Origin of the sequence: Burkholderia cenocepacia, from assembly GCF_900446215.1 — a bacterium.
Lineage (GTDB): Bacteria > Pseudomonadota > Gammaproteobacteria > Burkholderiales > Burkholderiaceae > Burkholderia > Burkholderia cenocepacia.
The window spans coordinates 1-113,972 of the sequence record NZ_UAQZ01000015.1; the positions used below are offsets into that span (position 1 = coordinate 1).

The window sequence follows — 113,972 nt, forward strand, 5'->3', positions numbered from 1 at the left end:
GCGCCGGCAAGCGCGTCGAAATGTCGTATATCGGCGGCTGACGCCTCTTTCCGCCTTCACACGATGCCCGCTCCCGCTTCTCCGTCGATCGCCGGCCTGCTGCTCGCAGGCGGCCGAGCGACCCGCATGGACGGCGTCGACAAGGGCCTGCAACTGCTCGACGGTACGCCGCTCGCGCTGCACGTGCTGCGCCGGCTGTCGCCGCAGGTCGACGAGACGCTGATCAGCGCGAACCGCCATGCCGATCGCTATGCCGAGCTCGGTGCGCCGTTCGACGCGCGCATCGTCGCAGACGAAACGCCCGACTTCCCCGGGCCGCTCGCGGGCCTGCTCGCCGGCATGCGCGCGGCGCGCGCGCCGCTGGTCGCGTGCTCGCCGTGCGATACGCGTATCTGCCCGCCGACCTCGTCGCGCAAACTGCATACGGCGCTGGACGCAGCAGGCCGACATTGCGATGGCGGTCACCGTCGACGCGCAGCAACGCTCGCCGCAGCCGACGTTCGCGCTGCTGCGCACGTCGCTGGCCGACGATCTGGCCGCGCGCCTCGCGGCCGGCGACCGCAAGGTGCGTGCGTGGTACGCACGCCACAAGACGGTCGAAGTCGAGTTTCGCGACGAGCGTGCGTTTTACAATGCCAACTCCTGGCAGGAACTCGCCGCGCTGGCCCCGCGCTGACGGCCCCGTGCCGTGCCCGGCCCCGCCACAAAACCCCGCGCCCCCCTCCTCGCGCCACCGGCCACAACCCGATACGCTTGCGGCGCAGTCCGACTGATGATCACGCAATCCCCGCCCCCGAACCGCACCGACCCCCCCCGCGTCGCTCGCGACGCAGGCGCTCGCGTGCGCTTCGCGTGCCGTCGACGCGTGCGACACGGTGACGCTGCGCGATGCGCTCGACCGCGTGCTCGCGGTCGACGTGAGCGCGCCGTTCGACATTCCCGCGTACGACAATTCGGCCATGGACGGCTATGCGTTCGACGGCGGCAGCGCGGCACTCGCGTCGCCGCAGGGCGAGGTCGCGATGCCGGTCGCCGGCACCGCATTCGCCGGCCATCCGTTCGACGGCGCCGTGGCAGCCGGTGCATGCGTGCGGATCATGACCGGCGCCCGATGCCGGCCGGATGCGACACCGTGATCCCGCAGGAACGCGTGCGCGTCGAGGGCGACACGATCCGCTTCGCCACGCGCGACGTCGCGCGCGGCGCGAACTGCCGCAAGGCCGGCGAGGATCTCGCGCGCGGCGCCTGTGCGCTCGCCGCGGGCCGCGTCCTGCGGCCGTCTGATCTCGGTCTGCTCGCGTCGTTCGGCGTCACCGACGTCATGGTGCGCCGGCGCGTGCGCGTCGCCGTGTTCTCGACCGGCGACGAGCTGCGCGAGCCCGGCGAACCGCTCGGCCGCGGCGCGCTGTACGACAGCAATCGCGGGATGCTGATCGCGATGCTCGAACGCCTGCACGTGGATGCGATCGATCTCGGCATCGTCCGCGACGACCCGGCCGCGCAGGCCGATGCGGTCGTCACGTCGGGCGGCGTGTCGGTCGGCGAAGCCGACTTCACGCGCGACGTGATGGCGCGGCTCGGCGACGTGACGTTCGCGAGCCTTGCGCTGCGGCCCGGCCGGCCGCTCGCGTGCGGCACGCTCGCACGCGCGGCCGACGGCGCCGGCCACGCGCTGTTCTTCGGGCTGCCCGGCAATCCGGTCGCGTCCGCCGTGACGTTCTACGCCATCGTGCGCCCCGCGCTGCTGACGCTGGCCGGCGCGCAGACGCCGCCACCGGCGATGTACACGGCGCGCAGTACGCAGCCGTTGAAGACGCGCCCCGGTCGCACCGAATACCTGCGCGGCATCGCGACGCGCGCCGCCGACGGCCAATGGCACGTCGTACCGGCCGGATCGCAAAGCTCCGCGTCGCTGAGCGGCCTCGCAGACGCCAACTGTTTCATCGTCCTGGGCCACGATACCGCGCAGTCGACGCGGGCGCCCAGTCGACATCCTGCCGCTCGACGGCCTGATCTGAATTCCACTATCGGTATATCTCTACGGGGGCAATCCGCATGAAGAAACAAATCTCGTCGATCGCCGCGGGACAGACCGCGAAGGCGCTGATTCTCGTCTACCTGACGTTCAGCGTGCCGATCGTGCTGCTCGGCATTCTCGTCGCGTACATCCGCTACGGGATGGTCGAACTGAGCACGATCCTGAGCGCGCTGCTGCTGAACGCGATCCTCGGTTTCGTGCTGCTGTGGATTGCGTGCCACGCGTACAACTGGGTCGCGTCGCGCTTCGGCGGCATCGAAATCGTGCTGTCCGATCCGCCGGAGGAAGCGTGAGCGGCACGCCGCTGATCCGCGCGGCCGCCCCGCGCGACGTCGGCGCGATCCTCGCGCTGATGCGCAAGCTGGCCGAGTTCGAGAAGCTCACGGATCTGTTCGTCGCGACCGAAGCCGATCTCGCCGACGCGCTGTTCGGCGAGCACCCCGCGGCCGAAGCGCTGGTGGCCGAGCGTGACGGCGCGATCGTCGCGTACGCGCTGTTCTTCCACAACTATTCGACGTTCCTCGGCCGCCGCGGGCTCTATCTCGAGGATCTGTACGTGCAGCCGTCGCAGCGCGGTACGGGCCTCGGCACCGCGATGCTGCGTCATCTCGCGGCACTCGCCGTCGAGCGCCGTTGCGCGCGCTTCGAGTGGTCGGTCCTCGACTGGAACCAGCCGGCAATCGATTTCTACGAGAAGATGGGCGCGACCGTGCTGCCGGAGTGGCGCATCGTACGCGTGACGGGTGGCGCGCTGGACACGCTCGCCGCGCATTGAGCGCGGGCCGGCCACGCCGGCGATCGCTGCAAAGGAAAACGGGCGCCGCGGCGCCCGTTTTTTCTGTCCGGCGGCGGCCGGCAACGCGTGTCATGCATCGTCCGCATCGGCGCCTTCGGCCCCTTCCGCGCCGAGCAGCCCGGCCGCCGTATCGCCCGGCAACGCCTCGACCTGCTTGAGCTTGCGGTTCATCACGCGCGTGCGCTGCTCGGCCGCCTCGATCGAACGCGTGACCGTTTCGAGCTGCGACTTCGTGCGCGCGAGCACGTCGCCGAACTTGCCGAACTCGGTCTTGACCGCGCCGAGCACCTGCCACACCTCGCTCGAGCGCTGCTCGATCGCGAGCGTGCGGAACCCCATCTGCAGGCTGTTCAGCAGCGCGGTGAGCGTGGTCGGCCCGGCGACCGTCACGCGATAGTCGCGCTGCAGCAGGTCGGTCAGCCCCGGGCGGCGCAGGATCTCCGCATAGAGCCCCTCGGTCGGCAGGAACAGCAGCGCGAAATCGGTCGTGTGCGGCGGCGCGACGTACTTCTCGGCGATCGTGCGCGCTTCCATCCGCACCCGCGCCTCGAGCGCACGCGCCGCCTCCTCGACCGCCACCGCATCGGCGCGCTCCTGCGCGTCGATCAACCGCTCGTAGTCTTCGCGCGGAAATTTCGCGTCGATCGGTAGCCACACCGGCGCGTCGCGCGTGCCGGCATCGCGGCCCGGCAGCCGGATCGCGAATTCGACGCGCTCGGTACTCTTCGGCACCGTCGCGACGTTCTTCGCGTACTGCTCGGGTGTGAGCATCTGTTCGAGCAGCGCTTCGAGCTGCACCTCGCCCCAGGTGCCGCGCGTCTTCACGTTGGTCAGCACCTTCTTCAGGTCGCCGACGCCGGCCGCGAGGGTCTGCATCTCGCCGAGCCCGCGATGCACCTGCTCGAGCCGGTCCGACACGAGCTTGAACGATTCGCCGAGCCGCTGCTCGAGCGTCGCGTGCAGTTTCTCGTCGACGGTGCGGCGCATCTCCTCGAGCTTCGCCGCGTTGTTCGTCTCGATTTCCTTCAGCCGCTGTTCGAGCGTCGCACGCACTTCACCGATCCGGCGATCGTTCGCCTCGGTCAGTTGCGTGAGCTGCCGGTGCAACGTGTCGCCGAACAGCCGCAGCGCGCCCGTCTGCTCCTCGCGCGCCTGCTGGGCTTGGCGCTGCACGCTCTCGCGCATCGCGTCGAACTGCTGCGCGTTGCCGGCGACGAGCTTGCCGAGCTGCTGCGCGAACCCCTCGATCTGGTTGTTCTCTGCACGGTCGCCACGCTCGTCAGTTGCGCGGCGAGCGTCTGCTGCAACTGCGCGAAGCTGCCGGCCAGCTCGGTACGCGAGCCGCGCGCATTTTCGACGATCTCGCCGCGCAGTTCGCGCTCGAGCCGCTCGACCGCGCGCGCCTGCGCATGCGCGGCGTCCTCGATCTGGTCGCCGAGCACGGCCGCATCGTCGTGGCGGCCGCCGCGCACGAGGCGCGACGATCGCCACCGCGAGCGCGACAGCGAGCACGACGACCGCCGCAAGCAACAACGTCATCGTCATGCGCGCGGCTTCCCGATCACGTCAGGGTTGATCGGATTCGGCGGCCGCCCCGCCCGCGGCCCCTCGCCCAGCGCGGCGATCAGGTTGTCGGCGGCGAGATCCGCCATCGCGCGGCGGGTCTTTTCGGTGGCGCTTGCGATATGCGGCGTCAGCACGACGTTCGGCACCTCGAGCAGCGCCGGATGCACGCTCGGCTCGCCCTCGTACACGTCGAGGCCGGCCGCGGCGATCGTCCCGTCGCGCAGTGCGACGGCCAGCGCCGCATCGTCGACGATCCCGCCGCGCGCGATGTTGGTCAGCGTCGCCGTCGGCTTCATCTTCGCGAGCTCGGCCGCGCCGATCGTGTGATGGTTCTCTTTCGTGTACGGCAGCACGAGCACGACATGATCGGCGCGCGCGAGCAGCGCATCCTTCGACACGTATTCGGCATTCAGCTCGGCTTCGATCTCGGGCGCGACCCGCGACCGGTTGTGGTAGATCACCTGCATCCCGAAGCCGCGCGCGCGGCGCGCGAGCGCCTGGCCGATGCGACCCATCCCGATCACGCCGAGCGTCGAGCCATGGATGTCGGCGCCGAGAAAGCCGTCGTACGCCCACTTCTGCCAGTGGCCGGCGCGCAGCCAGTGTTCGGATTCGGCGATCCGGCGCGCCGCGGCCATCATCAGCGCCCAGCCGAAATCGGCGGTCGATTCGTTCAGCACGTCGGGCGTATTGGTGCCGAGCACGTTCGCCGCGTTGAATGCGGCCATGTCGAAGTTGTTGCCGACCGCCATGTTCGCCACGACGCGCAGACGCGGTGCCGCCGCGAGCGTGGCCGCGCCGACCGGGTCGCCGGCCGTCAGCGCGCCGTCCTTGTCGGCCAGACGCGCGGCGAGCGCGTCGGGCGCGAGCGCGTCGCCGTCGTTCCAGTCGACTTCGAAATACTGCTTGAGCCGTTCGATCACGTCCGGAAAGATCGGACGCGCGACCAGAATCTTCTGCATCGCCATCTCCGCATGCCGCGGACGGATGGCGGCGCACCATGCCGCGCCGGGACCGCCCGCTCGGGGTTGAAAATCGTCAGCTTACGCCGTGAAGAAAAGCCACGACGTCAGCAGGAATACCGGTATCAGCACGACGAGCGCCCAGCCGAGGTACGCGAAGAAGCTCGGCATCTTCACGCCGCGCGATTCGGCGATCGCCTTCACCATGAAGTTCGGCGCGTTGCCGATGTAGCTGTTCGCGCCCATGAACACCGCGCCGGCGGAATCGCGGCGAGTGTCGACGCGCCGGTCGTCATCAGCGTCTGCGCATCGCCACCCGCGAGGTTGAAGAACACGAGATAGGTCGGCGCGTTGTCGAGGAACGACGACAGGATGCCGGTCGCCCAGAAGTACATCGCGTCGATCGGCTTGCCGTCGGGGCCCGTGACGAGATGGACGATCTGCGCGAACGCGCCATCCGCGCCGGCGCGCAGGATCACGATCACCGGCGCGATCGTCACGAAGATGCCCGCGAACAGCTTCGCGACTTCCTCGATCGGCGCCCAGTTGAACGCGTTGCCCTCGCGCGCGGAACGCGGCGTCAGCGCGAGCGACACGAGCGTCACGACCACGAGCGCGACGTCGCGCACGAGATTCTGCAGCGCGACGTGCGTGCCCACACGTCGAACGAGATGCCCGCTTCCACACGCCGCTCATCAGCACGAGCGCGATCACGGCCGCCAGCAGCACGAAGTTGACCTTGCCGTCGATCGACAGCGCCGCACCGTCGGGCGTCGGATCGAGCGCGGCCGGCCGCTCCTCGCCGCCCTTCCGGTAGAAGTACGTATCGAGCGCGAAGAACAGCGTCAGCAGCACCACGCAGATGAACAGCATCGGCAGCGCGAGATGCGTGGTCGTCCAGAAGAAGCTCACGCCGTTCAGGAAGCCGAGGAACAGCGGCGGATCGCCGAGCGGCGACAGCGAGCCGCCCGCGTTCGCGACGAGGAAGATGAAGAAGATCACGACGTGCACGACATGCTTGCGGTTGTCGTTGGCGCGCAGGAGCGGCCGGATCAGCAGCATCGCGGCGCCCGTCGTGCCCATCACGCTCGCGAGCAGCGTACCGAGCGCGAGGATCGCGGTATTCAGTTTCGGCGACCCATGCAGGTTGCCGTTCACGCAGATGCCGCCCGCGACCGTATAGAGCGCGGTGAGCAGCACGATGAACGGAATGTATTCCTCGAGCAGCGCATGCACGAGCGTGCCGAACGCGGTGCCGATGCCGAACGCGACCGCGAACGGCGCGAGGAACACGATCGCCCAGCCGGCGGCGATCTTGCCGAAGTGGTGATGCCAGAACACGGGGGCGACGAGCGGGAACAGCGCGATGGACAGCAGGATCCCGGCGAACGGGATGCCCCAGAGCGCGGACAGCGTGGCACCGTCGAGCGTGGCGGCCGATGCAAGCGCGGGAGCGGCGCCAAGCGCGATTCCCGACGCCATGCCCGCCCAGGCGGCATGTCGTTTCATGCAGAACTTCCTTGTTCGAGTAGGGGTGAATGCAGCGGCGCGTCATGCGCCCCGTACGACGATCGCGTGCACGCGGTACGGGCCGTGTGCGCCAGGATGATCTTTTCGATGTCGCCCGTGCGCGACGGGCCGGACACGAAATTGACGCGGCGCGGCAGCTCGCCGCGCTCCGCGCGAATCAGCGCGAACGCGTCTTCATGACCGGCGACGATGCGCGATGCCGGCACGATCGCGATGTGGGTTTCCGGCAGCAGGCCGGCCGATGCGTAAGTGTCGGGGCCGGACAGCAATACCAGCGACCCCGTTTCGGCGGTCGCGCAAAAGCAGCCGGTCAGGCCGACCAGATCGCCGTCGCGCGGCTTGCGGCACTCGACCGACAGGCCGGCGCCGGCCCAGTCGAGATCGGCGAGCGTGCGCCAAGCGATGGCCTGCGTCGGCAGGCCGTGAGCGGCAAGATAGCGGGCGGCGGCGGCAGGCACGTCGGCCAGCGTCGCGACTTCGTCGACCGTGGTCGACAGGCGCGCCGCTTCGTCGACGAAAGCGGCGACGAGGTCGGCCGGCGCCGGCGGGCGCGGCCCCTCCGGATGACGGGCGAGATAGTCGGCGACGCCGTCGCGCTCCCGCTGCATCGGGTTCGGCCGCGCGCCCCTGCGCTGCGCGAATGCGCGCGAGGATCTGGCGACGGGCAGCGGAAGTGTCCATGAACGGTCCTCGTGACGGTGGCGGGCAATACGTCGGATTATACCGACCGCCCCTGCCGCGACGCACCTTCGGCCCAACGGCCGGCGCCTACTTCGACGCGTCTTCCTCGACCGGCTGCGCGATGCCGAACACCTGCCGCAGGTACGCGAGATACGCCTTGTCGTCGCACATGCTCTTGCCCGGCGAATCGGACAGCTTCGCGACCGGCTGCCCGTTGCAGCGAACCATCTTGATCACGATCTGCAGCGGCACGTAGCCAAGATCGTTGGTGAGGTTGGTGCCGACGCCGAACGCGAGCTTGCAGCGGCCGCGGAACCGTTCGTACAGCTGCATGACCTTCGGAATGTCGAGCGCGTCCGAGAACACCAGCACCTTGGTGCGCGGGTCGCACCGGTTCGCTTCGTAGTGGCGCAGCATCCGCTCGCCCCCACTCGAACGGATCGCCCGAATCGTGGCGCGCGCCGTCGAACAGCTTGCAGAAGTACATGTCGAAGTCGTTCAGGAACGCGTCCATGCCGTAGACGTCCGACAGCGCGATCCCGAGGTCGCCGCGATATTCCTTCGCCCACATCTCGAAGCCGTAGATCTGCGAATCGCGCAGCCGCGGGCCGAGCGCCTGGCACGCCTGCAGATACTCGTGCGCCATCGTGCCGAGCGGCGTGATGTCGTGCTTCATCGCGTACAGCACGTTGCTCGTGCCCGCGAACTGCGGGCCGAGCCCGTCACGCAGCGTGAGCGCGACTTCCTCGTGCCAGACCTTCGAGAAGCGCCGGCGCGTGCCGTAATCGGCGATCTTGCAGTCGGCGAACTCGGGCTTCGCGCCGAGCAGCTTGATCTTCTCGCGCAGCCGTTCGCGGCCTTCGCGATAGTCGGGCTCGCGCTGCGTGTTGCGGAAATAGACTTCGTTGACGATCGCGAGCACCGGGATCTCGAACAGGATCGTATGCAGCCACGGCCCCTCGATCACGATGTCGATCTCGCCGTTGCCCTTCGGCGACGGCGTGACCGAGATGTACTTCTCGTTCAGGTGGAACAGCGCGAGGAAATCGACGAAGTCGCTCTTGATGAAGCGCATCCGCCGCAGGTAATCGAGTTCGACGTCGGAAAAGCGCAGCGAGCACAGGCCGCGCACCTCGTCGCGAATCTCGTCGATGTACGGCACGAGATCGACGCCGGGCGTGCGGCACCGGAAGCGGTATTCGACGTTTGCAGCGGGAAAGTGATGCAGGACGACCTGCATCATCGTGAACTTGTAGAGATCCGTGTCCAGCAGCGAAGTGATGATCATGATGACGGCACCGCCAATATCATGACCGGGCCCCGGCGCACCGCGCGCCGCCCGGTCTGTCGGTCATGTTACCCGAATGCGGGCCGGACCATCGTGAAACCGCCCTCGCCGCCGGGTGCGCGGGTATCCGCGTTGCGCCTGCCATAAACTAATCACGAAACGATATAAGCCGGATAGCCGACCACGTCATGCGGGTTTTGCGCTTCAGTTACAATGCCGCTTTTGGCGCAAACGCCACCCCATATATACCGCCAAGCAGGAGCGTTTTAATGACTCACGTTGTGACCGAAGGCTGCATCAAGTGCAAATACACGGATTGCGTGGATGTGTGCCCGGTGGATTGCTTCCGTGAAGGTCCCAACTTTCTCGCCATCGATCCGGACGAGTGCATCGACTGCGCCGTGTGCGTCGCCGAATGCCCGACCAATGCGATCTATGCCGAAGAAGACGTTCCGACCGACCAGCAGCAGTTCACCGAGCTGAATGCCGAGCTGGCGAAGAATTGGCCGTCGATCACGAAGACCAAGCCGGCGCCGGCCGACGCGGACGAGTGGAAGGACGTGCAGGAGAAGCTGCACCTGCTCGAGCGCTGATCGCGCGGCGGCCGCAAAAAATTTCATGCGGCGCGGCTCCAAGGTGTTGACAGGTTAGCGAACACTCCATACAATCTCGTTTCTCTGCTGTTGCTTGTTTGTTCCCCGATAGCTCAGTCGGTAGAGCGCCGGACTGTTAATCCGTAGGTCCCTGGTTCGAGCCCAGGTCGGGGAGCCAAAAACGCAAAGGCCACGTTGAAAGTGGACGGGTTTTTTGTTGGAACACACAACACGCAGATGTACCGATTTATTCCCCGATAGCTCAGTCGGTAGAGCGCCGGACTGTTAATCCGTAGGTCCCTGGTTCGAGCCCAGGTCGGGGAGCCAAACAGCGAAAGGCCCGTCATTCGACGGGCCTTTTGTTTTTCCGGCCGCCGTTCCCTCTTCCCGCTTTTCGTGGTCCGGTCATGCGCATGCTAGAGTTTCTGTCCCGCATTCGCATCCGGTTCCGTCGATGAAGCATCGCCTCTTCCGTTTCGCCCCCGTCGCCCTCCTGTTCTCCGCCGTCGCCGCCGCACCGTTCGCGCACGCGGAGGAAGTCGGCAGCGTCAATACCCATTTCCGCGTCACGGGCTCCGATCGCGTGGTCGTCGAGGCCTATGACGATCCGGTCGTGAATGGCGTGACCTGCTACGTGTCGCGCGCCCGCACCGGCGGGATCAAGGGCACGCTCGGCGTCGCCGAGGATCCGAGCGAAGCGTCGATCGCGTGCCGGCAGGTCGGCCCGATCAGCTTCAAGGAACCGCTCAAGCAGCAGACCGACGTGTTCAGCGAACGCATGTCGTTCATCTTCAAGACGCTGCACGTCGTGCGCGTGATCGACAAGAAGCGCAACACGATCGTCTACCTGACCTACAGCGACCGTATCGTCAGCGGCAGCCCGAAGAACGCCGTGACCGCGGTGCCGATGCCCGCCGGCACGACGATTCCGGTCAAGTAAGCCCGCTCCCGCGCCCGATCATGTCCGCCGCCCGCCTCCCCGATTCCGCACGCTACTGGCGCACGCCGCTCGTGCCGGACGCGGATCTGCTCACGGCCACCTATCGCGATCACGCGTTCGCGCCCCACTGGCACGACGCGTACACGATCCCCGTGATTCTCGAAGGCGCGGAACGCTTCACCTATCGCGGCACCGGCTACGTCGCCGAAACGGGCACCGTGCCCGTGATCAATCCCGGTGAAGTGCACACGGGCTCGCGTGCCGCCGACGAAGGCTGGTGCTATCGCGTCAGCTACATGCCGGTCGAATTCATCCACGAACTCGCGAGTACGATCGCGGGCCGCCCGCAGGATGCACCGTGGTTTGCCCCCGACGTGATCCGCGACGCCGATCTCGCGGCCCGGCTCACGCTCGCGCACCGGATGCTGGAAGCCGGCAGCGAGCGCGCGCTGTCGTCGCAGGCCGATGCGGCCGGACAGCCGGCCGGCGATCCGGCCACCGGCGCGCCGCGCATCTACGATCCGCTCGCCGCCGAAACCGCGATGCTCGACGCGCTGTCGACGCTGATCGTGCGCCACGCCGACGTACGGCCGCGACCCGCGCCGCTCGCGGCCGACGAGCCACGCGTCGACGCGATGCGCGAGCGGCTCGCCGCCGACCTGATGTCCACGGTGACGCTCGACGAGGTCGCGCAGGCGGCCGGCCTGTCGCCGTTTCACGCGGCGCGCCTGTTCACGCGTACGACCGGCATGCCGCCGCATGCGTGGCGCAACCAGTTGCGGCTGCAGCGTGCGCTGGCGCCGCTGCGCGCGGGCGTGCCGGTCGCCGATGTCGCGGCGGCCAGCGGCTTCGTCGACCAGAGCCACTTCACGCGGCATTTCAAACGGATGTTCGGCGTGCCGCCCGGGCGCTGGCAGGCAAGCTGACGCGCGGCTTCCCGCCGTCGTCGGCCGCACGGCCGCCCGCGCCGGCCGGCACGCGGGCACCGGCCCCGTTCCGGCGGGCGCAAGAACATACAAGCGCGCCGCGCGACCGACCGCCCCACACAAGAGTGATAAGAGAAAGTCTCATGAGTGAAATCAAGGAAATGCCGCTGGTCGAGCTGACGGCCAAGGATCTTCCCGCCTACTGCCCGAACCCGGCCATGACCCGCTGGAACGCGCACCCGCGCGTCTTCATCGACGTGTCGCACGGCGAGGCGCGCTGCCCGTACTGCGGCACGCGCTACAAGCTGCGCGACGGCGAGGTCGTCAAGGGCCACTGAGCCCGGCGGCCGGGCCTGAAGGCCCACCGACCCGCAAGGCGGCGCAGCCGGAAGTCCGGCGCGCCGCCGTTCCCCATTCTGGCAACCCGAACGCGGCGCCCGAGCGCCGTGCTTCATTACGACATCGGAAGTCGACCTGATGCGTCGAGCGCTGGTTATCGCACCGAACTGGATCGGTGACGCATTGATGGCGCAGCCGCTTTTTGCGCTGCTGAAGAAACTCCATCCCCGCATCGCCATCGATGCCGTCGCACCCTCGTGGGTCGCGCCCGTGCTCGAGCGGATGCCCGAGATCCACGATGTCCACGCGACCGATCTCGCGCACGGCAAGCTGCAGCTGCTGCGCCGCTGGCAGCTCGCGAGCGACCTGCGCGACGTCGGCTACGACGCGGCGTACGTATTGCCGAATTCGCTGAAGTCCGCGGTGATCCCGTGGCTCGCGAACATCCCGCTGCGGATCGGCTATACGGGCGAGCACCGCTACGGCTTGCTCAACGTGCGCCACGCGAACCCCGACAAGTCGGGCGAGCGGCCGCCGATGACGACCCACTACGCGGCGCTCGCGTACGCGCCGGGCGCGAAGCTGCCCGAGTCGATGAAGACGCTGCCCGCCCCGCGCCTGGACGCCGACCTGAACGAAACGGCGCGGGTGTCCGCACGTTTCAATCTCGATACACGCAAGCCGCTCGTCGTGTTCTGCCCCGGCGCCGAATACGGCCCGGCCAAGCGCTGGCCGCCCGAGCACTTCGCGTCGCTCGCGACCATCGTGCACCAGTCGTTCCCGTATACGCAGATCGTCGCGCTCGGCTCGCAGAAGGATGCCGCGGCCGCGCAGGCGATCGCCGACCACGCGCCGAACGTGCGCAACCTGTGCGGGCAGACGTCGTTGTCCGAGGCGTGCGCGCTGATCGCGCGCGCGAACGCGGTCGTCACCAACGATTCCGGGCTGATGCACGTCGCGGCCGCGCTGCGCCGGCCGCTCGTCGCGTTGTACGGATCGACCGATCCGCGCCACACCCCTCCGCTGTCGGAGCTGGCGAAGGTACAATGGTTGCATCTCGAATGCAGTCCCTGCTTCGAACGCGAGTGCCCGCTCGGCCACCTGAAGTGCCTGCGCGAACTCGGTCCGGAGCAGGTATTCGGCGATTTGCGCGGCATGCTAGTCGGGCAGCGCTGACCCTGACCGGCAGCGTCGCACGGCGCGCCGGGCAATCCGATTCACCGGTGTGCGGCGGCTCGATCCGGGCCGCCGTGCTGAATACGGCGCGCGACGCGCGCGAGAGACAACCCCGATGCCACGTTTTGCCCGCCTCTTCGAAGCCGCTGCCGATACGCTGAACGCCTACTACCAGGCCGTCGCGGATGCCAATCTCGACGCGCTGCTGGCGTTGTGGATCGACGAGGATTTCGCCAGCTGCGTGTGGGCGGACGGCGAGCATCTGCACGGCCTCGACCAGATCCGCGGCGGGCTCGCCAACCGGCTCGCGACGCGTCCGGTCACGATCGAGCCGCTCGACATCCGCGTGTACGACAGCCTCGGCACGGTCGTCTATACGATCGCCGAAGCGCATCAGCAGGCCGACCTGACGGCCGAACCCGACATGGTTTTCGCGACGTACGTGATGATCCACGAACGCGGCGAATGGCGCATCGCGCACATCCACGCGAGCCCGATTCCTGAACAGGCGGCCGGACAATTCGCCGCGAAGATCCGTCACGGGCAGGGTCCGCTGCACTGACGAAGAACGAAGCAACGCATTAGCGGGGCGATCATGAGTACGGCTTCTCCGCCCACCTCGCCGCTGACCGGGGCCCCGGCCCCCGACGACGACACACTGCGCTATCGCGCACCGCGCTGGCTGCCCAACAGCCATGTGCAAACCATCGTGCCCGCGCTGTTCGCGCGGCGTCCGGTTGTCGCTTACCGGCGAGAGCGATGGGAAACCCCCGACCACGACTTCATCGACCTCGACTGGGTCGCGCACCTCGACAGCGCGGCGCCGGCGCCCGACGCGCCGCTGTTCGTGCTGTTCCACGGTCTCGAAGGCAGCTCCGCGTCGCACTACGCGCTCGCGATGATGGCCACCGCGCGCGCGAACGGCTGGCACGCCGTGGTGCCGCACTTCCGCAGTTGCAGCGGCGAGATCAACCGCCAGCCGCGCTTCTACCATCTCGCCGACAGCGCCGAGGTCGACTGGATCCTGCGCCGGCTCGCCGCGCAGCATCGCGGGCCGCTGGTCGCGGCCGGCGTATCGCTCGGCGGCAACGTGCTGCTGCGCTGGCTCGGCGAGCATCGCAGCGACACGTCGATCGTGCGCGCCGCCGCCGCGATCTCGACGCCGATCGACGTGCATGCGGGCGGCCGCGCGCTGTCGCAGGGGTTCGCGATGGTCTACACACGCAGCTTCCTGAAGACGCTCAAGCGCAAGGCGCTCGCGAAGCTCGACCAGTATCCGGGGCTGTTCGACCGCGACGCGATGCTGCAGGCCGTGACGATGCGCGACTTCGACGAGGTCGTGACCGCGCCGCTGCACGGTTTCGCGAACGCCGACGACTACTGGACGCAGGCGACCACGCGGCCGCTGCTGCCCGCGATCGACGTGCCGACGCTGATCCTCAACGCCCGCAACGACCCGTTCCTGCCGGAATCGGCGCTGCCGGGCCCGGCCGACGTGTCGCCCGCCGTCGAGCTCGACCAGCCCGCGCACGGCGGCCATGCGGGTTTCATGACCGGGCCGTTCCCCGGCCGCCTCGACTGGCTGTCGGCGCGGGTGTTCGGCTATTGCTCGAAATTCGTCGACCATGGATGACATCGTCAGGCAGGCGCTCGCCAAATGGCCGAACGTGCCGCATTGCACCGGCTGGCTGCTGCTCGACCGGCGCGGCGCATGGCGGCTGCGCGACGACGCGGCGCAGGCGGCCGGCGAGCTCGGCTCGCCGATCCGGCATGCGGCGCTGAACGCGTTCATCGGCCGCAACTACGAATGCGACGCGCAGGGCCAGTGGTTCTTCCAGAACGGGCCGCAGCGCGTGTACGTCGAACTCGCCTATACGCCGTGGGTCGTGCGGCTCGCCGAACGCGACGGGCAGCTCGCGCTCACCGACCAGACGGGCGCCCCGTTCGAACCGGACGCAGCGTGGCTCGATGACGGCGGCGGCGTGCTGTTTCGCGATGCCGGCACACCGCCGCGCATCGCGGCACTGCACGATCACGATCTCGGGCTGTTCGCCGACCACGCGGATTTCGACGCGAAGCCGCCCGCGCTGCGCTGGCGCGACGGCCGCTCGCTGCCGCTTGGCAGCATCGCGTGCGCCGACGTGCCTGCGCGGTTCGGCTACATTCCCAGCCCGGCGCGCCACGCACGCGATGCCGCCGACAGCGGCAACTGACCCGCCGCGGCGCCTTCCGCGTTCGCCGCGCGACGGCCGCTACCCGCGGCCGTTCTTCTCGTCGTCGCGCTCTTCCTTGTAGCGCGCCTCGAATTCCAGCAGCCGTGCGCCGATGATCGACTGCTCGTAAAACGACACATCCTTCGCGTCGCGCGCTTCCTTCAGTTGCCGGATCGCCGACGGCCACGCGCCGTCGAGCGCCAGCTTCTCCGCCAGCGCGCGACGCCGCGCGAGCACGTCGCCCTTGCCGTCGCTCGACTTCGCGAGGTAATCCCACCAGTCCGGCTGTTCGGGGTCGGCCTTCGCCTGCGCCCGCGCGAGCGTCTGCGCTTCGGCGAAGCGGCGCGCGGCGATCAGCGCCTGCAGGTGCGCGACGATCGCCGCGTGCGACGCCGGCCAGCGCCGCTGCGCGAGCGCCGACAGCCGTACCGCGTCGTCGGTCCGGCCCGCGCGGCGGGCGAGGTCCGCGGCCAGCACGTCGAGGCTCGGCGAGCTGGTCGCCGGGTCGTCGTCGCGCCGCTCGCGCGCATCGAACGCGCCGCGCGCCGACGCGAGCGCCTTGTCCGCCGCGTCGTACTGGCCGAGCAGCGTGTTCGCGAGCGCGATGCCGTACCAGTTCGCCGCGACGTTCGGCGCCGTGCGATCGTCGATCTCCAGCTGCATCCGCCGCGCCTCGGCCGAGATGTCGGTCGGCGCCCGGTTCTGCAGGACGCGCAGCCGCGCACGCACGAACCCGTATTCGGCCGACTGGCGTGGCTGCCGGTATGGCGCGCGACGTGCACGATCTTCCATGTCGGCGATCCGCTCGCCGGTCAGCGGGTGCGTGCGCGCATAGGCCGGCACGCCCGCATCGCCCATCGACGCGCGGTCCAGCCGCTCGAAGAAGCCGGGCATGCCGTACGGGTCGTAGCCGGCTCCCGCGAGCAACTGGAAGCCGACGCGATCGGCCTCGCGCTCGGCCGACCGCGAGAAGCGCAGCTGGTTGTCGACCGCGTACGCCTGTCCGCCCATCGCGATCGCGCTGCCGAGATCGCCGCTGCGCGCGAGCACGCCGGCCAGCACGCCGAGCAGCATCGTCGCAAGCGCCGTGTAGCCGGTCTTCTCGCTCGCGCCGATCATCCGCGCGATGTGCCGCTGCAGCACGTGGCCCATCTCGTGGCCGACCACCGACGCGAGCTCCGACTCCGTCTGCGTCGTGACCACCAGCCCGCTGTTGATTCCGATGAAGCCGCCCGGCATCGAGAACGCGTTGATCTGCGGATCGCGCACCGGGAACAGGTCGAAGTCCGGCGCGTAGCCGCCGATGTAGCGCGCCGCCGCCGCGGCCGCGAGCCGCGCCGCCATCGCGTTCAGGTAGTCGCGCACGAGCCAGTCGTCGAGATAGTCGGGATCGCGCCGCACTTCGCGCATCACGCGCTCGCCGAGCCGGCGCTCGGCCTGCGGCGTCAGCGCACCGCCGGAGCCGTCGCCGAGATCGGGCAGCTCCAGTGCCCGCAGCGGCGCGCGCAGGCTCGCGACCGGCGCCGACGCACCGCCCGCGCCCGAGAACCGGCTCTCCGCGCCGCCGTACGTGCCGAACACGCCGGTCGCGATGCCGGACGGCACGGTGGAAATCGACGTCGCGCCGCCGGCCGCCGGCTCGAGCGGCGGCGCGGAGGCGCTCTGCGCATGGCCGCCCGGCGGTAGCGCGAGCGCCGCCGACAGCGACACGGCAAGCAACTGTTTGACACGCATGGCAGGATGAAAACGACGCCGTCCCGCGCGAGCGGCGCGCATCGCGGCGTTTGGTCTGAATATTCGGGTCATTGTACCGGCGCCGCGATGACTGTCCCGTACCGCGCGTGCGTCATCTGCGCCTCCGGCAACGCGAACGCCGCTGCTATGATAGGCGCCCGTTGAGCGGTTGGATCGGTTCGTCGCGCCGGTATGGCATCCGGTGGCCTGCCGATCGCGAAGCAGGATCGACGCACGTGCACGCGCACTCCGTTCCACCAGAGGAAGACATGTCAGGACTCACCCATTTCGACGCCGCCGGCCACGCCCACATGGTCGACGTCGGTGGCAAGCAGGAAACGCAACGCATCGCGATCGCGCGCGGCACGATCCGGATGCTGCCGGCCACGTTCGCGCTGATCCGCGACGGCAAGGCGAAGAAAGGCGACGTGCTCGGCGTCGCGCGCATCGCGGCGATCCAGGGCGCGAAACGCACGGCCGATCTCATTCCGCTGTGCCATCCGCTCGCGCTGACGCGCGTGGCCGTCGACTTCGAACTCGACGACGCGCTGCCGGGCGTCCACTGCGTCGTGCAGGTCGAGACGTTCGGCCGGACCGGCGTCGAGATGGAAGCGCTGACGGCCGTCCAGGTCGGGCTGCTGACCGTCTACGACATGTGCAAGGCGGTCGATCGCGGGATGGTGATCACCGACGTGAGCGTGCGGGAGAAGCGCGGTGGGAAGTCGGGGGACTGGAAGGCGGAAGACGTCGCCGGTTGAGCGCCCGCCGCGACGCACTCGCGCGCAGCTCGTGGAGAATCGATGGTTATCGTGATTTCCCGGTCGGACGACAGACCATCAGGAAACCACGTCGCCGATGGGGAGCGATTCGGTGAAATGCGTTGCGCCGCTGCCGTATGCGTGCCCCGGTGCGCCACCGTGCCGGCAGCTATCCGTTCCCATGTGAACCGGCCCTGACGGGCAAGCGCGGGAAAACACCGTCGCGATGCGTTGATCGACGGACGCGCGACGGGTTCGCGCCATTCGTGCCCCGCCGGACTGTCGCGGCACGAACCCGATACCCCGGAACTGAATCTGGACCGCGCCACGGCGCGGCGCCCGCCCCGCGTCACTGCCCGCGCTGCGGCTCGAACACGAACGGTTGGGTCAGCAAGAAAGGATTCGCGGTCGCGCCGGTCTGCACGCAGGTCGCGTGCGTCATCGCTTCGACGGCCGCGCGATCGGCCGCCGCATTGCGGCTGCTCGTCGTCACGGTGACGTTCTGCGCTTCGCCGGACGTCGTCATCAGCGCGCGCACGAGCACCGTCGCCGGACGCGTGAGCGGCTTCGCGGTATCCGGATAGACGGCCCGCGGAATGTGGCAGGTCAGCTTGCTTTCCTGCGATGACGACAACATCGCGCAGCCGGAAAACAGCATCGCGGCGGCAGGCAGGATCAGGTAGGTCGAGCGAATGGCCATGGTCGAATATCGTTCTTCAGCACTGTTCTGGGCACACGCACCGCAGGCCGGCAGCCTTCCCCGGCCGCATCGCATGTGTCGCACTGCGCCGCGGCCATCGGACCGGCGCCCCGTTACGGCCGCACGACCGAGCGATGCTCGGCCGCGATCCTGCTCGGCGCAATGCCCGGATAGCCGGGAAATCTGCCGTATTCGCACCGGCGATGGCCGGCGCCTGCGGGCACGCAAACGCTTTCGCGCATTGTGCACGCGCCGCCAGGTCAGCGGCGGCAATTTGACAATGGTTGACGCGAATCGCCGCTCGTTCGGCCGGAATCCGCGCGATCCGCGAGGTAATCGAGATCCGACGGATTGCCGCACGACAGGCCACGTCGTGTGGCTCCGACGTCAACCACCTCAAGCCCGCCGCGATCGACGCCGGAATTCCCCGTTCCGGCGCGCACGACAGGCGTCAATCCGAATCGTCGTCGTCCGAGTCGTCGCCCTCGTCGGCCGGCGCTTCCCCGTATTTCGCGACGACGGCCGCCCTGAACGTCTTCAGCGCGGGCTCCTGGTCGCACAGCTTGTACAACGCGGCCAGCTGTTGCGGCCAGTCCTTCAGTTCCTTCGCGAACACATGCAGGCGTGCGACGGTATCGAGCGCGTCGGCTTCGCGGCCGGCCAGCGCCTGCAGCACCGCGTAGCGACGCAGCACCGTCTCGCCGGGCAGCAGCGCGATCGCGCGCTCGTGCGCGGCGAGCTTGGCCGGCAGATCGTCCGGCGAAATCGGCAGCAGCGTCGCCGCACCGTAATCGCCCCACGCGCCGAACAGCAGCGACGGCGCATCGCGGTACTGCGCGGCCGGGCTGCTGCCGTAATAGAGCACTTCCGCGCGCTGGTAGTCGCGCAGCACGGGCACCGCCGCCAGCACGCCGCCGAACGACAGCACCGCGAACAGCCCGAAGGCCGCCCGCCCCGGCAGGATGCGCAGCGGCTTCACGTCGAGCAGCCCGATCACGAACATCGCCGGCAGCAGGAAGAACATGTACTGCTGCGGATACTCGACCAGCGCATGCATCAGCAGGATGCCGAACAGCGCGAAGCCGAACACGCGCATGCTCGACTGCGGCGCACGCACCGCGCGCACGAACCACGCGACGAGCGTGACGGCGAGCACACCGAGCCCGACGAGACCGGACTTCGCGAGCAGGTCGATGAAGATGTCGTGCGAGTTGTTCGCGATCTCGACGCCGCCGAGCGTGCGCACCAGCGCAAACTGGTGCGACGGGAATTCGCCCCAGCCGACCCCGAGCAGCGGATGCTCGCGGAACATCGCGAGCCCGTACTTCCACAGCGCGAGGCGCGGCGCGATCTGCCCGGCGTCGCGCATCCGGTCGGCGGCCGACTCCGCGAGATTCAGGTGATAGTGCACGTTGGCCCAGCGCACCGCGACGTTCACCGCGATGAAGGCGGCCGCGAGCACGACCGGGATCAGCCACGCGCGTGCATTGCCCGGCGTGCGGCGCGATTCGACCCACGCCATCCAGAAGCCCGCGACGACCATCACCGCGACCTGCAGCCACGGCCCGCGCGACACCGTGAGCGCGAGACCGACCGACAGCACGAGCGACAGCGCAAGCCATGCCCACACCGCGAGCCGGCGCGTTTGCACCAGATACAGCGCGCCCGCGAGCGCGAAGGCGATGTAGCTGGCCAGATGGTTCGCCTGCGCCATGTTGCCGTATGGACGGCGGTCGACCGCGATGTTGTACACCACGACGAACGGCGAGACGGCCGACTCGAGGTGGAACAGCTGCACGATCTGGGTACCGACCGCGAACACGCCGCCGACGAGCAGCGCACCGGCCATCATCGGCCACACCGTTTCCGCCATCCCGTCGCGCGCCAGTGCATAGCCGGCCTGCATCGCGACCAGCGCAGCGGCCAGATACCCGAGCGCGAGCCAGTTCATCGACGGCACCTTGAGCGGGATCAGTGCAACCTGCGCGAGCAGCACCACCGCAAAGCCGAGCGGCACCGCGAACGCGGCCGGCGCGGCAAACGGCTCGGCCGGACGGCCGGTGCGCGCGAGCAGCACGACGGACACGCCCACCAGCAGATACAGCACCAGCGCGGAAAACTCGGAATAGAAGGTCGGAATCGGATACGTGTGATTCGTGATCGCGTACGGCACGATCAGGGCGACAGCCAGCGCAACGAGCGACAACGAACGGGAAAAAGTAGAAGGCATGAGCGAACCGGATGTCAGCAACCGGCGCACTATACAAAACTTTCCCTGCTCTGTGCGGGGCTGTCGCTCCGCGAGCCGGCGCGGGGCCGGCGCCCCGCCGGCCGAAGCGGCGGACGGCCGGCCGCATGCCCCGGCGCCATCGTTCCGCGCCGGACCTATGCGCGGCACTCCGCAGGCGCATATTTCGCGGGCAACGTCGCGGCGTTACTCGGCAACGGCCCGGCTCCCGGTGCCGGCAGCGACGACGCATCCTTGCCGGCGGCGAAGCATTCCCACGCGATCGTGCCGGCTTGTATCGTGCCCTTTTTGAGCGGCACGCGCGCGGTGGGCGTATCGGCCTTGTCGGGCGCGGACGGCACGAGCACCAGCGTATTCGTGCCGGCGGCGGCGACGCGGGTGGTGAACGCGACCGTGATCTGACCGGTCACGCCGTCGATCGCGACCGACTCGACGTTGCGGGTCGCGGCAGGCGGGCTGTAGCCGCCGTCGAGGCTCGTGCCGCTCGCCGCGTTGTCAGCGACCGCGAGCCGCGCCGACGATGCGAGCGCCAGCCCCTCGCCGACGCGCGACCGCGCGAGGTAATCCTGGTACGCGGGAATCGCATAGGCCGCGACGACGCCGACGATCGCGAGCACGATCATCAGTTCGATCAGCGTGAAGCCGGCCGGCCGCCAGCGCGGCGACGGCCGGTTCGCGCGCCGCAGGTCGGCGGCCACGCGACGGAACAGGGAAACGGAAAAGGCTTCGAACATGGACAGGCTCCGGAAACGAAAAACGCCTGCCGATACAGGCAGGCGTCTCGATCGTAGCCAGCGGGCGGCGAAGCCGGCAGTCGGCCGGATGGCCTAGTCAGTGCGCGTGCGGCGCGCTGCGGCGTTTTCTGAGTGCGTAACCGATCGCCACGACGAACAGCGCGCCGGCGATGCTCGCGCCGTAGACCACCGGCGGCGTATCGAGCACCGGCCAGCGATCGCCGACCGGGTCGTTCACGATCAGCCCGCCCGCGATCCAGCCGAGCAGCCCGGCGCCGAACGCGACGACGACCGGGAAACGGTCGAGCAGCTTCAGCACCAGCGTGCTGCCCCACACGATGATCGGCACGCTGACGACCAGCCCGAAGATCACGAGCGCGATCCGGTGCGACGGGTCGGCCTGCTCGGCCGCGCCGGCGATCGCGATCACGTTGTCGAGGCTCATGACCGCATCGGCGATCACGATCGTCTTCACGGCGTCCCACAGCCGGTCGGCCGGCTTGATGTTGTCGTGCGCGTCGGCGGCCGGCGCCATCAGCTTGATGCCGATCCACAGCAGCAGCAGCCCGCCGCCGAACTTCAGGAATGGCACGTCGAGCAGCGCGACCGCGAACGTGATCAATGCGACACGCAACAGGATCGCCCCGGCGGTGCCCCAGACGACGCCGCGCAGCCGCTGGTTCGCCGGCAGGTTGCGGCAGGCCAGCGCGATCACGACCGCGTTGTCGCCGCCGAGCAGGATATCGATGATGACGATCTGGAGAATCGCGCCCCAGTGCAGCGAGGTCAGGAATTCGAGCATGGCGGTGAGGAAAGGACAGCGGCCGCTCCGAGGGCGACCCGGTTCATCGCCGGCACATGCAGGACGCATGCCCGGTGCTTACGAATTCATTGCGGCAGCATAACAAAAAACGCCGGCAAAGCCGGCGTTTTCTGCAGGACGAGCCCGGGGGAAATGATTACAGCGCCTTCTTCAGCAGACGGCCCATTTCCGACGGGTTGCGCGTGACGGTGATGCCGCACGCTTCCATGATTTCCAGCTTCGCTTCGGCCGTATCCGCACCGCCCGAGATCAGCGCGCCGGCGTGGCCCATGCGCTTGCCCGGAGGCGCCGTGACGCCCGCGATGAAGCCGACGACCGGCTTCTTCATGTTGTCCTTGATCCACTCGGCCGCGTTGGCTTCGTCCGGACCGCCGATTTCGCCGATCATCACGACCGCGTCCGTATCCGGATCGTCGTTGAACATCTTCATCACGTCGATGTGCTTCAGACCGTTGATCGGGTCGCCGCCGATACCGACTGCCGACGACTGGCCGAGGCCCAGGGCCGTCAGCTGCGCAACGGCTTCATACGTCAGCGTGCCCGAACGCGACACGACGCCGATGCGGCCCTTGCGGTGGATGTGACCCGGCATGATGCCGATCTTCAGTTCGTCCGGCGTGATCGTGCCCGGGCAGTTCGGCCCGAGCAGCAGCGTCTTGCGGCCTTCGCGACGCATGCGGTCCTTCACTTCGATCATGTCACGGACGGGAATGCCTTCCGTGATGCAGATCGCGAGATCCAGGTCGGCTTCGACCGCTTCCCAGATCGCAGCCGCCGCGCCTGCCGGCGGAACGTAGATGACCGACACGGTCGCGCCGGTTTCCGCCTTCGCTTCCTTGACGCTCGCGTAGATCGGAATGCCTTCGAAGTCTTCGCCGGCCTTCTTCGGGTTCACGCCCGCGACGAATGCTTCGCGGCCGTTTGCGTATTCACGGCAGGCGCGCGTATGGAACTGACCGGTTTTGCCGGTAATGCCCTGCGTGATGACCTTCGTGTCCTTGTTGATCAGAATCGACATGTATTTTGACCTCTGTTCGATGGGCGTCGCGTGCAAACCGCGCCGCCATGCGTATTCGATAGCGTTACTTGCCTGCGGCAGCCGCGACGACCTTCTGCGCAGCCTCTTCCATGCTGTCCGCCGAGATGATCGGCAGGCCCGAATCGGCCAGCATCTTCTTGCCGAGGTCCTCGTTCGTGCCCTTCATGCGCACGACGAGCGGCACGTTCAGGTTCACGGCCTTCGAACCGGCGATCACGCCTTCCGCGATCACGTCGCAGCGCATGATGCCGCCGAAGATGTTCACGAGGATCGCCTTCAGGCCCGGGTTCTTCAGCATCAGCTTGAACGCTTCCGTGACCTTCTCCGTCGTCGCGCCACCGCCGACGTCCAGGAAGTTCGCCGGTTCGCCGCCGAACAGCTTGATGGTGTCCATCGTCGCCATCGCGAGGCCCGCGCCGTTCACGAGGCAGCCGATGTTGCCGTCGAGCGAGATGTACGCGAGGTCGAACTTCGACGCTTCGATTTCAGCCGGATCTTCTTCGTCCAGATCGCGGTACGCGACGATTTCCGGATGGCGGAACAGCGCGTTCGAGTCGAAGTTGAACTTCGCGTCGAGTGCGGTGACCTTGCCGTCGCCGGAGACGTTCAGCGGGTTGATTTCAGCCAGCGATGCGTCGGTTTCCCAGAATGCCTTGTACAGGCCTTGCAGGATCGCTCGCGCTTGCGGGATCGAAGCAGCCGGCACGCCGATCTTCGCGGCGAGGTCGTCGGCCTGCGCGTCCAGCAGGCCCGTCGACGGCTCGACGATGACCTTGTGGATCAGTTCCGGGTGCTTTTCGGCGACTTCTTCGATGTCCATGCCGCCTTCGCTCGAACCCATCAGAACGATCTTTTGCGACACGCGATCGACGACGAGGCTGACGTACAGTTCCTGCTTGATGTCGGCGCCTTCTTCGATCATCAGACGGTTGACCTTCTGGCCTTCCGGACCGGTCTGGTGCGTGACGAGTTGCATGCCGAGGATCTGGTTCGCGTATTCGCGGACCTGCTCGATCGACTTCGCCACCTTCACGCCGCCGCCCTTGCCACGGCCACCCGCGTGAATCTGAGCCTTCACGACCCATACCGGGCCGCCGAGCTCTTCCGCCACCTTGACGGCCTCGTCAACCGAGAACGCCGGCTTGCCGCGCGGTACCGCGACTCCGAATTTCCGCAGGATTTCCTTACCCTGGTACTCGTGAATCTTCATGCGTGATTCCCTTCAGTCTGAGAGTTGGATGAAAAGTCGCTTAAGACGCTTCTTCGAATGATTTCCGTTCATTCCTTCGTGCTGCCTTCACCGGGCAAATCCGGCCGAAGCGGGCCATACCACTTCGGGTAGTACTGCCGCACGACCTCGCCGTCGAATCGCAGCGCCCGGCAGCGGCCGAGCTGGAAAGGCGGTTCGGCGTGCGCGTCGTCATGATCCGGCCCCTCGCCGCCCTCCTCGCGCACGTTCCACACATCACCGGCGAACGCCTGGATCGCGGCCGTCGGCAGCACGGCGCACAGTTCGGTGAGATGGGAGCAGCCTGCGACGCCGGCGAGCAGCCGGTTCGCGTTGCGGCGGAAATTGCGGAAGAGATTGAGCCCGATGAGGGCCCGATAGGCAGGCGGGGCGGACTGACAGTGACCGGGATAGGGCACCCATTCCGAAGACGCTTCGGCGTCGACGACATTGAGGTCACGATCGATGGTCACGCGCAGCCAGAGTTCGTGGATCGGCAGGCCCTGGGGCCGGATGCCCGACGCAAGCGCGACATCGCGCGGCTTGTGGTCGGTCAGGCAGGCTTCGATGTCCCACAAGCCGTCGCCGCGCTCGTAGGCTTCCGCTCGGATTGCGCGTCGATGTCGCAACTGACGGGGCACGGGCTCGGATAGCGGCATGCTGGAGGTTGAGGCCGAAGAGGAAAACCCGTGGATTTTAGCATATTGGGTATTTGAGACAGTTTGCCGCGACGGCGGGTATTCCCGCCTGTCCGGAAGCGGTTGCAATGCAGCAAAATCGCGCGCGACCGGGCCCGTCAGTCGTCGATCGGGAAATCGTCGCCGACCTTCAGCAACTTCACGATGGTCGCGCTCGAGAAGCCGCGCGCGGCCAGGAAGCGCGCCTGCTTCGCGCGCTCGGCGGGCGTTTGCGGCAGTGCACCGAATTTCTTGCGCCAGACGGCCTGCGCGCGCGTCAACTCGGTCTCGCGCAATTGTGCATTCACCGCTTCGACGAGACTGTCGCCGACCGCGTGGCGCTTCAGCTCGCCGACGATGCGCGCGACGCCGACACGCGACGCGCGGCGATGCACGAGGCTCTCGGCGAAACGGGCGTCGGACAACCAGCCTTCCTTTTCCAGCGCATCGAGCACCGGCTCGACGGATTCGTCCTCGCCGACGTAGGGTGCGAGCTTGCGCGCGAGCTCCGCGCGGCTGTATTCGCGCCTCGACAGATAGCCGAGCGCGCGGCCCTTCAACGACCGCGGCGGCTTCGACGACTTGCGCTCGCGGGCGCCCGGCGCGTCACTCGAGGCATCGCCGGAAGACGCGCCGGCTGCACGGCGTGCGCGGCGCGGATGCTGGCTGCTGCGCGTATAGACATCTTCCGTCGCCGGCGCATCGGCTGTGCGATCGACCGGGAAGCGGACACCGGACACGCGACGGCGGGACCGATCGTGCGCGTCGAACGACTCATCGTCGTCGAACGGATCGTCCGGTGCGGCAATCTCAAACGAAACGAGGGCATCGTCGGATGCCCTCGTCGCGGTGCGGTTCGCGGCGTTGCCGCCTGCGCTCCGCCGGTCGGCGCCCGAGGATCCGCCTCGCCGGCCGGAGCGACCCGCCGTTTCGGGCGTGTCGTGCTCCTCCGGCTCGCCGGCCTGACCTCGGCGCGCAACCATCACTCTTCTTCGTCCATCGCCTCGGCTTCGTTGCCTGCGCCATCGGGCATTGCGACGACGCCGAGCGATTCGCGGATGCGGTTCTCGATCTCGCGCGCGATTTCCGGATTTTCGCGCAGGAATTCGCGCGCGTTGTCCTTGCCCTGGCCGATCTTCTCGCCGTTGTAGCTGTACCAGGCGCCCGCCTTGTCGACGATCTTCGCCTGCACGCCGAGATCGATGATCTCGCCCTGACGCGAAATGCCTTCGCCGTACAGGATGTCGAAGATCGCTTCGCGGAACGGCGGCGACACCTTGTTCTTGACGACCTTCACGCGGGTTTCGTTGCCGATCACCTCGTCGTTCTTCTTGATCGAGCCAATCCGGCGGATATCGAGACGCACCGACGAGTAGAACTTCAGTGCGTTACCGCCCGTCGTGGTTTCCGGGTTGCCGAACATCACGCCGATCTTCATCCGGATCTGGTTGATGAAGATCACGAGGCAGTTCGTGCGCTTGATCGTACCGGTCAGCTTGCGCAGCGCCTGCGACATCAGGCGGGCCTGCAGACCCGGCAGCGAATCGCCCATCTCGCCTTCGATTTCGGCCTTCGGCACGAGCGCCGCGACCGAGTCGATGACGATCATGTCGATCGAGCCCGAGCGCACCAGCGCATCGGTGATTTCGAGGGCCTGCTCGCCGGTGTCCGGCTGCGAGATCAGCAGCTCCGGCACGTTCACGCCGAGCTTCGCGGCATATTGAACGTCGAGCGCGTGCTCGGCGTCGATGAACGCCGCGGTGCCGCCCAGCTTCTGCAGCTCGGCGATGACCTGCAGCGTGAGCGTGGTCTTACCGGACGATTCCGGACCGTAGATCTCGACCACCCGGCCGCGCGGCAAGCCGCCGACGCCCAGCGCGATGTCGAGACCCAGCGACCCCGTGGAGACGACCTGGATATCCTCGGCCGCTTCGCCGTCGCCCATCCGCATGATCGAGCCCTTGCCGAACTGCTTTTCGATCTGCGCGAGCGCGGCCGCCAGCGCCTTGCTCTTCTCGGCGGTCATCCCGGAGCCCTTCTTGCTATCTTCCATGAATCGTCCTTTGCTATGATGAGCAGCGTCTGTTGGAGGCGCGCCCCTTTCAAGCGCTGCCCACGAATGCAGACACTGTATAAAAAAACAGTGTTTTGTGCAAGCCCGCAATGCAGCGCGTTGTGCACGAATAACTTCGGAGACAGCCGCGCCGGCGCGAACGCCCTGCCGGCATCGGTCAGCAACATGCGAATTCTCATCGCCGAAGACGACAGCATACTCGCGGACGGCCTCACCCGGTCACTCCGCCAATCGGGCTATGCCGTCGATCACGTGAAGAGCGGCATCGACGCCGACACCGCGCTGTCGATGCAGACTTTCGACCTGCTGATCCTCGATCTCGGGCTGCCGAAAATGTCCGGGCTCGACGTGCTCAAGCGCCTGCGCGCGCGCAATTCCAATCTTCCCGTGCTGATCCTGACCGCCGCCGACAGCGTCGACGAACGCGTGAAGGGACTCGACCTCGGCGCCGACGACTACATGGCCAAGCCGTTCGCGCTCAACGAGCTCGAGGCGCGCGTGCGCGCGCTGACCCGGCGCGGCGCCGGCGGCGGCCCGACCGTCGTGCGCCACGGCTCGCTCGCGTTCGACCAAGTCGGCCGCATCGCGTATGCGAACGATCACGTGCTCGATCTCTCCGCGCGCGAACTGGGCCTGCTCGAGGTGCTGCTGCAGCGGATCGGCCGGCTCGTGTCGAAGGAACAGCTCGTCGATCACCTGTGCGAATGGGGCGAGGAAGTCAGCAACAACGCGATCGAAGTCTACGTGCACCGGCTGCGCAAGAAGATCGAACCGAGCGGCGTGCGGATCTCGACCGTGCGCGGCCTCGGCTATTGCCTCGAGAAGGTCGCGCCCGCGACGCCGGCCGACACGGCGGCGCCCCAGCCCGCGGCGGCCGGCACGCCGCTGCGCTGACGCCGGGCGTCGCCGCGATGGCCACGCCGGCCCAATCCCGCCACCCGACCGGCGCGCCGTCGTCGGCCGCCGACGAGGCACGCGACGCGCGCTACGAGAACCCGTTCGCGCCGCCCGACGAAACCGAATCGCCCGAAACGCCGCGCCCGCGCTCGCTGTTCGGCGAAATCCTCGACTGGATGCTCGCGCCGCTGCTGCTGCTGTGGCCGATGAGCATCGCCGTCACCTATCTCGTCGCGAAAACGATCGCGAACAGCCCGTTCGACCGCGCGCTCGAGACCAACGCGTACGTGCTCGCGCGCCAGATCCATCCGGTCAACGGCGTCGCCGAGCTGACGCTGCCGGAGCAGACGCGCGACTTCCTGCGCGCGGACAACATCGACAGCGTCTACTTCCAGGTGCTCGGCACGCGCGGCGAGCTGGTCGCGGGCGAAGCCGACATGCCGCTGCCGCGCGACGAGGACCGCCCGCCGCCGGGCGTCGTCGTGTTCCGCGACGACCTGCTGCGCGGCAACGACGTGCGGGTCGCGTATACGACCGTCGCGCTGCCGCAGACGAGCGGCGCGCAGCCCGTGCTGGTGCAGGTCGGCGAGACGCTCGACAAGCGCAACGCGCTCGCGAACGACATCATCAAGGGCGTGATCCTGCCGCAATTCGTGATCCTGCCGCTCGCGATCCTGCTCGTCTGGTTCGGGCTGTCGCGCGGGCTCGCGCCGCTCAACGCGCTGCAGGCGCACATCCGCGCGCGCCGGCCCGACGACCTGTCGCCCGTCGAGGCGCAGCGCGCGCCGCCCGAGATCGAACCGCTCGTCACGTCGTTCAACGACCTGCTCGCACGCCTCGAACAGAACATGGCGCTGCAGAAACGCTTCATCGCCGACGCCGCGCACCAGATGAAGACGCCGCTCGCGGGCCTGCGCACGCAGGCCGAGTTCGCGATGCGCCACCCGGTCCCGCCCGACGTGCAGCGCTCGCTCGAGCAGATCGCGACGAGTTCCGAGCAGGCCGCGCGGCTCGTCACGCAACTGCTTGCGCTCGCGCGCGCCGAGAACCGTGCGAGCGGATTGACGTTCGAGCCGGTCGAGATCGCCGCGCTCGCGCGGCGCGCGGTGCGCGACTGGGTGCAGGCCGCGCTCGCGAAACGCATGGACCTCGGCTACGAAGGCCCGGACGACGACGCGCCGCTCGACGTCGACGGCAACCCGGTGATGCTGCGCGAGATGCTCGGCAACCTGATCGACAACGCGATCCGCTACACGCCGGAAGGCGGACGCATCACGGTGCGCGTGCGGGCCGAGCGCGCGGCGCGGCGCGTGCATCTCGAAGTCGAGGATACCGGCCCCGGCATCCCGGCCGGCGAGCGCGAGCGCGTCGTCGAGCGCTTCTACCGGATCCTCGGCCGCGAAGGCGACGGCAGCGGCCTCGGGCTCGCGATCGTGCGCGAGATCGCCACGCAGCACGGCGGCACGCTGACGCTCAACGATCACGTCTACCAGCATGCGCCGCGTCTCGCCGGCACGCTCGTGCGCATCAGCCTGCCGCTGACTGACACCGCCCCGGATTAACCCTGACGTACGCCGCCACGGCTCGGCACAGATACGTCGAAACCGGCGCTTTACCGGACGTTCGCGTCACAATCCGCGCGCGAAGCCGCCGATTCGACACGGGTTAACGCGCAGTCGTTTTGTGCGCGCGAGTCAGTGCGCCGTAAGTTTCCGTGCCAATAATCGTCGACAGGCCCGCCCCTCCCAAGGCGGCCGCACATCTATATCAAGGGACTTGGAGACGATTCATGGCAACGTTAGGCGGGCAAATTTCGCACTCGCCGATGACGGGCGAAGAGAAGAAGGTGATCTTCGCGTCGTCGCTCGGCACCGTGTTCGAGTGGTACGACTTTTACCTGGCCGGCTCGCTCGCGGCCTACATCAGCAAGAGCTTCTTCTCCGGCGTCAATCCGACCGCCGCGTTCATCTTCACGCTGCTCGGCTTCGCGGCCGGTTTCGCGGTGCGGCCGTTCGGCGCGATCGTGTTCGGCCGGCTCGGCGACCTCGTCGGCCGCAAGCACACGTTCCTCGTGACGATCGTGATCATGGGCGTCTCGACGTTCGTGGTCGGCTTCCTGCCCGGCTACGCGTCGATCGGCATCGCCGCTCCCGTGATCTTCATCGCGATGCGGCTGCTGCAGGGCCTCGCGCTCGGCGGCGAATACGGCGGCGCGGCGACCTACGTCGCCGAGCATGCGCCCGCCAACCGTCGCGGCTTCTACACCGCGTGGATCCAGACGACGGCCACGCTCGGCCTGTTCCTGTCGCTGCTCGTGATCCTCGGCGTGCGCACGTTCATCGGCGAGGAAGCGTTCGGCAATTGGGGCTGGCGCGTGCCGTTCGTCGCGTCGATCCTGCTGCTCGGGGTGTCGGTGTGGATCCGGCTGCAGCTGAACGAATCGCCGGTGTTCCTGCGCATCAAGGCGGAAGGCAAGACGTCGAAGGCGCCGCTGACCGAAGCGTTCGGCCAGTGGAAGAACCTGAAGATCGTGATCCTCGCGCTGATCGGCCTGACGGCCGGCCAGGCGGTCGTGTGGTACACGGGCCAGTTCTACGCGCTGTTCTTCCTCACGCAGACGCTGAAGGTCGACGGCGCCAGCGCGAACATCCTGATCGCGATCGCGCTCCTGATCGGCACGCCGTTCTTCCTGTTCTTCGGTTCGCTGTCGGACAAGATCGGCCGCAAGCCGATCATCCTTGCCGGCTGCCTGATCGCCGCGCTGACCTACTTCCCGCTGTTCAAGGCGCTCACGCACTACGCGAACCCGCAGCTCGAACTCGCGACGCAGAAGGCGCCGATCACGGTCGTCGCCGATCCGGCTACCTGCTCGTTCCAGTTCAACCCGGTCGGCACGTCGAAGTTCACCAGCTCGTGCGACATCGCGAAGAGCGCGCTCGCGAAGGCCGGCCTGAACTACGAGAACGTCGCGGCCCCGGCCGGGACGCTGGCCGAAATCAAGGTCGGCGACACGGTGATCCAGACCTACGACGGCAAGGCGGCCGACGCGAAGACGCAGGGTGCGGCGTTCGACAAGACGCTCGCGTCGACGCTGAAGGGGGCCGGCTATCCGGCGAAGGCCGACCCGGCGCAGCTCAACTGGCCGATGACGATCGTGATCCTGACCATCCTCGTGATCTTCGTGACGATGGTCTACGGCCCGATCGCCGCGATGCTGGTCGAGATGTTCCCGACGCGGATCCGCTACACGTCGATGTCGCTGCCCTATCACATCGGCAACGGCTGGTTCGGCGGCTTCCTGCCGGCAACCGCGTTCGCGATCGTCGCGGCGAAGGGCAACATCTACTCGGGGCTCTGGTATCCGATCGTGATCGCGCTGGCCACGTTCGTGATCGGCCTGCTGTTCGTCAAGGAGACGAAGGACTCGGACATCTACGCGCAGGATTGATGTCGGGTCCGCGGCGGGGGACGGCCGGCGGAGGATCGCCTTCCGGCGCCCGGCTCCCGCCCGCGATGGAGGCCGGCACGAGCCGCCGGCAACTTTTTTCGGGAAAGATGGAAAAAGGTATTGACAGCTGACCGGCCGATCGACATAATTCAAGTCTTCACGGCGAATTAGCTCAGTCGGTTAGAGCGACGGAATCATAATCCGCAGGTCCGGGGTTCGAATCCCTGATTCGCCACCATGTTCAAAAAAGGCTTTGTAATCAAACGGTTACAGAGCCTTTTTCCTTTTCGGTGGGTCACTTGGTGGGTCATTCCCATGAACAAGTTACCCCGTCTGTACCAGTCACGTCACGGCGTGTACTACCTGAGAATCATTCGCAATAAGAAAAAGTACCGCTGGTCGCTTGGAACGAAAGACTTTCATCGGGCTAGAATTCATGCTCTAGACCTGAACATGAAACTGGCGATGAATGACTTCGACCTGAGCAAAATTAAAAAACTGGACGTTGAGGTAGCACCTAACGGTGCCGTCAGTTTCAGGGACGTGAAACCTGCTGACGTGGATATCGTGTCCCAGATTATTGAAAAACTGGGGCTGACACCTACCCAGTTTAGCCAACTCAGCCCTGCTGAATTGGCGTCCAAGTTAGCTGGCAACCCCCAACCCCCAAACTTGGGGGCTTCTCTTGGGAATGTGCCTAACGGCTTGCCACAAGGGCCACGGGCTACGCAAAAAAGCGAATTGTTTAGCACCGTGGTCACGCTCTATCTCACCGAGAAGAAAATTGACAACGTAGCGAAAACGCTCTACGACAAAGAGCGGGTTTACGACGAGTTCAAATCGTTCTTTGGTGATCTCGATGTTAATCAATATAGTCCAGATCAGGCAGTTGCCTACAAGAACCGCCTATTGGCTTTAGGTGGGTCTGCCAGTGCCATCAACGCCAAGACTTCATTCTTGCGGTCGTTGTTTGAATACGCTATCAATAATAATCTGTTTTTTACAGCCAACCCGTTTGAACGGGTCAAGATTTCCACAAAAGCAAAACTCAAAAAACAGGTCCGCTCTTACAAACCCTTTGAAGATGACGACCTCAAAATAATTTTTGAAGAACTGAAGTACCGAGCTTTTCTCAAAAAACCTGACTATCATTGGTTGCCATTTTTGAGCCTCTACACGGGCGCACGCGTAGAGGAGCTGGCAAGCCTGAGGCTTGACCAGATTACAAAAGTCGATGGTGTTCTGGTGTTTGATATTCAGCATGACGCTGCCAAGAATTCGAATTCCGTGCGTAAAATCCCATTACCTGACGTTATCCTGAAATCAAAATTTCTGGACTATGTAGAGCAAGTCAAAGCAACAAAAGCAACCCATCTTTTTCCACACCTTAAAGATGGGAAAAATGGATTTTCAAAAAATATGTCCCGACGTTTTGGCGAATATCTTGACAAATTGGAAATCAAAGATGATCGGAAAGTGTTCCATTCTTTCCGAACTACTTTTATCAACTCGATGACCAACCTGAACGTACACCCTGCTATCTTGATGGCAATTGTTGGACATTACGAGCAAGGAAAAGTAGATTTTTCATCACCCCACTTCACGAACTACCAACAAGACAAACCGATGAAAATCCTAAAAGAGGCAATGGACAAATTGACCTACCCTATCAAAATTTTCCATTGAAACAACGCAGAAATATAAGCGCCGATTGTCAAAAAAAATCCTGCCAACGAGCAGGATTTTTTTTGGCAACCGGAACGGGATAGTAAGGGTTCGGCCCTTACGGTTTTGACTTTGATTTTTGCTTTTAGGGTCAAGGGATACTCCCTTGCGAACGCCAACCCCGAAGTGGGTTGGTATAGTGAGTGACGCCAACTGTAAGTTGGTGGCATTGACTTGCGTCAAATTACCGCTACGCTTATTAGTAGGAGATCGCAAAAAATTACAAAAATAGCGCATGCCAAACTACAACATACTAAGAGCCAAAAAGGTAAAAACTCGCTCACAAATCACGCAAGCGGCGGAACACAATTTTCGATTGCGTCACCAGCGAAACATCGACAAAAACAGAACACACCTAAATCGCACACTTGTCAATACGCTGAACATTGACACGAATAACGCAAGCTCCCTGCAGGAGGGGGTGACTGCCTACTATAAAAATTTGGGCGTTAAAGAAAAAGAGGGAAACGTACTTATGATGGAGTTCGTTATTTCCGCCTCGCCTGATTTTTTCAAAAACAAATCAAAAAAACAGATTGACGAATGGGCAAGCCATCAGGTCGGGTTCATGAGAAAGGAATTTGGGGAGCAATTAAAGATTGCCATATTACATATGGACGAAAAAACGCCTCATTTTCATTTCATGGTCAGCACGGAAGTGAAATCGTTCAAGAAATACAAAAATCAGAAAGGTGAGTTCCACAAGGAAACCTGGTCACTGAATGCCAAACGTTATGATCCAAATTTTTTGAGGGGATTACATGACCGCCATGCGGAATGGAATAAAAATTTTGGGTTGGTACGTGGCGTCAGAGGATCGCTGAGAAAGCACCACGACCCTAAAGAATTCTACAAGATGATTGATGAGGCTTTGAGCACCAAATTTGACAAAACCATTGAAAAAACAATCAGTGACATGGAAACTGGTTGGTTTTCTGGCAAGGTTTCCATCGCTGAAATCAGGGAAAAGTTCAAACCCATGATGAATACTTTGCTCAAATCAAATGAGGTGCTTCGCAAGAAATTCCTGTTTGATATTAAGCAGTGGGCTGAAAACCTGTACAAACAGAAAAAGGAACAGGAGGCAAAAAAATTGGAGCTTGAAAAGCAAGAAAAAGATTTGACCGCTCGTCGTGAGTTATACGCAGAGGCGTTAAATTCGAAGAATAACGACGTTTCGCTGTTGAGTAGCCTGATGGACAGGAATGAGGTCTTACAGCAGGAAATCGAGCGATTAAAGGCAAAAAATGAGGTCTTAGATGCGCAGGCAACCCCAATGCCGACATCAGGTAGCACAAACAGCCTAAAATCGCCAAAAACGCTTAAAAAGTGATTTTTTCGGCCGCCGTCCTTTTTTAATTCACTAACGTGAATTTCAACCCTGCGGGTTAATGTGCTTCGCTAGACATTAAATGTGCTTCGCTAGATTTCTAGTACACCTCTGTACTAGACTTGTACTTCTAGCTTTGCCTCTATGTAGTAGTTCCTACGGTACTACTAATATCGGCAAAGCCTATCCCTACCCGCTGAAAAGCTGGTGGATGGCTTGCCGATATTAGTAGTGACTACATAACCGGACGGAATTAGTTAAGTATTCCTGTTTTGCGGATTCAGTGTCTTAACACACCTTTGAGCCAGGTTCCGCAATTGCGCCTATCTGTGTGGCTTTGCTCAAACTCCCATTTTAGCCACTTTCACCATAGTAATGGTGTCGCTATCGCCTTTTCCAGTTATCAGGGGTATTCAGTCTTTTCAGTCCCCACTGATTATTTTTACCTGTGCGAGTTTGCGTTAGCAATTTTCCAAATCGTGAGAATTAACCGACGCATAAAAAAATTGCCCTGCTTACTTCGCATGGCAATTTAAATTTGGTATTGACAATTTTGTCGAACTTGTTATCTTTAAATTGCCTTGAGAAGCAAGTTCTATCAACTTACTCAATTTTTCGAAATTGTCAAATGATAGAAAAAACCACCTGAAAAGGTGGTTTTTTGTTTTCTGCTCCCATTTTCAAGTTTTGAGATCGCAGCATCTCTCACTATTTTTATGCTTCGCCCATCAATCCCTTATCGCACAAGGCTTAGAGGGATTTTTTCAGGCAAAAATCGAGGGGGTACAGTTTACTGCGTTAGGTTCTTATGTATCTATTAACCTCACGAAGTGTAGATACATCTCCATATAATCACCACGTTTTTGCCCCACCTCGCCGTTGTATTTCTATTATCCCTCCCTCAATTACCCTATCTCTCTCCGTAGTCTATGTGTCGCCTCTCTTATGTCTTCGATCTCTCACACAATAACACCACATCACACCAATCTTATTCAACATTACTTCAATCTCACTCGACATCACTTCATTCTTATTCCGACTTTTCTCGATCTTCACGGTCAAGGTCATCAAAAACATCATCGGCGTTACGAAACTTACCGTCATTAATCTGTTTTTGACCATGAGCAAGAATTCCCTGCAGTGCCTGCGTCTGTTCTTCCTGTGTGCTCATCGCTACCTCATTACGTACTAAATATAGGTTCAAGACGACGTTTTGACCGTTCTACCTGTAAATTTTTACAGGTATCTTGCGAATTGGTGGGTCATGTGGGACCATAGGTGTGTCCGTTTTTTCCTAAACCGACCCGCCTTTTTGAGCTAAGTTGTTGACGGAAAAGGATGTTTTGTCAAACCGCAAAAACATCCCTGATTCGCCACCAAATGCGAAAAGCCGCTGTTTCGAAAGAAACAGCGGCTTTTTTCATTGCCTCATCCGGCAGCACGCGGTGTCGCGCGCTGCCCGCCTTCAGGCCGCGCGCTGCGCCGCGACTACGCCACCACCGCGCCGCGCTGCGCATCCGGCGTCTGCGCCCGCAGCTTCCCCCGCCAGTTCTCCCCGCCCTCCAGCGCCGGCGTCGACTCGAACACCTCCGCGATCCAGTCGGCGAACACGCGCACCTTCTGCGACAGATGCCGGTTGTGCGGATAGACGATCGAGATCGGTTTCGGCTTCGGATTGCAGTCCGGCAGCACCTCGACGAGCGATCCGTCGAGCAGGTTCGGCAGCACCATGAACAGCGTCGGCTGGATCATCCCGAAGCCTTCGAGCCCGCACGTCACGTACGCATCCGAGTCGTTGACCGTCACGCTGCCGTTCATCCGCACCTCGAACGGCTTGCCGTCGATCATGAACACCCACGGAATCGCCCGCGCGCCATGGCTCGACCGGAAATTCACCGCATGATGTTCGACGAGATCGGCAATCTCGTTCGGCTCGCCGTGACGGGCGAGGTAATCGGGCGACGCGCACGTCACGCGCTTGAGCATCCCGATGCGCCGCGCGACCATCGACGAATCCTCGAGCGGGCCGACCCGGATCATGCAGTCGATGCCTTCCTCGACCGGATCGACGTAACGGTCGGACAATCCCAGCTCGAGCGTGATGTCCGGATAGCGCTGCCGGAAGATCGACAGCGACGGCAGCACGATGCGCCGCCCGAGCGAACTCGGCATGTGGACGCGCAGCACGCCGCTCGGCTTGCGGTTGCCGGTCTGGAAACTCGCGTCGGCCTCGGCGATCTCCGCGATGATCTTCATGCAATGCTCGTAGTACGCGGCGCCCTCCGGCGTCAGCGACAGCCGGCGCGTCGTCCGGTGCATCAGGCGCACGCCGAGCAGCGCCTCGAGATTCTGGATGATGGTCGTCACCGACGCGCGCGGCATCGCGAGCGTGTCGGCCGCCCGCGTGAAGCTGTTCGCGTCGACCACGCGGGTAAAAACTTCCATTGCCTGGATTCGGTCCATGCTGCTTCCCCCTTCGAATCGCCAACGGAACAGAATAGAGCGCGCGGCAAGCGCGGCACAAGCCCCCGTCTATTGTTCTCCGATACCGAATAGTTTCGACGCTTCGGACTGGAAATCGCGTCGTTTCCGTGCAGTTCCGGGCGAGCCCGCTCATCCGTCGTACGTTACCGCACGAACCGCTCGCGATATCCCTGCGGCGACACGCCCAGCACGCGCACGAAACTGCGCCGCAGCGTCTCCTCGGAACCGAAGCCGCAACGCCCGGCGATCCGCTTGACGGACCACGCCGTTTCGCCGAGCAGGCGTTGCGCGGCCTCGACACGGATCTGTTCGACCGCGCGCGCGGGCGTGCGGCCAGTTGCCGCGCGATAGTGGCGCACGAAACTGCGTTCGCTCATGCTCACGCGCTCGGCGAGCGCGGGCACCGACAGGTCGGCCGTCAGGTGCTCGGCCATCCATGCGTGCAGCTCGCCGAACCGGTCGGCGGTGCGCTGCATCGACAGCATCGTGCTGAACTGCGCCTGCCCGCCCGGACGCTTCAGGAACACGACGAGTTCGCGCGCGACGTCGAGCGCGGTCGCCCGCCCGAGATCCTCCTCGACCAGCGCGAGCGCGAGATCGATGCCAGCCGTCACACCGGCCGACGTCCACAGCGCGCCTTCGCGGATGAAGATCGGGTCCGGTTCGACGCGCACGTTCGGATAGCGCGCCGCGAATTCGTCGCAGCGCGCCCAGTGCGTGACCGCGCGCCGCCCGTCAAGCAGGCCGGCTTCGGCGAGCAGGAACGCACCGGTGCAGACCGACGCCACGCGCCGCGCGCGCCCGGCCTGCTGCCGCACCCAGCGCACCATCCGCGCGTCCTTCGACGCCGCATGCACGCCCTTGCCGCCGGCGACGATCAGCGTATCGGGATGGCGCGCGGCCGCGCGCAGCGACTCGGCCATCACGACGAGGCCCGACGACGTCTCGACCGGTCCCGCTTCGACGGCCACGACGCGCGGCGCATACGGCGCCGGCTGCCCGCGCTCCAGCGCGAGCTCGTTGACGGACGCGAATACCTGCAGCGGGCCCGTCACATCGAGCAGTTGCGCACGGGGAAACGCGAGGACCAGGATCGAACGCGGGGCGGCGGCAGGCATGGCGATTGGCTGAAAACGTGGGGGATATGGCAATTTCGCCAAACACTACGCGCCTAGAATCGATCTGTCCATCCCGTGCCGAACGGCGCGCGTTCCCTTCCTCTCGGAGTCTTCGCATGACCCTGCATATCGGCCTTCTCGTCTTTCCGGGCGTCCAGCAACTCGACCTCACCGGCCCGCACGACGTGCTTGCATCGCTGCCCGACGCGGCCGTCCATCTGGTGTGGAAGTCGCGCGACGCGGTCGCGTCGAGCAGCGGCCTCGCGCTCGCACCGACCTGCACGTTCGACGACTGCCCGCCGCTCGACGTGATCTGCATCCCGGGTGGCATCGGCATCAACGAGCTGCTGCTCGATGCCGAAACGATCGCGTTCGTGCAGCAGCGCGCGGCCACCGCGCGCTACGTGACGTCGGTCTGCACGGGTTCGCTGTTGCTCGGCGTGGCCGGCCTGCTGCGCGGGCGGCGCGCGACGACGCACTGGGCCTTCCATGCGCTGCTCGAACCGCTCGGTGCGATACCCGTGCGCGAGCGCGTCGTGCGCGACGGCAACCTGGTCACGGGCGGCGGCGTGACGGCCGGCATCGACTTCGCGCTGACGATCGCCGCGGAGCTGGTCGGCGAAGAAGAAGCGCAGGCGATCCAGCTGCAACTCGAATATGCGCCGGCGCCGCCGTTCGACGCCGGCTCGCCCGACACCGCGCCGGCCGCGGTCGTGAAGCGCGTCACCGAACGTTCGGCCGCCGGCTTCGCGAAACGCAAGCAGATCGTCGAGCACGCGCTGCGCGCGACGCCGCGCTGAATGCGGATGTCGGAACAATCATGGGAAAGCAGCGCGCACGCGTGCGGGAGACCATCTCGATGAACATCATCCGGAGCGCCGCATTCACCGCGGACCGCGCGTGGGGCGCCCTCGACATCGCGAACCTGAACGGCATCACGGTTCGGCTGCACTGGACCGACCAGCCGTATCGCTGGCACGTGAACGACGGCGAGGAGGTATTCGCGGTGCTCGACGGCCGCGTCGAGATGCGCTACCGCGAGGCAGGCGTCGAGCATGCGACGGTGTTGGAGACGGGCGACGTCTTCCACGCGACGGTCGGCACCGAACACGTCGCGCATCCGCTCGGCAGCGCGCGCATCCTGGTGATCGAGACCGAAGGCAGCGTCTGACGGCGAGCCTCGGAGGCTCGACGCCGCGCGGTGGGCGTTACCCCGAGATCGTGCCGGTTGCCTGCGATGCGATCAGTTTCGGCAGCGGCGTGCACTGGCACTGACACAGGTCGTGCTCGAGCGCGACGACCTTGCCCATCACGGTCATCGTGCGCTCGCCGCCGTCCGACACGATCACGCCCGGCGACTTGCACGCCGCGCAGAACACGGCTGCACCGAGATACGCGAGTTCGCGCCCGTCGAACGACGAATTGGCGATCCCTTCGAGCACGACGCCGCCATGATCGGTCGTGTCGCCCTTCAGAATGAATTTGCGGCTCATGATGTCGGTTCTTCCCTCGGAAACGCCGCGCAACGCAACCGCGCACGGGTATCGTGATACTGCCCGTCGGTCGCGGGCGTCCCGCGAGCATATCACCGCTCGCCACGGCCGCGACGCAGGCCCTCCGCATCGGGCGGCCGTCGCAACACGCCTTCGCCGCACACGGCTATTCGGCGTCGCGGTGTGCTCACACACCATGACGCGTCGAACCCGCCTGCCTGCGACGACCCGTTCCCCTGTTCCATCGGAGCCGTGCGCCGGCACGATCGCATGAAGTCGTCATGGCGATCAGGACACAGCCGGTTCGGCATCGCATTGCATCGATAATGCTGATGCTTTAATGAAAAAAATAGCCTATATTTTCGTACAAGTACTAAATACAAATACATCAAAAAGGCTTAATAGAAAGCCGATTCGAATCATTCATTCGACGCCCTTTCCACCTCAAAACCTACCATTCTCCGACCGTTCGCACACCCGATAAACACGCTATTCCATAATAAACATTCATTAAAACGGGGCGTTAAAATTCAGTAAACCGATAGATAGAATTCAATCAATGCCTTCTGTTTATCGATAAGAAAATGGACGAACTCCTACCGATGCGACTATTCGTCAAGGTCGCCGAACTTCGTAGTTTCGCGCGCGCCGCCACGGAACTGAACATCTCCAATTCATCGGCCACCCGCCTCGTCATGAGCATCGAGGACCGGCTTGGCGCCCGCCTGCTGAATCGCACCACCCGCAGCCTGTCGCTGACCGACGCAGGCCACCTCTATCTGGCGCAGATCCGTCACGTGATCGACGAAATCGACCGGGTCGAGGAAACGATCGCGTCGATGCATCACGAACCGATCGGATCGCTGAAAATCGCCGCGCCGGTCATGTTCGGCATGCACGTGCTCGCGCCGGCCATCGACGCGTTCAAGATGCGCCACCCGGCCATCGTGCCGGAGGTCACGATCGTCGATCGTCACGTCGACCTCGTGTCGGAGGGCTTCGACGTCGGGCTGCTGCTGTCCCAGCACATCAGCAACAACACGCTGGTGAAGCGCCCGCTCACGCGGCTCAAGCAGATCGTCTGCGCCGCACCGCACTATGTCGACCGGCATGGCGCGCCCGCGCATCCGCACGACCTCGCGTCGCACGCGTGCCTGTCGTTCCATGCCGACTTCATGGGCGAATACCTGTCGTTCGATCACGACCAGACGCGCATCACCGTGCGCCCGAACAAGTCCGCGTCGTCGAACAACGTCGGGCTGATCCGCAACTGGGCGCTGTCCGGCATGGGCATCGCGGTCCTGCCGGACTTCCTCGTCCAGTCGAATCTCGACGACGGCCAACTGCTCGCGCTGCTGCCCGGCTATCGGCTCGAGACGCTCGAGATGAACGTCGCATACCCGAGCCGCCGTCACTTTCCGCGCAAGGCCCGGCTTTTCGTCGATCACCTGATCGACCATTTCGTCGGTTGAATGAAGGGTGGCATCGCACACCATTTTTCACACCGATTCGCCGCCGCCCGCGCGGCCCTCGCCTGGTCGCGGCGGCGCGCCGGCAGGCGCCCCGACGGCCCGCGAGCCGCCGCGCGGCTCGCGTGGGCACGCCTGTTGCGCCGGCGCATCTCGGTAGTCAACCGCCCTTGGCAGCCCGCCGCGGAGGACTACACTAATCCTTAATGGGGTGCGGCCGGATAACCGCGCCCTCAGGGAGACGCCGCCATGAATCGGCCGCTGAATCGTATCCTGCCGCGCGTGACCGGTCCCGCCTCGGTGTGGACGTGGGTCAAGTGGTCCTTGCTCGCCGCACTGTTGATCGCGGTCGCGATCGTCGCACGGCTCGTGCAGACCGAGATCGAAACGTCCCGGTTGCAGGCGCACTACCTGTCCGAGCTCACCCGCGACGTCGGCTACACGGTCGAGGCGGGGCCGAGCGATCACATCCGCTTCCCGGCAAACGGCCCGTACGACCAGCGCTTCGGCTACGCGATGATTCCCGCGTTCCAGCAGCGGCTGCTCGCACGCGGCTTCGTCGTCAGCGAGCAGGCGCGCGATTCGCAGCGGATGCTGTCGCTCGGCGAGCGCGGGCTGTTCCTCCCTTACGAAGAGAAAGACCAGACGGGCCTGATGCTGTTCGATTCGACCGGCTCGCCGCTGTTCGCGACCGTGTTTCCGCAGCGCGTCTATGCCGATTTCGACACGGTGCCGCGCGTGATCACCGATTCGCTGCTGTTCATCGAGGATCGCTACCTGCTCGATGCGAACGAGCCGAACCGCAACCCGGCGATCGACTGGGGACGCTTCAGCCGCGCGCTCGCCGACCAGGCGCTGCACGTCGTCAACCGCCACCAGGCGCGCCCGGGCGGCAGCACGCTCGCGACGCAGATCGAGAAGTTCCGCCATTCGCCCGAGGGCCGCACCGCGACGCCGCCCGAAAAGCTGCGGCAGATCGCCTCCGCGTCGGTGCGCGCCTACCTGAACGGTCCGCAGACGATGCTCGCGCGCCGCACGATCGTCGTGCGCTACCTGAACTCGGTGCCGCTCGCCGCGCGGCCGCACGTGGGCGAAATCACCGGCATCGGCGACGGTCTCGCCGCGTGGTACGGCCGCGACTTCAACGACGTGAATCGCGTGCTGTCCGCGCCGACGACCGGCGACAACGTCGATCAGCAGGGCAAGACGTTCCGCGAGGTGTTGTCGCTGCTGATCGCGCAGCGCGCGCCGTCGTACTTCCTGAACCGCGGCTATCCGGCATTGCAGAAGCTGACCGACAGCTACCTGCGGCTGCTGTCGAACGGCGGCGTGATCTCGCCCGCGCTGCGCGATGCCGCGCTCGCCGCGCAGATCGAACGCAGCGCGCCGCCGGCCGCCGCGCGCGTGCAGTCGTTCGTGTCGCGCAAGGCCGTCACGTCGGCGCGCGCGTCGCTGCTGTCGGCGCTCGGCATCAGCGACCTGTACCAGCTCGACCAGCTCGATCTCCAGGCGACCAGCACGCTCGACAACGGCGTGCAGCAGGCGGTCGCCGCGCGGCTCGCGCAAGCGTCGACGCGTGAAGGCGCACAGGCCGCCGGCCTGTACGGTTTCGAAATGCTCGCGCCGAAGGACGACCCGTCGCACCTCACGTACAGCTTCACGCTCTACGAACACCGCAACGGCGCGAACCTGCTGCGCGTGCAGACCGACAGCGTGAACCAGCCGTTCGACGTGAATCGCGGCGGCCGCATCAATCTCGGCTCGACCGCGAAGCTGCGCACGCTGATCACGTACCTGCAGATCGTCTCCGACCTGCATGCGCGCTACGCGAACCTGTCGAACGCGGAGCTCGCGCGCGTGAAGCCCGATCCGATCGACGGGCTGTCGCGCTGGGCGCTCGACTATCTGTCGCATACGCGCGACCGCTCGCTGCAGGCGATGCTCGACGCCTCCGTCGAACGCAAGTATTCGGCGAGCCCGGACGTGTTCTACACGGGCGGCGGCGCGCAGGTGTTCTCCAACTTCGAGAAGTCGGACAACGGCCGCATCATGACGCTGCACGCGGCATTCGAGCATTCGGTGAACCTGGTGTTCGTGCGGCTGATGCGCGACATCGTCCACTACGAGACGCTGCAGGCGGCCGGGCCGTCGTCGTCGTGGCTCAACGATCCCGCGCAGCGCCAGCACTACCTGCAGCAATTCGTCGACGGCGAAAGCCAGGTCTACGTGAAGCGCTACTACACGCGCTATGCGGGCAAGGCGCCCGACGACGCACTCGCGCTGATGCTGCGCGACGTCCGCAAGTCGCCGCCGAAGCTCGCGACGGTGCTGCGCAGCGTCGCGCCGAACGAATCGCTCGCATGGTTCAATGCGCAGATGCGTGCGCAACTGAAGGGCACGCCGGCCGCGACGCTGTCCGACGACGATCTCGCCGCGCTCTACGCGAAATACGCGATCGACCGCTTCAATCTCAACGATCGCGGCTATATCGCGAGCGTCCATCCGCTCGCGCTGTGGACGCTCAACTACCTGCGCGCGCATCCGGGCGCATCGCTCGCCGAGGTTCAGCGCGACAGCCGCGATGCGCGTTTCTACACGTATTCGTGGCTGTACAAGACCCGCTACCACGCGACGCAGGACCGGCGCATCCGCCGCATGGTCGAGCTGCGTGCGTACGCGGAGATCACGAAGTCGTGGCGCGCGCTCGGCTATCCGTTCGCGGAAGTGACGCCGTCGTATGCAGCCGCGATCGGCGCATCGGGCGACCAGCCCGACGCGCTCGCGAAACTGATCGGCCTGATCGCCAACGGCGGCCAGAAGGCGCCGACCGAAACGATCACGCGGCTCGATTTCGCGAAGGGCACGCCGTACGAAACGCGCTTCGTGCGCGCGGCCGCGCAGCCGCAGCCGATGCTGTCGCCGGAGATCGTCAACGTGACGCACACGCTGCTGCGCGACGTCGTGCTCAACGGCACCGCGCGCCGCCTCGCGGGCGGGCTCACGCTGCCGGACGGCAAGACGCTCGACGTGTACGGCAAGACGGGGACGGGCGACCAGCGCTTCAACGTCTATGCGCGCGGCGCGCGGCTGATCGAGTCGCGCAAGGTCAATCGCAGCGGCACCTTCGTGTTCGCGCTCGGCGACCGGTTCTTCGGCGTGCTGACGGCGACCGCGCACGAGCCGTATGCGGCGCGCTACGACTTCACGAGCGCGATGGCCGTGCAGTTGCTGAAGTCGATGGCGCCGGCGCTCGCGCCGCTGATCGAACGCCCGGCCAGCGCCGGCACGCGCACCGCCGGACCGGCGCCGCAAGCGGAAACGCCCGCGCCGAACGCGGCGGCCGTGCAACCGTCGTGACGCGATCGCGGCCCGCAGGCGCCCGCGCCGATGCGCCGCTCAGTGCGAGCGGCCGTCGTAATGCGTGACGGGCAGCGCGTCGAGGTCGACGCCTTCCAGGCAGCGCACGTTGATCGCGGCCATCGCGGTGCCGTCCGGATGGACGCCTTCGCCGAACGCATGAATCCCGCAGCGCTTGCAGAAGCGATGCTGGATCACGTGCTTGTTGAACATGTAGGTCGCGAGATGCTCGTCGGGCGTCAGCAGCTTCATGTGATCGCGCGGCACGAACCACATCAGCGCGCCCTTGCGCTGGCAGATCGAGCAGTTGCACGCCATCACGCCCTGCAGGTCACCTTCCGCCTCGAACGTCACGTCTCCGCAATGACAGCTTCCGCGATAAAGCATGGTCATCTCCCGGTGCAGCCCGTGCGCATCGCCGGCGCCCGGGCGGGACACCGTTGGCCGGGCCGATCCAAGCGCGTACAGTAGCGCTCGCATGCGCCGCACGCAATGCCCGGGCGGCGCCCATCCCTCACCGACCCAGGAGACCGTCATGCTCGAACTGCGCCCCGGCTGCGAATGCTGCGACAAGGACCTGCCGCCCGATTCGGCGGAAGCGCGCATTTGCACATTCGAATGTACGTTTTGCGCGACCTGCGCGGACGACGTGCTGAAGGGCCGCTGCCCGAACTGCGGCGGCGACCTGGTCGCCCGCCCGCGGCGGCCGGCGAGCCTGCTCGCGAAGTACCCGCCGTCGACGGAACGCATCCACAAGCCGGGCGGTTGCGCGAACGCCTGACGGCACGCCGCCGGCGCCGCCCGCCTCGCGTCCGTCACGACATCTCGATCCGCGCGCGCGTCACCGCGAGCAGCATCGCCATCGCGTGGCGCGCGCCGTCCTCGTCGCGCACGCGGATCGCGTCGCTGACGGCCGTGTGCTCGGCAAGCGACGCGTTGTACACCTCGGCCCGGCGCGCGTTCAGCTGCAGTTGCGCCTCGAGCGTGCGATCGATCAGCGCGCCGAGCGGCACCAGCAGCTCGTTGCCGCCGGCCTCCAGCACGCTCAGGTGAAAGCGCAGGTCGGCGCGCACCCATTCGTCGACGTTGCGCGCGGCGGCCATCGCCCGCACCGCGTCGTCGATCGCGTCGAACGCTTCGGGCGTATGGGTGCGCGCGGCCAGCGCGGCCGCGTGCGGCTCGATCATCTCGCGCATCTCCTGCAGCTTCAGCGCGAACGCGAGCGGCGGCGCGACGCGCGCATACCAGTCGAGCAGGTCGGCATCGAGCAGGTTCCACGCACGACGCGGCCGCACGCGCGTGCCGACCTTCGGCCGCGATTCGACCAGCCCCTTCGACGTCAACGTGCGCAGCGCCTCGCGCATCACCGTGCGGCTCACGCCGTACATCTCCATCAGGTCGGGTTCCCTCGGCAGCAGCGATTCGGGCGGATAGTCGCCGCGCAGGATCGCCGTCGCGAGCCGGAAGGCCGTCTGTCCATGCAGGTCGCGTTGAATGATCGTTCTCCGTCGGGCGGGCTGCCCACTATCTGCACATTAATGCTATTAATACTATTTTTTATTCGACTACGCTAGGATAACCGCGAAAGCACGGATCGTGCGCCCCGGCCGCGCCGGTCAATCATGGAGACTCGCGTCATGAAAATCACCCGCCTCGAAACTTTCGTCGTTCCGCCCCGCTGGCTGTTCCTCAAGATCGAAACCGACGAGGGCATCATCGGCTGGGGCGAGCCGGTCGTCGAAGGCCGCGCGCACACCGTCGAGGCCGCCGTGCAGGAACTGGCCGACTACCTCGTCGGCCGCGACCCGCTGTTGATCGAGGATCACTGGCAGGTGATGTACCGCGCGGGCTTCTACCGCGGCGGCCCGATCATGATGAGCGCGATCGCGGGCGTCGACCAGGCGCTGTGGGACATCAAGGGCAAGCATCACGGCGTGCCCGTGCACGCGCTGCTGGGCGGCCAGGTACGCGACCGCATCAAGGTGTATTCGTGGATCGGCGGCGACCGCCCGAGCGACGTCGCGAACAATGCGCGCGCGGTCGTCGAGCGCGGCTTCAAGGCCGTGAAGATGAACGGCTCCGAAGAGCTGCAGATCGTCGACACCTACGACAAGGTCGAGCAGGTGATCGCGAACGTCGCGGCAGTGCGCGACGCGGTCGGCCCGCACGTCGGGATCGGCGTCGACTTCCACGGCCGCGTGCACAAGCCGATGGCGAAGGTGCTCGCGAAGGAACTCGACCCGTACAAGCTGATGTTCATCGAGGAGCCGGTGCTGTCGGAGAACGCCGAAGCGCTGCGCGACATCGTCAACCAGACCAACACGCCGATCGCGCTCGGCGAACGGCTGTACTCGCGCTGGGACTTCAAGCACATCCTCGCGGGCGGCTACGTCGACATCATCCAGCCGGACGCGTCGCACGCGGGCGGCATCACCGAGTGCCGCAAGATCGCGACGCTCGCGGAAAGCTACGACGTCGCGCTCGCGCTGCACTGCCCGCTCGGGCCGATCGCGCTCGCCGCGTGCCTGCAGCTCGACGCGGTCAGCTACAACGCATTCATCCAGGAACAGAGCCTCGGCATCCACTACAACCAGGGCAACGACCTGCTCGACTACCTGCGCAACCCCGAAGTGTTCCGCTACGAGGACGGCTTCGTCGCGATCCCGCAGGGCCCGGGGCTCGGCATCGACGTGAACGAGGAGAAGGTGCGCGAGATGGCGAAGACCGGCCATCGCTGGCGCAACCCGGTGTGGCGCCACGCGGACGGCAGCGTCGCCGAATGGTGATGAACGCGTGAGATGACGAAGCCGGGTGGCGCGGCACGCGCGCCGCGCCACACGTTCGACACGGCCGCCCCGACCAGGCGGCCGTTCTTGCATCCGCGCCACGCCCGCCGCGCGCCGGCATCTCGCGTCGGGCCGCGCCGTTCGGTCGTCAGCCCGTTCGGTCGTCAGCCGAGCGCCGCGAACCCCGGCACGCTGAACGACAGCACGGCCGCCGCGACGAACACGCCGATCATCGTCATCCCTTCGAGATGCAGGATGTTGCGGAACGTGTGCGCGTCCTCGGTCGACGCGGTGCGGCGCAGACGCGGCAGCGCCGAGAAGCGGTTGAGCCCGCCGAGCACCAGCGCGAGCGCGACGAGCAGCAGCTTCAGCAGCAACACGCGTCCCCACGTGCTGCCGTCGAGCGGCGCGAGCGAGCCGCCGAGCCCGCGGATCGCGTTGAGCACGCCCGTCCCGAGCACGAAGACCACCGCGACGATCGACGTGCGCGACAGGTGCTGGCCGATGCGGATCAGCGCGCCGCGCGCGACCGACGACCCGAGCGCCGGCAGCACCGCGAGCCCGCCCGCGAGCACGAGGCCGCCCCAGACGGCGGTGGCCAACAGGTGCAGCGTCTGCACGCCGACCGCCGCGGACAGCACGCCGCTGTCGGCCGCATGCCCGAGCGACGCCTTGCCGGCCGCGACCACGATCACCGCGAGCCACAGCACCGCATGCGCGAGCGGGCCATCCGGCTTCGCGAGCGCGACGATCGCGAGCACCACCGCGCCGGCGAACGCGACGCTCCACGCGAAGCCCGTGTGCGTCTGCATCAGCATGACGGGGATCGCGGCGAACGCGCCGCCGAGCCCCGCGCCGCTCATCGTCGCGGCCTCGTAGACGAGCCAGCCGAGATCGGCGAGCACCAGCGCCAGCGCCGCCGCGACCAGCGAATGTTGCGCGCGCAGCCATGCGGGGTGCGACGGCGCGACGACCGGCCGCGCGCCGTCCTTGCCGAGCCACGCCTTGAGCAGCGCCGAGCCGACCGCCATCGCGAACGCCGCATCCATCAGCGCCGCGAGCGCGACCTGGCCGATCCACAAGCTGTCGAACTTCATCGCGCGCACCCTCCCGCAAGCGGCAGGCCGGCAATGCGGCGGCAACGGGACGGACAGCGTGAGGCAGGCAACGGCACGGTAAAAAACGTCATCGATGAATCCGGAAACGGGAGAAATGACTGGACCTGCGGCGCAGGCGCCGCGCGACCCGCGAGTGTACGGTCTTCGATGGTGAAAACGCACGCCGGTTCACACGGCCCCACCGCAATGCGCGTCAAATTGTCGCAAGTCGCAAACAGACAGGAACCGATGTCCTTTCGTCAAATAGCCGTCATTACCCATCGATGATAGAATGCCGCGTCGCAGCAGCCCGGCTGTCCTGCCGTCCATGCGCCGAGCCGATCGTAGCCCGGACAAGGTCCCCGACGAATAAACATGGAGTCTCGTGTGTCTTCAAGACGCCTCTTCCGTCCGCTGCTCGCCGTTCTGATGATCGGCGGCGCGGGCCTTATGAGCGCTGCCCAAGCGCAGACCAAGCCCACGGAGCAAGCGCACGCCCAGCAGGCGCCGCTCAAGGCACCCGATACCATGGCCGAGCGCGTGCGCGGCTGTACCGCATGCCACGGCGTCCACGGCCAGGGCACGGACAACGACTATTTCCCGCGTCTTGCCGGCAAGCCGGCCGAGTACCTGTACAACCAGCTCGTCAACTTCCGTGACGGCCGGCGCAAGTACCCGCCGATGAACTACCTGCTGACGTACCTGAGCGACGACTACCTGCGCGAAATCGCCGAGCATTTCTCGGCCGAACGTCCGCCGTACCCGACGCCGGCGAAGCCGACGCTGCCGGCCGCGACGCTCGCACGCGGCAAGCAGCTCGTCACGCAGGGCGACCCGTCCCGCAAGCTGCCGGCTTGCGTAGCCTGCCACGGCGCTGGGCTGACCGGCATGCAGCCGGCGATCCCGGGCCTCGTCGGCCTGCACGCCGATTACCTGAGCGCGCAGCTCGGCGCATGGCGCTCGGGCAACCGCCACGCGAAGGCACCCGATTGCATGCACGACATCGCCGCGAAGCTTTCCGACGAAGACGTGACGGCCGTGACCGCATGGCTCGCCGCGCAACCGGCGCCCGCCAACCCCGTGCCGGCCCCGGCGCGTTCGATGAAGACTCCGCTCGCCTGCGGCAGCGAACCGCAATAAGGCAAGGGAGACAGACACAATGAAACGCAAGTCCCTGTTTGCACTCTCGGCCGTCGCGATCGTCGCGGCTGCCGCCCTCGTGCCGGTCCTGTGGCCGGGCAACGACACGCTGCACGGCGCTGCCGCCGTCGCCGCCACGCCGGCCGACCAGGCCGCGCTGATCAAGAAGGGCGAATACCTCGCGCGCGTCGGCGACTGTATCGCGTGCCACACCGTGCGCGGCGGCAAGTCGTTCGCGGGCGGCCTGCCGATGGCGACGCCGTTCGGCACGATGTACACGCCGAACATCACGCCGGACGACCAGAACGGTATCGGCAAGTGGACGTCGGACGACTTCTACCGCGCGATGCACACGGGCCGCTCGAAGGACGGCAGCCTGCTGTACCCGGGCTTCCCGTTCGCGAGCTACACGAAGGTCACGCGCGCCGATTCGGACGCGATCTACGCGTACCTGCGTTCGGTCCCGCCGGTGTCGGTGCCGAGCCGTCCGCACGAACTGAAGTTCCCGTTCAACAACCGCAACCTGCTGATCGGCTGGCGCACGCTGTTCTTCAAAGAAGGCGAATACAAGCCGGACCCGACGAAGTCGGTCGAATGGAACCGCGGCGCGTATCTCGTCGAAGGCCTCGGCCATTGCTCGATGTGCCACACGTCGATCAACATGATGGGCGGCCCGGTGAGCTCGTCGGCGTTCGCCGGCGGCCTGATCCCGCTGCAGAACTGGTATGCGCCGTCGCTGACGAACGACAAGGAACTCGGCCTCGGCGACTGGCACGTGCAGGAGCTGTCCGACCTGCTGCAGGCCGGCGTGTCGCAGAAGGGTGCGGTATTCGGCCCGATGGCGGACGTGGTCCACAACAGCCTGCAGTACATGACCGACGAAGATACGCGCGCGATGTCGACGTACCTGAAGTCGATCCCGCAGAAGGCTGAAGCGCCGAAGAACATGCAGTACGAGCCGTCGAAGCAGTTCGGCAACGCGCTGTTCGACCAGGGCAAGAAGATCTACGCGGACAACTGCGCGACCTGCCACGCCGAAACCGGCGCCGGCAAGCCGCCGGCCTATCCGCCGCTCGCGGGCAACCACTCGATCATGATGGAATCGGCCGTCAACCCGATCCGCATGGTGCTGAATGGCGGCTATCCGCCGAGCACGTTCAAGAATCCGCGTCCGTACGGGATGCCGCCGTTCGCACAGTCGCTGTCGAACCAGGAAGTCGCGGCGGTCGTCACGTATATCCGGATGTCTTGGGGTAACAACGGTACGCCGATCTCGCCGCAACAGGTGAGCGACCTGCGTTCCGCGCCGCTCGACTAAGAAGCGGCTCACACAAACGGGGCGCGGCTGCGGGAAACCGCGGCCGCGCCCTTTTGCTTTTTGGCTGTTTTGCGATGCAGGTTTGCCGCGCGGGCCGCGCGACGCATCGCCGATCATAAAACTCAAGAGTGGTATCTATGTCTTTCGAATCTCTCGGCCTGGCCGAACCGCTGGTCAAGGCGGTCAACGAGCTCGGCTACACGTCGCCGACCCCGATCCAGCAGCAGGCGATCCCGGCCGTCCTCGGCGGCGGCGACCTGCTCGCCGGCGCACAGACCGGCACCGGCAAGACCGCCGGCTTCACGCTGCCGATCCTGCAACGCCTGCACACGTTCTACGCCGAGCACCGTGGCGCGAAGCGCGCGGTGCGCGCGCTGATCCTCACGCCGACGCGCGAACTCGCCGCCCAGGTCGAGGAAAGCGTCCGTGCGTACAGCAAGTACCTGAAGCTGCGCTCGACCGTGATGTTCGGCGGCGTCAGCATCAATCCGCAGATCGATGCGCTCAAGCGCGGCGTCGACATCGTCGTCGCGACGCCAGGCCGCCTGCTCGATCACATGCAGCAGAAGACCATCGACCTGTCGGATCTCGACATCCTCGTGCTCGACGAAGCCGACCGGATGCTCGACATGGGCTTCATCCACGACATCAAGCGCGTGCTCGCGAAGCTGCCGCCGCAGCGTCAGAACCTGCTGTTCTCGGCCACCTTCTCCGATGAAATCAAGGCGCTCGCCGACAGCCTGCTCGACTCGCCCGCCCTGATCGAAGTCGCGCGCCGCAACACGACCGCCGAGAGCGTCGCGCAGAAGATCCACCCGGTCGATCGCGACCGCAAGCGCGAGCTGCTCACGCACCTGATCCGCGAACACAACTGGTTCCAGGTGCTCGTGTTCACGCGCACCAAGCACGGCGCGAACCGGCTTGCCGAGCAGCTGACGAAGGACGGCATCAGCGCGATGGCGATCCACGGCAACAAGAGCCAGTCGGCCCGCACGCGCGCGCTGGCCGAGTTCAAGAACAGCACGCTGCAGGTGCTCGTCGCGACCGATATCGCCGCGCGCGGGATCGACATCGACCAGTTGCCGCACGTCGTCAACTTCGACCTGCCGAACGTGCCCGAGGATTACGTGCACCGGATCGGCCGCACGGGCCGCGCGGGGGCGACCGGCGAAGCCGTGTCGCTCGTGTGCGTCGACGAGAAGCAGTTGCTGCGCGACATCGAGCGGCTGATCAAGCGCGAGATCCCGCAGGAAGTGATCGCGGGCTTCGAACCCGATCCGAACGCGAAGCCGGAGCCGATCCAGCAGCGCCGCGGGCAGCAGCAACCGCGTGGCGGTGGCGGCGGCGGCAATCGCCAGCCGCGCGCCGGCGGCTCAGGCCAGCCGGCCGCGAAACGCGACGGCCACGCGCAACCGAAGGCCGCGAAGCCGCGCACGCAAGGCGGTGCCGGCGCCGGTGGTAACGGCGGCGGACGTCCGGCGGGCGGCGGCAACGGCGCCCGCCCGGCGAACGGCAACGCCGCGCACGCGAACCGCAACCGTTCGTCGCGCAGCGGCCAGCGCGGTCACTGAAGCCGCGCGGCCGCGCGCCGCAGGTGCTCGACCTGGCGTTGCCAGCGTGCGAGCACCGCGGCGCGCTCCCCTTCGAGCGTGAACGTGACGCCTGTCGCGAGACGCGCATAGCCGACCCGCTGCGCATCGCCGTGCGCGATCGTCGCAGCGAATCCGGCCAGTCCGCCGAAGTCTCCTTCGAGCGGCGCCATCTCCAGTTGCGCCTGAAAGAACGCACCGTCCGCGACGAGCGTCAACGCGGCCGTGCGCCGCTGCGCGATCGCGCGCGCCGCCCGCGACTGCGGCCAGAGCGCGATCAGCAGCGTGCGCGCATCGCGTGCATAGATCTCGCCGACGCCGAGCAGCGTCGTGCGCAACTGGCCGTCGTCGGTCGCGACGATCAGCGATGCGGCCATGTCGGCATGACGCTCGAGTGCGGTGCCGTCGAACCGCGACACGACGGTGGGCGGCCACGCGTCGAACGTCCATTGTTCGAGCGCGTGGCGATGGGTATCGGTCATGATGGCGTGGCCCCGGTGCGGATCGGATGAGGATGCGCCAGCATACGCGCGACGGGCCGTGCCGCGGCGATCAGCGCAGGAAAACGTGCCGCGTGATCTTCGTGAGTGGATAGTGGACGCCCGGCTGGATCTTCGCGGGCAGGTCGAGCGGCTTGAGCAGCATCTTCACGCACATGTCGGCCGACAGGTTGCGCCGGACGAGCGAATTGATGCGCGCGGCGCGCTCGCGGTTGTACTGGCTGTCGCCGACGCGATCCGGATAGCGGATCGCGAACACGTGGCGCAGCGCGATCTCGGAGTCCTCGTTCTTGATTTCCATCACGCGGCGCGCGAGGGCGCCGAGCACCGCGAGCCGGCCGTTGCCTTCGACCTGGTTGTACTTCTTGAAGAACTTGAAGAAGTGCTTGTAGTGACGCACTTCGTCCGTGCGGATGTTGTCGGTGATTTCCTTCAGCACCGGCTCGTCCGAGCATTCGTTGATCGCGCGATAGAGCGTGGCCGTGCCCGTCTCGACGACGCAGCGTGCGACCATTTCGAGCGCGCGGGTTTTTTCGAACGCCTCGACCGAGCAGGTCTTCGAATACTCGGCAAAGAAATTCGCGAACGCGGTATCCCAGTCGAACTCGGGCCACACGTGCGCGATGTACGCCTTCAGCGCGCGGCCGTGCTGCAATTCTTCGTGCTCCCATGCATTGTTGAGCCATGCGGAGACTTCCGGATCGTCATTGAAGAATTCGCTCAGATTGCTCGTATAGAGATCCGAGCCGCTCTCGATGAACGACGACGCGCACAGCAGCAGCAGCAGATCCTCGTTCGCGGCGGCACGCTGACGATCGATCCGGTTCAGGTCGATGTCCTCGATACGCCACGGCATCACATGCGTCGTTTTGGTGTCCATGGTAGTGCGCTCCCAGTCGTCGCGCGGAGGCCGGCCCATGCCTGGGGCACAGGCGCCAGCCGATCCGCAGGCGGCGTTTTACTTGCGTTTATAGTGAATCGGTCCGGCCGAACCATCTTGGCATCTTAGCCGGACTTTGATGTTCGTGCTCCAGAGCACTGACCATACCCGACGAGCGCAGTTCCACGGCGCCTGTTGCCGTGCGTTAGATGAGTCCTTCAAACCGCTTGCGCGTGCTCGACGGCAGGCGCCGCGCCAAATGAAAACGGGCGGCCGTCGGGCCGCCCGTCATGCCGGGACACTGCCAAGCAGGCTGGAAGCGATCCGTCAGAAACCGGCCGCCAGCCCGTCGCGCCGGCTGTCGCTCGCGGCCACGTAGCCGCGCTCCGGATCGTCGGGATCGAGGCGCCAGACGAACTGCCCCGATCCGAAATCCATGTAAGGATCGTCGATCGACTTGATCGTATGGCCGCGCGCGGCCAGCGCGTCGACCGTCGCGCGGTTCATCGTCGCCTCGACGTCGAGCGTGAAGTCGCGGTTGACCTTCCAGCGCGGCGCGCAACACGCGGCCTGCGGTTGCTGGCCATAGCCGAGCATCCGCACGATGGTCTGCAGGTGGCCTTGCGGCTGCATGTCGCCGCCCATCACGCCGAAGCTCATCACGGCCTCGGTGCGGCCATTGGCTTCCTCGGTGACGAACGCTGGGATGATCGTGTGGAACGGCCGCTTGCCGCCCGCGACGACGTTCGGCGAAGCCGGGTCCATCGAGAAGCCGTGCCCGCGGTTCTGCAGCGCAATGCCCGTGCCGGGGACGACGAGCCCCGAACCGAAGCCCATGTAGTTCGACTGGATGAAGCTCACCATCATCCCGCGCTCGTCGGCCGCCGACAGGTAGATCGTGCCGCCCGAATGCGGACGGCCGGCGGCGAAGTGCGTCGCCCGCGCGCGATCGATCAGCTTCGCGCGTTCGGCGAGATACGCATCGTCGAGCATCTGTTCGGGCGTGACCTCCATCGCGCGCGGATCGGCGACGTAGCGATAGACGTCCGCGAACGCGAGCTTCATCGCCTCGATCTGCAGATGCTGCGAATCGACCGAGTCGACCGGCCATTCGGTCACGCCCGCATGCTCGGCGATGCCGAGCGCGATCAGCGCGGCGATACCCTGCCCGTTCGGCGGAATCTCGTGAATCGTGTGGCGGCCGAAGCGCTTGCCGATCGGCTCGACCCATTCCGGCCGGTACGCGCGCAGGTCGGCTTCCGTCAGCGCGCCGCCGCCTTCGCGCGCGAACGCGGCGATACGCTCGGCGAGCGCCCCTTCGTAGAACGCACGGGCGCCGTCCTTCGCGAGCGTGCGCAGCGTCTGCGCATGACCGGGCAGGCACACGCGTTCGCCGACGAGCGGTGCGCGGCCGCGCGGCATGAAGGTGTCCGCGAAGCCCGGCAGGCCCTGCAGTTCGGGAACGGCCGCCGCCCACTTGTGCGCGACGATCGGCGGCACCGAATAGCCGCGCTCCGCGATCTCGATCGCCGGCTCGAGCAGGTCCGCGAACGGCAGCGAACCGAACTTCGCGTGCAGCGCTTCCCAGCCCGCGATCACGCCCGGCACCGTGACGGTGTCCCAGCCGCGCGTCGGCTTGTTCGCGATGCCGTGCGCGTCCTCGCCGTGGCGCTTGCGAAAGTAGTCGACGTTCCAGGCGGCCGGCGCCACGCCCGATGCGTTCAGCCCGGACAGCCGCTCGCCGTCCCACACGAGCGCGAATGCATCGCCGCCGAGCCCGCACGACACGGGCTCGACGACCGTGATCGCGGCGGCGGCGGCCAGCGCCGCGTCCACCGCGTTGCCGCCCTTCCACAGCATCCGCAACCCGGCCTGCGCGGCCAGCGGGTGCGACGTCGACACGACGTTGCGCGCGAACACCGGAATGCGGGTCGTCGGATACGGGTTGTGCCAGTTGAAGCCACTCATCGATACCACCTCGTCGAAAGCTGAATGAACGTGCCCCGCGTGAACGGGCAATCCGCCATTGCAGCGCGATCCGCGCGATCGCACAAATTCATTTGTCAAATGAATCCATGCGTTTTCTACATGAATCGCGCGCGGCGATGTTCCGCAGGCCGGCCGAACGCCGTTGCCGCCCTTACAATACCCGCTCCGTCTCACGACACGACCATCGAGCCATGACCCGAGATCCCCGCCTCACCCTCAACGCGCGCCAGCAGGAATTGCTCGAATGGGTGCAGCGCGACGGCTTCGTGACCGTCGACGATCTCGCCGCGCACTTCGCGGTGACGCCGCAGACGATCCGCCGCGACGTGAACTGGCTCGCCGACCTGAACCTGCTGCGCCGCTACCACGGCGGCGCGAGCCTGCCGACCAGCTCGGAGAACGTGTCGTACACCGCGCGCCAGCGGATGTTCCACGACGAGAAGCGGCGCATCGCGGCGCTCGCGGCGTCGCACATCCCCGACCAGGCGTCGCTGTTCATCAACCTCGGCACGACGACCGAGGAAGTCGCGCGCGCGCTGAACCGCCATCACGGGCTGCACGTGATCACGAACAACCTGAACGTCGCGTCGATGATGAGCGGCTACCCCGACTGCGAGGTGCTGATCACGGGCGGCATCGTGCGGCCGTGGGACAAGGGCATCGTCGGCGAGCTCGCGATCGACTTCATCCGCCAGTTCAAGGTCGACTACGCGATCATCGGCACGTCGGCGATCGAGGCCGACGGCACGCTGCGCGATTTCGACACGCGCGAGGTGCGCGTCGCCGAGGCGATCATGCAGCATGCGCGCACGGTCTACCTCGTGACCGACCATTCGAAGGTCGGCCGCCCGGCGCTGGTGCGCCAGGGCCATCTGAGCCAGGTGCATGCGCTCTTCACCGACAAGCCGCTGCCGCCCGAAATGGCCGATACGGTGGCGGCCGCCGGCACCCAGGTGTACGTCGCGGAATGACCGTTGCGATGCTGCACCGCACCTGAAACTTCAAGTGAAATCAAGAAGTTGGCGCCGCGCGCAAACCGCTTGTGGCGGGCCCTTCTGTCAAACGGAAAATTAACGGGGCACGATTTGTCGTTGCCTGCGCGCTCGACTAGACTCCAGTTCCCCGGCCCGTTCGCCGATCCGCCTGTGCCAGGGCGGTGCGAATCGCAGGGCCGGCGAAGACAGCTTTCCCCCCAAGCCATACCCCGCGGGGTATCGCGCGTCGGCGGTGCGCCGGCCGCGCGGGCAGTCCGATTGCCATGGAGAGAAACGATGCTGAGTCCGCATGAATTCGCCACGCTATTGCTTGTGAAGGACGCGCCTGATCAGCGCGACATGGATCGGGATGAACTGGACATCCTGCTCGAACAACAGCTCGTCCGCCTGGAAGGGCTCGGCTCGGGGCGCAAATACTGCGTGACCGAGACCGGCGACGCCGCGCTGCGATCCATCAAATACCGCTATTCGTAAGCTCCGCCGCTCCCTGACCTGAACCTGCTCGCGCGGCCGGAATCGGCCGCGCGGTCGTTCCTGCCTCCCGCCTGCCCGTTCGTCGCCGTCGGCCTCAACCGCCGCGCAGCGTCGGATCGACCGCCGCCCGCCAGCTGATGGCCTGCGCACGCGCCCCGTTGAAATACGCGATCCAGCCGGCGCGTGCCGCCGCGTCAGGCGCCACATAGTGGGTCGAAAGTTCGTTTACGAACGCACAATAGTTCGCTTCGGTCAGCCCGCGATACCGTTTCGCCACGTACGCGTCGTACAGCGTCGAGTAGACCGGCTGCGCGTCCGCGCCCCAGTCGCGCGCCGCGCCGCCGCACGACGTCTGCAGGTCGACGAACGACGGCGCCCGCCAGTTGCCGGCGAGCGGCGGCATACCCGCGCCGCACCCCGCCAGAAGGACGGCGCACACGCCGACCCACATCCCAATACGCATGATTCACCTCGCGAAACGGTCGATTCCGCCAGTATCGTCCGGGATCGTGTCGCGCGCTACTGGCCCCGCTTTTTCGAACTTTACTTTTTCGATTCCGTTCGTTAAATTTCGAATTCGAACATTTCATGTTCGCCCCATTTCAACAGACGATAAGGACAGCAGGTGACCCAACCGAATCGCTACGATCTGCTCGTCGTCGGCGGCGGCATCAACGGCGCGGGGATCGCGCGCGATGCGGCCGGCCGCGGCCTGTCGGTCATGCTCTGCGAGCAGGACGACCTCGCGTCGCATACGTCGTCGTCCAGCACGAAGCTGATTCACGGCGGCCTGCGTTACCTCGAGTACAACGAGTTCGGACTGGTGCGCAAGGCGCTGCAGGAGCGCGAAACGCTGCTGCGCGCGGCGCCGCACATCATGTGGCCGCTGCGCTTCGTGATGCCGCACATGCCGAACCTGCGCCCGGCCTGGCTGATCCGCATCGGCCTGTTCCTCTACGATCACCTCGCGAAACGCGAGCTGCTGCCCGGCTCGCGCGGCATCGACATGCGCCGCCATGCGGCCGGCGCGCCGCTGATCGACTCCATCAAGCGCGGCTTCGTGTATTCCGACGGCTGGGTCGACGACGCCCGCCTCGTCGTGCTGAACGCGATGGACGCGAAGGAGCGCGGCGCCGAGATCCTGACGCGCACGAAGCTCCTGTCCGCCGAACGCCGCGGCGACGAATGGGAAGCGCGGCTGCAGCAGGCCGACGGTTCGATCCGCGTCGTGCAGGCGCGCGCGATCGCAAACGCGGCCGGCCCGTGGGTCGGCGACGTGCTGCACGGCGCGCTCGGCCGCGGCGCGCATCACAGCGTGCGGCTCGTGAAGGGCAGCCACATCATCACGCGCCGCCTGTTCGATCACGATCACGCGTACATCTTCCAGAACCCGGACAAGCGGATCATCTTCGCTATTCCGTACGAGCACGACTTCACGCTGATCGGCACGACCGACGTCGAATACACGAGCGATCCGGCGAAGGTCGCGATCGATCGCGACGAGACGCAGTACCTGTGCGATTCGATCAACCGCTATTTCAAGCGCAAGATCTCGCCGGCAGACGTGCACTGGACCTATTCGGGCGTGCGCCCGCTGCTGGAAGACGAGAACGCGGCGAACGCATCGGCCGTCACGCGCGACTATCGCCTTGAACTCGACGACGGCGCGGGCGCGCCGCTGCTGTCGGTGTTCGGCGGCAAGATCACGACGTTCCGCAAGCTCGCGGAAGAAGCCGGCGACATGCTGTGCCGCGCGCTCGGCCGCGACGCGAAGACCTGGACGGCCGGCGTCGCGCTGCCGGGCGGCGACATCGCGGACGCGAAGTTCGACGGGTTCGCCAGCGCGTTCGCGAAACGCCATCCGTGGCTGCCCGCCGCGCTCGCGCGCCGCTATGCACGGGCGTACGGCACGCGTGCGGAGCGCGTGGTGGCGGACGCGAAGTCGCTCGCCGATCTCGGCGCCGAAATCGCGCCGGGCATCCACGATGCCGAACTGCGCTACCTGCGCGACGCCGAATGGGCGACCTGCGCGCAGGACGTGCTGTGGCGCCGCTCGAAGCTCGGGCTGCACGTCGCGCCCGGCACGCTCGACGCCGTGACCGCCGCGGTCGACGCATGGTTCGCCGCCGCGCATGCACCGCACGCCTGATCCGAATGCAGTTGCAGTTGCCTGACCGACGTTGACTCACCGACGCGCCGCTCACATGCGGCGCGCATCACAACTAAGCCAATCCACGGATGGAGATGAGAGACATGCAGGACCAGTACATCCTCGCGCTTGACCAGGGCACCACGAGTTCCCGCGCGATGCTGTTCGATCGCCAGGGCAATATCGTATCGATCGCCCAGAAGGAATTCGAACAGATCTACCCGCAACCCGGCTGGGTCGAGCACGACCCGCAGGAAATCTGGTCGACGCAAGCCGGCGTCGCCGCGGAAGCCGTCACGCGCACGGGCCTGAACGGCACGTCGATCGCCGCGATCGGCATCACGAACCAGCGCGAAACCACGATCGTCTGGGATCGCGAGACGGGCCAGCCCGTCTACAACGCGATCGTCTGGCAGGATCGCCGCACGGCCGACTTCTGCGACTCGCTGAAGAAGCAGGGCCTCGAAGCGAAGGTGCGCGCGAAGACCGGCTTGCCGATCGACTCGTACTTCTCCGCGACGAAGATCCGCTGGATCCTCGACAACGTGCCGGGCGCGCGCGACAAGGCGCGCCAGGGCAAGCTCGCGTTCGGCACCGTCGACAGCTGGCTCGTGTGGAACTTCACGAAGCATGAGCTGCACGTGACCGACGTGACCAACGCGTCGCGCACGATGCTGTTCAACATCCATACGCGCGAGTGGGACAGCGAGCTGCTCGAACTGCTCGACATCCCGCGCAGCATGCTGCCCGAAGTGAAGGCGTCATCGGAAATCTACGGCCACACGAAGACCACCGTGTTCGCATCGAAGATCCCGCTCGCGGGCATCGCCGGCGACCAGCATGCGGCGCTGTTCGGCCAGATGTGCACGACGTCGGGCATGGTGAAGAACACCTACGGCACCGGCTGCTTCCTGATGATGAACACCGGCGACAAGCCGATCGAATCGAAGAACAACCTCGTCACGACGATCGCCTGGCAGATCGGCGACGACGTGCAGTACGCGCTCGAAGGCAGCATCTTCATCGCCGGCGCGGTCGTGCAGTGGCTGCGCGACGGCGTCGGCCTCATCAAGACGGCCGCGGAAATCGAGGCGCTCGCCGCCAGCGTGCCGCATACCGACGGCGTGTATCTCGTGCCGGCCTTCGCCGGCCTCGGCGCGCCGCACTGGAACGCGCGGGCGCGCGGCTCGGTGTTCGGCGTCACGCGCGGCACGAGCGCCGCGCATCTGGCGCGCGCGGCGCTCGATGCGATCGCGTACCAGTCGCTCGACGTGCTGGCCGCGATGGAAGCCGATTCGGGCATCAGCATCGGCGAGCTGCGGGTGGACGGCGGCGCGAGCGCGAACGACCTGCTGATGCAGTTCCAGGCCGACCTGCTCGGCGTCGACGCGGTGCGCCCGCAGATCACCGAGACGACCGCGCTCGGCGCGGCCTACCTCGCGGGCCTCGCGATCGGCTACTGGAAGAACCTCGACGAAGTGCGCGACCAGTGGAAGCTCGATCGCCGCTTCGCACCGTCGATGCCGAAAGAGCAGGTCGAGCAGCGCATGGCCGGCTGGCAGCGTGCGGTGCGCGCCGCGAAGGCATGGGCCGACGACGCCCAGTAATCCGAATCAGTCCGGACGACATACAACAACACCGGCGGACCGCGCGATGCGCGAGTCCGCCGTGACATACGAGAGACAATCATGTCACCTTACATTGCAGAATTCATCGGCACAGCGATCCTCGTGCTGCTCGGCAACGGCGCGGTCGCAAACGTGCTGCTTGCAAAGACCAAGGGCAAAGGCGCGGACCTGATCGTGATCGTGATGGGCTGGGCGATGGCGGTGTTCGTCGCGGTCTACGTGACCGCGTCGTTCAGCGGCGCGCACCTGAACCCGATCGTCACGATCAGCCTCGCGCTCGCGGGCAAGTTCGCGTGGTCGAAAGTCGGCGGCTACGTCCTCGCGCAGATGCTCGGCGGGATGGCCGGCGCGTTGCTCGTGTGGCTCGCGTATCGCCAGCACTTCGCGAAGGAAGCCGATGCGGACCTGAAGCTCGCGGTGTTCTGCACGGCGCCGGCGATCCGCAGCGTCACGCACAACGTGCTGACCGAAGCGATCTGCACGTTCGTGCTGATCCTCGGCGTGCTGTATCTCGCGTCGCCGCAGGTCGGCCTCGGCGCACTCGACGCGCTGCCCGTCGGCCTGCTGGTGCTCGGCATCGGCATCTCGCTCGGCGGCCCGACCGGCTATGCGATGAGCCCCGCGCGCGACCTGTCGCCGCGCATCATGCATGCGCTGCTGCCGATTCCCGGCAAGCGCGACAGCGACTGGCGCTATGCATGGGTGCCGGTCGTCGGCCCGCTGCTGGGCGGCGCCGCGGCGGCCGGCCTGTATCTGCACCTGCACACCACGATCTGATCGCGGTTTGAACGAAGCGCGCGGCCTGCACTGCCGCGCGCTTCACGCCCCTGCGTCGTTCTACCGGTCATTCACGGCCGTCACCAGCGATTTCAGCTTCACGTCGACGTCCGCGACCGCCGCCGGCGTCACGTCGGTCCCGCGCTCGACCAGCATTCTCGCCACGCGCATGTCCTTCACGAATCCCGCTGCACGGCCGAAGCCGCTCGCCGCGACGAGCCGCGCGCGCGCGTCGAAGTGGAAATGGATTTCCGCATCGTCGCCGAGCACGCGCGCGACCGACCGCGTGCCGAGCGCCGGCTCCCCAGCCACCTGCAACTGCGCATCGTATTGATCGGACCAGAACCACGGCGTATCGCGATACGGCTCGCCCGCGCCGAGCATGTTGCGGGCGGCGACGTGCGCTTGCGTCTCGGCGCCGTGCCAGGTCTCCTGTCGAACCAGCTGGCCCGATAACGCGCTCGGAAACACGGCGACGTCGCCGGCCGCGTAGATGCCGCGCGCCGACGTCTCGAGCTGCGCATTCACGACGATCCCGCGCTCGACCGCGAGGCCCGCATCGCGCGCCAGCTCGTCGGCCGGTTCGATGCCGATGCCGGCCACGACCGTGTCGGCGATCAGCGTGTCGCCGTCGTCGAGCACGACGGCCAGCGCCCCGCCCGCGGTCCGCTCGATCGCCACCGGCGTCCGGTTCAGACGAATCGCCACGCCCCGTGCGTCGTGCAGCGCATGCACGCGCGTCGCGATGGTGGCCGGCACCGCGCGGCCGAGCAGTCGCGGCGCCGCATCGAGCACGGTCACGCGGCAGCCGCGCTGCCGCGCCGACGCCGCGACTTCGAGACCGATGAAGCCACCGCCGATCAGCACGATCCGCGCGTCGGGAACGAGCCGCGCGCCGAGCGCCGCCGCATCGTCGAGCGTGCGCAAGGCGAATACCCCGTCGAGCGCCGCGCCCGGGACGGCCAGGCGACGCGCACGGCCGCCCGTGGCCAGCAGCAGCGCGTCGTAGCCGAACACGTGCCCGCCGGACACCCGCACTTCGCGTGCGTGCGATTCGATGCGCTCGACGGTCGCGACGATCCGTTCGATGCGATCGGCCGCCCAGGCTTGCGCATCGCGCAACCGGCATTGCGCCGCGCTGCGCTCGCCCGTCAGCACGCCCTTAGACAACGGCGGCCGCTCGTACGGCGGATGCGGCTCCGCGCCGATCAGCACGATGCGCCCGCGCCAGCCGCACGCGCGCAGCTCCTGCGCCGCGCGGCCGCCCGCATGGCCCGCACCGACGATCGCCATCACCCGGTCGCTGTTCATTGCGTCATACCTCGATCAGGATGCGGCCGTCTTCGATCTTCGCGCGGTACGTGCGCAGCTTCTCGCACGCGGGCGCCGACAGCGGCCGGCCGTCGCGCACGTCGAAGCGGCCGTTGTGCTTCGGGCATTCGATCACGTGATCCATCACGAGCCCGTCCGCGAGATGCACCTGCTCGTGCGTGCACAGGCCATCGCTCGCATACACGTGGCCGTCGATCCGGTAGATCGCGTACGTGCGGCCGCCGTGGTCGAAGCGTGCGACGTCTTCATCGTCGATATCGTCGAGCGCGCCGGTGTCGATCCATTGCGTCATGGTGTGTGTCTCCTTCGTCGGGATATTGGATAACGGCTAGGCGCGCGCGGCATCGGGCACCGGCCGCACGACGCAAGCGGACGGGTCGCGCGTCTGCCGGACCAGCGCCGGCACGATCTCCGCGTACGCGGCCAGCGTGCTGCGGTACGGCGGCGGCATGTCGGCCTTCACGGCTTCATGCAGCTTCGGCAACGCATGGAACGGCACCATCGGGAACATGTGGTGCTCGACGTGATAGTTCATGTTCCAGTACAGGAAGCGGAACACCGGATTCATCATCACGGTCCGGCAATTGCGCCGGTGATCGAGCACGTTCTCCGGCATGCCCGCGTGCTGCGTGAGGCCGAAATACAGGTACAGCCACGCGCCGTAGAGGCTCGGCAGCCCGATGTAGAGCAGCGGCAGGATCGTGTGCCAGTAGAGCGCCGCGCCCGTCACGAGTGCGTAGATCGCGAGATGGATGCGCGACTCGCGCACGACCTTCGGCCATTCCGATGCAGGTACGTAGGTGCGTTCCTCGTCGTCGAGCCGGCCGGTGAACGACACTGCGATCATCTTGCGCAGTTCGCCGGCCACGTGCTTCAGCGCGACGACGTTCAGCGCGAGCGTGAGCCAGTCGGTCGGCTTCGGCGCGGCGATTTCCGGATCGCGCCCGACGATCAGCGTATCGGTGTGATGGCGCGCATGGCTCCAGCGCCAGGCAGTCGCGCGGCGGAACACCTGGAACGACGCGACCTGGTACAGCACGTCGTTCATCCAGCGCGTGCGGAACGCGGTGCCGTGCCCGCATTCGTGCCAGCGCGAATCGGCCGGGCTGCAGTACAGCGTGCCGTACACGAAGAATGCGGGGATCGCCCACGTCGAATGCGCGCGCCACGCCAGCCACGCGAGCACGCCGCTGATTGCAATCGCCGCGTACCAGATCAGCGTGTCGCGAATCGCACGCGCATCGCCGCGCTGCATCAACTGCTTCATCAGCGGCCGCGGCACCGCGCAGCGGTACCACGCGGCGTTGACGAGCCCGGCCGCGTGCGCGCGCTCGCCGGCGCCGCCAATCATTCGGTATGCCTGACGGCGCGCCGCCGTGCGTTCGCGTGCCGGGTCGTCGGGTTGGGCCACGTCTGTCTCCTGGGGTTCTTGTGCGGGGGAAGCGCGGCAAGCGCTTCGCCATAGGAACGAAATTAGGCGAGCGGCCGCCCCGCCTCAATCGAAACGTTGACGAAATTTCGCCACCGCTTTAGCGTTCCCGACAACGCCACGCGATCGATGGCGACCCTCACGATGGAGACGACCATGGCAGGTGAATCCGGGCCGCGCTGGCGCAAGCGCACCGCGCGCTTCGACGAGATCGCGGCGCTCGCCGGCGTCAGCACGACCACCGTCGACCGCGTGCTGAACGAGCGCGGCAGCGTCTCCGCGCAGGCGCGCGAACGCGTGGTGGCGGCCGCGCGGCAGCTCGGCGTGCCGCGGCAGCTGCCCGACACGCGGCACGGGCTGATCCACGTCGACGTGCTGCTGCCGGACACCGACGCGCCATTCTTCCGACGCTTGCAGCAGGCGCTGCAGCGCTCGCTGCAGATGCTCGACCGGCGCGTGGTCGTGCACCGGACGATCCTGCCCGCCGCGGACGACGTGCGCGCCGCGACGCTGATCGAACGGCCCGCGTACCGGCGCGCGGCGCTGATCGTCACCGCGCACGACACGGCCCGCGTGCGCGACGCGCTGGCCGGCGCGATCGCGCGGGGCGAGACCGTCGTCACGATGGTCACCGACATCGGCGGCATCGACCGCACGCACTTCGCCGGCATCGACAACTATCGCGCCGGGCGCACGGCCGGCTACTACATCGGCCGCCTCGCGGCGCGCCCCGGCCGCGTGCTGCTGCTCGGCGGGCGCATGGGCTACCGCGCGCACGTCGACCGGATGGCCGGCTGCCGCGACCAGCTCGCCGACGCGTTCGCCGCCGTGCGCTGCGACGACGCGCCGGTCGAGACGCTCGACCAGGACGACCGCTGCTACCGCGCGGTGTCGAAGGCGCTGCAGGCGCACGACGACGTGGTCGCGATCTACAACAGCGGCGCCGGTTCGGCCGGCATCGAAGCGGCGCTGCGCAAGGCCGGCGCGATCGGGCGCGTCGTGTGGATCGGCCACGAGATGATCGACCAGCATCGCGCCTTCATCGAAGCCGGCGCGATGGATCTCGCGATCGACCAGGATCCGGACGGCCAGGCGATTTCCGCGCTGCAGCACGTGCTGCATGCATGCGGCATCGTCGAACAGCCGCCGCCGGACGATCCGGTCGAATTCCGCGTGTTCTGTCCGGCGAACGTGAGGACGAGCGCGTACCTGCAGCCGTGAATCGCGCCGCGCGGCGGGCCCCGTGCTCGCGGCGAAAAAATCGACCGTCGCGTTGGCGATTTTTCGCCAACGTTTGTCATGCGGGTCGCGCCGCGCCTCCGTACATTGGTCAGCCATCGATAACCGACAACGGACAGGAGACGATGACTGAACCGATCCTCATCGGCGTGAACCTCGACGGCGTGCTCGAACACGACGGGCTGCCGCCGCCCACGCCCGCCGAGCGCTTCCGGCGGGTCGCCGCTGCCGGCGTGTTCGATTACATCGAAAAGAACCCGGTACGCGGCGAGGACCTGTCGCCGTATTTCGCGCTGGTCGACCGCCACGCGCTGCCGATTCGCGTGATCGGCGGCATCTGGTGCGCCGGCCGCGACGAAGCGCATGTCGCCGAGATCGTCGCGGCGGGCGCGCGCTTCGGCAGCACGGTGCTCAACTGCCAGCTGTTCGCGCATCACGCGGACGGCCATCCGCTGTCGGACCGCGAAGTCGCCGATTTCTACCTGCGCGCCTACGCATCGGGCGAGCCGGTCGGCTGCCTGCCGAGCCTCGAAGTGCACGTCGACATGTGGAGCGAGGATGTCGCCCGCGTGGCGCGCGTCGCGCGGCTGGTCGAGCAGGCCGGCGCGCCGTTCCGGATCACGCTCGATCATTCGCATCTGCTGTTCAAGATCGGCAACCGCGCCGAGCTCGACGCGTCGGGGCTGCGCGAATCGGCCGACGGCGGCTGCGCGATGCTCGACCCGGCGTCGCGCGCCGCGATCTACACCGACTGGATCGCGCGCGGCTGGGTCCGGCATGCGCATGCGCGCAGCGTGACGCCGAACAATCCCGCCAACCGCTGGATGCGCCGCGCGGACGGCCGGCCCGGGCGCGGTATCCAGTACCCGTTCGTCGAACCCGCGCCGGGCGCCTATCACGGCGAATGGCGTGCGGCGTCGCTCGATCCGTGGAAAGCCGCGCTGCGCCAGTTGCTGCACGCGCAAGCGCAGGCCGAGGTTCACGCTCCCACTCCCGCGCAGCCGGCACGACTCGAGCAGATCAGCTGCGAGTTCATCCCGTTTCCCGACTACGGCGGCGGCGCACGCTATTCGATCTTCGACAACAACGTCGCGTGCGCGCAATGGCTGCGCGACACGTGGCAAGCATTCGCCGCGCATGCCGGCACCTGATTCGCCCCCCACACCCCACTCAAGCTCCAAGGACAGAACGATGACGCAAGCCTGCCAGTTTTCGCTGAACCGGATGAGCGCGCCGCGCTTGCCGTTCGACCGCTACGTCGCGCTGTGCCGGCGCCTCGGTGTCGACACGATCGAGATCCGCAACGATCTCGACGGCGTCGAGCTCGCCGACGGCACGCCGGCCGCCGCCGTGCGCGCAACGGCCGAGGCCGGCGGCGTGACGATCCTGACGATCAACGCGCTGCAGCGCTTCGAGCAGTGGAACGCCGGGCGCGCGGACGAGGCGACCGCGCTGGCCGATTACGCGGCGCAATGCGGCGCGCGTGCGCTGGTGCTGTGCCCGACCAACAGCCGCGCCGACACGCGCAGCGCGGACGCCCGCCACGCGGATCTCGTGACGGCGCTGCAGGCGCTGAAACCGATCCTCGCGGCCCGCGGCCTGCTCGGCTTCATCGAGCCGCTCGGTTTCGAGGAATGCGCGCTGCGCCGCAAGTCGGACGCGGTAAAGGGCATCTACGCGGCGGCGGGCGAGCCGGTGTTCCGGCTCGTGCACGACACGTTCCACCATCATCTCGCCGGCGAGGACATCTTCTTCCCGAACCTGACGGGCCTCGTGCACATCTCGGGCGTCGAGGAAGCCGACCTGCCGATCGAGTGGATGCGCGACGGCCACCGCGTGCTGGTCGGCGGCGCCGACCGGCTCGGCAACATCCCGCAACTGCGCGAACTGCTCGCGCGCGGCTACCGCGGCGCGCTGTCGTTCGAGCCGTTCGCGAGCGAGATCGCCGAAGCCGACGACATCGAAGACCGGCTGCGGGCGAGCATCGACTACGTGCGCGGCGCACTGGCGGATCGCTGAGCACATCGGCAAGACAACGCAATCCACCGGAGAACGGAATGATCGAATTCGCTTTGTTCGGCGCGGGCCGCATCGGCAAGATCCACGCGGCGAATCTCGCGCGCCAGCCGGGCGCGAAACTGACATACGTGATCGACCGGCACGCGCCGTCGGCGGAAGCGCTCGCCCGCACGCACGGCGCGCAGGTCGCCGACGTCGAGCGCGCGCTCGGCGACGCGTCGGTGCAGGCTGTCGTGATTGCGTCGAGCACCGACACGCACGCGGATCTCATCGTCGCCGCCGCGAACGCGGGCAAGGCGGTGTTCTGCGAGAAACCGGTCGACCTCACCGTCGAACGCTCGCGTGCATGCGCGGACGTCGTGCGGCGCGCCGGCGTGACCTGCATGATCGGCTTTCAGCGCCGCTTCGACCCGACCTTCGCGGCGCTGAAGGCGCGCGTCGAGCGCGGCGAGGTCGGCGCGCCGGAAATGCTGGTCGTCACGAGCCGCGATCCGGGCGCGCCGCCCGCCGACTACATTCGCAGCTCGGGCGGCATTTTCAAGGACATGCTGATCCACGACTTCGACGTGTTCCGCTGGATCCTCGGCGACGAAGCGCAGACGCTGCACGCGACGGGCAGTTGCCTGACCGATCCGGCCGTGCACGACGCGGGCGACATCGATTCGACCGCCGTGACGATCCGCACGCGGCGCGGGTTGCTGTGCCAGATCAACACGTCGCGGCGCGCGGCCTACGGTTACGACCAGCGCTTCGAGCTGCTCGGCAGCCACGGGATGCTGCAGGCCGGCAACGTGCGGCCGACCGAGGTGAGCGCCTGGCTCGCGGGCGGCATCGCGACGGACGTGCCGGAGCCGTTCTTCCTCGAACGCTACCGGCACGCGTACGCGGCCGAGATCGCGCACTTCGTCGACGCGCTGCGCGACGGCACGCCGGTCCGGACGACGATCGACGACGGGCTCGCCGCGCTCGAGCTGGCCGAAGCCGCGATGACGTCGTGGAAAACGGGGCGCGTGATCGCGCTGTGACGCCGTGAACGGCGGCGGCCCGCGCAACCGGGTCGCCGCAGCCGCACGACCGGCGGCACCTGGGCACGCGTTGCCGCAGTAGCACGGCCGCATCGGGCAAATTTGCCGCCACGTCGCGCGGCAGGCGCATGAAAGCACGTATGATGGCGAATCGATCGGCGTCGCCGATATCCCGCGTTTTCATCACCATGCTCGATCACCTCATCTGCGACTGCGACGGCGTGCTCGTCGACAGCGAAGTCATCGCCGACCGCGTGCTGCTCGACACGCTGTCCGCCACGTTCCCCAACCTCGATTTCGAAGCCGCCGCGAAGTCGGCATTCGGCCAGCAGACGTCGCGCTTCCTCACCGGCATCGAATCCCGCTTCGGCATCGAGATGCCCGCCAACTTCATCGAAACCATCGAGCACAACATCGAAATCGCGCTCGCGCAATCGCTCGCACCGATCAGCGGCGTGCGCGACGCATTGCTGAAGGTCACGCTGCCGGCCGCCGTCGTGTCGAACAGCCGGCTCGTGCGCGTGCGCAATTCGCTGAAGCGCGCGTCGCTCACCGAGATCTTCGGCGAGCGCGTGTTCAGTTCCGAACAGGTCGCGCGGCCGAAGCCCTACCCCGACGTCTACCTGCATGCGGCGCACACGCTCGGCGTCGAGCCGGCGCGCTGCGTCGTCGTCGAGGACAGCATCTCGGGGCTGAATGCCGCGCGGGCGGCCGGGATGAAGACGATCGCGTTCGTCGGCGCGAGCCACATTCCCGACAACTACGCGGACGCGCTGCGCGCGATGGGCATCACGCGGATCATGCGCCGGATGGACGAACTGCCGGCGCTCGTCGAAGCCGGCATGCGCGGCGAATTCGGCGACGTGCAGTCCTGATCGTCATTCGGGCCGGACCGGGTCGATCCGGCCATGCCGCGGGCGCGCGTACGCGCCCGCCTTCCTTCGCTCAGGCCGGCTCGCAGCAGCGTTCGCGCGCCGCGGCCAGCGCCTCGCGGAACTCGACGAGTTCCGCGATCGTCAGCATCGGCAGCCCGTGCCGTTGCGCGAAGCGCTCGACATCGTCGCCGCGCGTCATCGTGCCGTCCGGATTCATCAGCTCGCACAGTACGCCGGCCGGCTTCAGGCCCGCGAGGATCGACAGGTCGACCGTGCCTTCGGTATGACCGCGGCGCGCCAGCACGCCGCCCGGTTGCGCACGCAACGGAAACACGTGGCCGGGGCGCACGATGTCGTGCGGCTTCGCGCCGTCGGCGATCGCCGCGCGGATCGTCGTCACGCGATCGGCGGCCGACACCCCGGTATGCACGCCTTCGCGCGCCTCGATCGAGACGGTGAACGCGGTGCCGTTGCGGCTTTCGTTGGTCTGCACCATCGGCGGCAGCTCGAGCGCGCGCACCGTGTCGTCGGTCAGGCACAGGCAGACGATGCCGCTGCACTCGCGGATCAACAGCGCCATCGTCTCGGGCGTGATGCGCTCGGCGGCGACGATCAGGTCGGCTTCGTTCTCGCGGTCGTGGTCGTCCTGCAGCACGACCGCGCGGCCTGCGCGCATCGCGTCGAGCGCAGCGGCGATGCGCGGCGGCACCGGTTCGGAATCCAGCAACGGGAGATCGGCAAAGGCGTCGGCAGGCGCCGACGAAACGGACATCAAGGACATGTGAAACGCTCCTCGCAAATACGATTTGGGCGAAAAACGTTTCAGGGCATTGCAAACAGACAGAACGACAACCCGCTTCGCACGCAGCGCGAAGCGGCCCTGACGGACATGACTATCTGCACATCTTCTCTCATCCGGACTGTGACCGTCGGCTCTGGCATTCGACCAGATCTGCTGACCCCGCGCGAATGCGCGGGCGCTCGCGGGCTCGCCGGCTTACGCCAGCCTACCGCCGGTGGGGAATTTCGCCCCGCCCTGAAGACGCACTGATTGCCGGACGGGAACGCCCCGTCACCGGCGGGCCAAGCATACAACAGCCGCGCGCGACGCGCAGCCCACTACCGGTAAAACCTTACTGACGACCCTGTCTAACGGCATCGTCCGAACGGCCGACGCACCCGCCCGCGATCCCGCGAGAATCCGGGAGCGCAGTCGCGCCGCGCGGCCCGCGCGATCAGTTGGCGGCCGCCGTGTGCGCCGCGTCGGGCACAAGCCAGCGCGGCGGCACCTCGGGGCTCACCGTCACGCGAAACGCCCGCGCTTCGCTGTCGCCCGGGTTGCGCAGGCTGTACGGCTGGTCGGCATCGAACACGATCGCGTCGCCGGTTGCGAGCAACTGGCGGCGATCGTGCACGCTGACTTCGAGCGTGCCTTCGCTGACGACGAGGTTGACCGTCGTGCCGGGGGCGCGACGCGCGCCGGGCTCCGTATGCAGCGGCGCGATGCGCAGCTCGTGGAATTCGGCCGCGGCCGGCTCGCCTTCCGGATACAGCGCACGCGCCGAGAAACGGCCGTTCGAGCTGACGACGCGCGACGCGCGCTCGGCCGCCAGATGCTCGAAACCGTTCACCGCGTGGCGCCGCAGAAACGCGGCGACCGACACCTTCAGCGCCGCGGCGATCTTGCAGAGCACCTTGATCGACGGCACGCTGCGCGCCGATTCGATCTGCGCGAGCATCGCGCGCGACACGCCGGACAGCCGCGCGAGCGCATCGAGCGACAGTTGCCGCTCGGCGCGCAAGCGCGCGAGGTTCACGCCGACGACCTGCTCGAGCACGTCGAGCGACGCGGACGCGCGCAGGTCGGCGGCATGGCCGGACTCGAAGGAAGACACGTCGCGCACGAGCGCCAGGGATGAAGACATAGCATTGCCTCCGGGCCGCCGCGCGGCCCTGCGTAGGGGGTAAGCCGGAATCGGAATCGGGTTGCGCCGGTCATTGGCGCGTATCGAGACGCTATCACCCGGCCTGGCACGGGCAAACGAAGTTATCTTCACACCGTTATCAGCATCGCGGAGGAATGCGTTTCTCGCGAACCTTTTCCTGCCGCTATGGCGTCGCCGTCGGCGCGCCGGGGCCGACGCTCACTGCGCCGCCGGCGCGGCGCCGCGGGCCGGGCCGCGCGCGTCGAGCCGCATCGCGAGCCACGTGACGATCAGCGCCGCGAACGTCACCGCGACCGCGACCCACGGCAGCGCATCGAGCGCGAAGCCGTGTTCCAGCGCGAGGCCGCCGAGCCACGCACCGCCCGCATTGCCGACGTTGAACGCGCCGATGTTCAGCGTCGACGCGAGATGCGGCGCGCTCGCGGCCTTCTCGACCACGCGCGCCTGCAGCGGCGGCACCGTCGCGAACGCGGCGATCCCCCAGACGAATACGGTGACGGCCGCCGCGACCGGCAGGTGGCTCGTCTTCGCGAACACGGCCATCACGGCCATCAGCGCGACGAGGATCGCGATCAGCGACGGCATCAGCGCGCGGTCGGCGAGCTTGCCGCCGATCGTATTGCCGATCGTCAGCCCCGCGCCGAACAGCACGAGGATCAGCGCGACCGCGCGCGGCGAGTAGCCCGACACGGTCTCGAGAATCGGCGCGATGTACGTGAACACCACGAACACGCCGCCGAAGCCGAGCACGGTCATCAGCAGCGCGAGCCACACCTGCGGCTCCTTCAGCACGCGCACTTCGTGGCCGAGGCCGACCGGCCCGCTGTCGTGGCGGTTCGGCACCAGCGCGGCCACGCCGCCGAGCGCCAGCACGCCGAGCGCGGCGACGATCCAGAACGACGCGCGCCAGCCGAGCAACTGGCCGACGAACGTGCCGAACGGCACGCCGAGCACGTTCGACAGCGTGAGTCCGGTAAACATCAGCGCGATCGCGCTCGCGCGCTTGTCGGCCGGCACGAGCGACGCGGCGACCACCGCACCGATGCCGAAGAACGAACCGTGCGCGAACGACGTGACGACGCGCGCGACCATCAGCATCGCGTAGCCGGACGCGGTCGCGCACAGCACGTTGCCGACGATGAAGATCGCCATCAGCAACTGCAGCGCAGCCTTGCGCGGCATGCGGCTCGTCAGCACCGCGAGCAGCGGCGCGCCGACCGCGACGCCGAGCGCGTAGCCGGTGACGAGCAGGCCGGCCGACGGCAGCGACACGGCCAGGTCGTGCGCAACTTCGGGCAGCAAGCCCATGATGATGAATTCGGTGGTGCCGATGGCGAAGGCGCTGATCGCGAGCGCCAGTAACGGAATGGGCATGACGTTCTCCGGAAGACGGCGGCCGCGGCGCCCGATCGGTGCCGCACCGCACAAAAAAGCGGGGTGTGCGCGCATTGTCCCGAAGACGCCTATATTTGATAATTGGCGTGGCATTTGAACCATTTTCAAATATTTCTGGAAAATCGCATGGACCGACTGGGCGACATCCGGCTGTTCGTCGAGGCGGCGGAGCTGGGCAGCCTGTCCGCCGCCGGGCGCAAGCTGAACCTCACGCCGGCCGCCGCGAGCGCGCGGCTCGCGAAGCTCGAGGCGAAGATCGCGACGCGGCTGTTCGAACGCTCGACGCGGCAATTGCGGCTCACCGACGAAGGCAAGCTGTACCTGAACTGCTGCCGCCAGGCGCTGCAGGCGCTCGACGACGCGGACGCGATGCTGCAGGAAGGCCGCAATGTCGTGAGCGGCAAGGTGCGGCTGTCGTCGACGTCCGATTTCGGCCGCCATCAGTTGCTCGACTGGCTCCACGAATTCACGACGCTGCATCCGGGCGTCACGTTCTCGCTGACGGCGTCCGATTCGTCGTCGAACCTGTGGCAGGACGAGATCGACCTCGCGATCCGCTTCGCCGCGCCGCCCGACGGCGCGCTGATCGCCCGCCGGCTCGCGACCAACCGGCGCGTGCTGTGCGCGGCGCCGTCGTTCGTCGAGCGCCATGGCGTGCCGGCCGATCCGCACGATCTGGCCCGCTTTCCGTGCAACGTGATCACGATCGCGTCCGGCCCGATGAACACCTGGCACTTCACGCGCGGCGACGAAGTGCAGATCCACACGGTGCCCGTGTCGACGGCGTTCGAGACCAACGACGGCGGGCTCACGCGCGAATGGACGCTGCGCGGCCACGGCATTGCGCTGAAGTCGCTGTGGGACATCGCCGACGACGTCCGCGCGGGCCGGCTGCGCGTGCTGCTGCCCGAGTGGCGGCACCAGGACGCGCCGCTGCACGCGATCTATCACAGCAAGCGCTACATGGCGCCGCGCGTGCGCGTGCTGCTCGACTTTCTCGCCGAACGCTTCGCGCGCGAGGAAGCCGCGCTCGACGACCTGCTGAACGCGTGTCGCTGACGGCCGGGCCGTCACCACTCCGGGGTCGGAACGCGAAAACCGGCGTCGCGCGCCCGCAACCGGCCGCCCGTCCGTCTTGGCATGGAAAGCTATAATGGAAGGCTTTCCCGACGGCCTTTCCTGTCCGTGCGCGCGATTCGCGTGCCGCGCACGGCCGTCCCGACTCACCCTTGACGACGCCCCCAGGTCAACCACTGCGAACGGCGAATCCCCATGACCAAGAAAGTTTACGTAAAGACCTTCGGCTGCCAGATGAACGAGTACGACTCGGACAAGATGGTGGACGTGCTCAACGCGGCCGAAGGCCTCGAAAAGACCGACACGCCGGAAGACGCGGACATCATCCTGTTCAACACGTGCTCGGTGCGTGAAAAGGCGCAGGAAAAGGTGTTCTCCGATCTCGGCCGCGTGCGCGAGCTGAAGGAAGCGAAGCCCGGCCTGCTGATCGGCGTCGGCGGCTGCGTCGCGAGCCAGGAAGGCGCGTCGATCGTGTCGCGCGCGCCGTACGTCGACCTCGTGTTCGGCCCGCAGACCCTGCACCGCCTGCCGCAGATGATCGACGCGCGCCGCGCGAGCGGCCGCGCGCAGGTCGACATCACGTTCCCCGAAATCGAGAAGTTCGACCACCTGCCGCCCGCGCGCGTCGAGGGGCCGAGCGCGTTCGTGTCGATCATGGAAGGCTGCTCGAAGTACTGCAGCTACTGCGTGGTGCCGTACACGCGCGGCGATGAAGTGTCGCGCCCGCTCGACGACGTGCTGACCGAAGTGGCCGGCCTCGCCGACCAGGGCGTGCGCGAAGTCACGCTGCTCGGCCAGAACGTGAACGCCTACCGCGGCGCGCTGGCGGCCGGCTCGTCCGAGATCGCCGATTTCGCGACGCTGATCGAATACGTCGCCGACATCCCCGGCATCGAGCGGATCCGCTACACGACGTCGCATCCGAAGGAATTCACGCAGCGCCTGATCGACACCTACGCGAAGGTGCCGAAGCTCGTGAACCACCTGCACCTGCCGGTCCAGCACGGTTCCGACCGCATCCTGATGGCGATGAAGCGCGGCTACACGGTGCTCGAATACAAGTCGGTGATCCGCAAGCTGCGCGCGATCCGCCCCGACCTGTCGCTGTCGACCGACATGATCGTCGGCTTCCCCGGCGAGACCGAGGACGATTTCGACAAGATGATGGCGCTCGTGCACGAGATGGGCTACGACACCAGCTTCTCGTTCATCTACAGCCCGCGTCCCGGCACGCCGGCCGCGAACCTCGCCGACGACACGCCGCGCGACGTGAAGCTCAAACGCCTGCAACATCTGCAGGCGACGATCGAGGAGAACGTCGCGCGCATCAGCCAGTCGATGGTCGGGAAGGTCGAGCGGATCCTCGTCGAGGGCCCGTCGCGCAAGGACCCGAACGAACTCGCGGGCCGCACCGAGAACAACCGGGTCGTGAATTTCCCGGCGCCGCTCGCGTCGCACCCGCGCCTGATCGGCCAGATGATCGACGTGAAGATCAACCATGCGTACCCGCACTCGCTGCGCGGCGAGCTCGTGATCGTCAGCGACGACGCGAGCGCGGCCACCCACTGATTGACGCCCGACAGGAGCCCGACGCTACTTTGAAGACCGTCCAAGCACTGGAATTCACCGCCCCGCGCGACGACAACGCGCGCCTCGCCAACCTCTGCGGCCCGCTCGACGAGAACCTGCGGCAGATCGAACAGGCGCTCGACGTCACGCTCGCGCGGCGCGGCCACCGGATCACGATCCGCGGGCGCGGCGCCAAGCTCGCGCTCGCCGCGCTCGAAAACTTCTACAACCGCGCGCGCGATCCGCTGTCGGTCGACGACATCCAGCTCGCGCTGGTCGAGGTGCGCCACACGGCCGGCAACGGCCGCCAGGACACGCTCGACGTGCGCTTTCGCGGCGACCCCGATCATCCGTTCGACGAACCGGTCGTGCAGCTCGACGCGGACGAGCCGGACGAAGAGCCGGCGCCGAAGCTCTACACGCGGCGCGCCGACCTGCGCGGCCGCACGCCCGCCCAGCGCGAATACCTGAAGCAGATCCTGTCGCACGACGTGACGTTCGGCATCGGGCCGGCCGGCACCGGCAAGACCTACCTCGCAGTCGCGTGCGCGGTCGACGCGCTCGAGCGCGACCAGGTCAAGCGGATCGTGCTGACGCGCCCGGCCGTCGAGGCCGGCGAGCGGCTCGGCTTCCTGCCCGGCGATCTCGCGCAGAAGGTCGACCCGTACCTGCGTCCGCTGTACGACGCGCTGTACGACCTGCTCGGCTTCGACAAGACGGCCAAGATGTTCGAGCGCCAGATGATCGAGATCGCGCCGCTCGCGTACATGCGCGGCCGCACGCTGAACCACGCGTTCATCATCCTCGACGAGGCGCAGAACACGACGCCCGAGCAGATGAAGATGTTCCTCACGCGGATCGGCTTTGGCTCGAAGGCGGTCGTGACGGGCGACACGAGCCAGGTCGACCTGCCGCGCGGCCACAAGAGCGGCCTCGTCGAGGCGCAGCAGGTGCTCGGCGGCGTGCGCGGCATCGCGCTCACCCGCTTCACGAGCGCGGACGTGGTGCGCCATCCGCTCGTCGCGCGCATCGTCGAGGCGTACGACGAATTCCACGCGCAGCACCAGGACGGCTGAGCGGCGGCGCGCGTGCGCTGCCCCAGGCCTGCCGGCCCGGCCCGCCGTCATGGCGCGCCGGGCTTTTTTTCACCCGCGCGCAGCCCGGCCGAATTCGGGCGCGATCGGCCGTTTGGTGTATCCTCAACGCGTCCCAATCGCCGCACGCGTCATGAAATCCTCCCGTTCCCGCAAGTCCGGTCGCGCCCAGTCCGCCGCGTCCGAATCCCCCCGCCTTTCGCTGTTCGACGCGAAGGGCAAAGCCCGCACCGTCAACGCGCAAGGGCTGCGGATCGACTTCCCGGACGGCCGCAGCCTGATGTTCGACCTGTCGGGCAGCTCGGGCGACGCGGCCGTCGCGATCGTCGCGCAGCACAACGATCCGGCGATGCGCGCGAAGCTCGCGCTGCAACCCGAGCATTACGACAGCGTGACGCTGCACGTCGGCGCCGAGTTCGCGCCGCGCGAGGACGATCCGGAAGACGAGCCGCGCGCGCTGGAACTCGACCTGTCGGTGCAGTACGGCGACGAGATCACGAGCGACGTGCGCAAGACGCTCCCCAAGCGCAAGCTGATCGCCGAATGGCTCGAGCCGGCGCTGTTCGCGAGCGCGCAGCTCACCGTGCGCTTCGTCGGCGAGAACGAAGGCCGTACGCTGAACGCCGGCTACCGCCACAAGGACTATCCGACCAACGTGCTGACCTTCGCGTACGACGCGGCGCCCGACGGCACCGTGATCGGCGACCTGGTGCTGTGCTGCCCGGTGGTCGAGAAGGAAGCGCACGACCAGGGCAAGCCGCTCATGGCCCATTACGCGCACCTGCTGGTGCACGGCGCGCTGCACGCGCAGGGCTACGATCACGAGACCAGCGACGAGGACGCGGCCGAAATGGAAGCGCTCGAAGTCGACATCCTCGCTAAACTGGGTTTCCCGAACCCGTACCAGTAAGCCGTCCGCCCGATGCGTAACGCCGCGATGCTGCCGCCCGCCTACCCGCCGTCGATCGGCGAAGGCCGTCTGCTGACGGAAGACGAGCTCGCGGCGTCGCTCGCGCATACGATGCGCGACTGGGACGGCCGGCAGGATCTGTGGCTGTTCGGCTATGGCTCGCTGATCTGGAACCCCGGGCTGCCGACCGTCGCCGCCGTACGCGGCAAGGTGCACGGCTATCACCGCGGGCTCTACCTGTGGTCGCGCGTGAACCGCGGCACCCCCGAACGGCCGGGCCTCGTGCTCGCGCTCGATCGCGGCGGCTCGTGCTCGGGCATCGCGTTCCGGCTCTCCGGCCCGACCGCGCAGCCGCATCTCGAGACGCTGTGGAAGCGCGAGATGCCGATGGGCTCGTACCGGCCCGCGTGGCTGCCGTGCTCGCTCGAGACCGGCGAACGCGTGAACGCGCTCGCGTTCGTGATGCGCCGCGATGCACCGACCTATACGGGCAAGCTGACCGATCCCGTCGTGAAGGAAGTGTTCAGTTGCGCGGCCGGCCGCTACGGCACGACGCTCGACTACGTGAGCCGCACGGTCGACGCGCTGCGCGCGAGCGGCATCCCCGACCGCGCGCTGGAAGGGCTGCTGGCGCGATGCCGGTGATGCGACACCACGCCGCCCGCGCATCCGAACGAGGACATCCCCGATGAAACCGTCAAACTGGTCGCGCGGCAGGATCGCCGCGCTGCTCGTCGCCGCGGGCGTCGCGCTGTCCGGCTGCGGAATCCTCGGCTGCGGCGGCGCCGCGACCAACGGCGCGGCCGCCGGCGGCTGCTCGGCCGGCATGCGGTTCTGAACCGCGCGCCGGCGGCGCCCGCCTGCGGCAGAATGCCGCGCTCACGACCGATGTCCCGCGTCGGGCCGCGCCGCCCTTGCCGCCGCCGTTTTTTTGCCGCCGCGCCCCGCCGACTCTTTCTGCGCTAGGATGGACCCGAGGACGGCGTCGCGCCCGGCGCGGCCGTCCGCGAGCGGGCCCGCGCGAGCCGCCCATCCTGGCCGTGCGGCCGGGGTGACACGGTCGCGTCGTGCCCTTGGTGTATCCTTGCCTACTCCGTGACCGCGCGCCCCGGCATGACCCGGGCGCACCACCATGAACGATTCGTATCCCAGTCGTAAGTCAACCGACAAACCGCAAGAAAAGCGCTCGCTGCTCGAGCGCCTGACCGACTTCATCTCGCCCGAGCCCGAATCCCGCGGCGAGCTGCTGGAAATCCTCCAGGACGCCCACGAACGCAACCTGATCGACGCCGATTCGCTGTCGATGATCGAAGGCGTGTTCCAGGTATCCGATCTGTGCGCCCGCGACATCATGGTGCCGCGCGCGCAGATGGACGCGATCAACATCGCCGACAAGCCCGAGGATTTCATCCCGTTCGTCCTCGAAAAGGCGCACTCGCGCTACCCCGTGTACGAGGAGAACCGCGACAACGTGATCGGCGTGCTGCTCGCGAAGGACCTGCTGCGCTTCTACGCCGAGGAAGAGTTCGACGTGCGCGGGATGCTGCGCCCGGCCGTGTTCATTCCGGAATCGAAGCGCCTGAACGTGCTGCTGCACGACTTCCGCGTGAACCGCAACCACCTGGCGATCGTCGTCGACGAATACGGCGGCGTCGCGGGCCTGATCACGATCGAGGACGTGCTCGAACAGATCGTCGGCGACATCGAGGACGAATACGACTTCGACGAGGAAGCCGGCAACATCATCGCGGGGCCGGACGGCCGCTACCGCGTGCGTGCGCTCACCGAGATTGAACAGTTCAACGAGGTGTTCGGCACCGATTTCCCCGACGACGAAGTCGACACGATCGGCGGGCTGATCACCCATCATTTCGGACGCGTGCCGCACCGCGGCGAGAAGCTGCAGCTCGGCAACCTCGCGTTCGAAATCCAGCGCGGCGATGCGCGCCAGGTTCATGTGCTGCTGGTGCGCCGCAACCCGCTCGCCAGCCGTCGCGCCGAAACCTCGCACGAAGACTGACCGTTCCGCGCCAGCCGCGCCTCCTTCAACCGCTCGCCCACTTCCGCTTCACATGGACGATCCGATCCCGTCCCGCCCGGCTGGCGGCCTTCTCGCGCCGGCCCCCGGCCGCGCGCTGCCGCGCTGGCATTATCCGGCCGCGCTGCTCGCCGGCGCCGCCAATACGCTCAGCTTCGCGCCCACGCCGCACGGCGGCTGGCTGCAGCTCGTCGTATTCGTCTGGTTTTTCGCACAGCTGACGCGCACGTCGAGCTGGCGCGGTGCCGCGCTCACCGGCGGCGCGTTCGGCTTCGGCAACTTCATCAGCGGCGTCTGGTGGCTCTACATCAGCATGCACGTGTACGGCGAGATGGCCGCGCCGCTCGCGGGCGGCGCGCTCGTGCTGTTCTCGCTGTACCTGTCGCTGTACCCGGCGTTCTCGGCCGGGCTGTGGTCGTTCTGCGCGGGCCATGCGTGGCATCGCCGCGCGCCCGACCCGCGGCCGTTCTCGCCGACCTGGCACGGCGCGTTTGCGTTCGCGAGCGCGTGGGCGCTCGGCGAATGGCTGCGCGGCACCGTGTTCACCGGCTTTCCGTGGCTCGGCAGCGGCTACCCGCAGGTCGACGGCCCGTTCGCCGGCTTTGCGCCGGTGGTCGGCGTGTACGGGATCGCGTGGGTGCTCGCGCTGTTCGCCGCACTGGTCGTGCAGGCGCTCGTCGCCGCGCGTCCGTCGCCCGTGCGTGACAACGGAGCCGGTGCATCCGGCGGCAACGCCCGCGTGCGCGTCGCCGCGCCGGCCGGCATCGCCGTCGCGCTCGTCGCGGCCGGCCTCGGACTGTCGCAGGTCACCTGGATCGTGCCCGCGAACGCGCCGCTCACCGTGCGGCTGCTGCAGGGCAACGTGAAGCAGGACATCAAGTTCGAGCAGGAAGGCATCGACGCAGCGATCAAGATGTATCAGCAGATGATCGTCGAGAAGCCGGCCGACCTGATCGTCACGCCCGAGACCGCGATCGCGGTGATGATCCAGGAGCTGCCCGAGCCGTTCGCGGTCGCGATCCGCAAGTTCAGCGACACGACCGGCTCGGCCGTGCTGTTCGGCGCGGTCGGCGCGTCGGTGACCGAGGACGGCCACTACGTCGACTACACGAACAGCCTGTACGGCGTGACGCCGAACTCGCGCGACATCTATCACTACGACAAGCACCACCTCGTGCCCTTCGGCGAGTTCATTCCGTGGGGCTTCCGGTGGTTCGTCGACCTGATGAAGATGCCGCTCGGCGACTTCGCGCGCGGCGCGCCCGTGCAGAAGCCGTTCCTCGTGCACAACCAGCCGGTGATGGCCGACATCTGCTACGAGGACTTGTTCGGCGAGGAAATCGCCGCGACGATCCGCGACAACCCGCAGCCGCCGGGCGTGCTCGTCAACGTGACGAACCTCGCGTGGTTCGGCGACACGATCGCGCTCGACCAGCACCTGCAGATCGCCCGGATGCGCTCGCTCGAAACGGGCCGGCCGATGCTGCGCTCGACCAACACCGGGATGACGGCCGCGATCGACGCGCACGGCCGCGTGCTCGGCCAGTTGAAGCCGTTCACGATCGGCTCGCTCGACGTGCGGATCGAAGGCACGAGCGGCTTCACGCCGTACGTGACGAGCGGCAACAATATCGTGCTCGCGGTGTCGCTCGTGCTGCTCGCGTTCGGCTTCACGTTCGGGCCCGGGCTGCGGCGGCGCAACGGCCGCAAGCCCGGCGACGACGAAGCGGCATGATGCAGCGGGCCGCTGCCGCGCGCGGCGGCCCGTGACCACGAACCGGCCGGCCGCTCAGGCGGGCCGGGACGATCAGTTCGATCGATCCTGTTGCGCCGGCTGCGCGGCAAGGCCGCGCAGATCGCGGCTCACTTCCTCCATCACCGGCGCCCACGCGCCGAACGTCGGCTGCCGGTACAACGTCGCGGTCGGATACCACGGGCTGTCCGCGCGATCGAGCAGCCACGGCCAGTGCGGATTCACGTCGAGCAGCACCCAGGTGCGCGCACCGAGCGCGCCGGCCAGGTGCGCGACCGACGTGCACACGGTGATCACGAGATCGAGCGCGCCGATGAACGCGGCCGTATCGTCGAAGCTCTTCAACTCGGCCGTGTAGTCGTCGATCGCAAAGCCCGCCGCGCGCGCGGCGGCGACATCCGCATCCGCACCCGGCTGCAGCGAATAGAACGCGACGCCGTCGATGCCGCGAAACGCGTCGGCATAGCGCTCGAGCCCGACGCGCCGGAACGGATTGCGCTGATGGCCCGCGCTGCCCGTCCACACGAGCCCGACCTTCAGCCGGCCATCGCCCGCGAGCCGCGCGCGCCATGCATCACGTGCGCGTGGTTCGGCCCGCAGGTAAGGCACCGACGCGGCGAGCGTCGACGCCTCCATCCCGAGCATCAGCGGCAGGCCGATCAACGGCACTTCGTAATCGAATGCCGGCAGCGCATCGATGCCGCCGCCCGCGCCGAACACGTCCGCGTGCGCGCCGAGACTGCGCTGCATCAGCGTACCGAGCGCCGGAAACGTATTCCACGCGAGCCGGCCGCCTTCGCGATGCACGCGTTCGGCGAGCGGCACGACGAAGCGGCAGAACTGCAGCACGTCGCCGAGCCCCTGCTCGCCCCACACCAGCAGCGTCTTGCCGGCGAGCGGCTCGCCCTGCCAGCGCGGGCCCGGCAGTGCCGGCCGGCGACCGCGCAACTCGCCCGCGCCGTCCCAGCGCGCCTCGTGGCCACGCCAACCGGCCGCGTGGTTGCCGCGCACCAGCTGGATGATCGCGAGATTGAAGCGGAACGACGCATCGTCGGGCGCGAGTTCGCAGGCGCGCGCCGCATGGCGCTCGGCCTCGTCCCAGCGCTGCGCCTCCTTCATCGCCATCGCGACGTTGTTCATCGCGAGCGCGTTGTCGGGCGCGAGCTCGACGAGCCGCGCGGCGCACGCGAGCGCACCGTCCAGGTCGTGCGTCGCGATCCGCGCGACGACGAGGTTGATCCATGCCTGCACGTCCTGCGGATCGTGCTGCACGGCCGCGTCGAGCAACGCGATCTCTTCCGCGCGATCGGCGCCCGACAAGCGCAGCGCGATCGCGAGGTTGTTGCGCAGCGACGGCCAGCCGGCATCGATCGCGAGCGCCGCGCGGTACGGCGCGACCGCGTCCGCGTGACGGCCGGCCATCTGCAGCGCATAGCCATGGTTGAAGTGTGTGGCCGCGCCCGGCTGCACGCGCACCGCGCATTCGGCGAGCGCGAGCGCGTCGGCCGTGCGCTGCCGCGCGACGAGCGCCGTCGTGAGCCGCACGAGCGCGTCGGCATCGACCGCATGCAGATGGGCGGCGGCGGCCAGCCACAGATCGTGCGCGGCGCGCTCGCCGCGCGCCTGCGCGTCGGCGGCCTGGCCGAGCAACGCGAGGAACGGCGGAAGCAGCGGAATCAGAATGTCGGTCGGTTCATCCATGCAATCGGCATCGGCAAGCGGTGACGCGGCACGCGTGGCGCGCCGCAATACGCGCATCTTACCGCCCGCGCGACGCGCCGCGGCAGGGGCGCCGCGCGCGTGCGCGCAGGCCGCGGGAGCGGTGCGGCGATGCCCGCATCGGCCTTCCGGCCGCATCCGGTCGCCGATCCGGTAAAATTACGCGTTTCAGCACACTAACAAGCCGCGCCGCCGCGCGAGCCGACCCTCCGGGCCCGCCCGGAGCGCCGTCCGCAACGGAGCGCCAGCGCCACGAAGGCTCTTCATGCTTACGTTTCAGCAAATCATCCTGACGCTGCAGTCCTACTGGGACAAGCAGGGTTGCGCCCTGCTCCAGCCCATCGACATGGAAGTCGGCGCGGGCACGTCGCACGTCCACACGTTCCTGCGCGCGGTCGGCCCCGAGCCGTGGCGCGCCGCGTACGTGCAGCCGTCGCGCCGCCCGAAGGACGGCCGCTATGGCGAAAACCCGAACCGCCTGCAGCACTACTACCAGTACCAGGTCGTGCTCAAGCCGGCGCCGGAAAACATCCTCGACCTGTACCTCGGCTCGCTCGAGGCGCTCGGCTTCGACCTGAAGCAGAACGACGTGCGCTTCGTCGAGGACGACTGGGAGAACCCGACGCTCGGCGCGTGGGGCCTCGGCTGGGAAGTGTGGCTGAACGGGATGGAAGTCACGCAGTTCACGTATTTCCAGGAAGTCGGCGGGCTCGAATGCAAGCCGGTGCTCGGCGAGATCACGTACGGCCTCGAGCGCCTCGCGATGTATCTGCAGAAGGTCGAGAACGTGTACGACCTCGTGTGGACCGAGTGGGAAGAGCAAGGCCCGAACGGCCCCGAGCTGCGCCGCCTGTCGTACGGCGACGTGTACCACCAGAACGAGGTCGAGCAGTCGACCTACAACTTCGAGCACGCGAACGTCGACCTGCTGTTCACGTTCTTCAACAGCTACGAAGCGGAAGCGAAGAAGATGATCGACGCGCAGCTCGCGCTGCCCGCGTACGAACTCGTGCTGAAGGCCGGCCACACGTTCAACCTGCTCGACGCGCGCGGCGCGATCTCGGTGACCGAGCGGGCCGCGTACATCGGCCGCATCCGCGCACTGTCGCGTCTCGTCGCGCAGGCTTACTACGACTCGCGCGAGAAGCTCGGCTTCCCGATGCTCGGCAACCCGCCGGGCGTGCCGGGCCTCACCACCGACGCCCAGGACGCCGCCCAGCCGGCATGGGCGCCGCCGCTCAAGGTCGAACGCAAGATCGATCAGGTCTGACGAGACGAGATTCAATCCAACCATGACGCACAATCATCCCGCCCCCCTGCTCGTCGAACTGCTGACCGAAGAGCTGCCGCCGAAGGCCCTCGCGCGCCTCGGCGACGCATTCGCCGAAGGTCTCGCGCAACGCCTCGCGGCGCGCGACCTCGTCGAAGGCGAACTCGTGTTCGAACGCTACGCCACGCCGCGCCGCCTCGCGGTCGTCGTGCAGAACGTGCGCGCCGTCGCGCCTGACCGGCAGGTCCGCGAAAAGGTCCTGCCCGTGTCGGTCGCGCTCGACGCCGAAGGCAAGCCGACGGCCCCGCTCGCGAAGAAGCTCGCGGCGCTCGGCCACCCGAACCTGTCGATCGCCGATCTCGAGCGCGCGCAGGACGGCAAGGCCGAAGCGTTCTTCATCAATTACTCGGCGGCCGGCGCCACGCTCGCCGACGGCCTGCAGGCCGCGCTCGACGAGGCGCTCGCGAAGCTGCCGATCCCGAAATTCATGACGTACCAGCGCCCGGACGGCTCGGACGTGAAGTTCGTGCGCCCGGTGCATCGCCTGACGGTGCTGCACGACGACCGCATCGTGCCCGTCACCGCGTTCGGCGTCGACGCCGGCGACACGACGCTCGGCCACCGCTTCCTGTCCGACGGCCTGGTCGCGATCCAGCACGCCCGCGCGTACGCCGACACGCTGCGCGACAAGGGCCGCGTGATCGCGCACTTCGCCGATCGCCGCGAAACGATCCGCACGCAACTGAACGAACATGCGAACGGCGACACGGTCGTGATGCCCGAATCGCTGCTCGACGAAGTCACGTCGCTGGTCGAATGGCCGGTCGTCTACCCGTGCCGCTTCGAGGACGAATTCCTGCAGGTGCCGCAGGAATGCCTGATCCTCACGATGCAGACGAACCAGAAGTATTTCGCGCTGACCGACGTCGCCGGCAAGCTGCGCTCGCGCTTCCTGATCGTGTCGAACATCGAGACGAAGACGCCGGGCGAGATCATCGAGGGCAACGAGCGCGTCGTGCGCCCGCGCCTCGCCGATGCGAAGTTCTTCTTCGAGCAGGACAAGAAGAAGCCGCTCGCCGACCGCGTGCCGCAACTCGCGAACGTCGTCTATCACAACAAGCTCGGTTCGGCGCTCGCCCGCGTCGAGCGCCTCGAGGCGCTGGCCGGCGAAATCGCCCCTGCGATCGGCGCCGACACCGCGCACGCGAAGCGCGCCGCGCGCCTCGCGAAGGCCGACCTGCTGACCGACATGGTCGGCGAGTTCCCGGAACTGCAGGGCACGATGGGCACGTACTACGCGCGCCACGACGGCGAAGCCGACGACGTCGCGCTCGCATGCGCCGAGCACTACCAGCCGCGCTTTTCCGGCGACGCACTGCCGACCACGCCGGTGTCGACCGCCGTCGCGCTCGCCGACAAGCTCGAAACGATCGTCGGCATCTGGGGCATCGGCCTCGCGCCGACCGGCGAGAAGGATCCGTTCGCGCTGCGCCGCCACGCGCTCGGCGTGCTGCGCCTGCTGCTCGAAAAGCAGCTGCCGCTCGATCTCGTCTCGCTGCTGCGCACGGCCCATGCACGCTTTAACGGCGTGCCGGGCGTCGCCGAATCGACCGACGCGATCTTCGCGTTCTTCATGGATCGCCTGCGCGGCCTGCTGCGCGAGCGCGGCTATTCGGCCGGCGAAATCGACGCGGTGCTGAGCCTGAATCCGACGCGCATCGACGATCTCGTCGCGCGTCTCGACGCGGTGCGCGAATTCACGCGCCTCGCGGAAGCCGAAGCGCTCGCGGCCGCGAACAAGCGGATCTCGAACATCCTGAAGAAGTCGGAAGGCGGCGCGAACGGCGCGGTGCAGCCGACGCTGCTCGTCGAGGCCGCCGAGAAGGCGCTGCACGAACAGCTCGCGGCCGTCACGCCGCACGTGCAGTCGCAGCTCGAGGCGCGTGCATACACGGGCGCGCTGTCGGCGCTCGCCGCGCTGCGCGCGCCGGTCGACACGTTCTTCAACGACGTGATGGTCAACGCGGAAGATCCGGCCCTGCGCGCGAACCGTCTCGCGCTGCTGTCCGCGCTGCACCAGCAGATGAACTGCGTCGCCGACATCTCGAAGCTCGCCGCATAAGGGCCGCCCGATGCCGACCAGCCCCAACCGAAAGCTCGTCGTCCTCGACCGGGACGGCGTGATCAACGTCGATTCGGACGCGTTCATCAAGACGCCCGACGAATGGATCGCGCTGCCCGGCAGCTTCGAGGCGATCGCCCGGCTCAACCACGCGGGCTACCGCGTGGTCGTCGCGACCAACCAGTCCGGCATCGGTCGCGGGCTGTTCGACATGGCCGCGCTCAACGAGATGCACCTGAAAATGCATCGCGCGGCGGCCGCGGTCGGCGCGCGCATCGACGCGGTGTTCTTCTGCCCGCATACGGCCGAAGATCATTGCGACTGCCGCAAGCCGAAACCCGGCATGATGCAGATGATCGCCGAGCGCTTCGAGATCGATCCCGATCACACGCCGGTCGTCGGCGATTCGCTGCGCGACCTGCAGGCCGGCGTCGCGGTCGGCTTCCAGCCGCACCTCGTGCTGACCGGCAAGGGCAAGAAAACGCTCGCCGCGGGCAATCTGCCGCCCGGCACGAAGGTCCACGACGACCTGCGCGCGTTTGCGCTCGATTTTCTTTCACACGAACACGAGTGATGCGGCTGCCGCGCGCATCCTCCCCAACGCCAGACTCACGCCGATGCGCTTCGTCCGCTCCCTGCTGCTGCTGATCTACTTCATCCTGTACACGGTGCCGTACGCCACCGCGTGCTTCATCGCGTTTCCGTTCATGCGCCCCGACGCGCGCTACTGGATGGCGGCCGGCTGGTGCAAGTCGACGCTGTGGGTCGTGCGCTGGCTGAACGGCATCCGCTACCGGATCGAAGGGATGGAAAACCTGCCCGACGGCCCGGCCGTGCTGCTGTCGAAGCACCAGTCCGCCTGGGAGACGCTCGCGTTCCCGGCGCTGATGCCCAAGCCGCTCTGCTACGTGTTCAAGCGCGAGCTGCTGTACGTGCCGTTCTTCGGCTGGGCGCTCGGGCTGCTGCACATGGTCAACATCAACCGCAAGGAAGGCAAGAACGCGTTCAATTCGGTGATCCGCCAGGGCAAGAAGCGCCTGTCGGAAGGCGCATGGATGATCATGTTCCCCGAAGGCACGCGTACGCCGGTCGGCAAGCAGGGCAAGTACAAGACGGGTGGCGCGCGCTTCGCGATCGAAACCGGCACGCCGGTCGTGCCGATCGCGCACAATGCAGGGCGGGTGTGGCCGCGTAACTCGTTCACGAAATTCCCGGGCGTCGTCACGGTGTCGATCGGCAAGCCGATCGCGAGCGAAGGGCTAACGCCCGATGCATTGAACTCGCAGGTCGAAGCATGGATCGAAGCGGAAATGCGCCGCATCGATCCCGATGCGTATCGTCAGGCGGGTAACGCCGGCACACGCGATGCCGCGCGCGCCTGAAGCCCCGGATTGCAGCCGTTGCGTACGACAAAAAGAAGCGAACTGATGAAACAGCGTCCGCGGCCACGGCCTGCCGTCGTGGCCCTCGATCATCGCCAGATGGATCTGCCGCTCTTCGACGAGCCGGCCGCGGCGCCGTCGGCGCCCGCCGCCCCGCCGGCGCCGCCTGAAGTCGCACCCGCCGCACCGCTCGATCCGGGCCCGGCGCCCGATCGCTCGCGCGTGCGCACGTTCGCGCTCGACAGCCGCGTGCTCGAATACCGGCTGAAGCGCTCGGCGCGCCGTACGATCGGCTTCACGATCGACGGCAGCGGGCTGTCGATCACCGCGCCGCGCTGGGTCACGCTCGCCGACATCGAAGCGGCGATCGCGGAGAAACAACGCTGGATCTTCGCGAAGCTCGCGGAGTGGAAGACGCGCACCGAGCAGCGCGCGCTGCCGCAAATCGACTGGCGCGACGGCGCGCAGCTGCCGTATCTCGGCAAGACGGTGACGATCGCGCTCGGCGCGGGCGCCGTCGCGTTCGATGCCGATGCGCTGCGGCTGTCGCTGCCGCTGCCCGTGCAGGCCGACATGCAGCAGATCAAGGATCGCGTGCAGGGCTGGCTGCAGGGCGAAGCGAAACGCATCTTTGGCGAACGCCTCGTCGTCTACGCGGAAAAGCTCGGCGTCACGTATTCGATGTATGCGCTGTCGTCGGCCGCGACGCGCTGGGGCAGTTGCTCGAGCGACGGCAAGATCCGCCTGAACTGGCGGCTGATCCATTTCCCGATGTCGATCATCGACTACGTCGTCGCGCACGAGCTGTCGCACCTGCGCGAGATGAACCACAGCCCGGCCTTCTGGCAGACCGTCGAATCGATCTTCCCCGAGTTCCGCGAAGCGCGGCATACGCTCAAGCATCATCCGCCCGAGTTGCTGCCGTCGCTTTGACGCGCGCGGCTTCGGCTCCAACGAAAAAGGGCGATGCGGATTACCCCGCATCGCCCTTTTTCGCTGCCGCGGCGCACATCGCACGCCGCGGCCCGGTTCATCCCGCGCTTACTTCTTCTGGATGAACTCGATCTTGTAGCCGTCCGGATCCTCGACGAACGCGATCACGGTCGTGCCGTGCTTCATCGGGCCTGCCTCGCGCGTGACCTTGCCGCCTTGCGCCTTGATCTTCTCGCAGGCCGCGTACGCATCGTCGACCGCTACCGCCAGATGGCCGAAGCCGTTGCCGAGATCGTAGGACGGCGTCTCCCAGTTATGGGTGAGTTCGATCACGGTGCCCGTGCTCTCGTCTTCGTAGCCGACGAACGCGAGCGTGAACTTGCCTTCCGGATAATCCTCGCGACGCAGCAGCTTCATGCCGAGCAATTCGGTGTAGAACTTGATCGAGCGGTCGAGATCGCCGACTCGCAGCATCGTATGCAGCAAACGCATGTGTTGTACTCCTGTGGGGACTTTCCAGAACCGGAAATTCTACCGGAGACGGGTGAATTTCGCCGGGGGCGCCTAGCCGGGGGCGCCTAGCTGGGGGCGCCCAGCTGGATGCGCCCCGCCCGGCGCACGGCCGAGGCGGCGCATCGGTTGACCCGACGCAAGCGCAACGGCAGAAAAGGTCACACTCCGGCCCGCCCGACCACCGCGCCGATCGGGTAACATCCTTCCACTTCGCACCAAAAGCGGGCATGCGTCCCGCCGCCCGACCGCGACCACCCACTCTTCCCTACCCCACACTGCCGTGCGAAACCGCCGATTCGAGCGCGCCGGACGCGCCGCCCGCCTGACCTCGCCGCCGTCATACCGGACCCGCGAGGCGCGCCGATGACCGCGCTTGCCGCCGCCCCCGTGCGCCGCGCGCTCGATACGCGCGCGGTCGGCCTGATGCTGCTGCTGTGCGCGATCTGGGGCTTCCAGCAGGTCGCGATCAAGAGCACGAACGCCGCGATCGCACCGATGTTCCAGGCCGGGCTGCGCTCGGTGATCGCGGCGGTGCTGCTATGGGGCTGGGCCCGCACGCGCGGCACGCCGCTGTTCCAGGCGGACGGCACGTTCGGCGCGGGGCTCGCCGCCGGCGCGCTGTTCGCCGGCGAATTCATCTGCGTGTTCTTCGGACTGACGCTGACGAGCGCGTCGCACATGGCGATCTTCCTGTACACGGCGCCGTGCTTCACCGCGCTCGGCCTGCACCTGTTCGCCCCGGGCGAGCGGCTGCAGCGCACGCAATGGGCCGGCGTCGGTCTCGCCTTCGCCGGCATCGCGCTCGCGTTCGCGGACGGCTTCCTGAAGCCGCGCGCGCCCGGCGCATCCGTGCTGGCCGGGCTCGCCGGCGACGCGCTCGGGATCCTCGGCGGCGCGATGTGGGCCGCGACGACGGTCGTCGTGCGCTCGACGGCGCTCGCGCGGGCCAGCGCGAGCAAGACGCTGTTCTACCAGCTCGCGGTATCGGCGGTCGTGCTGGTCGCGCTCGCCGCGCTGTCCGGCCAGATGTCGTTCGCGCACGTGACGCCGGTCGCGCTGGCGAGCCTCGCGTACCAGTCGGTGATCGTCGCGTTCGTCAGCTACCTGTCGTGGTTCTGGCTGCTGACGCGCTACAGCGCGTCCCGGCTGTCCGTCTTCACGTTCCTGTCGCCGCTGTTCGGCGTCGCGTTCGGCGTGTTGCTGCTCGGCGAATCGGTCGGCTGGCGCTTCATGTCCGCGGCCGCGCTCGTGCTGACCGGCATCGCGCTCGTCAACGCGCCGCCGCGCCGGCGGGCGTGACGACCGACGCAAGATGCGCGGGCAATAAAAAAGGCCGCCGGTCAGGCAGCCTCTTCGATACAGCCGGTGGCGCGCGCGACCCGCGTCATCCGGCCTTGCGCACCGCCGCAAGCGCCTGCGCGACGCCGACGTACTCGGCCACGCTCACGTCCTCCGCACGGCGCGCGAGATCGAAGCCGAGCGCGTCGAAATCGATCGTCTCGCGGTAGTCGCCGAGCGTATTGCGCAGCATCTTGCGGCGCTGCGAGAACGCGGCGGAGACGATTTCGCCGAGCAGCACGGGATCGACGTCCGGCAGTTCGTGCGGCTCGTACGGAATCATCCGGACGATCGCCGAATCGACCTTCGGCGGCGGCTGGAACGACTCCGGCGGCACGTCGAGCATCTTTTCCATCACGTAGCGGTACTGCAGCATCACCGACAGCCGCGAAAACGCCTTCGTGCCCGGCTCCGCGACCATCCGCTCGACGACTTCGTTCTGCAGCATGAAATGCTGGTCGACGACCGCATCGGCGAACGTCATCAGATGAAACAGCAGCGGGCTGGAAATGTTGTACGGCAGGTTGCCGACGATCCGCAGCGACGGCTTGTCGCCGGGCGCCGCGAGCGAGCGGAAGTCGAATGCGAGCGCATCGCCCGCGTGCAGTTCCAGCAGCGCGCCGAAGCGCTGCTGCAGGCGCCCGATCAGGTCGCGGTCGAGCTCGACCGCGTGCAGCGGCGACTCGGGCGTCGCGAGACGCTCGATCAGCGGCTCGGTCAGCGCGCCGAGCCCGGGCCCGATCTCGACCATCCGCTGGCCGCGCGCGGGGCCGATCGTCGCGACGATCGAATCGATCACGCCGTGATCGACGAGGAAGTTCTGCCCGAAGCGCTTGCGCGCGAAATGGCCTTGGTGCTGTCTGCTGTTCGACATCGACTGAGTAAAACGAAAAATACGACGAATGGGGTAAGCCGGCAGCGTCAGGCTGCGCGGCGATGGCGCGCCATCGTGACGGCCGTATCGAGCGCGGCGATCATGCTGCCCGGATCGGCGCGGCCCGTGCCGGCCAGATCGAGCGCGGTGCCGTGATCGACCGACGTGCGGATGATCGGCAGCCCGAGCGTCACGTTGATGCCCTCGCCGAACGTCGCGTACTTCAGCACGGGCAGGCCCTGGTCATGGAACATCGCCAGCACGCAATCGGCATCGGCCAGATGGCGCGGCTGGAACAGCGTGTCGGCCGGATACGGGCCGCGCGCATCGATGTGTTGCGCATGCGCACGGGCCAGCGCCGGCGAGATCACGTCGATCTCCTCGCGGCCGAGATAACCGTTCTCGCCCGCGTGCGGGTTCAGGCCCGTCACGAGGATGCGCGGCGTGGCGAGACCGAAGTCGCGCCGCAGGTCACGATCGATGATCGCGAGCGTCTCGACGAGCCCGTCGATCGTCAGCGCGGCCGATACGTCCTTCAGCGGCAAGTGGGTGGTCGCGAGCGCGACACGTAGCGGCCGCTGGCCGGTGCCGGCCAGCATCATCACGACGCGCGGCGTATGCGTGCGCTCGGCCAGGTATTCGGTATGGCCGGTGAACGGCACGCCCGCATCGTTGATCGTGCTTTTCTGCAGCGGCGCGGTGACGATCGCGTCGTACCGGCCCGCCAGCGCGCCGTCGATCGCCGCGTCGAGCAGCCCGAGCACGTAGCGGCCGTTCGCCGCGTCGAGCTTGCCCGCCTGCGCGGGCACGGCCAGCGCGCGATGCGCGACCGACACCTGCGCGCCGCCGGCCAGCGTGGCCGGGTCGATGCCGACCGCCGCGGCCCGCGCGTCGAGCAACGCCGCATCGCCGAGCACGGTGAAATGCGCGTCGGGCCAACGCTGCGCGGCGTCACGCAGCGCCTGCACGGTCAGCTCCGGGCCGACTCCCGCGGGTTCGCCGGTCGTGATCGCGATCTGCAGCGCGGGCGTGGTCATTCGATGCTCGCTCAGTTCGCCGGGCCGACGCCGCCGATCTTGTACTGCACGTACGACGAATCGCGCAGCTCGCGCAGCCAGTCCGCATAGGCCTGTTCGGCCTTGCGCTGGCCGATCGCCTGGCGGGCGATGTCCATCTGCTGCTGCACCGACCCTTCCGCTTCGCGGCGGTTCAGCACCTGGATCAGGTGGTAGCCGTACTCGGTACGAATCGGCTGGCTGATCTGGCCGTCCTGCAGGTTGTTCATCGCACGCTCGAATTCCGGCACGGTCTCGCCCGGGCTGATCCAGCCGAGATCGCCGCCCTGCGACGCCGACCCGTCCTGCGAGTAGGTGCGCGCGAACTTCGCGAAATCGCCGCCGGCCTCGACCTGGTTGCGGATGTCAACGAGTTGCTGGCGCGCCTGGCCTTCCGACTTGCCTTCGCCGACGCGCAGCAGGATGTGGCGCACGTGCGTCTGGACGATCTTCGGCGCCGCGGCGCTCGCGCCCTGGCTCTGGCGGCGATCGACGAGGCGCACGATCTCGAAGCCGTCCGGCACGCGGATCAGCGTCGGGTTGACCTGGCCCGGGCGCAGCTTCGACGCGGCCTCGACGACGTCGGCCGGCAGCGCGCTCGGCGACTTGAAGCCGAGATCGCCGCCCTTCTTCGCGTCGTTCGCTTCGGAGTTGTTCTTCGCGAGCCGCTCAAAATCGGCGCCCGACTTCGCCTGCTGCAGCAGCGCTTCCGCCTTCTTCTGCGCGGCTTCGATGTCGGCCTGCGGCGCGTTGGTGGGCGCCTTGATGAAGATGTGCTGGAAGCGCAGGTCCTGCTGCTGCGACGCGTTCGGCCCGCGCTGGCTCGCGATGTAGTTCGCGACCTCGGCGTCCGACACCGTGATCTTGCCGTCGACCTCCCGCTCGCGCAGCTTCGACAGCGTCAGCTCGGTGCGCGCGTCGTTCGTGAAGATGCTCCAGGGCACGCCTTGCGCCTCGAGACGCGCGCGGTACTGGTCGAGCGTCATCCCGTTCGCCTGCGCGAGACGCTGCAGCGTGGCCTGCACGGTCGCGTCGTCGACACGGATCCCGTCATCCTTGGCCTTCTGCACCTGGATACGTTCGAGCACCATCTGGTTCAGCACCTGCCCGCGCAGCTGGTCGGCCGGCGGCACCGGCGCGTTCTGCTGCTGCAGCCGGCGCGCGATCAAGCCGACACGCTGGTCGAGTTCACGGCCCGTGATCACGTCGTTGTTGACGACCGCGACGACTTCGTCGGCGAGCTGCGCGCCTTGCGAACCGAGCGCCTGCGCCGCGGCCGGCGCGGCGGCGAGCAGCGCGGCGGACGCGGCAAGGCTGGACACGACTGCCGCGAAACGAAGGGTTTTCTTCATTGCCACTGAAACTCCATTGAAATCGTGCTGACCGGTGCAGACATGCCGGCGTTACTCGTAGTTGCTGAAGCGGGACATCGGCGGCGGCGGCGGCGGCAACGGCGTGTAGCCCGGCACCCCGGCGCGGAACGCGGACACGAGGCCGTTGTCGACGGTCGACAGGCCCTTGAGCGTCAGCTGCATCATGAATCGCGTCGACGAGTTCTGCTGTCCCGACGTATTGATGCCGTTCGCAAATCGCTGGACCCCGACCCCGAGCGCCCAGCAGTCCGCGTCGTATTGTAAGCCGACCAGACCGTCGACCACGCGATCTCCGGCGAGGTCGTAGTTGAAACGGCCGATCGCATACAGGCGGCGCGTGAGCGGCCATTGCGCGGACACCAGGAACTGGTTGATCGGCTGGTTGTCGAGCGTGGTGTTCGCGCGCGTATAGCGGTAGCCGACGTTGATCACGCGGCGCTCGCCCGGGCTGTAGCCGAAACCGACGCTCGACTTCACGAGCTGGTTGTTGTTCTGGTTGTACTGGAACGCCGTTTCCGACATGAAGCCCGAGCCGAGCTTCAGCGCGGCGCCGACGATCAGGTCCGAGTGGCGCGCCAGCACGGCGCTCTGCCCCGGCGTCAGCGTGACGCGCTGATCGGCGAAGTAGTACTGCTGCGCGATCACGAAGCGCGCGCGCTCGTCGCCGGTGCGCGGATCGATGAAGCGCGACGTCAGGCCGGCCGTGATCCGGTTCGCATCGGCGATCCGGTCGTTACCGACGAACGTGTTCGGCTGGTAGATCTCCGCGAGGCCGAAGTCCGATTCCGCGGTGTCGAACAGCGGCGCGTTCGACTGGTCGCGATACGGCGTGTACACGTAGTACAGGCGCGGCTCGAGGGTCTGGATGAAGTCCTGGCCGAACAGGCGCACCGAACGGTCGAAGATCAGGCCCGAATCGACGCTCACGGTCGGGATCGACTCGGTGAAGCGCTTCGGGTTGTTCGGCGTGGTCGACGACAGGTAGCCCAGGTCGTACGACGCGAAGTGATACTGGACCTTCGGCACGACGAAGTAGCCGGGGCCGTACACGCCGTACGAGATGTACGGGTTGAAGACGATCCGGTCGCCCTGGGTCGCATCGGCGGTCGTGATGCGGAACCGCGAATAGTCGGCTTCCGCGCCGAAGTCGAAACCGCCGACGTTGTACTTCGTGTACTTCACGTTCAACTGCGGCTCGCGGCTGTACGGCGCGATCGACGGCGGCAGCGTCTGCCAGTGCTGGTAGCGCGCGAGCACCGACCACGGGCCGTTGTTGTACGTGAGGCCGGCTTCCTGCTGGTACAGCGTCTGCGTCCCGTTGACGAACTGGTTCGTCGACCCGAGGTCTTCCGGATACGTGTTGTCCGAGACCTTGTTGAAGTAGACGTAGCCGCCGAATCCGCCGCCGAAATTCTGCTGGTGCTGCCAGTAGATCGCGTAGCGGTTGCGGTGCGCGAGCCGGTCATCCGGCAGGTAATTGGCCGTAAACGTGCCCGAATACGACGGCGACAGGTAGCGGAACGTCGCCTCGGTCATCACGCCGCGCCGCGAGATGATGCGCGGCGTGAGCGTCAGGTCGCGGTTCGGCGCGATGTTGAAGTAGTACGGCAGCGACAGCTCGAAGCCGTTGTTCGAGTTCATCGAGAACGTCGGCGGCAGCAGGCCGCTGCGCCGCTCGCCCGACAGCGGGAACGTCATCCACGGGCTCGCGAAGATCGGCACGCCCTGGAAGAACAGCACGCCGTTGCGCGCGGTGCCTTCGTCGGCGCCCGTATCGAAGTCGAAGCGGCTGCCCTTGATGTACCACGCGGGGTTCGTCGAGCACTGGCACGCCGTATACGTGCCGTTGACGAACACCGAGCGCTCGTTGTCGACCATGTCGACGCGCTCCGCGCTACCCGACCCGCCCGTCACGTTGAAGTGATACTTCGGCGCGGTCATGAAGCCCTGGCTCGCCTCGATCTTCATGTGCGCCTCGGGGCCCGCGAACGACATCCCGCCATTGACCACCTTGACCTGGCCGTACGCATCGGCCATGTCGGTATCCTGATCGTAGTGGATCGCGTCGGCCTTCACGACGGCGTCGCCGCGCCGCAGCTCGGCGGAGCCCTTCGCGGCGAGATCCTGCTCGGCGGTGCCGCTCGTGTGGTCGGCGATCACGAAGGCGGCCGGCTTCGCGCCGTCCTTCAGCGGATGATCCTCGAGCTGGGGTGCGAGACGCAGATCCCACGGCGAGTCGAGCGGCTGCGGCTGCGCAGCCGCGCCCGACAGCTGCGCGTACGACACGGCCGGCACGAGGCCGGGCACGGCCAGGAGCGCGAGCGCGAGCCGCCGTTTGCGCGGCGCCCCGTCACCGGGGAAAACATTCGGGAATAGCGGTTTGGGCGGCATCTATCGTTTGGCGAATCGCCCCTTGTCAACCGCGCCTGCACGGCACCTTCGCGCGCGGCGGGCCGCGCCGTCGAGCCGCGACTGCGGCTCTTCGCAAACCGGGGAGGCGATCGGGCGGACGGCGCGACAGGCGGCGGGCCTGCACGGCGGAAGCTGACGCGGGGGCGCGTCAAAAAAGTCGTGGGGTATTATATGGCAAGACGTTCCCCCCTCCGCCGAGTTTCATGACGCCCCCATCCGCCGCATCCCAGCCCGACGCCCGCCTCGAAGCGCTCACCGCGTGGCTGCACCCGCTCGCCGGGCGCTACGCCCTCGATCTGTCGACCCTCGCGCCCGCGTCGTCGGACGCCAGTTTCCGCCGCTATTTCCGGGTCGCGTCGGCCACCAGTGCCGGCGGCACGCTGATCGCCGTCGATGCGCCGCCGCCCGAGAAATGCCGCGAGTTCGTCCAGGTCGCGCAGCTGCTCGCCGCGGCCGGCGACCACGTGCCCGACGTGCTGGCTCACGATTTCGACGCAGGCTTCATGCTCGTGACCGACCTCGGCCGCACGTCGTACATCTCGGTGCTCGACCCGGCCGACCCGGCCGCCGCACGTCCGCTGATGCGCGCCGCGCTCGATGCGCTGATCCGCTTCCAGCTCACGTCGAAGCCCGACGTGCTGCCGCCGTTCGACGAAGCGTTCCTGCGCCGCGAAATGGAGCTGCTGCCCGAATGGTTCGTCGGCCGCCACCTCGGCAAGCCGGTCACCGACGCGATGCGCGGCACGCTCGAGCGCACCTTCGCGCTGCTGGTCGCGAGCGCGCACGCGCAGCCGCAGGGCTTCATGCTGCGCGACTTCATGCCGCGCAACCTGATGGTCTGCGAGCCGAATCCCGGCGTGCTCGACTTCCAGGACGCCGTGTACGGACCGCTGACGTACGACGTCGTGTCGCTGCTGCGCGACGCGTTCATCAGCTGGGACGAGGAGTTCGAGCTCGACTGCTTCGCGTACTACTGGGAAAAGGCGAAAAAGGCCGGCCTGCCGGTCGATCCGGATTTCGGCGAGTTCTACCGCCAGCTCGAATGGATGGGGCTGCAGCGCCACATCAAGATCCTCGGCCTGTTCGCGCGCATCAACTACCGCGACGGCAAGCCGCACTACCTGAACGACCTGCCGCGCTTCCTCGCATATGCGCGCAAGGTCGCGCTGCGCTATCGCCCGCTCGTGCCGTTCGCGAAGCTGCTCGACGAGCTCGAGGGCAACGCGCCGGCCGACGTCGGCTATACGTTCTGACCGTCCCCACACCCAGTCGAACATGAGCACTACCCTGACCACGGCGATGATCTTCGCCGCCGGACGCGGCGAACGGATGCGCCCGCTGACCGACACCCGCCCGAAGCCGCTGCTCGAAGCCGGCGGCAAGCCGCTGATCGTGTGGCAGATCGAGGCGCTCGCGCGGGCGGGCATCGAGACCATCGTGATCAACCACGCATGGCTCGGCGAGCAGCTCGAGGCCGCGCTCGGCGACGGTTCGCGCTGGGGCGTGCGGATCGCCTATTCGGCCGAGGGCGACGCACTGGAAACCGCCGGCGGCATCGCGCAGGCGCTCCCGCTGCTGGAGCGCGACGGGCAGCCGGCCGTGTTCGCGGCGGTCAGCGGCGACGTGTATTGCGCGTTCGACTACCGGACGCTCGCGCCGCGCGCGGCCCGGATGGCCGCGCTCGACACGCCGGCGATGCACCTCGTGATGGTGCCGAACCCGCCGTTCCACCCGGCCGGCGACTTCGCGCTCGGCGACGATGGCCGTCTGGCGCTCGACGGCGCCGCGCGCTTCACGTTCGGCAACATCGGCCTGTACGACACGCGGATGTTCCGCGACCTCGCGCCCGGCACGCGGCGCGCGCTGACGCCGTACTATCGCGCGGCGATCGAAGCCGGCCACGCGAGCGGCGAACTGTACGAAGGCATCTGGGAGAACGTCGGCACGCCCGCGCAGCTCGGCGAGCTCGACGCGCGGCTGCGCGCCGCCGCGGGCTGATCGTCTCGTGGCCTGGCGCCGGTCGTCGGGTATCCGGCGCGGCGCCGATGGCCTGACGGGTCAATGAATGCCCGGCCGAGCCCGAATCACGTGCCCGCGGGCATCCGCCCGGTCACCCGACCGGGACGCCGCTACACCGCCCGCTACCGGACGGACGCCCACCATCCATTCCCGCCGCCCGCCGTGTCGCGCGGCGCCTGCGCGCTCACGCGGCCTCGGCCTCTTCCCCGCCAGCCGCCGCGCGCTGCTGCTGCAGCGCCCACATTTGCGCATACAACCCGTCGGCGCGCACGAGTTCGTCGTGCGTGCCGCGCTCGACGATCCGCCCGTGGTCCATCACGAGGATCTGCTGCGCGTGCACGACCGTCGACAGCCGGTGCGCGATCACGAGCGTCGTGCGATGCCGCGCGATCTGGTCGAGTTCGTGCTGGATCGCGCGTTCCGAGCGCGAATCGAGCGCCGACGTCGCTTCGTCGAACAGCAGCACCGGCGGGTCCTTCAGCAGCGTGCGCGCGATCGCGACGCGCTGCTTCTCGCCGCCCGACAGCTTCAGCCCGCGCTCGCCGACCGGCGTGTCATAGCCCTTCGGCAGACTTTCGATGAAGTCGTGGATGTGCGCGGCGCGCGCGGCCGCGACCACCTCGTCGCGGGTCGCGGTCGGCCGCCCGTACGCGATGTTGTAGTAGATCGAGTCGTTGAACAGCACGGTGTCCTGCGGCACGATCCCGATCGATGCGCGCAGCGATTCCTGCGTGACGTCGCGGATGTCCTGGCCGTCGATCCGGATCGCGCCGCCCGCCTGCCGGTCGAGATCGTAAAAACGGAACAGCAGCCGCGACAGCGTCGATTTCCCCGACCCGCTGTGGCCGACCACCGCGGTCGTCGTGCCGGCCTCGATCGTAAACGTCACGTCGTGCAGGATCGGCCGCGACGGCTCGTACGCGAAGTTCACGTGCTCGAAGCGCACCTGCGCGCCGGTCACCGCGAGCGGCGGCGCATCGGGCCGGTCGGCCACCTCCTTCGGCGCGGACAGCAGCCCGAACATCCGGTCCATGTCGGTCAGGCTCTGCTTCAGCTCGCGATAGACGACGCCGAGGAAATTCAGCGGAATGTACAGCTGCAGCATGAACGTGTTGATCAGCACGAGATCGCCGAGCGTCAGCTTGCCCGCGAGCACGCCCTGCGTCGCGCGCCACAGGATGAACACCAGCCCCGTGCCGATGATCGCCTGCTGGCCGAAGTTCAGCACCGACAGCGAGTTCTGCGAGCGGATCGCGGCCTTCCGGTAGCGCTTCAGGTTCTCGTCGTAGCGCTGCGCTTCCCACTCCTCATTGCCGAAGTACTTGACCGTCTCGTAGTTGATCAGCGAATCGATCGCCCGCGAGTTCGCGCGCGAATCGAGCTCGTTCATCGTGCGACGGAAATGCGTGCGCCAGTTGGTGACCTTCACGGTGAACACGATGTACGTGACGAGCGCCGCGAACGTCACGTACGCGTAGTAGGCCTCGTACTTGACGACGAGGAAGCCGAGCACGAGCCCGACCTCGACGAGCGTCGGCAGGATGCTGTACAGCGAATACGAAATCAGCTGCTGGATGCCGCGCGTGCCGCGCTCGATGTCGCGCGACATGCCGCCCGTCTGGCGTTCGAGATGAAACCGCAGCGACAGCCCGTGCAGATGCCGGAACACCTGCAGCGCGAGCTGGCGCACCGCGCTCTCGGTGACCTTCGAGAACAGGATTTCGCGCAGCTCGGTGAACAGCGACGTCGACAGCCGCACGAGCGCATACGCGACGACCAGCAGCCCGACGCCTCCCGCGAGCACGATGCCGGCCGACTGTTCGGCACGGCCGAGCGCGGTGAGCTGCTGCACGTAGGACAGGTGGTCGACGATGCGCTTCATCACGACCGGCACGCCGAGGTTCGCGACCTTCGCCCCGATCAGGCAGCCGAGCGCCAGCGCGACGCGCCATTTGTAGGTGGTCAGGTACGGCAGCAGCGACCGGATGGTCTGCCAGTCGTTGCGTGGCCCGGTCGAAGCCGGCGCGGGCTCGCCGGAAGCGGGAAATCGGCGCATGGGGGAAGGATTGCGCGGCGGTGCCGGATCCGTCTTCCGACGGCCGGCTCGCGCGCTTTCTCGTACAATTTGTGAACGTTGTATTGTCGCAGAAGCCGCTTCGCGCCGCTGCCGGCGCCCTCGCCGGCCCGCCTGCGCGCGGCGGTCCATTTATTACAGGATGAAAGCCCCCGCCATGACCGATTCGACCCTCGAACTCCCGCAGAAGCAGCCCGCGCTGCGCGTCGTCCCGCAACCGCACGACGCGAACGTCCACGGCGACGTGTTCGGCGGCTGGATCATGTCGCAGGTCGACATCGCCGGCTCGATCCCCGCGAGCCAGCGCGCGAACGGCCGCGTCGCGACCGTCGCGGTCAACTCGTTCGTGTTCAAGCAGCCGGTATTCGTCGGCGATCTGCTGAGCTTCTACGCCACCATCATGCGCACCGGCAACACGTCGATCACGGTCGACGTCGAGGTATACGCGCAGCGCATGCGCCTGATGGGCGAAGTCGTGAAGGTCACCGAAGCGACGCTCACGTACGTCGCGACCGGCCCGGACCGCAAGCCGCGGCAACTGCCGCCGCTCTGACGGGCACGCGCCGCGCCGCCGCGCGGCAGATGGCCGTCAGTGCGTGGCCGTCAGCCCGAACTCCCGCATCGCGGGCAGGAAATCGTGATTCAGCGTCGGCTTGCGCGACAGCTTGACCAGCACGTAGCGCTGGAACGGCGCGAGCCGCTGCCACTGCGCGAGCGCGGGCGCCGGCAGCCCGGCCAGCGCGCTCTGCTGCACGAGCGACTCCGGCACCGTGTCGACCGCACGCCAGGCCGGCTGCTCGTCCGGCTGGAACCATGACGGCTCCAGATCGGCGTGCGTGCGCAGCATTTCGAACAGCGCATGATCGAAATTGGGCTCGATCGCGGTGTCGTCGTCGGCCGGAAAGCGCGCGAGCAGCTTGCGGTCCTCGAGCGGCAGCAGTTGCCACTGGTCGAGCGAAATCCGCAGGCCGAAGCGGTCGAGATTGAAACGCACGATCATCGGGATGTACGTGAAGTTTTCCGACGAATCGTGTTCGAAGTTGAAGAGCAACGGAGCGTCGCTGAGTCCCATGGTCGTTACCTGACGTGGCGGATGCCGGCGCGGCCGGCTTGCCTGGGGTATTTTAGAACCTCTGCGCGCGGGCGGCGGCACGATCGTCGCCGACCGTGCTTCGAATCAACGGGAGTGCTCGTGAATCCGACCCAATCAGACGAACTTCGCGACGAACCGCGCGGCGCGATCGAGCTGCCCGTCAGCCGTACGCGCGGCGGCGCGGTCGACACCGCGCACGACTTCGTCGGCCAGGAATGGCCGGTCGCACTCGTCTTCAACGGCATCTCGCACGCGGTGATGATGTGTACGCCATGCGACCTCGAAGCGTTCGCGGTCGGCTTCGCGATCTCGGAAGGGATCGTCGCGCGCGGCAGCGACATCAAGGACATCGAGGTGATCCTGCACGCCGACGCGCCGCTGCCGCATGCGGAAGTCCATCTGGACGTGGTCCAGCAGGCGTTCGCCGCGCTGAAGGACCGGCGCCGCGCACTCGCGGGGCGCACGGGCTGCGGCGTCTGCGGCATCGAGAGCATCGACCTGCTCGACCTTGCGCCCGAACGCGTGCCCGATACCGGCTTTCTCGCGCGCCTCGCGCCCGACGCACTGGCGCGCGCCGCGCATGCGCTGCCGGCGCATCAGGCGCTCACGAAACTGACCGGCGGCCTGCACGCGGCCGCGTGGTGCGACGCAACAGGCGCGATCCGCGCGGCATTCGAGGATGTCGGCCGCCACAATGCGCTCGACAAGCTGATCGGCTCGCTCGTGCTGTCGCGCGCCGATACCACCGACGGTTTCGTGTTCCTGTCGAGCCGCGCGAGCTACGAGCTCGTACGCAAGGCCGCGCGGGTCGGCATCCCGCTGGTCGCGACCATCTCCGCGCCGTCGTCGCTCGCGATCGAGATCGCGAAGGCGGCTGGCCTGCGGCTCGTCAGCTTCTGCCGCGAAACCGGCCACGTCGACTACGGCACGGTCTGACCGCAATCAACGGATCGCGCCGGCGCTCTGCCGCCGGCGCGGCCCGCTCCGTCAGTCGAACTGACGGAAATCCGGCTTGCGCTTCTCGAAGAACGCCGTCATCGCCTCGCGCGCTTCCGGCGCGCGCAGCATCGTCGCGAAGTGGCGCGCTTCCTCGGCCATCCGCGCGGGCGTCGCCACGCCGCCCGTCTCCTTCAGCAGCGCCTTCGTCACACGCAGCGATGCCGCCGGCAATGCCGCCAGCTTCGCCGCCTGCTTCGCCGCGAACGCGTCGAGTTCGGCCGCCGGCAGCACGCGGTTGACGATGCCGATCCGGTGCGCTTCCAGCGCGTCGAACGGCTCGCCCAGCAGCAGCTTCTCGGCCGCGACCTGATGGCCGGCCAGACGCGGCAGCAGCGCGCTGGATGCGGCCTCCGGGCACAGCCCGAGCTGCACGAACGGCAGCGAGAACGTCGCGGTATCGGCCGCGTAGACCAGATCGCAGTGCAGCAGCATCGTCACGCCGACGCCGACCGCGATGCCCGGCACCGCCGCCACGACCGGCTTGCTCGCGCTGCTGATCCGCGCCAGGAACTGGAAGACCGACGCGGTGTCGTCCTTCGGCGGCGACTTCAGGAAATCCTCGAGATCGTTCCCCGCGCTGAAATTGCCGTCGCTGCCGCGCAGCAGGATCACGCGAACCGCCTTGTCTTCCTGCGCATCGGCGAGCGCATCGGCCATCGTCTGGTACATCGCCGCCGTCAGCGCATTCTTCTTCGCCGGGCGCGCGATCGTGATCGTCATCACGCCGTCGGCGCGTTCCACTTGAATGTCGGCCACAACCGTCTCCTTTGACTGTCTCTACCGGAATGAAAAAACGGTGCGCGAGCTCGTGGCCCGCGCACCGTCGTCGCTTGTCGTCGCGTCCCGCTTACAGGCGTTCGATGATGCCCGCCGCACCCATGCCGGTGCCGACGCACATCGTGACCATCCCGTACTTCAGGTTGCGGCGGCGCAGGCCGTGCACGACGGTCGCCGCGCGGATCGCGCCGGTCGCGCCGAGCGGGTGGCCCAGCGCGATCGCGCCGCCCATCGGGTTGACCTTCGACGGATCGAGGCCGAGGTCGCGCATCACCGCCAGCGATTGCGCGGCGAACGCTTCGTTCAGCTCGATCCAGTCGAGATCGTCCTGCTTCAGGCCGGCGGCCTTCAGCGCGGCCGGAATCGCTTCCTTCGGACCGATGCCCATGATTTCCGGCGGCACGCCGCGCACCGCGAAGCTCACGAAGCGCGCGAGCGGCGTCAGGTTGAATTCCTTGAGCACCTTCTCCGACACGACGAGCAGCGCGCCCGCGCCGTCCGACGTCTGCGAACTGTTGCCGGCCGTGACCGAGCCCTTGTTCGCGAATACCGTGCGCAGCTTCGCGAGGCCTTCGAGCGACGTATCCGCGCGCGGACCTTCGTCGAGCTTGATCTCGCGCGTCTTCACGTCGATTTCGCCCGTCGCGAGGTTCGGGAAACGCTCGCTGATCGTGTAGGCGGCGATCTCGTCGTTGAACTCGCCGGCCTGCTGCGCGGCGAGCGCCTTGCGGTGCGACTCGACCGAGAACGCGTCCTGGTCTTCGCGGCTCACCTTCCACTGCTCGGCGACGCGCTCGGCGGTCAGGCCCATCCCGTATGCAATGCCGAAATCTTCATTGCGATCGAAGATGTGCGGCGACATCGACGGCTTGTTGCCCATCATCGGCACCATGCTCATCGATTCGCAGCCGCCCGCGAAGATCGCGTCCGATTCGCCGACGCGGATGCGGTCGGCCGCCATCGCCAGCGCGGTGATGCCCGACGCGCAGAAGCGGTTGACCGTCACGCCGCCGACCGTCTGCGGCAGGCCGGCGAGCAGCGCGCCCATGCGCGCGACGTTCAGGCCCTGCTCGGCTTCCGGAATCGCGCAGCCGATGATCGCGTCCTCGATCACCTTCGTGTCGAGGCCGGGCACCTGCGCGACCGCCGACTTGATCGCGTGGACCAGCAGCTCGTCCGGCCGCGTGTTCTTGAAGACACCGCGCGGGGCCTTGCCGATCGGCGTGCGGCTGGCGGCGACGATGTATGCGTCTTGCAGTTGTTTGCTCATTTCAGACTCCTGTCGACCCGAGCGGGCGCTTCAGCGCCGGCCCGGGCCCCATACAAAGTTATCCGCTCGCTCAGTTACGCACCGGCTTGCCGGTCTGCAACATGCCCATGATCCGTTCCTGCGTCTTCTGCGTGCCGAGCAGTTCGACGAATGCGCGACGCTCCAGCGCGAGCAGCCATTCTTCGTCGACCAGGCTGCCGGCTTCGACGTCGCCGCCACACACGGCTTCGGCGATGCGGCTCGCGATCAGGTAGTCGTGGTCGCTGATGAAGCGGCCGTCACGCATGTTGACGAGCGATGCCTTGATCGTCGCGATCGCCGAACGGCCTGCAACCGGCACGTCCTTCGCACGCAGCGGTGCGCGGTAGCCGGTGTCGGCCAGCGCACGCGCTTCCTTCTTCGCGGTGTCGAGCAGTTCGAACACGTTGAAGACGATCGTGTCGGACGGCTTCACGTAGCCCATCGCACGGGCGTCGTGCGCGGACGCCGACACCTTCGCCATCGCCGCGTTCTCGAACGACTTCGTGACGAACTTCAGGATGTCGGTGGTCGCGTTCGCGGCCGTCGCGGCGTCCGCCGCGCGCAGCGCCGCTTCCTTCAGGCCGCCGCCCGCCGGCACGAGGCCGACGCCCACTTCGACGAGACCGATGTAGCTCTCGACGTGCACGACGCGCTTCGCGCTGTGCAGCATCAGCTCGCACCCGCCGCCGAGCGCGATGCCCGACACGGCCGCGACGACCGGCACGTTCGCGTACTTCACGCGCAGCATGCCTTCCTGGAACTTCTTCACGAACGGCTCGATGCCCTTCGCGCCGCCCATCATGAACGCGGGCATCGCCTCCTCGAGGTTCGCGCCGGCCGAGAACGGGCCGCCCGGCGTGCCGAGCTTCAGCGACGTCGGCTGCCAGATCACCACGCCCTTGTAGTCCTTCTCCGCGAGTTCGATCGCCTGCACGAGGCCGTCGATCACGCTCGGTCCGATCGTGTTCATCTTCGACTTGAACGACACGATCACGACGTCGTCTTCACCGGCGCGGTCGTCGACCCATGCGCGCACCGCGTCGGTCTCGAACAGCGTCTTGCCGTACGTCTTCGGATCGGCACCCGCTTCGCCGAGCAGCGGCGCACGGAATACCTGCTTGCCGTAGACCGCGAGGTCCGAGCGCGGCACGAAGCGCTTCGCGGCCGGCGCCCACGAGCCTTCGGCCGTGTGCACGCCGCCCTTCTCGGCGACCGGGCCTTCGAGCACCCACGACGGCAGCGGCACGCTCGCGAGCGCCTTGCCGGCCGCGATGTCTTCCTGCACCCACTCGGCGACCTGCTTCCAGCCGGCGGCCTGCCAGCCTTCGAACGGACCTTCGTTCCAGCCGAAGCCCCAGCGGATCGCGAGGTCGACGTCGCGCGCGTTGTCGGCGATCGACTCGAGATGCACGCCGATGTAATGGAACACGTCGCGGAAGATCGACCACAGGAACTGGGCGTGCGGATGATCCGTCTCGCGCAGCAGCTTCAGGCGTTCCGCCGGCGGACGCTTCAGGATGCGGCCGACCGTTTCGTCCGCCTTCGCGCCCGAATCGACGTAGGTGCCCGTCTTCGCGTCGAGCACCTTGATCGCCTTGCCTTCCTTCTTGTAGAAGCCGCCGCCCGTCTTCTGGCCGAGCGCGCCCTGCTTCACCAGCTCGGCGAGCACGGCAGGCGTCTGGTAGACCGGGAAGAACGGATCGTCGGCGAGGTTGTCCTGCATCGTCTTGATCACGTGCGCCATCGTGTCGAGGCCGACCACGTCCGCGGTGCGGAACGTCGCCGACTTCGCGCGGCCGAGGCGGCTGCCCGTCAGGTCGTCGACTTCGTCGAAGCGCAGGCCGAACTTCGCGGCCTCGGTGATCACCGCGAGGATCGAGAAGATGCCGACGCGGTTCGCGATGAAGTTCGGCGTGTCCTTCGCGCGCACGACGCCCTTGCCGACGACGCTCGTCAGGAAGGTCTCGAGCTGGTCGAGGATCTCCGGGCGCGTATGCGCGGTCGGAATCAGCTCGACGAGGTGCATGTAGCGCGGCGGGTTGAAGAAGTGCACGCCGCAGAAGCGCGACTTCAGCTCGTCCGAGAAACCTTCGGACAGCTTCGTGATCGACAGGCCCGACGTGTTGGTCGCGAAGATCGCGTGCGAAGCGATGTGCGGCGCGACCTTCTTGTACAGGTCGTGCTTCCAGTCCATCCGCTCGGCGATCGCCTCGATCACGACGTCGCATTCGGCCAGCTTCGCGATGTCGTCTTCGTAGTTCGCCGCTTCGAGGTACTTCGCATCGTCCTTCACGCCGAACGGCGCGGGCGACAGCTTCTTCAGGTTCTCGATCGCCTTCAGCGCGATCGCGTTTTTCGGGCCTTCCTTGGCCGGCAGGTCGAACAGCAGCACCGGCACGCGCGCGTTGATGAGATGCGCGGCGATCTGCGCGCCCATCACGCCGGCGCCCAGCACGGCGACCTTGCGAATCAGGAAATTGCTCACGGGATGTCTCCGGATAGTGTCGTGCAGCGCGAAATGTGAGGGCTGCACGGCGAAGTGAGTACCAGGAACCGTTGCGTCCGGGCGGCGCGCGGCGCGCACCGCCCTGAATCGCGTCAGAACAGCGATTCGTCGACTTCCATCAGCGTCTTCGAACCGGCGCGCGCGGCGCGGATCGTCGATGCCGTTTCAGGCAGCAGACGCGCGAAGTAGAAGCGGGCGGTGGCGAGCTTCGACTTGTAGAACGGATCGCCCGACGCTTCCTTGTCGAGTGCGAGACGCGCCATGCGCGCCCAGAAGTACGAGAACACCAGGTGGCCGACGGTGCGCAGGTACGGCACGGCGGCCGCGCCGACTTCGTCGGGGTTCTGCATCGCCTTCATGCCGATTTCCATCGTCAGCTTCTGCACCTTTTCACCGATGTCGGCGAGCGGGTTGATGAACTCGGCCATCTCCGGCTTCACGCCTTCGGCTTCCGCGAATTCGGTGACGAGCTTGCCGAACTTCTTCAGCTTCGCGCCCATGTCGCCGAGCACCTTGCGGCCCAGCAGGTCGAGCGACTGGATCGAGTTGGTGCCTTCGTAGATCATGTTGATCCGCGCGTCGCGCACGTACTGCTCCATGCCCCACTCGGAGATGAAGCCGTGGCCGCCGTAGATCTGCATCGCGTGGTTGGTCGACTCGAACGCGTTGTCGGTCAGGAACGCCTTGATGATCGGCGTGAGCAGCGCGACGAGGTCGGCCGCTTCCTTGCGCACCGCTTCGTCGGCGTGCGACAGCTCCTTGTCGATCTGCAGCGCGGACCAGTACGTGAATGCGCGCGCGCCTTCCGCGTAGGCCTTCTGCGTGAGCAGCATGCGGCGCACGTCCGGGTGCACGATGATCGGGTCGGCCGGCTTGTCCGGCGCCTTCGGGCCCGTCAGCGAACGCATCTGCAGGCGTTCCTTCGCGTACGTCAGCGAGTTCTGGTACGCGACTTCCGTGAGGCCGAGGCCCTGCATGCCGACGCCGAGGCGCGCGGCGTTCATCATCACGAACATCGCGTTCAAGCCCTTGTTCGGCTCGCCGACCATCCAGCCCTTCGCGCCGTCGAGGTTCATCACGCACGTCGAGTTGCCGTGGATGCCCATCTTGTGTTCGATCGAGCCGCACTTGATGCCGTTGCGCTCGCCCGGCTCGCCCGCGGCGTCCGGAATGAACTTCGGCACGATGAACAGCGAGATCCCCTTCGTGCCTTGCGGCGCGTCCGGCAGGCGCGCGAGCACGAGGTGGATGATGTTCTTCGACATGTCGTGCTCGCCGCTCGAGATGAAGATCTTCGTGCCGCTGATCGAGTACGAGCCGTCGCCGTTCGGTTCGGCCTTGGTGCGCAGGATGCCGAGGTCGGTGCCGCAGTGCGGCTCGGTCAGGCACATCGTGCCCGTCCATTCGCCCGACACCAGCTTCGGCAGATATTGCTGCTGCAGTTCCGGCGCGCCGTGCGCGTGCAGGCATTCGTACGCGCCGTGCGACAGGCCCGGATACATCGTCCACGCCTGGTTCGCCGAGTTCAGCATTTCGTAGAGTGCGTTGTTCACGAACGCGGGCAGGCCCTGGCCGCCGTAGTCCGGATCGCAGCCGAGCGCCGGCCAGCCGGCCTCGACGTATTGCTGATACGCTTCCTTGAAGCCGGTCGGGGTCTTCACGACGCCGTCGCCTTCATACGTGCAGCCTTCGCGGTCACCGACCTGGTTCAGGGGGAACAGTACCTCGGAGCAGAACTTGCCCGCTTCCTCGAGGACCTGGTTGATCGTGTCGGCGTCGAGGTCCGCATGCTTGGGCATTTGCTTGACTTCGGCTTCGACGTTCAGAAGCTCGTGCAACACGAATTGCATGTCGCGCAGCGGCGCGGCGTACTGTCCCATGACTCTCTCCAAAGGTGGGCAAAACGGCTCGAGCTCCTGGCGGGCGGGTCACGCGCCGCTAACGGCTCTCGCTCTGATACGAAACAATCGTCTTTTCCAGCGCGGCCCACGTGAGGCGCACGGCGTCCGGCGAATGCAGGAAGCGTGCGTCGTGATGCAGGCCGAGCGTGAAGCTGTACAACTCGAAGAGCATCAGTTCCGGATCCGTGTCCGTGCGCAGATGCCCTTCTTCCATCGCCTGCGAAATGGCGCGCAGCAACGCGGCACGCCAGGCGGTCACGCTCGCGATCAACTGCTCGCGCACGGGGCTGTCCGGCCGGTCGTCGTACTCCACTGCGCCGCTGATGTAGATGCACCCGGTCGTCACCTCCTGGATGCGCTTCTCGATCCAGCGCGCCAGCATCGCCCGAAGACGCGGCAGACCGCGCGACTCGCGCAGGCTCGGAAAGAACACCTCGTTTTCGAAACGATGGTGGTACTCGCGGACGACCTCGACCTGCAGGTCTTCGCGCGATCCGAAGTGCGCGAACACGCCGCTCTTGCTCATCTGCATGCGCTCGGCCAGCAGGCCGATCGTCAGCCCCTCCAGCCCGTCACGGCTGGCGAGGTCCAAAGCAGCTTCAAGTATCGCGGCACGCGTCTGTTCGCCTTTTCGCATAGCTATTTCTGTAACCGTTCGGGGGTTCGAATAAAATCGAACGGCCGTACTATTATTGAGTGCGGCCGCTCGCGAAACAAGGAAATTATTAGAAACCGGTGTCTAACCGAGCCGCTATTTTGCGCGATTCCGGCGGGACCGGAGCGGCTTTTCCGCACGAACGTGCGGACAGATTTTTTGAAGCGAATACTTAGTCGGCGTCAGTCGTAACCGCCGACCGTCAGCGCCTTCATCACGACACGGTAGGTCGTGTACGCGAGCCAGTTCAGCAGCCGCTCGACGCGCGGGCGCGCCGCGTAGTGCGCGGCATCGATCTCCCGGCCTTCTGCGAACGCGGTGGCGATCGCGTCGCGCAACTGGTTCGTCACTGCATCGTAGCGCACCAGCACGACGTTCGCTTCATTGTTCAGCATCAGGCTCAGCGCGTCCAGATTCGACGAGCCGACCGTCGCCCAGTTGTCGTCGATCACGGCGACCTTGCCGTGCAGGATCGTCTTGTCGTATTCGGCGACGCGCACGCCCGCGCGCAGCAGCGTGTGATAGAGGAACGGTACGGCCGTATCGAGCGCCGCGAATTCCTTGCGGCCGATCAGCACCTGCACGTCGACGCCCCGCCGCGCCGCGCCCGTCAGCGCGCGACGCAGCTTGCGGCCCGGCATGAAATACGGATTCGCGAGCAGGATCCGCTGGCGCGCCTGGCCGATCGCCGCGAGATAGGCCTTCTCGATCGCGCGGCGGTTCACGACGTTGTCGCGCGCGACGAACGCGACGCTCGGCTCCGTCACGACCCGCAGCGCGCCGGCCTTGATCCACCGGTGGCTGCGCATCCAGCGCCGGAACATGTCCGGGAACGCTTCGCCGCCGTGCAGCCCGGCCGCGTACTGCGCGTACGGCTTGTGGCCGAACTGGATCCGGTGCCATTGCAGCTCGAACGCGGCACGCACGTCGGACACCGCGGGCCCGGCCATCTCGACCGCGAAATCCCAGCGCGGGAACGGCAGCGTCGCGCTGCCCTGCGTGTAGTCGTCGACGATGTTGATGCCGCCGCAGAACGCGACCGCATGATCGATCACCGCGAGCTTGCGGTGCGTGCGCGAGAAGCCGAAGCGGCCGAACAGGAAACGGTTGTAGATGCAGTGCTCGACACCGGACTCGGCCCACGTGTCGAACAGCGGCAGGCGTGCGGTGCCGATGCCGTCGGTGATCACCCGCACGCGCACGCCGCGCTGCGCCGCGCGGATCAGCGCGTCCGACACCGGGCGGCCGGCCGCGTCGTCGCAGAAGATGTAGGTTTCGAGCATCACCTGCTCGCGGGCGGCATCGATCCGCTCGATCAGCGCGTGGAAGAATTCGCCGCCGGTTTCGCACAGCCGCACCGTGTTGCCGGCCGTAAACGCGAGCCGCGACGCGGAGCCGCGCTCCTGCAGGAACATCTGCCGCAATTGCGCGAAGCGCTTGCGGGTCTCCGCATTCATGCGGACGAGCCGTGCGGCGCACGCGCGAGGGCCACGCGCGCGGGCAATTGCAGGATCGCCTCGGCGTTCGACGGCGAGAAGCAGCGAGCGGCCGCCTCGCGGAACGGCAGCCACGCATGGTCGACATGCTCGCGCGGCGACAGCGTCACGTCGACGCGATGCGGCACGCACAGGCCGAACCAGTGCTCGACGTTGCGCGTGACGCCCGGCGCATAGCGATGCAGGTATTGCGGATAGATCGTGTATTCGATCCGGTGGTGCCAGTCGACGAGCGCGCTGGCCGGCACGTCCGGCGTGCCGACCGCGATGCCGGTTTCCTCGGCCACTTCGCGCGCGGCGGTGAGCGCGAGCGGCTCGTCGAGCGCGTCCTTCGAGCCGGTGACCGATTGCCAGAAATCGGGCTGGTCGGCACGCTTGATCACGAGCACATCGAGGTCGGGCGTGTAGATCACGACGAGAACGGATTCGGGGATTTTCGGCGGCTTCGTCATCTTTGTTTCATGCGGCACAGGGCCGTGCGCCGGGCCTGCGCCCGAACGTGCGGCAAGTGCTGCGACTGTACCGCAAAAAATGAAAAAGGCGCATCACTGCGCCTTTTTCATGGGCGTCGTGTGCGCGTGACCACGCACACGACCGGGGCGAGAAGCGCGTTACGCCTTCGGCTGCTCCGGCTGACGCAGACGGATGTGCAGCTCGCGCAGCTGACGCTCGTCGACCGGGCTCGGCGCCTGCGTGAGCAGATCCTGCGCACGCTGCGTCTTCGGGAACGCGATCACGTCGCGGATCGAATCGGCGCCGGCCATCATCGTGACGATGCGGTCGAGACCGAACGCGATACCGCCGTGCGGCGGCGCGCCGTACTGCAGCGCGTCCAGCAGGAAGCCGAACTTCGCCTGCGCTTCTTCCGCACCGATCTTCAGCGCGCGGAACACCTTGCTCTGCACTTCCTCGCGGTGGATACGCACCGAGCCGCCGCCGATTTCCCAGCCGTTCAGCACCATGTCGTACGCCTTCGCGAGGCAGCGGCCCGGGTCGGTCTCGAGGTACTCGAGGTGCTCGTCCTTCGGGCTCGTGAACGGATGGTGCGCGGCGACGTAGCGTGCATCTTCGTCGTCGTATTCGAACATCGGGAAGTCGACGACCCACAGCGGCTTCCAGCCGGCCTGGACGAGACCGTTCGCCTTGCCGAATTCCGAATGGCCGATCTTCAGGCGCAGCGCGCCGAGGCTGTCGTTGACGACCTTCGCGCGATCGGCCGCGAAGAAGATGATGTCGCCGTCTTCGGCGCCGGTGCGCTCGAGGATCGCCGCGATCGATGCATCGTGCAGGTTCTTGACGATCGGGCTCTGCAGGCCGTCGCGGCCCTTCGCCTTCTCGTTGACCTTGATCCACGCGAGGCCCTTCGCGCCGTAGATACGCACGAATTCCGTGTAGCCGTCGATGTCGCCGCGCGACAGCTCGCCGCCCTTCGGCACGCGCAGCGCCGCAACCCGGCCGTCCTTCGCGTTGGCCGGCGTGCTAAACACCTTGAAGTCGACGTCCTTCATCGCGTCGGTCAGCTCAGTGAATTCGAGCTGCACGCGCAGGTCCGGCTTGTCCGAACCGAAACGCGCCATCGCTTCCGAGTACGGCATCACCGGGAATTTCGCGTCGAGCTCGACGTCGATCGTCGTCTTGAAGATGTGACGGATCATGTCTTCGAACAGGTCACGGATTTCCTGCTCGCCGAGGAACGACGTCTCGCAGTCGATCTGCGTGAATTCCGGCTGACGGTCCGCGCGGAGGTCTTCGTCGCGGAAGCACTTCGTGATCTGGTAGTAACGGTCGAAGTTCGCGACCATCAGCAGCTGCTTGAACAGCTGCGGCGACTGCGGCAGCGCGAAGAACTGGCCCGCGTTCACGCGCGACGGCACGAGGTAGTCGCGCGCGCCTTCCGGCGTGCTCTTCGTCAGCATCGGCGTCTCGATGTCGATGAAGCCCTGCTCGTCGAGGTACTTGCGCGCCTCGATCGCGACGCGGTAGCGCAGGCGCAGGTTGTGCTGCATCTGCGGGCGGCGCAGGTCGAGCACGCGGTGCGTGAGACGCGTCGTTTCCGACAGGTTGTCGTCGTCGAGCTGGAACGGCGGCGTGACCGACGCGTTCAGCACGTTCAGTTCGTGGCACAGGACTTCGATCTTGCCGCTCTTCAGGCCGGCGTTGACCGTGCCTTCCGGACGGTTGCGCACGAGGCCCTTGATCTGCACGCAGAACTCGTTGCGCACGCCTTCGGCGGTCGCGAACATCTCGGCGCGATCCGGGTCGCACACCACTTGCACGAGGCCTTCACGATCGCGCAGGTCGATGAAGATCACACCGCCGTGATCGCGGCGGCGCTGCACCCAGCCGCACAGCGACACGGTTTGGCCCAGCAGGTGTTCGGTCACGAGACCGCAGTATTCAGTACGCATCGACATGATGTTTGCTTTCGTTCGGTTTGATCAACGGGCGCCGCAACGCGCGGCCCGGGCGATGATTCTTTACTACAGCGGCGGCTCGACGGGACGGCGGGCGGGCGCCGGAGCCGGCGCCGAAGGCGCCACGACGCCCATCGAGACGATGTACTTGAGCGCGGCATCGACCGACATGTCGAGTTCGATGACTTCGCTCTTCGGCAGCATCAGGAAGAAGCCCGACGTCGGGTTCGGCGTCGTGGGCACGTACACGCTCACGTACTCTTCCGTCAGATGGTTGACCACGTCGCCGCCGGGCGTGCCGGTCAGAAACGCGATCGTATACGAGCCGCGGCGCGGGTATTCGATCAGC

At 67.1% G+C, this 113,972-nt stretch carries 99 protein-coding genes, 3 tRNA genes, 6 pseudogenes and 1 riboswitch (1 of these 109 running past the window's edge); of the genes and pseudogenes, 58 read left to right on the forward strand and 50 right to left on the reverse strand.

All coding sequences use genetic code 11. The features are described 5' to 3' along the window. Positions 1-63 precede the first annotated feature (63 nt). The 4 genes and pseudogenes from mobA (at position 64) to DTA15_RS29685 (ending at position 2,813) form a co-directional block, all read left to right on the forward strand. Positions 64-676: pseudogene (gene mobA, locus DTA15_RS29670) on the forward strand (molybdenum cofactor guanylyltransferase MobA). 121 nt (positions 677-797) lie between these two features. Continuing rightward, positions 798-2,018 (forward strand): annotated as a pseudogene (gene moeA, locus DTA15_RS29675) (molybdopterin molybdotransferase MoeA); the annotation flags it as partial. A 37-nt stretch (positions 2,019-2,055) separates the two neighbouring features. Then, positions 2,056-2,331, forward strand: coding sequence for a hypothetical protein (locus DTA15_RS29680; RefSeq protein WP_006476519.1), 276 nt, complete (start codon positions 2,056-2,058; stop codon positions 2,329-2,331). Continuing rightward, positions 2,328-2,813: a GNAT family N-acetyltransferase gene (locus tag DTA15_RS29685; protein ID WP_006486211.1), complete on the forward strand. Its 486-nt coding sequence runs from the start codon at positions 2,328-2,330 to the stop codon at positions 2,811-2,813. Before DTA15_RS29680 ends, DTA15_RS29685 begins: the two co-directional genes overlap by 4 nt. Before the next feature lie 90 nt (positions 2,814-2,903). Here the strand turns inward: DTA15_RS29685 and DTA15_RS29690 are convergent. The 5 genes and pseudogenes from DTA15_RS29690 to pncB form a co-directional block, all read right to left on the reverse strand. Beyond that, positions 2,904-4,379, reverse strand: a pseudogene (locus DTA15_RS29690) (DNA recombination protein RmuC). Next, positions 4,376-5,362, reverse strand: a complete 987-nt coding sequence (locus tag DTA15_RS29695) for a 2-hydroxyacid dehydrogenase (protein ID WP_111990732.1) — start codon at positions 5,360-5,362, stop codon at positions 4,376-4,378. The pseudogene DTA15_RS29690 and the gene DTA15_RS29695 overlap by 4 nt, the downstream one beginning before the upstream one ends. A gap of 81 nt (positions 5,363-5,443) precedes the next feature. Next, positions 5,444-6,871, reverse strand: a pseudogene (locus tag DTA15_RS39475) (sodium:proton antiporter). Positions 6,872-6,913: 42 nt separating this feature from the next. Further along, positions 6,914-7,573 (reverse strand): annotated as a pseudogene (locus tag DTA15_RS29705) (LutC/YkgG family protein). A gap of 87 nt (positions 7,574-7,660) precedes the next feature. Beyond that, positions 7,661-8,861: pseudogene (pncB, locus tag DTA15_RS29710) on the reverse strand (nicotinate phosphoribosyltransferase). 269 nt (positions 8,862-9,130) lie between these two features. Here pncB and fdxA point away from each other — a divergent pair. The 10 genes from fdxA to DTA15_RS29760 all read left to right on the forward strand — a co-directional run bounded on the left by fdxA (position 9,131) and on the right by DTA15_RS29760 (position 15,048). Next, positions 9,131-9,454, forward strand: coding sequence for a ferredoxin FdxA (fdxA, locus tag DTA15_RS29715; RefSeq protein ID WP_006496521.1), 324 nt, complete (start codon positions 9,131-9,133; stop codon positions 9,452-9,454). Positions 9,455-9,556: 102 nt separating this feature from the next. Beyond that, positions 9,557-9,632: transfer RNA gene (locus DTA15_RS29720), tRNA-Asn, on the forward strand. Positions 9,633-9,705: 73 nt separating this feature from the next. Further along, positions 9,706-9,781 (forward strand) — tRNA-Asn (locus DTA15_RS29725). A 127-nt stretch (positions 9,782-9,908) separates the two neighbouring features. Then, positions 9,909-10,394, forward strand: a complete 486-nt coding sequence (locus DTA15_RS29730; RefSeq protein ID WP_006486196.1) for a CreA family protein — start codon at positions 9,909-9,911, stop codon at positions 10,392-10,394. Between the two features lie 20 nt (positions 10,395-10,414). Next, complete coding sequence (locus DTA15_RS29735; RefSeq protein WP_006486200.1) at positions 10,415-11,320, forward strand: AraC family transcriptional regulator; 906 nt, start codon at positions 10,415-10,417, stop codon at positions 11,318-11,320. Positions 11,321-11,463: 143 nt separating this feature from the next. Then, the gene (locus DTA15_RS29740; RefSeq protein WP_006482499.1) at positions 11,464-11,658 is read left to right on the forward strand and encodes a zinc-finger domain-containing protein; all 195 of its coding nucleotides are present in this window, start codon (positions 11,464-11,466) and stop codon (positions 11,656-11,658) included. Between the two features lie 139 nt (positions 11,659-11,797). Then, the gene (gene waaF, locus DTA15_RS29745; protein ID WP_006482498.1) at positions 11,798-12,835 is read left to right on the forward strand and encodes a lipopolysaccharide heptosyltransferase II; all 1,038 of its coding nucleotides are present in this window, start codon (positions 11,798-11,800) and stop codon (positions 12,833-12,835) included. A 115-nt stretch (positions 12,836-12,950) separates the two neighbouring features. Beyond that, positions 12,951-13,397, forward strand: coding sequence for a nuclear transport factor 2 family protein (locus DTA15_RS29750; RefSeq protein ID WP_006477934.1), 447 nt, complete (start codon positions 12,951-12,953; stop codon positions 13,395-13,397). Between the two features lie 33 nt (positions 13,398-13,430). Then, positions 13,431-14,468 (forward strand): hydrolase, encoded by a 1,038-nt coding sequence (locus DTA15_RS29755; protein WP_006482501.1) that lies wholly within the window; start codon positions 13,431-13,433, stop codon positions 14,466-14,468. Then, complete coding sequence (locus DTA15_RS29760; protein ID WP_006482497.1) at positions 14,461-15,048, forward strand: DUF2946 family protein; 588 nt, start codon at positions 14,461-14,463, stop codon at positions 15,046-15,048. Before DTA15_RS29755 ends, DTA15_RS29760 begins: the two co-directional genes overlap by 8 nt. 39 nt (positions 15,049-15,087) lie before the next feature. Here DTA15_RS29760 and DTA15_RS29765 read toward each other — a convergent pair whose 3' ends face one another. After that, entirely contained in the window at positions 15,088-16,782 is a 1,695-nt protein-coding gene (locus DTA15_RS29765; RefSeq protein ID WP_034178262.1) for a M48 family metalloprotease, read from the reverse strand. Between the two features lie 269 nt (positions 16,783-17,051). Here DTA15_RS29765 and moaC point away from each other — a divergent pair, with 269 nt between their 5' ends. Beyond that, positions 17,052-17,540, forward strand: coding sequence for a cyclic pyranopterin monophosphate synthase MoaC (moaC, locus tag DTA15_RS29770; RefSeq protein ID WP_006482362.1), 489 nt, complete (start codon positions 17,052-17,054; stop codon positions 17,538-17,540). Positions 17,541-17,889: 349 nt separating this feature from the next. Here the strand turns inward: moaC and DTA15_RS29775 are convergent, their stop codons facing one another. From DTA15_RS29775 to DTA15_RS38740, 10 genes are all read right to left on the reverse strand, one after another. Next, a complete protein-coding gene (locus DTA15_RS29775; protein WP_006482365.1) occupies positions 17,890-18,240 on the reverse strand; it encodes a TonB family protein in 351 nt (116 codons plus the stop codon). 451 nt (positions 18,241-18,691) lie between these two features. Further along, positions 18,692-20,470 (reverse strand): PglL family O-oligosaccharyltransferase, encoded by a 1,779-nt coding sequence (locus DTA15_RS29780; RefSeq protein ID WP_034178261.1) that lies wholly within the window; start codon positions 20,468-20,470, stop codon positions 18,692-18,694. Positions 20,471-20,625: 155 nt separating this feature from the next. Then, complete coding sequence (locus DTA15_RS29785; protein WP_006486698.1) at positions 20,626-21,222, reverse strand: pilin; 597 nt, start codon at positions 21,220-21,222, stop codon at positions 20,626-20,628. Between the two features lie 97 nt (positions 21,223-21,319). Next, positions 21,320-22,024, reverse strand: a complete 705-nt coding sequence (locus tag DTA15_RS29790) for a TerC family protein (RefSeq protein WP_006486690.1) — start codon at positions 22,022-22,024, stop codon at positions 21,320-21,322. A gap of 157 nt (positions 22,025-22,181) precedes the next feature. After that, entirely contained in the window at positions 22,182-23,063 is an 882-nt protein-coding gene (gene sucD, locus DTA15_RS29795) for a succinate--CoA ligase subunit alpha (protein WP_006477916.1), read from the reverse strand. A gap of 64 nt (positions 23,064-23,127) precedes the next feature. Next, positions 23,128-24,294 (reverse strand): ADP-forming succinate--CoA ligase subunit beta, encoded by a 1,167-nt coding sequence (sucC, locus tag DTA15_RS29800; RefSeq protein ID WP_006491644.1) that lies wholly within the window; start codon positions 24,292-24,294, stop codon positions 23,128-23,130. A 68-nt stretch (positions 24,295-24,362) separates the two neighbouring features. Further along, the gene (locus tag DTA15_RS29805) at positions 24,363-24,971 is read right to left on the reverse strand and encodes a DUF2889 domain-containing protein (RefSeq protein ID WP_034178260.1); all 609 of its coding nucleotides are present in this window, start codon (positions 24,969-24,971) and stop codon (positions 24,363-24,365) included. Between the two features lie 137 nt (positions 24,972-25,108). Next, entirely contained in the window at positions 25,109-25,972 is an 864-nt protein-coding gene (gene recX / locus DTA15_RS29810; protein ID WP_006486692.1) for a recombination regulator RecX, read from the reverse strand. Continuing rightward, positions 25,972-27,042 (reverse strand): recombinase RecA, encoded by a 1,071-nt coding sequence (gene recA, locus DTA15_RS29815; RefSeq protein ID WP_006486701.1) that lies wholly within the window; start codon positions 27,040-27,042, stop codon positions 25,972-25,974. The genes recX and recA overlap by 1 nt, the downstream gene beginning before the upstream one ends. Beyond that, positions 27,012-27,230 (reverse strand): hypothetical protein, encoded by a 219-nt coding sequence (locus DTA15_RS38740; protein WP_124550975.1) that lies wholly within the window; start codon positions 27,228-27,230, stop codon positions 27,012-27,014. Before DTA15_RS38740 ends, recA begins: the two co-directional genes overlap by 31 nt. On the opposite strand from DTA15_RS38740, the gene DTA15_RS29820 reads away from it, so the two are divergent. The 6 genes from DTA15_RS29820 to mobV all read left to right on the forward strand — a co-directional run bounded on the left by DTA15_RS29820 (position 27,229) and on the right by mobV (position 34,466). Beyond that, complete coding sequence (locus DTA15_RS29820) at positions 27,229-27,957, forward strand: response regulator transcription factor (RefSeq protein WP_012492427.1); 729 nt, start codon at positions 27,229-27,231, stop codon at positions 27,955-27,957. The genes DTA15_RS38740 and DTA15_RS29820 overlap by 2 nt on opposite strands. Before the next feature lie 17 nt (positions 27,958-27,974). Further along, positions 27,975-29,522 (forward strand): sensor histidine kinase, encoded by a 1,548-nt coding sequence (locus DTA15_RS29825; RefSeq protein ID WP_006491880.1) that lies wholly within the window; start codon positions 27,975-27,977, stop codon positions 29,520-29,522. Between the two features lie 227 nt (positions 29,523-29,749). Further along, on the forward strand, positions 29,750-31,408 hold the full coding sequence (locus DTA15_RS29830; RefSeq protein WP_006483562.1) for an MFS transporter: 1,659 nt from the start codon (positions 29,750-29,752) through the stop codon (positions 31,406-31,408). A 161-nt stretch (positions 31,409-31,569) separates the two neighbouring features. After that, positions 31,570-31,646 (forward strand) — tRNA-Met (locus DTA15_RS29835). A 77-nt stretch (positions 31,647-31,723) separates the two neighbouring features. Next, entirely contained in the window at positions 31,724-33,094 is a 1,371-nt protein-coding gene (locus DTA15_RS29840; RefSeq protein WP_006483561.1) for a site-specific integrase, read from the forward strand. A gap of 274 nt (positions 33,095-33,368) precedes the next feature. Next, the gene (mobV, locus tag DTA15_RS29845; RefSeq protein WP_006483557.1) at positions 33,369-34,466 is read left to right on the forward strand and encodes a MobV family relaxase; all 1,098 of its coding nucleotides are present in this window, start codon (positions 33,369-33,371) and stop codon (positions 34,464-34,466) included. Between the two features lie 1,027 nt (positions 34,467-35,493). Here the strand turns inward: mobV and DTA15_RS38745 are convergent. The 3 genes from DTA15_RS38745 to DTA15_RS29860 form a co-directional block, all read right to left on the reverse strand. Next, a complete protein-coding gene (locus tag DTA15_RS38745) occupies positions 35,494-35,634 on the reverse strand; it encodes a hypothetical protein (RefSeq protein ID WP_021033174.1) in 141 nt (46 codons plus the stop codon). Between the two features lie 317 nt (positions 35,635-35,951). Continuing rightward, on the reverse strand, positions 35,952-36,926 hold the full coding sequence (locus tag DTA15_RS29855) for a LysR family transcriptional regulator (RefSeq protein WP_006483560.1): 975 nt from the start codon (positions 36,924-36,926) through the stop codon (positions 35,952-35,954). A gap of 164 nt (positions 36,927-37,090) precedes the next feature. Then, positions 37,091-38,065, reverse strand: a complete 975-nt coding sequence (locus DTA15_RS29860; RefSeq protein ID WP_006483565.1) for a GlxA family transcriptional regulator — start codon at positions 38,063-38,065, stop codon at positions 37,091-37,093. 116 nt (positions 38,066-38,181) lie between these two features. Here DTA15_RS29860 and DTA15_RS29865 point away from each other — a divergent pair, with 116 nt between their 5' ends. Both DTA15_RS29865 and DTA15_RS29870 read left to right on the forward strand, forming a co-directional pair. Continuing rightward, positions 38,182-38,865 (forward strand): DJ-1/PfpI family protein, encoded by a 684-nt coding sequence (locus tag DTA15_RS29865; RefSeq protein ID WP_006483566.1) that lies wholly within the window; start codon positions 38,182-38,184, stop codon positions 38,863-38,865. Between the two features lie 59 nt (positions 38,866-38,924). After that, positions 38,925-39,236, forward strand: coding sequence for a cupin domain-containing protein (locus DTA15_RS29870; RefSeq protein ID WP_021033176.1), 312 nt, complete (start codon positions 38,925-38,927; stop codon positions 39,234-39,236). A 37-nt stretch (positions 39,237-39,273) separates the two neighbouring features. Here the strand turns inward: DTA15_RS29870 and DTA15_RS29875 are convergent, their stop codons facing one another. Then, complete coding sequence (locus DTA15_RS29875) at positions 39,274-39,558, reverse strand: PAAR domain-containing protein (RefSeq protein WP_006483555.1); 285 nt, start codon at positions 39,556-39,558, stop codon at positions 39,274-39,276. 584 nt (positions 39,559-40,142) lie between these two features. Between DTA15_RS29875 and DTA15_RS29880 the strand changes: the two genes are divergently transcribed. Beyond that, positions 40,143-41,030: a LysR family transcriptional regulator gene (locus DTA15_RS29880; RefSeq protein ID WP_006483559.1), complete on the forward strand. Its 888-nt coding sequence runs from the start codon at positions 40,143-40,145 to the stop codon at positions 41,028-41,030. 246 nt (positions 41,031-41,276) lie between these two features. Next, positions 41,277-44,384, forward strand: a complete 3,108-nt coding sequence (locus tag DTA15_RS29885; protein ID WP_006483259.1) for a transglycosylase domain-containing protein — start codon at positions 41,277-41,279, stop codon at positions 44,382-44,384. 39 nt (positions 44,385-44,423) lie between these two features. Here the strand turns inward: DTA15_RS29885 and DTA15_RS29890 are convergent, their stop codons facing one another. Then, positions 44,424-44,771 (reverse strand): GFA family protein, encoded by a 348-nt coding sequence (locus tag DTA15_RS29890; RefSeq protein ID WP_012492425.1) that lies wholly within the window; start codon positions 44,769-44,771, stop codon positions 44,424-44,426. A 148-nt stretch (positions 44,772-44,919) separates the two neighbouring features. On the opposite strand from DTA15_RS29890, the gene DTA15_RS29895 reads away from it, so the two are divergent. Then, positions 44,920-45,165 carry a DUF1272 domain-containing protein gene (locus tag DTA15_RS29895; protein WP_006483256.1) on the forward strand — a complete coding sequence of 82 codons (246 nt, stop codon included), beginning with the start codon at positions 44,920-44,922 and terminating at the stop codon, positions 45,163-45,165. Between the two features lie 34 nt (positions 45,166-45,199). Here the strand turns inward: DTA15_RS29895 and DTA15_RS29900 are convergent, their stop codons facing one another. Next, entirely contained in the window at positions 45,200-45,883 is a 684-nt protein-coding gene (locus DTA15_RS29900; protein ID WP_034178258.1) for a FadR/GntR family transcriptional regulator, read from the reverse strand. Between the two features lie 138 nt (positions 45,884-46,021). Between DTA15_RS29900 and dgoD the strand changes: the two genes are divergently transcribed. Beyond that, positions 46,022-47,170, forward strand: a complete 1,149-nt coding sequence (gene dgoD, locus DTA15_RS29905) for a galactonate dehydratase (RefSeq protein ID WP_006483258.1) — start codon at positions 46,022-46,024, stop codon at positions 47,168-47,170. 164 nt (positions 47,171-47,334) lie between these two features. On the opposite strand, the gene DTA15_RS29910 is transcribed toward dgoD, so the two are convergent. Next, on the reverse strand, positions 47,335-48,267 hold the full coding sequence (locus tag DTA15_RS29910) for a CopD family protein (protein WP_006483260.1): 933 nt from the start codon (positions 48,265-48,267) through the stop codon (positions 47,335-47,337). Positions 48,268-48,642: 375 nt separating this feature from the next. On the opposite strand from DTA15_RS29910, the gene DTA15_RS29915 reads away from it, so the two are divergent. The 3 genes from DTA15_RS29915 to DTA15_RS29925 all read left to right on the forward strand — a co-directional run bounded on the left by DTA15_RS29915 (position 48,643) and on the right by DTA15_RS29925 (position 52,296). Next, positions 48,643-49,407, forward strand: a complete 765-nt coding sequence (locus DTA15_RS29915; RefSeq protein WP_006483254.1) for a c-type cytochrome — start codon at positions 48,643-48,645, stop codon at positions 49,405-49,407. Between the two features lie 19 nt (positions 49,408-49,426). Further along, the gene (locus tag DTA15_RS29920; protein ID WP_006477897.1) at positions 49,427-50,725 is read left to right on the forward strand and encodes a c-type cytochrome; all 1,299 of its coding nucleotides are present in this window, start codon (positions 49,427-49,429) and stop codon (positions 50,723-50,725) included. A gap of 137 nt (positions 50,726-50,862) precedes the next feature. Then, a complete protein-coding gene (locus DTA15_RS29925; protein ID WP_006497357.1) occupies positions 50,863-52,296 on the forward strand; it encodes a DEAD/DEAH box helicase in 1,434 nt (477 codons plus the stop codon). Here DTA15_RS29925 and DTA15_RS29930 read toward each other — a convergent pair. The 3 genes from DTA15_RS29930 to DTA15_RS29940 form a co-directional block, all read right to left on the reverse strand. Then, positions 52,290-52,796 (reverse strand): hypothetical protein, encoded by a 507-nt coding sequence (locus DTA15_RS29930; protein ID WP_006484466.1) that lies wholly within the window; start codon positions 52,794-52,796, stop codon positions 52,290-52,292. The two genes, DTA15_RS29925 and DTA15_RS29930, sit on opposite strands and share 7 nt — an antisense overlap. 70 nt (positions 52,797-52,866) lie before the next feature. Next, positions 52,867-53,694, reverse strand: a complete 828-nt coding sequence (locus DTA15_RS29935) for a ferritin-like domain-containing protein (protein ID WP_006484464.1) — start codon at positions 53,692-53,694, stop codon at positions 52,867-52,869. Positions 53,695-54,021: 327 nt separating this feature from the next. Further along, a complete protein-coding gene (locus DTA15_RS29940; RefSeq protein WP_006484465.1) occupies positions 54,022-55,662 on the reverse strand; it encodes a gamma-glutamyltransferase family protein in 1,641 nt (546 codons plus the stop codon). Positions 55,663-55,874: 212 nt separating this feature from the next. Here DTA15_RS29940 and DTA15_RS29945 point away from each other — a divergent pair, with 212 nt between their 5' ends. Next, complete coding sequence (locus DTA15_RS29945) at positions 55,875-56,654, forward strand: DeoR/GlpR family DNA-binding transcription regulator (protein ID WP_006493999.1); 780 nt, start codon at positions 55,875-55,877, stop codon at positions 56,652-56,654. A 300-nt stretch (positions 56,655-56,954) separates the two neighbouring features. Then, the gene (locus DTA15_RS29950) at positions 56,955-57,152 is read left to right on the forward strand and encodes a hypothetical protein (RefSeq protein ID WP_006477892.1); all 198 of its coding nucleotides are present in this window, start codon (positions 56,955-56,957) and stop codon (positions 57,150-57,152) included. Positions 57,153-57,246: 94 nt separating this feature from the next. Here DTA15_RS29950 and DTA15_RS29955 read toward each other — a convergent pair whose 3' ends face one another. Then, the gene (locus DTA15_RS29955) at positions 57,247-57,615 is read right to left on the reverse strand and encodes a hypothetical protein (protein WP_012492423.1); all 369 of its coding nucleotides are present in this window, start codon (positions 57,613-57,615) and stop codon (positions 57,247-57,249) included. A gap of 162 nt (positions 57,616-57,777) precedes the next feature. Between DTA15_RS29955 and glpD the strand changes: the two genes are divergently transcribed. The 3 genes from glpD (at position 57,778) to DTA15_RS29970 (ending at position 61,706) form a co-directional block, all read left to right on the forward strand. Continuing rightward, positions 57,778-59,301: a glycerol-3-phosphate dehydrogenase gene (gene glpD / locus DTA15_RS29960; RefSeq protein WP_006484470.1), complete on the forward strand. Its 1,524-nt coding sequence runs from the start codon at positions 57,778-57,780 to the stop codon at positions 59,299-59,301. Between the two features lie 104 nt (positions 59,302-59,405). After that, on the forward strand, positions 59,406-60,908 hold the full coding sequence (gene glpK / locus DTA15_RS29965) for a glycerol kinase GlpK (RefSeq protein ID WP_006484471.1): 1,503 nt from the start codon (positions 59,406-59,408) through the stop codon (positions 60,906-60,908). Between the two features lie 81 nt (positions 60,909-60,989). Beyond that, positions 60,990-61,706, forward strand: a complete 717-nt coding sequence (locus tag DTA15_RS29970; RefSeq protein ID WP_006484467.1) for an MIP/aquaporin family protein — start codon at positions 60,990-60,992, stop codon at positions 61,704-61,706. A gap of 60 nt (positions 61,707-61,766) precedes the next feature. Here the strand turns inward: DTA15_RS29970 and DTA15_RS29975 are convergent, their stop codons facing one another. From DTA15_RS29975 to DTA15_RS29985, 3 genes are read right to left on the reverse strand one after another with little or no spacing between them, the layout of a single operon-like run. Continuing rightward, complete coding sequence (locus tag DTA15_RS29975) at positions 61,767-63,017, reverse strand: NAD(P)/FAD-dependent oxidoreductase (protein WP_006494001.1); 1,251 nt, start codon at positions 63,015-63,017, stop codon at positions 61,767-61,769. A 4-nt stretch (positions 63,018-63,021) separates the two neighbouring features. Further along, the gene (locus DTA15_RS29980; RefSeq protein ID WP_006491266.1) at positions 63,022-63,330 is read right to left on the reverse strand and encodes a non-heme iron oxygenase ferredoxin subunit; all 309 of its coding nucleotides are present in this window, start codon (positions 63,328-63,330) and stop codon (positions 63,022-63,024) included. Positions 63,331-63,366: 36 nt separating this feature from the next. Next, on the reverse strand, positions 63,367-64,449 hold the full coding sequence (locus DTA15_RS29985; protein WP_006491268.1) for a fatty acid desaturase family protein: 1,083 nt from the start codon (positions 64,447-64,449) through the stop codon (positions 63,367-63,369). A 174-nt stretch (positions 64,450-64,623) separates the two neighbouring features. Between DTA15_RS29985 and DTA15_RS29990 the strand changes: the two genes are divergently transcribed. From DTA15_RS29990 to DTA15_RS30010, 5 genes are all read left to right on the forward strand, one after another. Further along, positions 64,624-65,688, forward strand: coding sequence for a LacI family DNA-binding transcriptional regulator (locus DTA15_RS29990; RefSeq protein ID WP_006497363.1), 1,065 nt, complete (start codon positions 64,624-64,626; stop codon positions 65,686-65,688). Between the two features lie 143 nt (positions 65,689-65,831). Next, complete coding sequence (locus tag DTA15_RS29995; RefSeq protein WP_012492421.1) at positions 65,832-66,857, forward strand: hypothetical protein; 1,026 nt, start codon at positions 65,832-65,834, stop codon at positions 66,855-66,857. A 40-nt stretch (positions 66,858-66,897) separates the two neighbouring features. After that, the gene (locus DTA15_RS30000) at positions 66,898-67,725 is read left to right on the forward strand and encodes a TIM barrel protein (RefSeq protein WP_006489276.1); all 828 of its coding nucleotides are present in this window, start codon (positions 66,898-66,900) and stop codon (positions 67,723-67,725) included. 38 nt (positions 67,726-67,763) lie between these two features. Then, positions 67,764-68,750 carry an inositol 2-dehydrogenase gene (gene iolG, locus DTA15_RS30005; protein WP_006489268.1) on the forward strand — a complete coding sequence of 329 codons (987 nt, stop codon included), beginning with the start codon at positions 67,764-67,766 and terminating at the stop codon, positions 68,748-68,750. A gap of 188 nt (positions 68,751-68,938) precedes the next feature. Further along, positions 68,939-69,625: an HAD family hydrolase gene (locus tag DTA15_RS30010; protein WP_034178337.1), complete on the forward strand. Its 687-nt coding sequence runs from the start codon at positions 68,939-68,941 to the stop codon at positions 69,623-69,625. Between the two features lie 70 nt (positions 69,626-69,695). Here the strand turns inward: DTA15_RS30010 and ribB are convergent, their stop codons facing one another. From ribB to DTA15_RS30025, 3 genes are all read right to left on the reverse strand, one after another. Beyond that, positions 69,696-70,406, reverse strand: a complete 711-nt coding sequence (ribB, locus tag DTA15_RS30015; protein ID WP_006489272.1) for a 3,4-dihydroxy-2-butanone-4-phosphate synthase — start codon at positions 70,404-70,406, stop codon at positions 69,696-69,698. Positions 70,407-70,524: 118 nt separating this feature from the next. Then, a riboswitch (FMN riboswitch) is annotated at positions 70,525-70,673 on the reverse strand. Between the two features lie 187 nt (positions 70,674-70,860). Then, positions 70,861-71,550, reverse strand: a complete 690-nt coding sequence (locus DTA15_RS30020; RefSeq protein ID WP_006489265.1) for a helix-turn-helix domain-containing protein — start codon at positions 71,548-71,550, stop codon at positions 70,861-70,863. 219 nt (positions 71,551-71,769) lie between these two features. Beyond that, the gene (locus DTA15_RS30025) at positions 71,770-72,945 is read right to left on the reverse strand and encodes an MFS transporter (protein ID WP_006497370.1); all 1,176 of its coding nucleotides are present in this window, start codon (positions 72,943-72,945) and stop codon (positions 71,770-71,772) included. A 147-nt stretch (positions 72,946-73,092) separates the two neighbouring features. On the opposite strand from DTA15_RS30025, the gene DTA15_RS30030 reads away from it, so the two are divergent. The 8 genes from DTA15_RS30030 to lnt all read left to right on the forward strand — a co-directional run bounded on the left by DTA15_RS30030 (position 73,093) and on the right by lnt (position 81,389). Next, positions 73,093-74,025 (forward strand): LysR family transcriptional regulator, encoded by a 933-nt coding sequence (locus tag DTA15_RS30030; RefSeq protein WP_006486591.1) that lies wholly within the window; start codon positions 73,093-73,095, stop codon positions 74,023-74,025. A gap of 213 nt (positions 74,026-74,238) precedes the next feature. Then, the gene (miaB, locus tag DTA15_RS30035; RefSeq protein ID WP_006486604.1) at positions 74,239-75,612 is read left to right on the forward strand and encodes a tRNA (N6-isopentenyl adenosine(37)-C2)-methylthiotransferase MiaB; all 1,374 of its coding nucleotides are present in this window, start codon (positions 74,239-74,241) and stop codon (positions 75,610-75,612) included. A gap of 29 nt (positions 75,613-75,641) precedes the next feature. Beyond that, complete coding sequence (locus DTA15_RS30040; protein WP_006486600.1) at positions 75,642-76,688, forward strand: PhoH family protein; 1,047 nt, start codon at positions 75,642-75,644, stop codon at positions 76,686-76,688. Between the two features lie 151 nt (positions 76,689-76,839). Beyond that, positions 76,840-77,616 carry an rRNA maturation RNase YbeY gene (gene ybeY, locus DTA15_RS30045; protein WP_006497372.1) on the forward strand — a complete coding sequence of 259 codons (777 nt, stop codon included), beginning with the start codon at positions 76,840-76,842 and terminating at the stop codon, positions 77,614-77,616. Between the two features lie 12 nt (positions 77,617-77,628). Then, entirely contained in the window at positions 77,629-78,261 is a 633-nt protein-coding gene (locus DTA15_RS30050) for a gamma-glutamylcyclotransferase (RefSeq protein WP_006486595.1), read from the forward strand. A gap of 43 nt (positions 78,262-78,304) precedes the next feature. After that, on the forward strand, positions 78,305-78,454 hold the full coding sequence (locus DTA15_RS38750) for a hypothetical protein (RefSeq protein WP_020979429.1): 150 nt from the start codon (positions 78,305-78,307) through the stop codon (positions 78,452-78,454). A gap of 294 nt (positions 78,455-78,748) precedes the next feature. After that, on the forward strand, positions 78,749-79,636 hold the full coding sequence (locus DTA15_RS30055) for a CorC family transporter (protein WP_006487531.1): 888 nt from the start codon (positions 78,749-78,751) through the stop codon (positions 79,634-79,636). Positions 79,637-79,688: 52 nt separating this feature from the next. Then, a complete protein-coding gene (gene lnt / locus DTA15_RS30060; RefSeq protein ID WP_006487529.1) occupies positions 79,689-81,389 on the forward strand; it encodes an apolipoprotein N-acyltransferase in 1,701 nt (566 codons plus the stop codon). Between the two features lie 72 nt (positions 81,390-81,461). On the opposite strand, the gene DTA15_RS30065 is transcribed toward lnt, so the two are convergent. Continuing rightward, complete coding sequence (locus tag DTA15_RS30065) at positions 81,462-83,108, reverse strand: hypothetical protein (RefSeq protein ID WP_012492419.1); 1,647 nt, start codon at positions 83,106-83,108, stop codon at positions 81,462-81,464. Between the two features lie 283 nt (positions 83,109-83,391). Between DTA15_RS30065 and glyQ the strand changes: the two genes are divergently transcribed. The 5 genes from glyQ to DTA15_RS30090 are packed head-to-tail and all read left to right on the forward strand — an operon-like array spanning position 83,392 to position 88,833. Further along, positions 83,392-84,396: a glycine--tRNA ligase subunit alpha gene (glyQ, locus tag DTA15_RS30070; protein WP_006488593.1), complete on the forward strand. Its 1,005-nt coding sequence runs from the start codon at positions 83,392-83,394 to the stop codon at positions 84,394-84,396. 22 nt (positions 84,397-84,418) lie between these two features. Continuing rightward, positions 84,419-86,518, forward strand: coding sequence for a glycine--tRNA ligase subunit beta (gene glyS, locus DTA15_RS30075; protein WP_006488597.1), 2,100 nt, complete (start codon positions 84,419-84,421; stop codon positions 86,516-86,518). Positions 86,519-86,528: 10 nt separating this feature from the next. After that, positions 86,529-87,092, forward strand: a complete 564-nt coding sequence (gene gmhB / locus DTA15_RS30080; protein WP_006488591.1) for a D-glycero-beta-D-manno-heptose 1,7-bisphosphate 7-phosphatase — start codon at positions 86,529-86,531, stop codon at positions 87,090-87,092. A gap of 43 nt (positions 87,093-87,135) precedes the next feature. Then, positions 87,136-87,900, forward strand: coding sequence for a lysophospholipid acyltransferase family protein (locus tag DTA15_RS30085; protein ID WP_006488592.1), 765 nt, complete (start codon positions 87,136-87,138; stop codon positions 87,898-87,900). A gap of 45 nt (positions 87,901-87,945) precedes the next feature. Continuing rightward, the gene (locus DTA15_RS30090) at positions 87,946-88,833 is read left to right on the forward strand and encodes a M48 family metallopeptidase (RefSeq protein WP_012492418.1); all 888 of its coding nucleotides are present in this window, start codon (positions 87,946-87,948) and stop codon (positions 88,831-88,833) included. Between the two features lie 108 nt (positions 88,834-88,941). Here DTA15_RS30090 and gloA read toward each other — a convergent pair whose 3' ends face one another. Further along, a complete protein-coding gene (gene gloA / locus DTA15_RS30095) occupies positions 88,942-89,325 on the reverse strand; it encodes a lactoylglutathione lyase (RefSeq protein WP_006477863.1) in 384 nt (127 codons plus the stop codon). A 384-nt stretch (positions 89,326-89,709) separates the two neighbouring features. Here gloA and DTA15_RS30100 point away from each other — a divergent pair, with 384 nt between their 5' ends. Beyond that, on the forward strand, positions 89,710-90,645 hold the full coding sequence (locus DTA15_RS30100; RefSeq protein ID WP_006491616.1) for a DMT family transporter: 936 nt from the start codon (positions 89,710-89,712) through the stop codon (positions 90,643-90,645). 85 nt (positions 90,646-90,730) lie between these two features. On the opposite strand, the gene rsmA is transcribed toward DTA15_RS30100, so the two are convergent. The 4 genes from rsmA to DTA15_RS30120 are packed head-to-tail and all read right to left on the reverse strand — an operon-like array spanning position 90,731 to position 96,377. Further along, positions 90,731-91,558: a 16S rRNA (adenine(1518)-N(6)/adenine(1519)-N(6))-dimethyltransferase RsmA gene (gene rsmA / locus DTA15_RS30105; protein WP_006483844.1), complete on the reverse strand. Its 828-nt coding sequence runs from the start codon at positions 91,556-91,558 to the stop codon at positions 90,731-90,733. Positions 91,559-91,605: 47 nt separating this feature from the next. Beyond that, positions 91,606-92,595, reverse strand: a complete 990-nt coding sequence (gene pdxA / locus DTA15_RS30110) for a 4-hydroxythreonine-4-phosphate dehydrogenase PdxA (protein WP_006491615.1) — start codon at positions 92,593-92,595, stop codon at positions 91,606-91,608. A gap of 11 nt (positions 92,596-92,606) precedes the next feature. Next, positions 92,607-93,965 (reverse strand): peptidylprolyl isomerase, encoded by a 1,359-nt coding sequence (locus DTA15_RS30115; RefSeq protein ID WP_034178516.1) that lies wholly within the window; start codon positions 93,963-93,965, stop codon positions 92,607-92,609. Between the two features lie 51 nt (positions 93,966-94,016). Continuing rightward, entirely contained in the window at positions 94,017-96,377 is a 2,361-nt protein-coding gene (locus DTA15_RS30120) for an LPS-assembly protein LptD (protein ID WP_006485743.1), read from the reverse strand. Positions 96,378-96,601: 224 nt separating this feature from the next. On the opposite strand from DTA15_RS30120, the gene DTA15_RS30125 reads away from it, so the two are divergent. Together DTA15_RS30125 and murU are read left to right on the forward strand one after the other, a co-directional pair. Next, positions 96,602-97,651, forward strand: coding sequence for an aminoglycoside phosphotransferase family protein (locus tag DTA15_RS30125; RefSeq protein ID WP_006485734.1), 1,050 nt, complete (start codon positions 96,602-96,604; stop codon positions 97,649-97,651). Positions 97,652-97,673: 22 nt separating this feature from the next. After that, complete coding sequence (gene murU / locus DTA15_RS30130) at positions 97,674-98,396, forward strand: N-acetylmuramate alpha-1-phosphate uridylyltransferase MurU (protein ID WP_012492416.1); 723 nt, start codon at positions 97,674-97,676, stop codon at positions 98,394-98,396. Positions 98,397-98,601: 205 nt separating this feature from the next. Here murU and DTA15_RS30135 read toward each other — a convergent pair whose 3' ends face one another. Next, positions 98,602-100,473, reverse strand: a complete 1,872-nt coding sequence (locus tag DTA15_RS30135) for an ABCB family ABC transporter ATP-binding protein/permease (RefSeq protein ID WP_006485736.1) — start codon at positions 100,471-100,473, stop codon at positions 98,602-98,604. A 175-nt stretch (positions 100,474-100,648) separates the two neighbouring features. Here DTA15_RS30135 and DTA15_RS30145 point away from each other — a divergent pair, with 175 nt between their 5' ends. Next, entirely contained in the window at positions 100,649-101,044 is a 396-nt protein-coding gene (locus DTA15_RS30145; protein ID WP_006485741.1) for an acyl-CoA thioesterase, read from the forward strand. Positions 101,045-101,080: 36 nt separating this feature from the next. Here the strand turns inward: DTA15_RS30145 and DTA15_RS30150 are convergent, their stop codons facing one another. Further along, a complete protein-coding gene (locus DTA15_RS30150) occupies positions 101,081-101,563 on the reverse strand; it encodes a nitrate reductase associated protein (protein ID WP_012492415.1) in 483 nt (160 codons plus the stop codon). 114 nt (positions 101,564-101,677) lie between these two features. Between DTA15_RS30150 and fdhD the strand changes: the two genes are divergently transcribed. Next, a complete protein-coding gene (fdhD, locus tag DTA15_RS30155) occupies positions 101,678-102,520 on the forward strand; it encodes a formate dehydrogenase accessory sulfurtransferase FdhD (protein WP_006485749.1) in 843 nt (280 codons plus the stop codon). A gap of 51 nt (positions 102,521-102,571) precedes the next feature. Here the strand turns inward: fdhD and DTA15_RS30160 are convergent, their stop codons facing one another. The 9 genes from DTA15_RS30160 to DTA15_RS30200 form a co-directional block, all read right to left on the reverse strand. Beyond that, positions 102,572-103,339 carry an enoyl-CoA hydratase gene (locus tag DTA15_RS30160; RefSeq protein ID WP_006485740.1) on the reverse strand — a complete coding sequence of 256 codons (768 nt, stop codon included), beginning with the start codon at positions 103,337-103,339 and terminating at the stop codon, positions 102,572-102,574. 91 nt (positions 103,340-103,430) lie between these two features. Next, positions 103,431-104,630 carry an acetyl-CoA C-acyltransferase gene (locus DTA15_RS30165; protein ID WP_006485733.1) on the reverse strand — a complete coding sequence of 400 codons (1,200 nt, stop codon included), beginning with the start codon at positions 104,628-104,630 and terminating at the stop codon, positions 103,431-103,433. 70 nt (positions 104,631-104,700) lie between these two features. Next, a complete protein-coding gene (locus DTA15_RS30170; protein WP_006485745.1) occupies positions 104,701-107,136 on the reverse strand; it encodes a 3-hydroxyacyl-CoA dehydrogenase/enoyl-CoA hydratase family protein in 2,436 nt (811 codons plus the stop codon). Between the two features lie 113 nt (positions 107,137-107,249). Then, complete coding sequence (locus DTA15_RS30175; RefSeq protein ID WP_006485746.1) at positions 107,250-109,037, reverse strand: acyl-CoA dehydrogenase C-terminal domain-containing protein; 1,788 nt, start codon at positions 109,035-109,037, stop codon at positions 107,250-107,252. Positions 109,038-109,095: 58 nt separating this feature from the next. Continuing rightward, on the reverse strand, positions 109,096-109,695 hold the full coding sequence (locus tag DTA15_RS30180; protein ID WP_006485742.1) for a TetR/AcrR family transcriptional regulator: 600 nt from the start codon (positions 109,693-109,695) through the stop codon (positions 109,096-109,098). 200 nt (positions 109,696-109,895) lie between these two features. Next, entirely contained in the window at positions 109,896-111,170 is a 1,275-nt protein-coding gene (clsB, locus tag DTA15_RS30185; RefSeq protein ID WP_006485739.1) for a cardiolipin synthase ClsB, read from the reverse strand. After that, a complete protein-coding gene (nudB, locus tag DTA15_RS30190) occupies positions 111,167-111,661 on the reverse strand; it encodes a dihydroneopterin triphosphate diphosphatase (RefSeq protein ID WP_006485748.1) in 495 nt (164 codons plus the stop codon). The genes clsB and nudB overlap by 4 nt, the downstream gene beginning before the upstream one ends. 159 nt (positions 111,662-111,820) lie before the next feature. Next, positions 111,821-113,623 (reverse strand): aspartate--tRNA ligase, encoded by a 1,803-nt coding sequence (gene aspS, locus DTA15_RS30195; RefSeq protein ID WP_006485737.1) that lies wholly within the window; start codon positions 113,621-113,623, stop codon positions 111,821-111,823. A gap of 66 nt (positions 113,624-113,689) precedes the next feature. Next, positions 113,690-113,972: the 3' end of a DUF502 domain-containing protein gene (locus DTA15_RS30200; protein WP_006477842.1), read on the reverse strand. Its footprint extends 368 nt past the window's final position; the window shows 283 of its 651 coding nt (coding positions 369-651); the start codon falls outside the window, past its right edge; its stop codon occupies positions 113,690-113,692.

Bases quoted from the DNA above. Each gene is read 5' to 3' on its own strand.
- DTA15_RS29680 (WP_006476519.1), top strand. From the start codon at position 2,056: ATGAAGAAACAAATCTCGTCGATCGCCGCGGGACAGACCGCGAAGGCG.
- DTA15_RS29695 (WP_111990732.1), bottom strand. From the start codon at position 5,362: ATGCAGAAGATTCTGGTCGCGCGTCCGATCTTTCCGGACGTGATCGAA.
- fdxA (WP_006496521.1), top strand. From the start codon at position 9,131: ATGACTCACGTTGTGACCGAAGGCTGCATCAAGTGCAAATACACGGAT.
- DTA15_RS29730 (WP_006486196.1), top strand. From the start codon at position 9,909: ATGAAGCATCGCCTCTTCCGTTTCGCCCCCGTCGCCCTCCTGTTCTCC.
- DTA15_RS29735 (WP_006486200.1), top strand. From the start codon at position 10,415: ATGTCCGCCGCCCGCCTCCCCGATTCCGCACGCTACTGGCGCACGCCG.
- DTA15_RS29740 (WP_006482499.1), top strand. From the start codon at position 11,464: ATGAGTGAAATCAAGGAAATGCCGCTGGTCGAGCTGACGGCCAAGGAT.
- waaF (WP_006482498.1), top strand. From the start codon at position 11,798: ATGCGTCGAGCGCTGGTTATCGCACCGAACTGGATCGGTGACGCATTG.
- DTA15_RS29750 (WP_006477934.1), top strand. From the start codon at position 12,951: ATGCCACGTTTTGCCCGCCTCTTCGAAGCCGCTGCCGATACGCTGAAC.
- DTA15_RS29755 (WP_006482501.1), top strand. From the start codon at position 13,431: ATGAGTACGGCTTCTCCGCCCACCTCGCCGCTGACCGGGGCCCCGGCC.
- DTA15_RS29760 (WP_006482497.1), top strand. From the start codon at position 14,461: ATGGATGACATCGTCAGGCAGGCGCTCGCCAAATGGCCGAACGTGCCG.
- DTA15_RS29765 (WP_034178262.1), bottom strand. From the start codon at position 16,782: ATGCGTGTCAAACAGTTGCTTGCCGTGTCGCTGTCGGCGGCGCTCGCG.
- moaC (WP_006482362.1), top strand. From the start codon at position 17,052: ATGTCAGGACTCACCCATTTCGACGCCGCCGGCCACGCCCACATGGTC.
- DTA15_RS29775 (WP_006482365.1), bottom strand. From the start codon at position 18,240: ATGGCCATTCGCTCGACCTACCTGATCCTGCCTGCCGCCGCGATGCTG.
- DTA15_RS29780 (WP_034178261.1), bottom strand. From the start codon at position 20,470: ATGCCTTCTACTTTTTCCCGTTCGTTGTCGCTCGTTGCGCTGGCTGTC.
- DTA15_RS29785 (WP_006486698.1), bottom strand. From the start codon at position 21,222: ATGTTCGAAGCCTTTTCCGTTTCCCTGTTCCGTCGCGTGGCCGCCGAC.
- DTA15_RS29790 (WP_006486690.1), bottom strand. From the start codon at position 22,024: ATGCTCGAATTCCTGACCTCGCTGCACTGGGGCGCGATTCTCCAGATC.
- sucD (WP_006477916.1), bottom strand. From the start codon at position 23,063: ATGTCGATTCTGATCAACAAGGACACGAAGGTCATCACGCAGGGCATT.
- sucC (WP_006491644.1), bottom strand. From the start codon at position 24,294: ATGAAGATTCACGAGTACCAGGGTAAGGAAATCCTGCGGAAATTCGGA.
- DTA15_RS29805 (WP_034178260.1), bottom strand. From the start codon at position 24,971: ATGCCGCTATCCGAGCCCGTGCCCCGTCAGTTGCGACATCGACGCGCA.
- recX (WP_006486692.1), bottom strand. From the start codon at position 25,972: ATGGTTGCGCGCCGAGGTCAGGCCGGCGAGCCGGAGGAGCACGACACG.
- recA (WP_006486701.1), bottom strand. From the start codon at position 27,042: ATGGAAGATAGCAAGAAGGGCTCCGGGATGACCGCCGAGAAGAGCAAG.
- DTA15_RS29820 (WP_012492427.1), top strand. From the start codon at position 27,229: ATGCGAATTCTCATCGCCGAAGACGACAGCATACTCGCGGACGGCCTC.
- DTA15_RS38740 (WP_124550975.1), bottom strand. From the start codon at position 27,230: ATGTTGCTGACCGATGCCGGCAGGGCGTTCGCGCCGGCGCGGCTGTCT.
- DTA15_RS29825 (WP_006491880.1), top strand. From the start codon at position 27,975: ATGGCCACGCCGGCCCAATCCCGCCACCCGACCGGCGCGCCGTCGTCG.
- DTA15_RS29830 (WP_006483562.1), top strand. From the start codon at position 29,750: ATGGCAACGTTAGGCGGGCAAATTTCGCACTCGCCGATGACGGGCGAA.
- DTA15_RS29840 (WP_006483561.1), top strand. From the start codon at position 31,724: ATGAACAAGTTACCCCGTCTGTACCAGTCACGTCACGGCGTGTACTAC.
- mobV (WP_006483557.1), top strand. From the start codon at position 33,369: ATGCCAAACTACAACATACTAAGAGCCAAAAAGGTAAAAACTCGCTCA.
- DTA15_RS38745 (WP_021033174.1), bottom strand. From the start codon at position 35,634: ATGAGCACACAGGAAGAACAGACGCAGGCACTGCAGGGAATTCTTGCT.
- DTA15_RS29855 (WP_006483560.1), bottom strand. From the start codon at position 36,926: ATGGACCGAATCCAGGCAATGGAAGTTTTTACCCGCGTGGTCGACGCG.
- DTA15_RS29860 (WP_006483565.1), bottom strand. From the start codon at position 38,065: ATGCCTGCCGCCGCCCCGCGTTCGATCCTGGTCCTCGCGTTTCCCCGT.
- DTA15_RS29865 (WP_006483566.1), top strand. From the start codon at position 38,182: ATGACCCTGCATATCGGCCTTCTCGTCTTTCCGGGCGTCCAGCAACTC.
- DTA15_RS29870 (WP_021033176.1), top strand. From the start codon at position 38,925: ATGAACATCATCCGGAGCGCCGCATTCACCGCGGACCGCGCGTGGGGC.
- DTA15_RS29875 (WP_006483555.1), bottom strand. From the start codon at position 39,558: ATGAGCCGCAAATTCATTCTGAAGGGCGACACGACCGATCATGGCGGC.
- DTA15_RS29880 (WP_006483559.1), top strand. From the start codon at position 40,143: ATGGACGAACTCCTACCGATGCGACTATTCGTCAAGGTCGCCGAACTT.
- DTA15_RS29885 (WP_006483259.1), top strand. From the start codon at position 41,277: ATGAATCGGCCGCTGAATCGTATCCTGCCGCGCGTGACCGGTCCCGCC.
- DTA15_RS29890 (WP_012492425.1), bottom strand. From the start codon at position 44,771: ATGCTTTATCGCGGAAGCTGTCATTGCGGAGACGTGACGTTCGAGGCG.
- DTA15_RS29895 (WP_006483256.1), top strand. From the start codon at position 44,920: ATGCTCGAACTGCGCCCCGGCTGCGAATGCTGCGACAAGGACCTGCCG.
- dgoD (WP_006483258.1), top strand. From the start codon at position 46,022: ATGAAAATCACCCGCCTCGAAACTTTCGTCGTTCCGCCCCGCTGGCTG.
- DTA15_RS29910 (WP_006483260.1), bottom strand. From the start codon at position 48,267: ATGAAGTTCGACAGCTTGTGGATCGGCCAGGTCGCGCTCGCGGCGCTG.
- DTA15_RS29915 (WP_006483254.1), top strand. From the start codon at position 48,643: ATGGAGTCTCGTGTGTCTTCAAGACGCCTCTTCCGTCCGCTGCTCGCC.
- DTA15_RS29920 (WP_006477897.1), top strand. From the start codon at position 49,427: ATGAAACGCAAGTCCCTGTTTGCACTCTCGGCCGTCGCGATCGTCGCG.
- DTA15_RS29925 (WP_006497357.1), top strand. From the start codon at position 50,863: ATGTCTTTCGAATCTCTCGGCCTGGCCGAACCGCTGGTCAAGGCGGTC.
- DTA15_RS29930 (WP_006484466.1), bottom strand. From the start codon at position 52,796: ATGACCGATACCCATCGCCACGCGCTCGAACAATGGACGTTCGACGCG.
- DTA15_RS29935 (WP_006484464.1), bottom strand. From the start codon at position 53,694: ATGGACACCAAAACGACGCATGTGATGCCGTGGCGTATCGAGGACATC.
- DTA15_RS29940 (WP_006484465.1), bottom strand. From the start codon at position 55,662: ATGAGTGGCTTCAACTGGCACAACCCGTATCCGACGACCCGCATTCCG.
- DTA15_RS29945 (WP_006493999.1), top strand. From the start codon at position 55,875: ATGACCCGAGATCCCCGCCTCACCCTCAACGCGCGCCAGCAGGAATTG.
- DTA15_RS29950 (WP_006477892.1), top strand. From the start codon at position 56,955: ATGCTGAGTCCGCATGAATTCGCCACGCTATTGCTTGTGAAGGACGCG.
- DTA15_RS29955 (WP_012492423.1), bottom strand. From the start codon at position 57,615: ATGCGTATTGGGATGTGGGTCGGCGTGTGCGCCGTCCTTCTGGCGGGG.
- glpK (WP_006484471.1), top strand. From the start codon at position 59,406: ATGCAGGACCAGTACATCCTCGCGCTTGACCAGGGCACCACGAGTTCC.
- DTA15_RS29970 (WP_006484467.1), top strand. From the start codon at position 60,990: ATGTCACCTTACATTGCAGAATTCATCGGCACAGCGATCCTCGTGCTG.
- DTA15_RS29975 (WP_006494001.1), bottom strand. From the start codon at position 63,017: ATGAACAGCGACCGGGTGATGGCGATCGTCGGTGCGGGCCATGCGGGC.
- DTA15_RS29980 (WP_006491266.1), bottom strand. From the start codon at position 63,330: ATGACGCAATGGATCGACACCGGCGCGCTCGACGATATCGACGATGAA.
- DTA15_RS29990 (WP_006497363.1), top strand. From the start codon at position 64,624: ATGGCAGGTGAATCCGGGCCGCGCTGGCGCAAGCGCACCGCGCGCTTC.
- DTA15_RS29995 (WP_012492421.1), top strand. From the start codon at position 65,832: ATGACTGAACCGATCCTCATCGGCGTGAACCTCGACGGCGTGCTCGAA.
- DTA15_RS30000 (WP_006489276.1), top strand. From the start codon at position 66,898: ATGACGCAAGCCTGCCAGTTTTCGCTGAACCGGATGAGCGCGCCGCGC.
- iolG (WP_006489268.1), top strand. From the start codon at position 67,764: ATGATCGAATTCGCTTTGTTCGGCGCGGGCCGCATCGGCAAGATCCAC.
- DTA15_RS30010 (WP_034178337.1), top strand. From the start codon at position 68,939: ATGCTCGATCACCTCATCTGCGACTGCGACGGCGTGCTCGTCGACAGC.
- ribB (WP_006489272.1), bottom strand. From the start codon at position 70,406: ATGTCCTTGATGTCCGTTTCGTCGGCGCCTGCCGACGCCTTTGCCGAT.
- DTA15_RS30020 (WP_006489265.1), bottom strand. From the start codon at position 71,550: ATGTCTTCATCCCTGGCGCTCGTGCGCGACGTGTCTTCCTTCGAGTCC.
- DTA15_RS30025 (WP_006497370.1), bottom strand. From the start codon at position 72,945: ATGCCCATTCCGTTACTGGCGCTCGCGATCAGCGCCTTCGCCATCGGC.
- DTA15_RS30030 (WP_006486591.1), top strand. From the start codon at position 73,093: ATGGACCGACTGGGCGACATCCGGCTGTTCGTCGAGGCGGCGGAGCTG.
- miaB (WP_006486604.1), top strand. From the start codon at position 74,239: ATGACCAAGAAAGTTTACGTAAAGACCTTCGGCTGCCAGATGAACGAG.
- ybeY (WP_006497372.1), top strand. From the start codon at position 76,840: ATGAAATCCTCCCGTTCCCGCAAGTCCGGTCGCGCCCAGTCCGCCGCG.
- DTA15_RS30050 (WP_006486595.1), top strand. From the start codon at position 77,629: ATGCGTAACGCCGCGATGCTGCCGCCCGCCTACCCGCCGTCGATCGGC.
- DTA15_RS38750 (WP_020979429.1), top strand. From the start codon at position 78,305: ATGAAACCGTCAAACTGGTCGCGCGGCAGGATCGCCGCGCTGCTCGTC.
- DTA15_RS30055 (WP_006487531.1), top strand. From the start codon at position 78,749: ATGAACGATTCGTATCCCAGTCGTAAGTCAACCGACAAACCGCAAGAA.
- lnt (WP_006487529.1), top strand. From the start codon at position 79,689: ATGGACGATCCGATCCCGTCCCGCCCGGCTGGCGGCCTTCTCGCGCCG.
- DTA15_RS30065 (WP_012492419.1), bottom strand. From the start codon at position 83,108: ATGGATGAACCGACCGACATTCTGATTCCGCTGCTTCCGCCGTTCCTC.
- glyQ (WP_006488593.1), top strand. From the start codon at position 83,392: ATGCTTACGTTTCAGCAAATCATCCTGACGCTGCAGTCCTACTGGGAC.
- glyS (WP_006488597.1), top strand. From the start codon at position 84,419: ATGACGCACAATCATCCCGCCCCCCTGCTCGTCGAACTGCTGACCGAA.
- gmhB (WP_006488591.1), top strand. From the start codon at position 86,529: ATGCCGACCAGCCCCAACCGAAAGCTCGTCGTCCTCGACCGGGACGGC.
- DTA15_RS30085 (WP_006488592.1), top strand. From the start codon at position 87,136: ATGCGCTTCGTCCGCTCCCTGCTGCTGCTGATCTACTTCATCCTGTAC.
- DTA15_RS30090 (WP_012492418.1), top strand. From the start codon at position 87,946: ATGAAACAGCGTCCGCGGCCACGGCCTGCCGTCGTGGCCCTCGATCAT.
- gloA (WP_006477863.1), bottom strand. From the start codon at position 89,325: ATGCGTTTGCTGCATACGATGCTGCGAGTCGGCGATCTCGACCGCTCG.
- DTA15_RS30100 (WP_006491616.1), top strand. From the start codon at position 89,710: ATGACCGCGCTTGCCGCCGCCCCCGTGCGCCGCGCGCTCGATACGCGC.
- rsmA (WP_006483844.1), bottom strand. From the start codon at position 91,558: ATGTCGAACAGCAGACAGCACCAAGGCCATTTCGCGCGCAAGCGCTTC.
- pdxA (WP_006491615.1), bottom strand. From the start codon at position 92,595: ATGACCACGCCCGCGCTGCAGATCGCGATCACGACCGGCGAACCCGCG.
- DTA15_RS30115 (WP_034178516.1), bottom strand. From the start codon at position 93,965: ATGAAGAAAACCCTTCGTTTCGCGGCAGTCGTGTCCAGCCTTGCCGCG.
- DTA15_RS30120 (WP_006485743.1), bottom strand. From the start codon at position 96,377: ATGCCGCCCAAACCGCTATTCCCGAATGTTTTCCCCGGTGACGGGGCG.
- DTA15_RS30125 (WP_006485734.1), top strand. From the start codon at position 96,602: ATGACGCCCCCATCCGCCGCATCCCAGCCCGACGCCCGCCTCGAAGCG.
- murU (WP_012492416.1), top strand. From the start codon at position 97,674: ATGAGCACTACCCTGACCACGGCGATGATCTTCGCCGCCGGACGCGGC.
- DTA15_RS30135 (WP_006485736.1), bottom strand. From the start codon at position 100,473: ATGCGCCGATTTCCCGCTTCCGGCGAGCCCGCGCCGGCTTCGACCGGG.
- DTA15_RS30145 (WP_006485741.1), top strand. From the start codon at position 100,649: ATGACCGATTCGACCCTCGAACTCCCGCAGAAGCAGCCCGCGCTGCGC.
- DTA15_RS30150 (WP_012492415.1), bottom strand. From the start codon at position 101,563: ATGGGACTCAGCGACGCTCCGTTGCTCTTCAACTTCGAACACGATTCG.
- DTA15_RS30165 (WP_006485733.1), bottom strand. From the start codon at position 104,630: ATGAGCAAACAACTGCAAGACGCATACATCGTCGCCGCCAGCCGCACG.
- DTA15_RS30175 (WP_006485746.1), bottom strand. From the start codon at position 109,037: ATGGGACAGTACGCCGCGCCGCTGCGCGACATGCAATTCGTGTTGCAC.
- DTA15_RS30180 (WP_006485742.1), bottom strand. From the start codon at position 109,695: ATGCGAAAAGGCGAACAGACGCGTGCCGCGATACTTGAAGCTGCTTTG.
- clsB (WP_006485739.1), bottom strand. From the start codon at position 111,170: ATGAATGCGGAGACCCGCAAGCGCTTCGCGCAATTGCGGCAGATGTTC.
- nudB (WP_006485748.1), bottom strand. From the start codon at position 111,661: ATGACGAAGCCGCCGAAAATCCCCGAATCCGTTCTCGTCGTGATCTAC.
- aspS (WP_006485737.1), bottom strand. From the start codon at position 113,623: ATGTCGATGCGTACTGAATACTGCGGTCTCGTGACCGAACACCTGCTG.